This window comes from Rhodococcus sp. NPDC003348 (genome assembly GCF_053589375.1).
This window is the reverse complement of sequence record NZ_JBSFRT010000010.1, coordinates 1-111,078: the sequence shown is the minus strand read 5'-3', so window position 1 is coordinate 111,078 and position 111,078 is coordinate 1. Positions and strand designations below refer to the sequence as shown.

The 111,078-nt window shown below is 68.9% G+C and carries 122 protein-coding genes (1 of these 122 only partly in view); 65 read left to right on the top strand and 57 right to left on the bottom strand.

Features of this window, described 5'->3' with window-relative positions; translation table 11 throughout:
* Window positions 1–505: the start of an NAD(P)/FAD-dependent oxidoreductase gene (locus tag ACWDU4_RS09670; RefSeq protein ID WP_450113660.1), read on the bottom strand. Its footprint begins 845 nt before the window's first position; the window shows 505 of its 1,350 coding nt (coding positions 1–505); it begins with the start codon at window positions 503–505; its stop codon lies beyond the left edge, outside the window.
* A gap of 147 nt (window positions 506–652) precedes the next feature.
* Here ACWDU4_RS09670 and ACWDU4_RS09665 point away from each other — a divergent pair, with 147 nt between their 5' ends.
* Window positions 653–1,309, top strand: a complete 657-nt coding sequence (locus ACWDU4_RS09665) for a fasciclin domain-containing protein (protein ID WP_450113659.1) — start codon at window positions 653–655, stop codon at window positions 1,307–1,309.
* Window positions 1,310–1,345: 36 nt separating this feature from the next.
* Window positions 1,346–1,936: a lipocalin family protein gene (locus ACWDU4_RS09660; protein ID WP_450113658.1), complete on the top strand. Its 591-nt coding sequence runs from the start codon at window positions 1,346–1,348 to the stop codon at window positions 1,934–1,936.
* 19 nt (window positions 1,937–1,955) lie between these two features.
* Here the strand turns inward: ACWDU4_RS09660 and ACWDU4_RS09655 are convergent, their stop codons facing one another.
* The 7 genes from ACWDU4_RS09655 to ACWDU4_RS09625 all read right to left on the bottom strand — a co-directional run bounded on the left by ACWDU4_RS09655 (window position 1,956) and on the right by ACWDU4_RS09625 (window position 11,485).
* A complete protein-coding gene (locus ACWDU4_RS09655) occupies window positions 1,956–2,972 on the bottom strand; it encodes an alcohol dehydrogenase catalytic domain-containing protein (RefSeq protein WP_450113657.1) in 1,017 nt (338 codons plus the stop codon).
* Between the two features lie 159 nt (window positions 2,973–3,131).
* A complete protein-coding gene (locus ACWDU4_RS09650) occupies window positions 3,132–4,661 on the bottom strand; it encodes an SDR family oxidoreductase (RefSeq protein WP_450113656.1) in 1,530 nt (509 codons plus the stop codon).
* A complete protein-coding gene (locus tag ACWDU4_RS09645; protein ID WP_450113655.1) occupies window positions 4,658–6,022 on the bottom strand; it encodes a TIGR01777 family oxidoreductase in 1,365 nt (454 codons plus the stop codon). Before ACWDU4_RS09645 ends, ACWDU4_RS09650 begins: the two co-directional genes overlap by 4 nt.
* A gap of 58 nt (window positions 6,023–6,080) precedes the next feature.
* Window positions 6,081–7,445, bottom strand: coding sequence for a cryptochrome/photolyase family protein (locus ACWDU4_RS09640; protein ID WP_450113654.1), 1,365 nt, complete (start codon window positions 7,443–7,445; stop codon window positions 6,081–6,083).
* A 202-nt stretch (window positions 7,446–7,647) separates the two neighbouring features.
* Window positions 7,648–9,357: a cation:proton antiporter gene (locus ACWDU4_RS09635; protein ID WP_450113653.1), complete on the bottom strand. Its 1,710-nt coding sequence runs from the start codon at window positions 9,355–9,357 to the stop codon at window positions 7,648–7,650.
* A 61-nt stretch (window positions 9,358–9,418) separates the two neighbouring features.
* Entirely contained in the window at window positions 9,419–9,991 is a 573-nt protein-coding gene (locus ACWDU4_RS09630) for a TIGR03086 family metal-binding protein (RefSeq protein WP_450113652.1), read from the bottom strand.
* Window positions 9,992–10,075: 84 nt separating this feature from the next.
* Window positions 10,076–11,485, bottom strand: a complete 1,410-nt coding sequence (locus ACWDU4_RS09625) for a bifunctional phosphatase PAP2/diacylglycerol kinase family protein (RefSeq protein WP_450113705.1) — start codon at window positions 11,483–11,485, stop codon at window positions 10,076–10,078.
* 406 nt (window positions 11,486–11,891) lie between these two features.
* Here ACWDU4_RS09625 and ACWDU4_RS09620 point away from each other — a divergent pair, with 406 nt between their 5' ends.
* The 8 genes from ACWDU4_RS09620 to ACWDU4_RS09585 all read left to right on the top strand — a co-directional run bounded on the left by ACWDU4_RS09620 (window position 11,892) and on the right by ACWDU4_RS09585 (window position 17,960).
* Entirely contained in the window at window positions 11,892–12,260 is a 369-nt protein-coding gene (locus ACWDU4_RS09620) for an STAS domain-containing protein (protein WP_450113651.1), read from the top strand.
* A gap of 440 nt (window positions 12,261–12,700) precedes the next feature.
* A complete protein-coding gene (locus ACWDU4_RS09615; RefSeq protein ID WP_450113650.1) occupies window positions 12,701–12,856 on the top strand; it encodes a DUF6131 family protein in 156 nt (51 codons plus the stop codon).
* Between the two features lie 80 nt (window positions 12,857–12,936).
* Window positions 12,937–13,350: an ATP-binding protein gene (locus ACWDU4_RS09610; protein WP_450113649.1), complete on the top strand. Its 414-nt coding sequence runs from the start codon at window positions 12,937–12,939 to the stop codon at window positions 13,348–13,350.
* A gap of 74 nt (window positions 13,351–13,424) precedes the next feature.
* Window positions 13,425–14,132, top strand: coding sequence for a SigB/SigF/SigG family RNA polymerase sigma factor (locus tag ACWDU4_RS09605; protein WP_450113704.1), 708 nt, complete (start codon window positions 13,425–13,427; stop codon window positions 14,130–14,132).
* Window positions 14,133–14,245: 113 nt separating this feature from the next.
* Complete coding sequence (locus tag ACWDU4_RS09600; RefSeq protein ID WP_450113648.1) at window positions 14,246–14,623, top strand: TA system antitoxin ParD family protein; 378 nt, start codon at window positions 14,246–14,248, stop codon at window positions 14,621–14,623.
* Window positions 14,620–15,195: a zeta toxin family protein gene (locus ACWDU4_RS09595; protein ID WP_450113647.1), complete on the top strand. Its 576-nt coding sequence runs from the start codon at window positions 14,620–14,622 to the stop codon at window positions 15,193–15,195. The genes ACWDU4_RS09600 and ACWDU4_RS09595 overlap by 4 nt, the downstream gene beginning before the upstream one ends.
* A gap of 144 nt (window positions 15,196–15,339) precedes the next feature.
* Window positions 15,340–16,740 carry a WS/DGAT/MGAT family O-acyltransferase gene (locus ACWDU4_RS09590; RefSeq protein ID WP_450113646.1) on the top strand — a complete coding sequence of 467 codons (1,401 nt, stop codon included), beginning with the start codon at window positions 15,340–15,342 and terminating at the stop codon, window positions 16,738–16,740.
* A gap of 68 nt (window positions 16,741–16,808) precedes the next feature.
* Window positions 16,809–17,960 (top strand): serine hydrolase domain-containing protein, encoded by a 1,152-nt coding sequence (locus tag ACWDU4_RS09585; protein WP_450113703.1) that lies wholly within the window; start codon window positions 16,809–16,811, stop codon window positions 17,958–17,960.
* A 38-nt stretch (window positions 17,961–17,998) separates the two neighbouring features.
* Here ACWDU4_RS09585 and ACWDU4_RS09580 read toward each other — a convergent pair whose 3' ends face one another.
* On the bottom strand, window positions 17,999–19,204 hold the full coding sequence (locus ACWDU4_RS09580) for an Ig-like domain-containing protein (protein ID WP_450113645.1): 1,206 nt from the start codon (window positions 19,202–19,204) through the stop codon (window positions 17,999–18,001).
* Window positions 19,205–19,645: 441 nt separating this feature from the next.
* Between ACWDU4_RS09580 and ACWDU4_RS09575 the strand changes: the two genes are divergently transcribed.
* Window positions 19,646–20,590, top strand: a complete 945-nt coding sequence (locus ACWDU4_RS09575; RefSeq protein ID WP_450113644.1) for an alpha/beta fold hydrolase — start codon at window positions 19,646–19,648, stop codon at window positions 20,588–20,590.
* Between the two features lie 26 nt (window positions 20,591–20,616).
* Here the strand turns inward: ACWDU4_RS09575 and ACWDU4_RS09570 are convergent, their stop codons facing one another.
* Window positions 20,617–21,051: a CBS domain-containing protein gene (locus tag ACWDU4_RS09570; RefSeq protein WP_450113643.1), complete on the bottom strand. Its 435-nt coding sequence runs from the start codon at window positions 21,049–21,051 to the stop codon at window positions 20,617–20,619.
* Between the two features lie 175 nt (window positions 21,052–21,226).
* The gene (locus ACWDU4_RS09565) at window positions 21,227–21,661 is read right to left on the bottom strand and encodes an SRPBCC family protein (RefSeq protein WP_450113642.1); all 435 of its coding nucleotides are present in this window, start codon (window positions 21,659–21,661) and stop codon (window positions 21,227–21,229) included.
* A gap of 566 nt (window positions 21,662–22,227) precedes the next feature.
* Between ACWDU4_RS09565 and ACWDU4_RS09560 the strand changes: the two genes are divergently transcribed.
* On the top strand, window positions 22,228–23,565 hold the full coding sequence (locus ACWDU4_RS09560; RefSeq protein WP_450113702.1) for a phosphoribosyltransferase family protein: 1,338 nt from the start codon (window positions 22,228–22,230) through the stop codon (window positions 23,563–23,565).
* Between the two features lie 48 nt (window positions 23,566–23,613).
* Here the strand turns inward: ACWDU4_RS09560 and ACWDU4_RS09555 are convergent, their stop codons facing one another.
* The gene (locus ACWDU4_RS09555) at window positions 23,614–23,961 is read right to left on the bottom strand and encodes a carboxymuconolactone decarboxylase family protein (RefSeq protein WP_450113641.1); all 348 of its coding nucleotides are present in this window, start codon (window positions 23,959–23,961) and stop codon (window positions 23,614–23,616) included.
* A 203-nt stretch (window positions 23,962–24,164) separates the two neighbouring features.
* Here ACWDU4_RS09555 and ACWDU4_RS09550 point away from each other — a divergent pair, with 203 nt between their 5' ends.
* From ACWDU4_RS09550 to ACWDU4_RS09520, 7 genes are all read left to right on the top strand, one after another.
* Window positions 24,165–25,049 carry a universal stress protein gene (locus ACWDU4_RS09550; protein WP_450113640.1) on the top strand — a complete coding sequence of 295 codons (885 nt, stop codon included), beginning with the start codon at window positions 24,165–24,167 and terminating at the stop codon, window positions 25,047–25,049.
* Between the two features lie 49 nt (window positions 25,050–25,098).
* A complete protein-coding gene (locus ACWDU4_RS09545) occupies window positions 25,099–25,563 on the top strand; it encodes a DUF1918 domain-containing protein (RefSeq protein WP_450113639.1) in 465 nt (154 codons plus the stop codon).
* Window positions 25,564–25,627: 64 nt separating this feature from the next.
* Window positions 25,628–26,116, top strand: coding sequence for a flavodoxin domain-containing protein (locus tag ACWDU4_RS09540; RefSeq protein ID WP_450113638.1), 489 nt, complete (start codon window positions 25,628–25,630; stop codon window positions 26,114–26,116).
* A 239-nt stretch (window positions 26,117–26,355) separates the two neighbouring features.
* The gene (locus ACWDU4_RS09535; protein WP_450113701.1) at window positions 26,356–26,643 is read left to right on the top strand and encodes a DUF1876 domain-containing protein; all 288 of its coding nucleotides are present in this window, start codon (window positions 26,356–26,358) and stop codon (window positions 26,641–26,643) included.
* Between the two features lie 51 nt (window positions 26,644–26,694).
* Window positions 26,695–27,294, top strand: coding sequence for an Rv1733c family protein (locus ACWDU4_RS09530; protein WP_450113637.1), 600 nt, complete (start codon window positions 26,695–26,697; stop codon window positions 27,292–27,294).
* Between the two features lie 115 nt (window positions 27,295–27,409).
* A complete protein-coding gene (locus ACWDU4_RS09525) occupies window positions 27,410–28,318 on the top strand; it encodes an ABC transporter ATP-binding protein (RefSeq protein ID WP_450113636.1) in 909 nt (302 codons plus the stop codon).
* On the top strand, window positions 28,318–29,148 hold the full coding sequence (locus ACWDU4_RS09520) for an ABC transporter permease subunit (RefSeq protein ID WP_450113635.1): 831 nt from the start codon (window positions 28,318–28,320) through the stop codon (window positions 29,146–29,148). Before ACWDU4_RS09525 ends, ACWDU4_RS09520 begins: the two co-directional genes overlap by 1 nt.
* Before the next feature lie 234 nt (window positions 29,149–29,382).
* Here the strand turns inward: ACWDU4_RS09520 and ACWDU4_RS09515 are convergent, their stop codons facing one another.
* The gene (locus ACWDU4_RS09515) at window positions 29,383–29,991 is read right to left on the bottom strand and encodes a leucine-rich repeat domain-containing protein (protein WP_450113634.1); all 609 of its coding nucleotides are present in this window, start codon (window positions 29,989–29,991) and stop codon (window positions 29,383–29,385) included.
* 1,476 nt (window positions 29,992–31,467) lie between these two features.
* Window positions 31,468–31,692, bottom strand: coding sequence for a hypothetical protein (locus ACWDU4_RS09510; RefSeq protein WP_450113633.1), 225 nt, complete (start codon window positions 31,690–31,692; stop codon window positions 31,468–31,470).
* Between the two features lie 444 nt (window positions 31,693–32,136).
* Here ACWDU4_RS09510 and ACWDU4_RS09505 point away from each other — a divergent pair, with 444 nt between their 5' ends.
* Window positions 32,137–33,126: an Acg family FMN-binding oxidoreductase gene (locus tag ACWDU4_RS09505; protein ID WP_450113700.1), complete on the top strand. Its 990-nt coding sequence runs from the start codon at window positions 32,137–32,139 to the stop codon at window positions 33,124–33,126.
* Window positions 33,127–33,147: 21 nt separating this feature from the next.
* On the opposite strand, the gene ACWDU4_RS09500 is transcribed toward ACWDU4_RS09505, so the two are convergent.
* Genes ACWDU4_RS09500 through acsA form a run of 6 tightly spaced genes read right to left on the bottom strand, consistent with a single transcriptional unit; the run spans window position 33,148 to window position 40,630 of the window.
* Window positions 33,148–35,460: a heavy metal translocating P-type ATPase gene (locus ACWDU4_RS09500; protein WP_450113632.1), complete on the bottom strand. Its 2,313-nt coding sequence runs from the start codon at window positions 35,458–35,460 to the stop codon at window positions 33,148–33,150.
* A gap of 44 nt (window positions 35,461–35,504) precedes the next feature.
* Window positions 35,505–35,753, bottom strand: coding sequence for an acyl carrier protein (locus ACWDU4_RS09495; RefSeq protein WP_450113631.1), 249 nt, complete (start codon window positions 35,751–35,753; stop codon window positions 35,505–35,507).
* A gap of 10 nt (window positions 35,754–35,763) precedes the next feature.
* Window positions 35,764–36,867, bottom strand: a complete 1,104-nt coding sequence (locus ACWDU4_RS09490; RefSeq protein ID WP_450113630.1) for a dihydrolipoamide acetyltransferase family protein — start codon at window positions 36,865–36,867, stop codon at window positions 35,764–35,766.
* A 12-nt stretch (window positions 36,868–36,879) separates the two neighbouring features.
* The gene (locus ACWDU4_RS09485; RefSeq protein ID WP_450113629.1) at window positions 36,880–37,854 is read right to left on the bottom strand and encodes an alpha-ketoacid dehydrogenase subunit beta; all 975 of its coding nucleotides are present in this window, start codon (window positions 37,852–37,854) and stop codon (window positions 36,880–36,882) included.
* Window positions 37,851–38,852: a pyruvate dehydrogenase (acetyl-transferring) E1 component subunit alpha gene (pdhA, locus tag ACWDU4_RS09480; RefSeq protein WP_450113628.1), complete on the bottom strand. Its 1,002-nt coding sequence runs from the start codon at window positions 38,850–38,852 to the stop codon at window positions 37,851–37,853. Before pdhA ends, ACWDU4_RS09485 begins: the two co-directional genes overlap by 4 nt.
* Window positions 38,849–40,630: an acetate--CoA ligase gene (gene acsA / locus ACWDU4_RS09475; protein ID WP_450113627.1), complete on the bottom strand. Its 1,782-nt coding sequence runs from the start codon at window positions 40,628–40,630 to the stop codon at window positions 38,849–38,851. Before acsA ends, pdhA begins: the two co-directional genes overlap by 4 nt.
* 168 nt (window positions 40,631–40,798) lie before the next feature.
* Here acsA and ACWDU4_RS09470 point away from each other — a divergent pair, with 168 nt between their 5' ends.
* Window positions 40,799–42,325: a bifunctional aminoglycoside phosphotransferase/ATP-binding protein gene (locus tag ACWDU4_RS09470; protein ID WP_450113626.1), complete on the top strand. Its 1,527-nt coding sequence runs from the start codon at window positions 40,799–40,801 to the stop codon at window positions 42,323–42,325.
* Entirely contained in the window at window positions 42,322–43,278 is a 957-nt protein-coding gene (locus ACWDU4_RS09465) for a 1-phosphofructokinase family hexose kinase (RefSeq protein WP_450113625.1), read from the top strand. Before ACWDU4_RS09470 ends, ACWDU4_RS09465 begins: the two co-directional genes overlap by 4 nt.
* Window positions 43,279–43,301: 23 nt before the next feature.
* Here ACWDU4_RS09465 and ppsA read toward each other — a convergent pair whose 3' ends face one another.
* Window positions 43,302–45,611: a phosphoenolpyruvate synthase gene (gene ppsA, locus ACWDU4_RS09460; protein ID WP_450113624.1), complete on the bottom strand. Its 2,310-nt coding sequence runs from the start codon at window positions 45,609–45,611 to the stop codon at window positions 43,302–43,304.
* A gap of 191 nt (window positions 45,612–45,802) precedes the next feature.
* On the opposite strand from ppsA, the gene ACWDU4_RS09455 reads away from it, so the two are divergent.
* Entirely contained in the window at window positions 45,803–46,366 is a 564-nt protein-coding gene (locus ACWDU4_RS09455; RefSeq protein ID WP_450113623.1) for a CBS domain-containing protein, read from the top strand.
* Here ACWDU4_RS09455 and ACWDU4_RS09450 read toward each other — a convergent pair.
* Together ACWDU4_RS09450 and ACWDU4_RS09445 are read right to left on the bottom strand one after the other, a co-directional pair.
* Window positions 46,338–47,786 carry a wax ester/triacylglycerol synthase domain-containing protein gene (locus tag ACWDU4_RS09450; protein ID WP_450113622.1) on the bottom strand — a complete coding sequence of 483 codons (1,449 nt, stop codon included), beginning with the start codon at window positions 47,784–47,786 and terminating at the stop codon, window positions 46,338–46,340. The genes ACWDU4_RS09455 and ACWDU4_RS09450 overlap by 29 nt on opposite strands.
* A gap of 47 nt (window positions 47,787–47,833) precedes the next feature.
* On the bottom strand, window positions 47,834–48,109 hold the full coding sequence (locus tag ACWDU4_RS09445) for an SHOCT domain-containing protein (protein ID WP_450113621.1): 276 nt from the start codon (window positions 48,107–48,109) through the stop codon (window positions 47,834–47,836).
* Between the two features lie 257 nt (window positions 48,110–48,366).
* Here ACWDU4_RS09445 and ACWDU4_RS09440 point away from each other — a divergent pair, with 257 nt between their 5' ends.
* Window positions 48,367–48,885, top strand: coding sequence for a flavodoxin family protein (locus ACWDU4_RS09440; protein WP_450113620.1), 519 nt, complete (start codon window positions 48,367–48,369; stop codon window positions 48,883–48,885).
* Window positions 48,886–48,909: 24 nt separating this feature from the next.
* Window positions 48,910–50,502: an MBL fold metallo-hydrolase RNA specificity domain-containing protein gene (locus ACWDU4_RS09435; protein WP_450113619.1), complete on the top strand. Its 1,593-nt coding sequence runs from the start codon at window positions 48,910–48,912 to the stop codon at window positions 50,500–50,502.
* Between the two features lie 51 nt (window positions 50,503–50,553).
* Here ACWDU4_RS09435 and ACWDU4_RS09430 read toward each other — a convergent pair whose 3' ends face one another.
* The 3 genes from ACWDU4_RS09430 to ACWDU4_RS09420 all read right to left on the bottom strand — a co-directional run bounded on the left by ACWDU4_RS09430 (window position 50,554) and on the right by ACWDU4_RS09420 (window position 52,506).
* Window positions 50,554–51,009, bottom strand: coding sequence for an Hsp20/alpha crystallin family protein (locus ACWDU4_RS09430; RefSeq protein WP_450113618.1), 456 nt, complete (start codon window positions 51,007–51,009; stop codon window positions 50,554–50,556).
* 113 nt (window positions 51,010–51,122) lie between these two features.
* On the bottom strand, window positions 51,123–52,001 hold the full coding sequence (locus ACWDU4_RS09425; RefSeq protein ID WP_450113617.1) for a universal stress protein: 879 nt from the start codon (window positions 51,999–52,001) through the stop codon (window positions 51,123–51,125).
* Window positions 52,002–52,011: 10 nt separating this feature from the next.
* Window positions 52,012–52,506 carry an N-acetyltransferase family protein gene (locus tag ACWDU4_RS09420; RefSeq protein ID WP_450113616.1) on the bottom strand — a complete coding sequence of 165 codons (495 nt, stop codon included), beginning with the start codon at window positions 52,504–52,506 and terminating at the stop codon, window positions 52,012–52,014.
* Window positions 52,507–52,616: 110 nt separating this feature from the next.
* On the opposite strand from ACWDU4_RS09420, the gene ACWDU4_RS09415 reads away from it, so the two are divergent.
* From ACWDU4_RS09415 to ACWDU4_RS09375, 9 genes are all read left to right on the top strand, one after another.
* Window positions 52,617–53,261: a response regulator transcription factor gene (locus ACWDU4_RS09415; RefSeq protein WP_450113615.1), complete on the top strand. Its 645-nt coding sequence runs from the start codon at window positions 52,617–52,619 to the stop codon at window positions 53,259–53,261.
* A gap of 34 nt (window positions 53,262–53,295) precedes the next feature.
* Window positions 53,296–55,014, top strand: a complete 1,719-nt coding sequence (locus ACWDU4_RS09410; RefSeq protein WP_450113614.1) for a sensor histidine kinase — start codon at window positions 53,296–53,298, stop codon at window positions 55,012–55,014.
* Between the two features lie 96 nt (window positions 55,015–55,110).
* Window positions 55,111–58,767, top strand: coding sequence for a trehalose-phosphatase (gene otsB, locus ACWDU4_RS09405; protein WP_450113699.1), 3,657 nt, complete (start codon window positions 55,111–55,113; stop codon window positions 58,765–58,767).
* Window positions 58,768–58,884: 117 nt separating this feature from the next.
* Window positions 58,885–60,057 (top strand): 4Fe-4S dicluster domain-containing protein, encoded by a 1,173-nt coding sequence (locus ACWDU4_RS09400; protein ID WP_450113613.1) that lies wholly within the window; start codon window positions 58,885–58,887, stop codon window positions 60,055–60,057.
* A complete protein-coding gene (locus ACWDU4_RS09395) occupies window positions 60,054–60,542 on the top strand; it encodes a cyclic nucleotide-binding domain-containing protein (protein ID WP_450113612.1) in 489 nt (162 codons plus the stop codon). Before ACWDU4_RS09400 ends, ACWDU4_RS09395 begins: the two co-directional genes overlap by 4 nt.
* A gap of 25 nt (window positions 60,543–60,567) precedes the next feature.
* Complete coding sequence (locus tag ACWDU4_RS09390; protein ID WP_450113698.1) at window positions 60,568–61,377, top strand: FAD/NAD(P)-binding protein; 810 nt, start codon at window positions 60,568–60,570, stop codon at window positions 61,375–61,377.
* Complete coding sequence (locus ACWDU4_RS09385) at window positions 61,377–62,168, top strand: NADH-quinone oxidoreductase subunit B family protein (protein ID WP_450113611.1); 792 nt, start codon at window positions 61,377–61,379, stop codon at window positions 62,166–62,168. Before ACWDU4_RS09390 ends, ACWDU4_RS09385 begins: the two co-directional genes overlap by 1 nt.
* The gene (locus ACWDU4_RS09380) at window positions 62,161–63,453 is read left to right on the top strand and encodes a Ni/Fe hydrogenase subunit alpha (protein WP_450113610.1); all 1,293 of its coding nucleotides are present in this window, start codon (window positions 62,161–62,163) and stop codon (window positions 63,451–63,453) included. The genes ACWDU4_RS09385 and ACWDU4_RS09380 overlap by 8 nt, the downstream gene beginning before the upstream one ends.
* Window positions 63,450–63,941 (top strand): hydrogenase maturation protease, encoded by a 492-nt coding sequence (locus ACWDU4_RS09375; RefSeq protein ID WP_450113609.1) that lies wholly within the window; start codon window positions 63,450–63,452, stop codon window positions 63,939–63,941. Before ACWDU4_RS09380 ends, ACWDU4_RS09375 begins: the two co-directional genes overlap by 4 nt.
* On the opposite strand, the gene ACWDU4_RS09370 is transcribed toward ACWDU4_RS09375, so the two are convergent.
* Both ACWDU4_RS09370 and ACWDU4_RS09365 read right to left on the bottom strand, forming a co-directional pair.
* Window positions 63,928–66,693 carry a cation-translocating P-type ATPase gene (locus ACWDU4_RS09370; protein ID WP_450113608.1) on the bottom strand — a complete coding sequence of 922 codons (2,766 nt, stop codon included), beginning with the start codon at window positions 66,691–66,693 and terminating at the stop codon, window positions 63,928–63,930. The two genes, ACWDU4_RS09375 and ACWDU4_RS09370, sit on opposite strands and share 14 nt — an antisense overlap.
* Entirely contained in the window at window positions 66,690–67,499 is an 810-nt protein-coding gene (locus ACWDU4_RS09365) for an HAD family hydrolase (protein WP_450113607.1), read from the bottom strand. The genes ACWDU4_RS09370 and ACWDU4_RS09365 overlap by 4 nt, the downstream gene beginning before the upstream one ends.
* 387 nt (window positions 67,500–67,886) lie before the next feature.
* Here ACWDU4_RS09365 and ACWDU4_RS09360 point away from each other — a divergent pair, with 387 nt between their 5' ends.
* Both ACWDU4_RS09360 and ACWDU4_RS09355 read left to right on the top strand, forming a co-directional pair.
* A complete protein-coding gene (locus ACWDU4_RS09360; protein ID WP_450113606.1) occupies window positions 67,887–68,165 on the top strand; it encodes a hypothetical protein in 279 nt (92 codons plus the stop codon).
* Window positions 68,166–68,194: 29 nt separating this feature from the next.
* On the top strand, window positions 68,195–68,383 hold the full coding sequence (locus ACWDU4_RS09355) for a hypothetical protein (protein WP_450113605.1): 189 nt from the start codon (window positions 68,195–68,197) through the stop codon (window positions 68,381–68,383).
* Window positions 68,384–68,477: 94 nt separating this feature from the next.
* Here ACWDU4_RS09355 and ACWDU4_RS09350 read toward each other — a convergent pair whose 3' ends face one another.
* The 5 genes from ACWDU4_RS09350 to ACWDU4_RS09330 form a co-directional block, all read right to left on the bottom strand.
* On the bottom strand, window positions 68,478–68,831 hold the full coding sequence (locus ACWDU4_RS09350) for a J domain-containing protein (RefSeq protein WP_450113697.1): 354 nt from the start codon (window positions 68,829–68,831) through the stop codon (window positions 68,478–68,480).
* Window positions 68,832–68,873: 42 nt separating this feature from the next.
* Window positions 68,874–69,338 carry an Hsp20/alpha crystallin family protein gene (locus tag ACWDU4_RS09345; protein ID WP_450113604.1) on the bottom strand — a complete coding sequence of 155 codons (465 nt, stop codon included), beginning with the start codon at window positions 69,336–69,338 and terminating at the stop codon, window positions 68,874–68,876.
* Between the two features lie 255 nt (window positions 69,339–69,593).
* Window positions 69,594–69,716, bottom strand: a complete 123-nt coding sequence (locus ACWDU4_RS09340) for a hypothetical protein (protein WP_450113603.1) — start codon at window positions 69,714–69,716, stop codon at window positions 69,594–69,596.
* Window positions 69,717–69,768: 52 nt separating this feature from the next.
* Window positions 69,769–69,966 carry a hypothetical protein gene (locus ACWDU4_RS09335; protein WP_450113602.1) on the bottom strand — a complete coding sequence of 66 codons (198 nt, stop codon included), beginning with the start codon at window positions 69,964–69,966 and terminating at the stop codon, window positions 69,769–69,771.
* Between the two features lie 5 nt (window positions 69,967–69,971).
* Window positions 69,972–70,433 (bottom strand): MerR family transcriptional regulator, encoded by a 462-nt coding sequence (locus ACWDU4_RS09330; protein WP_450113601.1) that lies wholly within the window; start codon window positions 70,431–70,433, stop codon window positions 69,972–69,974.
* Window positions 70,434–70,583: 150 nt separating this feature from the next.
* On the opposite strand from ACWDU4_RS09330, the gene ACWDU4_RS09325 reads away from it, so the two are divergent.
* Window positions 70,584–71,003, top strand: a complete 420-nt coding sequence (locus tag ACWDU4_RS09325) for an Hsp20/alpha crystallin family protein (protein WP_450113600.1) — start codon at window positions 70,584–70,586, stop codon at window positions 71,001–71,003.
* A 904-nt stretch (window positions 71,004–71,907) separates the two neighbouring features.
* Window positions 71,908–72,348, top strand: a complete 441-nt coding sequence (locus tag ACWDU4_RS09320) for an STAS domain-containing protein (RefSeq protein ID WP_450113599.1) — start codon at window positions 71,908–71,910, stop codon at window positions 72,346–72,348.
* Window positions 72,349–72,443: 95 nt separating this feature from the next.
* On the opposite strand, the gene ACWDU4_RS09315 is transcribed toward ACWDU4_RS09320, so the two are convergent.
* From ACWDU4_RS09315 to ACWDU4_RS09300, 4 genes are all read right to left on the bottom strand, one after another.
* Window positions 72,444–72,974 (bottom strand): glycosyltransferase family 2 protein, encoded by a 531-nt coding sequence (locus ACWDU4_RS09315; RefSeq protein WP_450113598.1) that lies wholly within the window; start codon window positions 72,972–72,974, stop codon window positions 72,444–72,446.
* Between the two features lie 20 nt (window positions 72,975–72,994).
* Entirely contained in the window at window positions 72,995–73,318 is a 324-nt protein-coding gene (locus tag ACWDU4_RS09310; RefSeq protein WP_450113597.1) for a hypothetical protein, read from the bottom strand.
* 93 nt (window positions 73,319–73,411) lie between these two features.
* Window positions 73,412–75,601 carry an acyltransferase family protein gene (locus tag ACWDU4_RS09305; RefSeq protein ID WP_450113596.1) on the bottom strand — a complete coding sequence of 730 codons (2,190 nt, stop codon included), beginning with the start codon at window positions 75,599–75,601 and terminating at the stop codon, window positions 73,412–73,414.
* A gap of 84 nt (window positions 75,602–75,685) precedes the next feature.
* A complete protein-coding gene (locus ACWDU4_RS09300) occupies window positions 75,686–76,048 on the bottom strand; it encodes a cupredoxin domain-containing protein (RefSeq protein WP_450113595.1) in 363 nt (120 codons plus the stop codon).
* 214 nt (window positions 76,049–76,262) lie between these two features.
* Between ACWDU4_RS09300 and ACWDU4_RS09295 the strand changes: the two genes are divergently transcribed.
* Window positions 76,263–76,430: a hypothetical protein gene (locus ACWDU4_RS09295; RefSeq protein ID WP_450113594.1), complete on the top strand. Its 168-nt coding sequence runs from the start codon at window positions 76,263–76,265 to the stop codon at window positions 76,428–76,430.
* Between the two features lie 11 nt (window positions 76,431–76,441).
* Window positions 76,442–76,570 carry a hypothetical protein gene (locus tag ACWDU4_RS09290; protein WP_450113593.1) on the top strand — a complete coding sequence of 43 codons (129 nt, stop codon included), beginning with the start codon at window positions 76,442–76,444 and terminating at the stop codon, window positions 76,568–76,570.
* A gap of 50 nt (window positions 76,571–76,620) precedes the next feature.
* Here ACWDU4_RS09290 and ACWDU4_RS09285 read toward each other — a convergent pair whose 3' ends face one another.
* Window positions 76,621–77,544, bottom strand: coding sequence for a universal stress protein (locus ACWDU4_RS09285; RefSeq protein WP_450113592.1), 924 nt, complete (start codon window positions 77,542–77,544; stop codon window positions 76,621–76,623).
* A 247-nt stretch (window positions 77,545–77,791) separates the two neighbouring features.
* On the opposite strand from ACWDU4_RS09285, the gene ku reads away from it, so the two are divergent.
* The 4 genes from ku to ACWDU4_RS09265 all read left to right on the top strand — a co-directional run bounded on the left by ku (window position 77,792) and on the right by ACWDU4_RS09265 (window position 81,300).
* Window positions 77,792–78,295 carry a non-homologous end joining protein Ku gene (gene ku / locus ACWDU4_RS09280; RefSeq protein ID WP_450113591.1) on the top strand — a complete coding sequence of 168 codons (504 nt, stop codon included), beginning with the start codon at window positions 77,792–77,794 and terminating at the stop codon, window positions 78,293–78,295.
* A complete protein-coding gene (locus ACWDU4_RS09275) occupies window positions 78,296–78,697 on the top strand; it encodes a hypothetical protein (protein WP_450113590.1) in 402 nt (133 codons plus the stop codon). It abuts the gene before it with no gap.
* Window positions 78,698–78,839: 142 nt separating this feature from the next.
* Entirely contained in the window at window positions 78,840–80,969 is a 2,130-nt protein-coding gene (locus tag ACWDU4_RS09270) for a catalase (RefSeq protein WP_450113589.1), read from the top strand.
* A gap of 55 nt (window positions 80,970–81,024) precedes the next feature.
* Window positions 81,025–81,300: a hypothetical protein gene (locus ACWDU4_RS09265; RefSeq protein WP_450113588.1), complete on the top strand. Its 276-nt coding sequence runs from the start codon at window positions 81,025–81,027 to the stop codon at window positions 81,298–81,300.
* A gap of 26 nt (window positions 81,301–81,326) precedes the next feature.
* Here ACWDU4_RS09265 and ACWDU4_RS09260 read toward each other — a convergent pair whose 3' ends face one another.
* A complete protein-coding gene (locus ACWDU4_RS09260; protein ID WP_450113587.1) occupies window positions 81,327–81,758 on the bottom strand; it encodes a cupredoxin domain-containing protein in 432 nt (143 codons plus the stop codon).
* A gap of 177 nt (window positions 81,759–81,935) precedes the next feature.
* Here ACWDU4_RS09260 and ACWDU4_RS09255 point away from each other — a divergent pair, with 177 nt between their 5' ends.
* The 11 genes from ACWDU4_RS09255 (at window position 81,936) to ACWDU4_RS09205 (ending at window position 88,545) form a co-directional block, all read left to right on the top strand.
* Window positions 81,936–82,910, top strand: a complete 975-nt coding sequence (locus tag ACWDU4_RS09255) for a PfkB family carbohydrate kinase (protein WP_450113586.1) — start codon at window positions 81,936–81,938, stop codon at window positions 82,908–82,910.
* Window positions 82,907–83,662, top strand: coding sequence for a 5'/3'-nucleotidase SurE (gene surE / locus ACWDU4_RS09250; RefSeq protein WP_450113585.1), 756 nt, complete (start codon window positions 82,907–82,909; stop codon window positions 83,660–83,662). Before ACWDU4_RS09255 ends, surE begins: the two co-directional genes overlap by 4 nt.
* Before the next feature lie 91 nt (window positions 83,663–83,753).
* Complete coding sequence (locus ACWDU4_RS09245; protein WP_450113584.1) at window positions 83,754–83,954, top strand: hypothetical protein; 201 nt, start codon at window positions 83,754–83,756, stop codon at window positions 83,952–83,954.
* Window positions 83,955–83,956: 2 nt separating this feature from the next.
* Entirely contained in the window at window positions 83,957–84,487 is a 531-nt protein-coding gene (locus ACWDU4_RS09240; RefSeq protein WP_450113583.1) for a DUF6328 family protein, read from the top strand.
* A 76-nt stretch (window positions 84,488–84,563) separates the two neighbouring features.
* A complete protein-coding gene (locus tag ACWDU4_RS09235; RefSeq protein ID WP_450113582.1) occupies window positions 84,564–84,833 on the top strand; it encodes a DUF7218 family protein in 270 nt (89 codons plus the stop codon).
* Window positions 84,814–85,368: a DUF2231 domain-containing protein gene (locus ACWDU4_RS09230; RefSeq protein ID WP_450113581.1), complete on the top strand. Its 555-nt coding sequence runs from the start codon at window positions 84,814–84,816 to the stop codon at window positions 85,366–85,368. The genes ACWDU4_RS09235 and ACWDU4_RS09230 overlap by 20 nt, the downstream gene beginning before the upstream one ends.
* 75 nt (window positions 85,369–85,443) lie before the next feature.
* A complete protein-coding gene (locus tag ACWDU4_RS09225; RefSeq protein ID WP_450113580.1) occupies window positions 85,444–86,592 on the top strand; it encodes a carboxylate-amine ligase in 1,149 nt (382 codons plus the stop codon).
* A gap of 125 nt (window positions 86,593–86,717) precedes the next feature.
* On the top strand, window positions 86,718–86,912 hold the full coding sequence (locus ACWDU4_RS09220) for a CsbD family protein (protein ID WP_450113579.1): 195 nt from the start codon (window positions 86,718–86,720) through the stop codon (window positions 86,910–86,912).
* Window positions 86,913–87,064: 152 nt separating this feature from the next.
* On the top strand, window positions 87,065–87,475 hold the full coding sequence (locus tag ACWDU4_RS09215; RefSeq protein WP_450113696.1) for an STAS domain-containing protein: 411 nt from the start codon (window positions 87,065–87,067) through the stop codon (window positions 87,473–87,475).
* Window positions 87,476–87,510: 35 nt separating this feature from the next.
* Complete coding sequence (locus ACWDU4_RS09210) at window positions 87,511–87,900, top strand: ATP-binding protein (protein ID WP_450113578.1); 390 nt, start codon at window positions 87,511–87,513, stop codon at window positions 87,898–87,900.
* Window positions 87,901–87,936: 36 nt separating this feature from the next.
* Window positions 87,937–88,545, top strand: a complete 609-nt coding sequence (locus ACWDU4_RS09205; protein WP_450113695.1) for a PAS and ANTAR domain-containing protein — start codon at window positions 87,937–87,939, stop codon at window positions 88,543–88,545.
* A gap of 235 nt (window positions 88,546–88,780) precedes the next feature.
* On the opposite strand, the gene ACWDU4_RS09200 is transcribed toward ACWDU4_RS09205, so the two are convergent.
* On the bottom strand, window positions 88,781–89,404 hold the full coding sequence (locus ACWDU4_RS09200) for an RES family NAD+ phosphorylase (RefSeq protein ID WP_450113577.1): 624 nt from the start codon (window positions 89,402–89,404) through the stop codon (window positions 88,781–88,783).
* Window positions 89,401–89,931, bottom strand: a complete 531-nt coding sequence (locus tag ACWDU4_RS09195; RefSeq protein WP_450113576.1) for a hypothetical protein — start codon at window positions 89,929–89,931, stop codon at window positions 89,401–89,403. The genes ACWDU4_RS09200 and ACWDU4_RS09195 overlap by 4 nt, the downstream gene beginning before the upstream one ends.
* 394 nt (window positions 89,932–90,325) lie before the next feature.
* Between ACWDU4_RS09195 and ACWDU4_RS09190 the strand changes: the two genes are divergently transcribed.
* Entirely contained in the window at window positions 90,326–91,171 is an 846-nt protein-coding gene (locus tag ACWDU4_RS09190; protein WP_450113694.1) for an alpha/beta fold hydrolase, read from the top strand.
* Window positions 91,172–91,197: 26 nt separating this feature from the next.
* On the opposite strand, the gene ACWDU4_RS09185 is transcribed toward ACWDU4_RS09190, so the two are convergent.
* The 13 genes from ACWDU4_RS09185 to ACWDU4_RS09125 form a co-directional block, all read right to left on the bottom strand.
* The gene (locus tag ACWDU4_RS09185; RefSeq protein WP_450113575.1) at window positions 91,198–91,509 is read right to left on the bottom strand and encodes a gas vesicle protein K; all 312 of its coding nucleotides are present in this window, start codon (window positions 91,507–91,509) and stop codon (window positions 91,198–91,200) included.
* Window positions 91,502–91,711, bottom strand: a complete 210-nt coding sequence (locus ACWDU4_RS09180; RefSeq protein WP_450113574.1) for a gas vesicle protein — start codon at window positions 91,709–91,711, stop codon at window positions 91,502–91,504. The genes ACWDU4_RS09185 and ACWDU4_RS09180 overlap by 8 nt, the downstream gene beginning before the upstream one ends.
* Entirely contained in the window at window positions 91,708–92,490 is a 783-nt protein-coding gene (locus ACWDU4_RS09175) for a GvpL/GvpF family gas vesicle protein (protein WP_450113573.1), read from the bottom strand. Before ACWDU4_RS09175 ends, ACWDU4_RS09180 begins: the two co-directional genes overlap by 4 nt.
* Window positions 92,483–92,863, bottom strand: coding sequence for a gas vesicle protein (locus ACWDU4_RS09170; RefSeq protein ID WP_450113572.1), 381 nt, complete (start codon window positions 92,861–92,863; stop codon window positions 92,483–92,485). Before ACWDU4_RS09170 ends, ACWDU4_RS09175 begins: the two co-directional genes overlap by 8 nt.
* Window positions 92,860–93,150: a gas vesicle protein GvpO gene (locus ACWDU4_RS09165; RefSeq protein ID WP_450113571.1), complete on the bottom strand. Its 291-nt coding sequence runs from the start codon at window positions 93,148–93,150 to the stop codon at window positions 92,860–92,862. Before ACWDU4_RS09165 ends, ACWDU4_RS09170 begins: the two co-directional genes overlap by 4 nt.
* Before the next feature lie 6 nt (window positions 93,151–93,156).
* Entirely contained in the window at window positions 93,157–93,393 is a 237-nt protein-coding gene (locus ACWDU4_RS09160) for a gas vesicle protein GvpG (protein WP_450113570.1), read from the bottom strand.
* A gap of 3 nt (window positions 93,394–93,396) precedes the next feature.
* Window positions 93,397–94,179, bottom strand: coding sequence for a GvpL/GvpF family gas vesicle protein (locus ACWDU4_RS09155; RefSeq protein ID WP_450113569.1), 783 nt, complete (start codon window positions 94,177–94,179; stop codon window positions 93,397–93,399).
* Window positions 94,179–94,592: a gas vesicle protein GvpJ gene (gene gvpJ, locus ACWDU4_RS09150; protein ID WP_450113568.1), complete on the bottom strand. Its 414-nt coding sequence runs from the start codon at window positions 94,590–94,592 to the stop codon at window positions 94,179–94,181. Before gvpJ ends, ACWDU4_RS09155 begins: the two co-directional genes overlap by 1 nt.
* Complete coding sequence (locus tag ACWDU4_RS09145; RefSeq protein WP_450113567.1) at window positions 94,589–95,566, bottom strand: SRPBCC family protein; 978 nt, start codon at window positions 95,564–95,566, stop codon at window positions 94,589–94,591. The genes gvpJ and ACWDU4_RS09145 overlap by 4 nt, the downstream gene beginning before the upstream one ends.
* A 95-nt stretch (window positions 95,567–95,661) precedes the next feature.
* The gene (locus ACWDU4_RS09140) at window positions 95,662–96,312 is read right to left on the bottom strand and encodes a hypothetical protein (protein ID WP_450113566.1); all 651 of its coding nucleotides are present in this window, start codon (window positions 96,310–96,312) and stop codon (window positions 95,662–95,664) included.
* A gap of 104 nt (window positions 96,313–96,416) precedes the next feature.
* Window positions 96,417–96,800, bottom strand: a complete 384-nt coding sequence (locus ACWDU4_RS09135) for an STAS domain-containing protein (protein ID WP_450113565.1) — start codon at window positions 96,798–96,800, stop codon at window positions 96,417–96,419.
* Window positions 96,801–97,025: 225 nt separating this feature from the next.
* The gene (locus tag ACWDU4_RS09130) at window positions 97,026–97,364 is read right to left on the bottom strand and encodes a DUF6292 family protein (RefSeq protein ID WP_450113693.1); all 339 of its coding nucleotides are present in this window, start codon (window positions 97,362–97,364) and stop codon (window positions 97,026–97,028) included.
* 114 nt (window positions 97,365–97,478) lie between these two features.
* The gene (locus ACWDU4_RS09125) at window positions 97,479–97,859 is read right to left on the bottom strand and encodes a hypothetical protein (protein WP_450113564.1); all 381 of its coding nucleotides are present in this window, start codon (window positions 97,857–97,859) and stop codon (window positions 97,479–97,481) included.
* 188 nt (window positions 97,860–98,047) lie between these two features.
* Between ACWDU4_RS09125 and ACWDU4_RS09120 the strand changes: the two genes are divergently transcribed.
* Entirely contained in the window at window positions 98,048–98,689 is a 642-nt protein-coding gene (locus tag ACWDU4_RS09120) for a methyltransferase (RefSeq protein ID WP_450113563.1), read from the top strand.
* Entirely contained in the window at window positions 98,673–98,954 is a 282-nt protein-coding gene (locus ACWDU4_RS09115; RefSeq protein WP_450113562.1) for a CDGSH iron-sulfur domain-containing protein, read from the top strand. The genes ACWDU4_RS09120 and ACWDU4_RS09115 overlap by 17 nt, the downstream gene beginning before the upstream one ends.
* Here the strand turns inward: ACWDU4_RS09115 and ACWDU4_RS09110 are convergent.
* From ACWDU4_RS09110 to ACWDU4_RS09100, 3 genes are all read right to left on the bottom strand, one after another.
* On the bottom strand, window positions 98,892–99,920 hold the full coding sequence (locus tag ACWDU4_RS09110; RefSeq protein ID WP_450113561.1) for an iron-containing redox enzyme family protein: 1,029 nt from the start codon (window positions 99,918–99,920) through the stop codon (window positions 98,892–98,894). The genes ACWDU4_RS09115 and ACWDU4_RS09110 overlap by 63 nt on opposite strands.
* A gap of 94 nt (window positions 99,921–100,014) precedes the next feature.
* Window positions 100,015–101,271, bottom strand: coding sequence for a hypothetical protein (locus ACWDU4_RS09105; protein ID WP_450113560.1), 1,257 nt, complete (start codon window positions 101,269–101,271; stop codon window positions 100,015–100,017).
* Between the two features lie 40 nt (window positions 101,272–101,311).
* Window positions 101,312–103,342: a phage holin family protein gene (locus ACWDU4_RS09100; protein ID WP_450113559.1), complete on the bottom strand. Its 2,031-nt coding sequence runs from the start codon at window positions 103,340–103,342 to the stop codon at window positions 101,312–101,314.
* Between the two features lie 88 nt (window positions 103,343–103,430).
* Between ACWDU4_RS09100 and ACWDU4_RS09095 the strand changes: the two genes are divergently transcribed.
* The 7 genes from ACWDU4_RS09095 (at window position 103,431) to ACWDU4_RS09065 (ending at window position 110,918) form a co-directional block, all read left to right on the top strand.
* Window positions 103,431–104,885: a flavin-containing monooxygenase gene (locus ACWDU4_RS09095; RefSeq protein WP_450113558.1), complete on the top strand. Its 1,455-nt coding sequence runs from the start codon at window positions 103,431–103,433 to the stop codon at window positions 104,883–104,885.
* Complete coding sequence (locus tag ACWDU4_RS09090; protein WP_450113557.1) at window positions 104,872–105,648, top strand: MBL fold metallo-hydrolase; 777 nt, start codon at window positions 104,872–104,874, stop codon at window positions 105,646–105,648. Before ACWDU4_RS09095 ends, ACWDU4_RS09090 begins: the two co-directional genes overlap by 14 nt.
* Window positions 105,649–105,749: 101 nt before the next feature.
* A complete protein-coding gene (locus ACWDU4_RS09085) occupies window positions 105,750–106,127 on the top strand; it encodes a chorismate mutase family protein (RefSeq protein ID WP_450113556.1) in 378 nt (125 codons plus the stop codon).
* 9 nt (window positions 106,128–106,136) lie between these two features.
* Entirely contained in the window at window positions 106,137–108,212 is a 2,076-nt protein-coding gene (gene pabB / locus ACWDU4_RS09080; RefSeq protein ID WP_450113555.1) for an aminodeoxychorismate synthase component I, read from the top strand.
* Window positions 108,209–109,075, top strand: coding sequence for a prephenate dehydrogenase/arogenate dehydrogenase family protein (locus tag ACWDU4_RS09075; RefSeq protein WP_450113554.1), 867 nt, complete (start codon window positions 108,209–108,211; stop codon window positions 109,073–109,075). The genes pabB and ACWDU4_RS09075 overlap by 4 nt, the downstream gene beginning before the upstream one ends.
* Window positions 109,072–110,019 (top strand): diiron oxygenase, encoded by a 948-nt coding sequence (locus ACWDU4_RS09070; protein WP_450113553.1) that lies wholly within the window; start codon window positions 109,072–109,074, stop codon window positions 110,017–110,019. Before ACWDU4_RS09075 ends, ACWDU4_RS09070 begins: the two co-directional genes overlap by 4 nt.
* A gap of 68 nt (window positions 110,020–110,087) precedes the next feature.
* Window positions 110,088–110,918, top strand: a complete 831-nt coding sequence (locus ACWDU4_RS09065; protein WP_450113552.1) for an oxidoreductase — start codon at window positions 110,088–110,090, stop codon at window positions 110,916–110,918.
* Window positions 110,919–111,078: the final 160 nt, after the last annotated feature.

The following is a 111,078-nucleotide window of genomic DNA, read 5'->3' as shown; positions in this document are numbered from 1 at the left end:
GAGTCTCCTCGGTCTCCGCCGGTCCGTCGTCGAGGAGTGCCCGCGCCGCCCGGTGGAAGCGCGGCACCTCGCCCAGCATCCGCAGGTACCGGCCGCGGCCGACGGTGCGCACGGTCGGCAGCAGCCCGGAAATCCCCTTTCCACCGGCGTATTCGAGGCCGTTCGCGTCCGAGCGCACCGACATCGACATGTCGGTGGCCTGGGTGGCGACGCCCAGCTCGTCGAACAGTGCGCACAGGGTCGGGTAGGTGCGGTCGTTGTGCACGATGAACCCGGTGTCCACGTCGACCCGCCTGCCGGCGCCCAGATCCACGGTGTGGGTGTGGGCGTGACCGCCAAGCCGGTCGTCCGCCTCGAACAGCGTCACCCGGTCGCGTCGGGCCAGCTCGTGAGCCGCGGCCAGTCCGGCGATCCCGCTGCCGATCACCGCCACCGAACGTCGCCCGGCTCGCTCGGGCGGTTCGGGAACGGGCGCCGGACCGCGGGGACGCGAAGTGGTCGTCATGACCGGTGTTCGGAACAGGGACCGGTCCGGATGGGTCGGACATTTTCTCGGTGCGCGACCCATCCGGGTCCGGAGCGGCCCCGAATCGCAGCCGACACAACCTCGTCGGCGGCACCTCGGCCGCCGCCACACGGAAGGACCCACATCATGGGAATCAGCACACGCAAGAATCTGGCGCTGGTCGGGGCGGGGGCGATCGCCCTGTTCGGCGCCGTCGCCTGTTCCTCGGACGACACGTCTTCGGCGCCGGAGTCCCCGGCGACCTCCGAGACGCAGCCGATGGCAACGGATTCGGCGATGCCGAACGCGCAGTCCGCGTCGCTGGTCGGACCGGGCTGCGCAGCCTACGCGGAGCAGGTCCCCACCGGCCCCGGCTCGGTCGAGGGCATGGCGCAGGAGCCGGTGGGCGCCGCAGCGTCGAGCAACCCGATGTTGACCACTCTCACCGCGGCGGTGTCCGGTCAGCTCAATCCGCAGGTCAACCTCGTCGACACCCTCAACGGCGGCCAGTTCACCGTCTTCGCCCCTGTCGACGCGGCCTTCGAGAAGGTCGACCCGGCCACTCTCGAGACCCTGAAGACGGACGCGGCCGCCCTCACCAATGTCCTGACCTATCACGTCGTTCCGGGCCGGATCGCACCCGCCGACATCGCGGGCACCCAGACTACGGTCCAGGGCGGCACAGTCGAGGTCACCGGATCCGGCGACGACTGGAAGGTCAATCAGGCGGGCGTCATCTGCGGCGGCATCCAGACCGCGAATGCGACCGTGTACCTGATCGACTCGGTCCTGTCGCCCCAGTAGCCGATCCCCCCACTAGACGACAGCGAGGAGACATTCATGAGATCGACGATGCGAACCGTTGCGGTGGCCTGTGCCGCCGCGGCGGCGGTCGTGCTGCCGGGGTCGACGACCGCAGCCGCCCCGTTGGGCCCCCTGACACCGGTGGACCGCGTCGACCTGACGCGTTACCTGGGAACGTGGCATCAGCTGGCCGCCAATCCCGCCCCGTTCAACCTGGACTGCGTGCGCGACACCACCGCCCGGTACAGCGCGGTCGACGATCGGGACGTGCGGGTCGAGAACTCGTGCACCACGGTCACCGGTGCCCGCCGCGGGATCGTGGGCAACGCGCGGGTCAACGGCCCGGCCGAGTTGCACGTGTCGTTCCCGTCGGTACCGGGGCAGGACAACCCGGACGGGCCGAGCAACTACCTGATCGCCCACCTCGCTGGCGACTACTCGTGGGCGCTGGTCGGCGACCCGACCCGGCTGTCCGGCTTCGTCCTGTCGCGCAGTCCCGTGGCGGACCCGGGCCGCTGGCACGAGATCCGGCAGGTCGTGGAGGCGAACGGCTACAACTCGTGCCTGATGCTGACCTCGCCGACCAGCACCGGGCTCGCGGACATCCGGCCCCTCTGCACCCTCTGACGGCCCGGCACCTCCGCCGCTACCGCGTGGTGAGGACCATGCGGTAGCGGGCCCGGCCCTCCGCCATCGCGGCGTAGGCGTCCGCCGCCTCGGCCAGGGGGCGTTCCTCGATCCGGGCCCGCACGCCGGACAGGGCCGCGAAGTCCATCGCCTCCTCGACGTCGCGGGCGGTACCCGAGGGGTGCCCGGTCACGGTCAGCCCGGGCTGGATCAGCTGAAGCGGACTGATCGGAAGGGGGTCGGCCGTGACGCCGACGACGACGAGTTCACCCTCGGGTTGCAGGCCGCCGATCGTGTCGGCCATCGCCGTCGAGTTCGCCGCGGTCCCGAGGACCACCGACACGCCACCGAGCTTCCGCAGGGCCGCACCGACGTCGCCCTCCGTGGAGTCGACATAGTGGTGGGCGCCGAGTTGCCGGGCGTCCTCGCCCTTGTCGCCACCGCGGGCGATGGCGATCGTCTCGAAGCCCATCGCCCGGGCGAACTGCACACCGAGGTGGCCGAGCCCACCGATCCCGAGGACCGCGACCCGGTCGCCGGGCGCCGCCCCGGTCTTCCGGAGAGCATCGAAAGTGGTGACGCCCGCGCAGCTCATCGGAGCGGCTTCCGTGAAGGACAGCTCGTCCGGGATCCGGGCGAGCGCGTTGGCCGGCACCGTCACCGACTCGGCGTAACCCCCGGGGTACTGCCAGCTGGGAATCTGCAGCTTCTCGCAGTGGATGAAGCTGCCCCGGCGGCAGGGCACGCACTCGTTGCAGTGGCCGCCGAACCAGCCAACGGCGACGCGGTCGCCGACGGCGTGGTCGTCGACGCCGGGGCCGAGTTCGGCGATCGTTCCGGCGATCTCGTGACCGGGCGTCAGCGGCCACGTCATGTCCGGGAAGGCGCCACCCACGAACGCGCGGTCGGTGCCGCAGACTCCGCACGCGGAGACGGCGATGCGGACGTGGTCCCGTTCGGGTGGCGTCGTCTCGACCTCGGTCAGGGTCAACGCGCCGCCGGGGGACTGGACGTGAACTGCTCGATGAGTGGGCATGACGCATCCTCGATGGAACGTTCGTCGCGGCGGGCCGCGGTCGACATCGTGTGCCGTGCCACGCCCTCGGGTCCGCGTTCCAGTCAAACGCCTCGACGGAGTTCCTGGCAAGGCCTCCCGGACCGGTCGGTCCATTCCGCGCGCGGGCCCGGAACGGGCTCAGGACCGGTGCGCGGGCCGGTGACGCGGCTCCCGATGGGGGGAGCCGCCGTGCGGTGACGCGCTCCGCCCGGCGGCGCCGGCGATGTTCTCCAGCATCCCCGCGAAGATCACTCGGTGGAACGGCACGAGCGCATACCAGTAGAGCCGTCCTGCCACACCTTTCGGCAGGAACACCGCACGCTGCCGGAGCCGGGTCCGATCCGGGCCGAGGGTGGTCAGGTCCCACTCGAGCCACGCGCGTCCGGGGGCGCGCATCTCCGCCCGCAACCGCAGCAGCACCGGACGCTCGATGCGTTCGACCCGCCAGAAGTCGAGCGCATCGCCGGTGTGCAGGGTGCGCGGATGACGGCGCCCCCGCACCAGCCCCACCCCACCGAACGCGCGGTCCAGCCAGCCGCGCACCGACCACGCCAGGGGGAACGAGTACCAGCCGTTCTCCCCGCCGATCGCCTCGACGACCGACCACACGGACGCCTGGTCGCTGGGACAGTCGATGTGTCGCTCGTCGACGAATGCGTTATCGCCGGCCCACTCCGGGTCGGACGGCAACGGATCGGCGGGTGCACCGACGGGCGAGGCGTTCGCCCACGTGGTTTCGACGTCGCCACGCTCGATCCGGCGCAGTGCCAGGCGCACCGCCTCCCGGTAGCCGGTCAACCCGTCCGGTGGGGGCGCGATCACCGAGTCGATCTCGTGGTCGCGCATCACCGCGTCCGTGCTGACCGACTCGATCAGCGCGCGACCCAGTTTCGGGGGAATCGGCGTGACCAGGCCCACCCACAGCCCGGCCAACCGTGGCGTGAGCACCGGCAGGACCAGGATCCGCCGTCGCCGCAACCCGGCGACCTGCGCGTACACCTGCATCATCTCGCCGTACCGCAGGATGTCGGGACCGCCGACGTCGTAGGTTCGGCTGTGCGGCAACGGCGCCGTCGCCGCGCCCACCAGGTAGTGCAGAACATCGCGGACCGCGATCGGCTGAATGCGATTGTTCACCCAACGCGGCGTCGTCATCACCGGCAATCGATTGCTCAGGTGGCGGATCATCTCGAACGACGCCGACCCCGATCCGATCACGACGCCGGCCTGCAGGACGAGGGTGGGCACCGACGAGTCCAGCAGGATCCGGCCGACCCGTGTCCGGGATCGCAGGTGCGGGGACAGCGTGCCCGTGTCCGGGTGCAGCCCGCCGAGATACACGATCCGGCGCACTCCCGCATCGCGGGCGGCGGCGACCACGTTGCGGGCGCACCGCTGCTCGGTGTCCTCGAACCGTCCCCGACCACCCATCGAATGCGCCAGGTAGTACAGCACGTCCACGTCGCGGCATGCCCGCGCCAGCGACTCGGGGTCGTCGAGGTCGCCGCGCACCACCTCGACGTCGTCGGCCCACGGCACGTCGCGGAGCTTGTCCGGCGTCCGCGCGAGCACCCTGACCCGATGCCCCGACCGGACCAGGCGCGGAGCCAATCGGCCGCCGATGTATCCGGTCCCGCCGGTGACGAGGATGCGCAGCGGCGCGGTCACGTCGGCTCCGCGATGTGCCCGAGCTGGTGACGCAGCGACGGCTCCAGCGTGGGGCGGCGGTACCGGTGGCCGGCATCGAGCAGGGTCTGTGGCACCACCCGCTGGTTGGCGGTCGCCAACTCCCGCGCGCCCTGCGCGCCGAGCAGGAGCCGCGGCCCGAATCCGGGCACCGGCAGCAGCGCGGGGCGGTGTAGCACCCGGGCCAGGGTCCGTGCGTACTCCCCGGCGCGGACCGGCTCCGGTGCCACCGCGTTCACCGCGCCCGACAGTCGCGGATCGGTCAGTGCGCGGTGATAGATGTCGACGAGGTCGTCGAGGTCGATCCACGACAGCCACTGGCGCCCCGAACCGACGCGGCCGCCGAGGCCGGCGGCGAACAGCGGTCGCAGCAGCCGCAACGTCCCGCCGCGGGGAGACTGCACGATGCCGGTGCGCACCCGCACCACCCGAATCCCGGCGTCGGAGGCGGGCGACGTCGCGGCCTCCCAGTCGGCGACGACGTCCGCGAGGAATCCGGAGCCCCTGCCGGCGTCCTCGCGGAGCGGTTCGTCGTCGCGGTCGTACCCGTAGAGGCCGATCGCGGAGGCGCAGACGAAGGCGGTCGGTCCGTCCGAGGCCGTGCCGGCGAGTTCGGCGAGCCGGCGGGTCGGCTCGATCCGGCTGTCCCGGACCGCGGCCTTGTGTGCCTCGGTGAACCGGCCTGCGATCGACGCACCCGCCAGGTGCACGACCGCGTCGACATCGTCGAGGAGATCCGGCGAGGGTGCGGCGGGGAACCACTGACGTTCGTCGGGACTCCGCGGCGCCCGACGCACCAGGCGCAGCACCTGGTGCCCACCGGTGCTCAGGAAGGCGGTCAGCGCGGACCCGACCAGACCGGAGGCGCCGGTCACGGCGACGGTCATCGGCCGGGTCCCGCGGTCTCGGGCCTCCTGATGCGCGGCCAGGTCGTCCGCGAGCTGCCGGTGCCGGTACGCGAACATCTGGCGGAGCATCGACGCGGGTACCGGTGTCTCCACGCCGTCCACCACGCGCGTGGTCCGGGCGTCGACCTCCACGAAGGTGTGGACGTGTCGCCACGGCACCAGCATCCCGGCGGGCAGGGAGGCAGGGCCGTCCCGCACGATCCGGTCGACGAACCGGCGCGGTGGGTCGTACGCCGACGCGTCGTGCTGGGCGATCCACCGCAGGCCACCGGGCAACGACAACTCGGCGCGGCCGTCGGCGAGCGAACCGGCCTCCGAGATCGCCCCGACAGGCTGCCAGGGCGGGAGCAGACGGTGCAGCGCGCCGGGCCTGGCGTACCAGTCGAACACCTCTCGGCGAGGCGCGGTCACGGTGCTCGCGTACTCGATTCCCATGCGAATTCCTTCCGATCGTGCGTTCCGGGAATTCGGTACCGACCGCCGTTCGGACGGGTCAGCTCGGACCGCTGATCCGCCCGTACCGCTCCAACGCGACGAGCCGCTCGTGCGCGTGATCGACGATCGGGTGCGGATAGCCGTCCGGGGGACCGTCCGGAAGGCGGTGCACCCGCTTGCCCGCGACTGCGCGCAGTTCGGGCACCCAGCGGCGCACGTAGTCGCCCGTCGGATCGAACTTCTCGCCCTGCGCGGTCGGGTTGAACACCCTGAAATACGGCGCGGCATCCGTACCGGAGCCCGCGGTCCACTGCCAGCCGTGCTGATTCGACGCCAGGTCGCCGTCCACCAGGTGCGTCATGAAGTGGCGCGCGCCCCGCCACCACGGCAGGTGCAGATCCTTCGTCAGGAACGACGCGACGATCATCCGCACCCGGTTGTGCATCCACCCCTCGGCGAGCAGTTGCCGCATGCCCGCGTCGACGATCGGGAACCCGGTGCGCCCCTGGGCCCATGCGATGAACGCGCGATCGGCGTCCACGCCGGTGTCGTAGGCGATGTGATCGAAACGCGGGTTGTAGTTGCCGCGCGCGGTGTCGGGACGGTGAAACAGGACGTCGGCGTAGAAATCGCGCCAGGCGAGTTCGCTGCGCAGCGTCGTCGCGCTCTCGTCGGAGCGACCCGAGAGGTCGTGCAGGACGGTGCGGGGGTGGATGCAGCCGAACTTCAGATACGGCGACAGGCGGCTCGTGGAGTCGCGATCCGGACGGTCCCTGTCACTCGAGTACGCGGCCAGGTCGCCGTCCCGGAAGTCGGCCCAGCGCTGCAGGGCGGCGTCCTCGCCGGCGCGGGGGAGGAGGGGGCCGTCCCCGTCGTGCGGAGGCGGCACGGGTACCCGCGCCGCGACACCTTCCGGGTCGATCCAGTCGACGGTGTCGGGTCCGGTGGCGGCGGGAGCGCGCCAGCCGTGCTCGAGCCAGGCCCGGCGAAACGGTGTGAACACCTTGTACGCGGTGCCGTCCGATTTGTGGATCCGGCCGGGCGCCACCGCGTAGGGGGAGCCCGTCGCGACGAGCGGGACGTCGCCCAGTGCGGCCGCGACCGCGTCGTCCCGCCGGGTGCCGTACGGGCCGTAGTCGGCGGTGACGTGCACCGACGCGGCGTCGAACTCCCGCGCCAGCGCGGGAACCACCGCAGTCGGATTTCCGGTGGTGACGAGCAACCGGCCGCCGAGGTCCTCGTCGAGGGAGCGCAGGCATTCGATCAGGAAGTTGCGCCTCGGCGCGCCCGAGGGGCGGAGCAGCGCGTCGTCGAGAACGAACAGGGCCACGGCGGAGTCGCCGTCGTCGGCGACGGACAGCAGGGTGGGGAGGTCGGTCAGTCGCAGATCACGCCGGAACCAGACGAGTGCAGTCCTGCTCATGACGGTCATTCTCCGCCATCCGTGCGGCAGGACGTTCCTCGCCGATATTTGTACGTCTGACCTGCTGATATGTTCCAGATCCCCGACGCGGCCCGCAAAATAATGTCATAACGCAGCTTATCGGCAGTAGGGGTGGCTCGAACCCGGCAAACCTCGCCGACCAATAACCCGCCCCGAGGGGGCGGGCCCTCGGGGCGCGCGGTCAGTGGGCCTGTTGCTCGCCGAGCGCCTCGAGGCGCGTCTCTTCGAGGTCGAGTCGGCGTTGCGCCGCCTCGAGGGTCTGGGAGCTGTACGTACCGCGGGAGCGGGCGTGGAGGAGGGCGGCGCGCTCGGCGAAGATGGTGTCCAGACGCACGCGCAGGTACTCCTCGCGGCGCAGATCGTGCTCGGGATCGGGGGAGGACCCGCCCCGGGCCTCGCGCTTGCCGATCAGGCTGTCCTGGCGGACGCGGGCCAGCACGTCCGGGTCGGTCTCCTGCGGGGCGTCGGCGAGGGCGGCCTCCGCCGCGTCCGCGAGCTCCTCGAGCAGCTTGCCGTACTCGGCGCGCAGCCGGGCCGTGTCGTCCGCGGGCACGTTCACCCAGCGGATCACCCACGGCAGCGTGAGCCCCTGCAGAAGCAGGGTGGTGACCGCGACGACGAATGCGATCAGGATCAACTCGGCGCGGTACGGGGTGTCGTGGGGGAGCGTTTGGGCGGCGGCCAGGGTGATGGCCCCGCGCATCCCGGACCACGCGAGGACGACTCCGCCCCGCCAGCCGAGGGTCTCGGTGAGCAGGAAGTCGATGTCCGCGCTGGTTCGGGTCACGCGGCGGCGGATGAGTGCCTTGCGGCCAGGGCTCAGCCTCTCCACGTCGTCGAGGTCACGCAGACGTTCTTGCCATCGTTCGATGCGCGGTGCCCTCGCCGCTGCTCGGCGTTCGTCCCGGCGGAGCACGGCCACCAGCGGAACCACGAAGATCATCCGCGCGGCGATGACGAAGGCGGAGGCGAGGAGACCGAACAGCAGGCCCTGCCCGGACGGCAGTCCCGCGTCCTGGACCTCGTCGAGGAGGTGTTCGAGGCTCAAGCCCATGATGAGGAAGATCGCCGATTCGAGGAGGAAGGCGATCGTGCGCCAGTTCATCTCCTCGGTGATGCGGTCCTGGGCACGCAGGAAGCGGGGTCTGAGGTGCCCGGTGACAAGTCCGGTCACGACGACTGCGAGCACGCCCGAGGCACCGAACTCCTCGACGGGCACGAAAGCGACGAACGGCACCACGAACGAGATCGCGGTGTTGAGCACCGTGTCGTTGATCCAGCTCCGCACGCGGACGTTGACGACACCGACCACGACGCCGACGACCGAGGCGAAGACCACCGAGAACACGAAGTCGCCGGCCACGTGCCACAGCGACACCGCACCCGCCATCGCGGCGATCGCCGACCGCAGCAGCACCAGGGCGGACGCGTCGTTCACCAGGCCCTCGCCCTCGAGGACGGTCAGCAGCCGGGACGGCAGGCCGAGCTTGCGGCCGACCGACGTCGCGGCGACGGCGTCGGTCGGGCTGATAACGGCGCCGAGCGCGAACGCCGTCGCCCACCCGAGGTCGGGAATCAGCAGGTGGAACAGCGCGCCGGCGCCGGCGGTGGTGACCAGCACCAACAGCACCGCCAGCCCGCTGATGGCCTTGAAGTTCCGGCGGAAGTCCTGCGCGGGCATCGTCACCGCTGCCGAGTACAGCAGGGGAGGCAGGACCACGGCGAGGATCCACTCCGGCTCGACGTCCACGTCGGGCACCGCGGGGACGAAGCTCAGTCCGATTCCGACGACGACCAGGCTCAGGGGAGCGGCCAGACCCAGACGCTGTGAGAAGGCCGATACGGCAACGATGCTGGCTACGCCGATGATGGCTATGAGGGTGAGATCCACAGGGTCATTGTGGTCGTCCTCCGGCTACCCGCCTCGCCCCGACACCCGCGCCAGGCGTGATCTATCCGGTCCAGCGCGGGTCACGGCCGGTGAGTGCGATCAGTCGCTCGAGCGGCGTGGCATCCGCGGGGGCGGCGACCTCCGGGCCGAACAGCCCGCTGCGCGCCTCCTCGGTGCCGGGACCGCTGAACTGCGCGACGAAGTCCCGCGCCCCGTTCACCGAGGCGTCGTCGACGAGGTAGGACTGTCCGGTCGCGCGGGCCACGTCCCAGCCGTGAACCACGACCTCGTTCATCGCGACGCGACCGGCTTCGCCTCCGGTGAGGTCGACCCCGCCGGCGCGGGTGTTTCCGGACCATGCGGCCTCGTCCCGCCACGCCTGCGCGAGCTCGTCCAGCCGGGTCGCGATGTGGTCGCGCCAGTCGTCGGGGAGCCGGTCTCCGCGCCCGGACGGACCGACCTCGAGTGGCTGCTTCCGGGCAGCGAGCGTGAACGCGAGGGCCAGACCGTCGATGTGGTCGAGCAGATCCGCGACGGTGTACTCGCGGCACGGCGTCGGGGCGCTGAGCTGGTCGTCACGGACACCTCGGACGATACCGGCGACCGCGTGCGTGGCGGGTCGAAGGTCGAGCATGGTTGTCCTCCTGGATCGATGGGATTCACCTGTATCGACTCGGATTCGGCCTGGACCTCATCGCACCGGAGGCACTCGACCGCATCAGCGGTGCAGGGTCAGTGCCTTCGGCTTGCTTACGAATCGGAAAGTGGTGCCCTCGCCGACGACCTCGCCGTCGGTGGCCAGCGCGACGGCGGCACCACGCACCTCGACGTCGACGGCGTCGACGGTGCGGCGTACGTAGGTGGGGGAGCCGCCCAGGGTTCCGGTCGCCGCCGCGGCGGCGAGGCGAAGGCGGGACAGGGGGACGTCGGCGCGTAGGTACCGCACATCGAGGATGCCGCCCTGCAGATCCGGACGCGACATCGGAACCTGGTCGCCGGGTGAGTAGCGGCCGTTCCCGACGAACAGCATCCAGACGTCGAACTGTTCGCCGTCGATCGTCAGGGTGATCGGTTCGGCGGTGCGCAGCACCCTGATCATCGCGGCGGCAGCCGCAGGCCACTTGCCGAGGCGCGGTTCCCATTTCTCTCGTAGCCGCACCGAGTCGGGGTACCCGCCGAGGCTGGCGGTGTTGACGAACGGCCGCGGGTCGGCGCCGCCGACGGCGACTTCGGCGACGTCCACGAGCGCAGTCCGCCCCTTCTCCAGGGCGGTGACGCTGGTCTGCACGTCGGCGACGCCGGCGTCCCGGGCGAAGTGGTTGAGGGTGCCCCCGGGGAACACCGTCAGCGGCAGGTCATGGCGCAGGGCCGCATCGACGGCGGCGATCACCGTACCGTCGCCGCCGCAGACACCGAGTGCGGTCGGGGATTCGGATCCGATCCGGTCGTCGAGCAGTTCGCCGACGTCGCGGTCTGGATCCATCTCGACGATCGACGCCTTCGGCAGCTCGTCCCGGATCCGGCCGAGGACATCGTCGTCGTTGCCGCCGGAACCTGGATTGACCAGGACAAGCAGTCCCAGTCCCTGATGAAGTGGCGGCCCGTCGAGGGCAGGTCCGAGCTCGGCGGGCTCGTCGGTGCGCACCGCCCACCATCGTCTGGTCGCGAGCGCGACCGCCGCCCCCACCGCGGCTCCGGCGACGACATCGGACGGCCAGTGCACGCCGACATGCACCCGCGAATACGCCACGGCCGCGGCCAGCGGGGCCACCGCCACGCCTGCCGCGGGGGACTCGAGCGCCACACCGGTGGCGAACGCGGCCGCGGCCGCCGAATGGCCGGAGGGGAACGACGACGAGCGGGGGAGCGACCGGGCCCGTCGCAGAACTGACAGGTTCGTCAGGTCGGGCCGATGCCGAGGGAGGATCGGCTTGAGCAGTCCGTTGGTCAATGCGCTGGCGCCCGCCACCGCCAGGAGCCCACGTACCGCGGCCCGGCGTGGTCGACCACCCGCGGCCACCAGCACCACGGATACACCCCACCAGAGCTTGCTGTGGTTGGCTGCGCGGCTCAGATGCCGCAGGCCCCGGTCCGCCGGGGAGGGGTTCAGTCCGGCACTACGGGCCATCAACTCGGCGTCGACCTCGCGCAGCAGCCGGCGAGGATGCCGCAATCTCGATCGTCCTGGGCTCACGTGCGGTCTCCTCTCGCAAGAACACTCTCCCCAGCGTCGCACGTCTCGAGCGGTGGACGCGCGCACCGACACGGTGCCCGACCGGCTGGTGTGGGTCCGTCATCTTCGTGATCGTGATCGTGATCGCCGGTCTGATTCTGTGACGAGCACCCCTGCAGCGTTCGTGATAGGAAGAGAAGGGGGTTGCCCCTGATCGTTCCGCCGGCCGAGCGCCGCGACGGGCGGGTTACCGGAGTGACATGGAACCGACAGTTCGCTGCGTTTCAGGGGCTCGCAGTCACGCGCAACCGATCACGGAGGTCAGCCGTGCACATACAGACGCGTCGCTACGACCCACTCGATGTCTGCCTGGGTGTCCGGGAGCGGCGCTCGCCGAGAATCACGGTTGTCAGTGTCGCCGGCGACGTCGACGAACCCGCGGTGGCCAACCTTCACGGACCGAATCGAAGCCGGGGTTGCAGAAGCGTCGCATTCGGTGATCGTGGATCTGACCAACGTCGAGTTTCTGGGTCTCTCCGGGGTGCAAGCGCTGGCGGTGGAGAAGATCCGTGCCGAGCGCAGCGCTGTCGAGATGCTTCTCGTGCCGGGAGGTCGTGGTGTGATCCGGCCGCTCACCGTAGCGGGGCTGCGGGACCGCTTCCTCCGATTCGGATCGGTCCGGGAAGCCGTGGAAAGCGTGTGCGTGGGACCCGCGAGACTCGCGGGTTAGCCGCGTCCGCGATCGAACTACTCATCGAAAGCCTTGTCCCGCAGAGACGTTCTCACCGGGGCACACTCTGCACCGGAGGTCCCGGGGCAGGCGGCGGTGCCGGTGGGATCGGATCCGGGCCCGGCCCGGGGACCGGTTCAGGCGACGGCGGCTGAGGTCCGGGAGGGTGGGGTTGTGGTTCCGGATCCGGGATCGGTGGCGGAGTGGGTGGCGGTGGCGTGGGCACGGGTGGCTGGGGGATCGGATCCGAGGGGATCGTCCTAGTCGTGGCCGGCGACGCAATCGTGGTCATGGCCACCGGGTGCCCACGGTTGCCGTGGTGAAAACTGCCACTTCCGTGATCGGGCGGATCTCGGCCGCACGAGGTTTGTGATCCGCCGGTTCGGGGAAATCGATCGCGAACCGGGCAAGTTCGGCCCTTATGGCAAGGAGGTCAGGTCGTGATCATTCTCGGAGTCATTCTCGCGATTCTCGGGTTCGTGTTCGGAATCTCGATCCTGTGGACCATCGGAATCGTGCTGATCGTCATCGGCGCAATCCTGTGGATTCTCGGGGCGGCCGGGCACGCGGTGGGCGGCCGCGCTCACTACTACTGAATCCCAGCTTGCGCACTTGATCTCCCCACCACATGGAGGTAGCAGTGGGACAGTGGGCGATTGGACTGGAAGGAGTCACGATGGGGGACGGCGCGATCGTCACCTCGCCGGTCGAGGTGACGGTGGCTGCCGACTTCGGTCAACTGCCCGTCTTGCGGGCAGTCGCCGAGACCATCGCGGTGCTGGCCGATTTCAATCTCGACGATGTGTCCGACATCAAACTGGCCGTCGACGAGGTCTGTTCTCAGCTGATCAAGGACGCACTCACCGGCGCCGCACTGATCTGCAAGTTCGTCGTCGCAGGGGGCGCGATCGAGGTCGAGGCGTGCGCGGACACATCGTCCCGCACGATCCCGGATGAGCGCGGGTTCGGATGGCATGTGCTGCAGGAACTGACCGACGATATCTCGGTGAGCCACCTGCCGCTGGGATCCGATGACCGCGGCTACCGCACATCGATCGTGTTCACGAAGAGGATGGGCGGCGACGCCTAGTGGCGGTCGTCGGGCAGGGGCACGGAACAGACACGTCCGACCCCTACGACAATCTGACGGATCTGTTCGTACAGATGTGCCGGCCGGACACCGACACCGATGCCGTTCGGGAAGAAATCGTCACGCGCGCACTGCCTTTGGCCGAGCACATCGCCCGCCGGTTCCGCGGCCGCGGCGAGGCGTACGACGACCTGCTCCAGGTGGCACGACTGGGGCTGGTCAACGCGGTGGACCGGTTCGACGTCACCCGCGGTACCGACTTCGTTTCCTTCGCCGTCCCCACGATCATGGGGGAGGTGCGCCATCACTTCCGCGACGTCGGATGGGCGATACGGGTGCCCCGCCGGATGAAGGATCTCCACCTCGAGATCACCAGGGCGGTCGGCGTGCTCGCGCAACGGCTGGGACGGGCGCCGTCGGCCCGCGAGATCGCAGACGAACTCGGACTCGACGTATCCGAGGTGGCCGACGGACTGCTCGCCGGAGGGGCGTATCACACGATGTCGATCGACGCCCCGATCGGCGACCAAGAGGACAACGCTCCACTCGTCGACACCATCGGCGCCGATGACGCCGCGCTGGAAAAGGTGGAGAACTTCGTGGCGCTGGGACCGGCGCTGGAACGGCTGCCCGAGCGCGAGCGGACGGTCCTGATCCTGCGGTTCTTCGGAGGAATGACGCAGACGGAAATCGCCACACGGGTCGGGATCTCGCAGATGCACGTGTCCCGGTTGCTGTCACGAACCCTCGCGCAGCTGCGCAGCGAACTCGAGGGTCGGTGAACGACGGTGGTCGATCCTTCGGTCGCGATGCGTGACGGAGCCGCCTCCAGGGCGAGTTTGTAGCAGATTGCTACACTGGATTCGGTTGTGAGGCGTCGCCCGAAGGAGCAGTCATGACGAATGTCGCGGACAAGGTGACCAGGTTCTCGTCGGAACTCGTCGATGCGGCGGCGGCCGAGGGGGAGCGGGAGAACCGCTCGGCGCGCCAGCAGCTCGAGCACTGGGCCCGGGTGGGCCGCGAGGTGTCGAACCAGCGCCAGGTGGCGCGCCGTCGCGTCGAGGCCGCGCTCGCCGGTCGGCTGCCGCTGCGCGAGCTGTCCGACGAGGAAGGCGTGGTCTTCAACGCCGAGATCGCAGCCGCGCTCGAGGAGTCACTGGCCACCGGCGATCACGTCGCCGATCGCGCCGCGCAGGGCCGCGCCACGATCGTGCTCGATGAGCAGGGCCGCGTCGTCAAGCACCTGCCTGACGGCACCCAGATCATTCTGTGAGGCGGCTCGACCTCGTCGTCGGGCCGAACGGTGCCGGCAAGTCCACCTTTGTCGAGCAGCGTCTCGCGCCGCTTCTTCCGGGCAGTGTCTTCGTCAACGCCGATGTGATCGCGCAGGACCGCTGGCCCGACAGCGCCGAGGAGCACTCCTACGAGGCGGCACGGATCGCGGCGACCATCCGAGACGCCCTGATCGAGCAGGGGGAGTCGTTCATCGCCGAGACGGTGTTCTCGCACCCGTCGAAGCTGGAGCTGATCGACCGTGCGCGCAGGGCAGGCTACGTCGTCGTGCTGCACGTGGTGCTGGTGCCGGTCGAGCTGTCGGTCGCTCGTGTCGCCGAGCGCGTCGTCGAGGGTGGGCATCGGGTGCCGGAGGAGAAGATCCGGGATCGGTTCGGGCGGTTGTGGTCGCTGGTGGTGGAGGCGATCGGCAGAGTCGACCATGCGAGCGTGTACGACAACACCGCGGCCGACGTCACGCGGATCGTCGCCAGGTTCGTCGACGGGGAAGCGGTCGGCGAGATCAGCTGGCCCGTGTGGACTCCGCCGGAGCTGACCGAGTTGGTGGTGTGAGCCGCCGCTTCGGGTACGGGCGGTCCGGCTGGAGGCGGTGGGCTGCGATCGCCGGCCGGATGAGTGCGTTGCCGTAGTTCTGGACGGAAGAAGTCCGAGGGTGTAAAGCTGAGGAGCGATGCGTGCGCACCGCGGAGGTGCCTGATGGAATTGATGTCACCCGTTGACCTGGCGTTGCTCGTGGGAGAGATCGGTTCGCGCACCCTGCACGTCGCTGCCCTGATGGTGTTCGATGCGGCCGAGGATCAGGACGAGACCTTCGTCGAAGCGGCCTACCGGCAAGCCCTGACCTACACCACCGTGCACCCGGCGCTCATGCGCAGGCCAGTCGCACGATTGTCCACGGCAGGCCTGCCCACGTGGGAGACGGTCGACTGCATCGACATGGGCAGGCACCTGCTGTGGTCGGTGCTGACTCCTCCGGCAGGAGACGCGGAGCTGTACCAGTTGGTCGCACGTCTCCACGAGAGCCAGCTCGACCGCTCCAGACCGCTGTGGAACGCCCATCTGATCGAGGGTCTGTCCGGCGGGCGATTCGCCCTCTACGTGAAGATCCATCACGCGCTCCTCGACGGAATGTCCGGGATACGTCTGATCGAGCGTTCGCTGAGCACCGATCCGCTCGAACGCGGCAAGCCGGTTCCGCTCATGCTCGATGGCGAAGAGCCCGTGAAGAGTCCTGTCCGGGACGGGTGGGGGCTGATCGGCTCCGGCCGCCGGGCCCGCGACCTCGCCGAGGGGATGGTCGCCGCGGTGGAAATCCTCGGCAAGGCCCTGTTCGGAGAGGCGGGCAAGGTCGTAGCAGGTCTGAGGTCCGAGGCCACGGTGTTGCCGATGCAGGCCCCTCGGAGTGTCCTGAACGCAAAGATCACCTCAGCGCGGGCTTTCTCTGCCCGTTCGTGGCCGAAGGCGAGGATCAGGGCCGTTCAGGATGCGACCGGCGCTTCCTGCGGTGATGTGATCCTCGCGATGTGCGCGGGCGCGCTGCGCATCTGTCTGCTCGAGCGGGGCGAGCTGCCGCATGCGCCGCTGATCGCCTTGGTGCCGGTGGCGCAGCGCAGGCGCATGGACGCCGATTCGGGTGGAAACTCGGTAGGGGTGGCGCTGTGCAATCTGGGAACGGACTTGGCAGACCCACTCGATCGACTGGACCTGATCGTGCGGTCGATGACCGCCGCCAAGAATCGGATTCACGAGCAGGGCCTGTACCCGTCCCTGATGACGGCAGTTCCGGACCTCGTCTCGAACCTGACCACGATATTGCCGATCGACCCTCACCTGAGGCCCACATTCAATCTGGTGATCTCGAACGTTCCCGGTCCACGGCAGCGGTTGTACTGGAACGGCGCGCCGTTGCGGCAGCTGTACCCGGTCTCCGTCGTCTTCGACGGTATCGACCTGAACATCACCGTCTGTCACTACGCGGACGAGCTCCAGTTCGGTTGTATCGGGGCACCGGAATCAGTTCCGCACATCGAGCGTTTGACTGAAGTGCTCGAGGAAGCATTGTGCGACCTCGAAACCGCGACAGCAGTGGATGGATGATGAACAACCCGGCCGTTCACCCCGACCGCCCCACCCCGGTGCCAGCGCCGCCGCTCGTGACAGACGCGATGCGCGTCGACCCCGGATTCCGGACACTGGCAGCCCAGTTCTTCGACCTGTTCCAGAAGACACAGGACGGCGGTGGTGCACTCGCCGTCTACCTGCACGGTGAGCCGGTGCTCGACGTGTGGGCGGGGTGGGCGACACCGGTCGACCGGTGGCAGGTGGACACCGTCGCCTTGTCTTTCTCGACCGGAAAGGGTGTCGCCAGCACGGTGCTGCATCGTTTGGCCGAGCGGGGGATCATCGACTACGACGCCCCCGTCGCCCTGTACTGGCCCGAGTTCGCCGCCGCAGGTAAGGAAGCGATCACTGTCCGGGACCTGATGAGCCATCGCGCCGGGCTGCACCGGGTGCGGGGCCTGGTTCCCGGTCCGCTGGGGTTGCTGGACCACACCGCCGTCACCACCGCACTGGCCGCCAGCGCGCCGGACCCCCGCAGTCCGAGGCTGCCCGGGTATCACGCGGTCACCTACGGCACGCTGGTCGCGGAGCTGGCCGCGCGAGCGACTGGGAAGCCGTTCGCCGAGCTGGTGCGCACGGAGATTGCCGAGCCGCTCGGCGTCCCCGAGTTCTGGTTCGTCGTTCCGCCGGAGGAGCGATACCGGATCGCCAAGACCTTCCCGCGGATCAATCCGTTCCGGCTGTCGTGGGAGACGACCTCGTTCGCGCTTTCCAGGATCCCGGGGCTCAGGGGCGTCGCCGATGCCGGAATGCCGAAGGGATTCGACGAACTCGTGCGCAACCCAGCGATCCACGACTTCGCCATGCCGGGATGGAACGGTGTCTTCAACGCTCGCGCGCTCGCCAAGATGTACGCGGCGCTCGCCAACGGCGGCAGCGTCGAGGGCATCCAGTTCCTGCGACCGGAGACCGTCGCGCAATTGAGCGAGGTGCAGACCACTGACCGTGACTATGTCCTCGGCATCAGGATGAACTGGCGGCTCGGCTATCACGCCGGCCTTGTCGCCAGCCGGACGCAGTATGGACAAGCCTTCGGTCACTACGGACTCGGTGGGTCCGGCGCATTCGCTGACCCCAAGTCCGGTCTGGCACTGGCCTTCGTGACGAATCGGATGGGGAACGCGCTCACCCCGTTGACCGACCTACGGATGATGCGGCTGGGCGCGCACGCGCAGTCCATCGCACGCCGACTGTGACCTCGTCCGCCACGGTCCGGGCGAGGCGCGGCCTGCACTCACATTCCGCGTGACCGGGACCGGGCGACCACGAGAAGCGTCACGACGGCGGCGGCGCCGAGGGCGATGAACACTGCGGTCTCCGGTACCCGGTTCGTGCTCGGCTCGCCTGCAGCCGTCACCGTCAGGGTGCGCACCTCGGACGTCGACGCGATGGTCCCCGGGGCGCCCGAGTACTCCGCCCCGATCCTGTGGTCCCCGGCATCGGTGAAGGTGTGAGACGCCGATGCCCGGCCGTCGATCACACCGACCGGGTCGCCCAGATCGACACCGTCCGAGCGGAACTGAACAGTGCCGCCACCGGGCGCCGGAGAAACAGTGGCAGACAGGGTGATCGACGTCCCGGCGGGCACCGACTCCGGTACGGAGATCACCGTCGACGTTCTCACATCGGTCGGACTCGAGATGGCGACAGTTGCCAGGGGACCCGCCCCGGCGTTCAGCGGCCCGGTGGGCGTGTCTCGCGGCGAACACCGGGTCGCGGCCCACCGGGTTCCGAACATCGATGCCTTGGCGAGTGAAGTGTTGAAATTCGCGTCGTTGTCGAATTCGCCGGCCGCACCCGCAGTCCTGAGTTTCGGTGCGATCACGCCGGACTGGCCTGCGGTCATCGTGACCTCTATTGCGGGCATCTGGAACCAGGTGTCCCCGTTGGGGTTGGTCGAGCCGTCGAGGTTCTTCGAGTTCTTCGGAACCCGGATGCCGCCCTCGGTGTCGGTGCCCGACGTTGGGCTGTTGCCGATCACCTCGTTGTTCCCGGACAGTCGCAGAACGCCACCCGAGACGTCGTCGACGACACCGTTGTCGTCGACGCGAAGCACGTTGGGTGCCACGTTGTCGAGGTTGAAGCCCGTGCCGGCCACCACCGTGGCGCCGACGAACACCGCGTTGGCCGGGATCTCGAAGTCGTTCTTCAGTCGGGAGACACTGACGGTGGTCGCCCCCGATTTCGAGGAGGGATAGGACCTCGGACCCGTCTGAATTCGATAGGTGAACCGCTGTCCCGGTTCGACGGTGGTCGGCGCCTCGACGGTGACCGCATCCGCCCCGAGATCGTCGACGTCGATGACGGAAGACGCCCGGCAGGCATCGATGAACGACACCTCGGTCGGTGCCCCGACTGCGACGGACGACCCCAGTGTCAGGCACGAAGCCATCATCGCCGCAGCGGCCGGTGGCCTCCAGCGCCGCGGCGTCGACAACATGAATCGCTCCTCCTCTGGTGACACTCCGAAGGTCACCAGTTGGGTTGTCGCACAGGGCGAGTGCTCTCCGAATGCCGGCGGCGAACGGATTGTGATTCTCGGCTGGACCAGGCTGGCTACAGGAGTTCGGTCACGCCGGGTGCGCTCGGTGGACGGTCGACGGTCTGGCCATGGGTTCGGGGAACATCACGCTCTGCCACCAGCCGCTGAGCGGGCTCGGGTCCGGCCACACGACGTCCGGCTCAGGACCTGACTCGTTGACTGGCTGATCGTTGCGAACTGGTCTGCGGTACATCTGTTCTCCCGGTGGGCCCGAGCGTGTGATCGGACTCAGTGAACCGTGCAGTCGCCGGCATCAGTAGGGCCCGCGGTCACACGTGGTAGGGGCCTTCGGCCCGAATGTCGGCCTCGACGCCACGCGGGATTGTGGCCCGAGGCTCTGTGCGCGATGGGTTCGATCAGCGTTTGCTCGAATATGTGAACACGGATCGTGGTGACAGCGTGGCGCCGCGCGTGCGGTGGCGCCGGACCACCGTCAGCGGCCGACCGGTCCGATATGCCGTTGGTGGAAGCGGGCCGGTGGTGTTGTTCCTGCACGGATGGGGGCTGGGTGGACAGGCCTATCGTCAACCTCTCGCGCAGCTGGTTTCCGCGGGAATACAGGTGGTTGCACCGGCGCTTCCCGGTTTCGGTGGCACCGCCGCAATGTCGAAACGAACCCGCACGTTGACGGAGTACGGGCGATGGGTCGGGCATTTCGCCAATGCGATCCGGCTGGAACGTCCGGTCACCCTGGTTGGCCACTCTTTCGGAGGTGGCGTGGCCGTCGCCGCCGCGTACCGGGCGCCGGATCTGGCCGAGCGACTCGTCCTCGTGAATTCGATCGGTGGCTCGGCGTGGGTGGACGGCCGGGGACTCGTACAGGCCATCCGGGACAGGCCCGTTTGGGACTGGGGCCTGCACCTTCCCGCTGATCTACTTCCGAGACGTCAGGTCACTCGGGTGTTGCCCGTGATACTTCGGGACGCAGTACCCAATGTGCTGCGAAATCCTGTCGGAGTGTGGGAAGTCGCGCGCATCGCGAGGACTGCAAACCTCACCAGGGAACTCAACGCGCTGGCGAACCGACGACTGCCCATTTTCGTTGTCTGGAGTCTCCGAGACAACGTCATCCCGATGGCCACCACCATGTCGTTGCGTGCTGCGTTGGGGGAGCCTCGGACCATCACCGTACCCGGCGGGCATGCCTGGCTGATGGATGATCCCCGCTCGTTCGGCGAGATCATCACGAACGTGGTCTTCGAGGCTCCCGAGGGCGCGCCGAGCATCGGTGACATGGACGCAGATGGACGGGCGACCGGGGGGCACCAGTGCGGGCCCGCGTGACCCATTCCCTGGGCGGCCCGGGTCGATCACTTCCCGGACAGCTCCCCGGCCGCACAGATCGCCTCGACGAATTCACCGACCGTACGTTCCGGAAGGTGCCGGGCCAGATCGGCCTCGCTGATCATCCCGACCAGTTGGTGGTCGTCGAGGACGGGAAGCCGACGGATCCGGTGCTCCTCCATCATCGAGAGGACCTCTTCGGCCGGCGCTGCCGCATCGATGTAGTGGATGTGCCCCTGAGCGAGTTCGATCGCGGTGGTTGCCGACGGGTCTTGGCCGTTGGCAATACATCGAACGACGATGTCGCGGTCGGTGATGATGCCATATAGTCGGCCGTCGTCGCCGCAGATCGGAAGCGCGCCAACATCGAGGTCTCGCATGTGCCTTGCTGCGGTGGTGAGGGTGTCGTGTTCACCGATGCAGGTGGCTCCGTTGTGCATGATTTCTCGTGCGATGGTCACGAGTTTCCTCCAGATTTCGGTGTTCGCCGCGTCGGTGGCTTTCGTGGCCCGGACGCGCGGCCGCTGGCGCAAGTAGGCGCGGGTCGGCACCGTCATGATCTCGGACGCTCCGGTGGCATCGACAGGGCCGATGGTCACCAAATTCGGCCCGTCGGCTCGACGCCGCCGACGACGGTCAGATCTGCGCCAGCTCCCGACGAAGCCCCTGCGCGCCCCTGTCGAGCAGGTGTGCCACGGCCCGCCTGAGCAACGGTTCCGCCCATCGAAGCCATCCCTGGAACGCGAATCGGACCCGATAGGTGACCAAGCAGCGACCGCTCGGATGCGCGGTGACGGTGATCGTGTCGAGTGCGATCAGCGAGACGTTCGCGCCGCGCAACTCGATCGACCTGCCGGGTGTCAGGGCGACGACCTCGTAAATCAGGTCGCTGGTCCGGCCCGCGAACCGGGACGTGTTCGCAAACCGGGTTCCGACGCCGCCGTCGCCTGAGATCCGCACGGTGCGGATCGTGCCAGGATCCCATCGCTCGGTGGTGGTGAAGTCCGCGAGGTACGCGAACACCGCGCCGGCTGACGCTTCGGTCGTCAGCTCGCGCTGCATGTCGATCATCGGGGCTCCTCCCGTTGCTGGGACCGAAATGACCAGATCTCTCGTATGAACGGTTCGCAGCGACAGACGAATCGGATGGGTGCCGCGCAAGTACCCTCGAGACCGTGGACTGACCGTACGGGTGTCACCGGCATCGCAGGCATGCGCGAAGACCCGAGACAGCGGCTACGCACTTCCGCTCGGCGGCACGTTCGCCAGCAATCATCGAACGCCGCGGATCCGGCCGAACGCGTCGCGTGGAGCCGCCACTGTCATCGCGTCAATCTGGTGGGCTGATGCGTGGCGTGTCCCGGAGCTGACGTCCTGTCCGGGTTCTCGCCTCGATTTGCCGGTGAGCCTTCCCTCCGGCCGCGAGAGATGACAGGGCACAAAGTCTCTTGACAGGTCCATTCGCAGGCAGCAGCTTGTCGGGGGGCCCGCGTCGACGGCGGCGCCGAACTCGGGCTCCGGGGGCCACACAAGGGCACTCTGGCCCTGGCATCGCATCGAGGTCGAGGCGACGATGGTCGGTGAGACGGATCAGCGACCCTTACAGCCGTACCGCGGTGCGCAAGGAGGCGAGGGTGATGTTCGTAGACAGAGCCGATGCGGGTATTCGACTCGCAAGGGCACTGCGACACCTGAACGGTCCAGATGTCGTCGTCGTGGGTCTGCCGCGAGGTGGTGTGCCGGTCGCGTGGGAGGTCGCGCGGGCGCTCGGCGCCCCGCTGGACGTCATCGTCGTCCGCAAGCTCGGCGTGCCGTTTCAGCCCGAGCTGGCCATGGGCGCGATCGGAGAAGGCGACGTGCAGGTGCTCGACCAGTCCGTGATCGACAAGGCCGCAATCACCCCCGCGGAACTCGCCGCCGCCGTGAGTGTCGAATGTGCCGAGTTGAAACGGCGTGTGCACCGTTTCCGGCCTGAGCGCCCCGCAATTTCACTCGCTGGGAAGACGGTCATTGTGGTCGACGACGGCGCGGCAACGGGATCGACCGCCAAGGCTGCGTGTCAGGTGGTGAAGGCGCGTGGCGCCGCCCGGATCGTGGTCGCCGTACCGGCAGCACCCCCCGTCGCGGTCACAGACTTCTTCCAGTTTGCCGACGATGTGGTGTGCCTGGCGTCACCGACGCCCTTCGATGCCGTCGGTCAGTGGTACCAACACTTTCCGCAGGTATCGGACGCTGAGGTTGCGCAATTGCTCCAACGCACCACCCCCGATCGGATCCCGACGCCGGTGACCTCGCCGGGAGATGCCCCGCAGGACCTGGATGAAGACGTCGTCATACAAACCGACGACGCCTGGCTCTCCGGGCACCTGGCATTGCCGGCCGATTCGACCGGGATCGTGGTGTTCGTGCACGGCAGCGGCAGCAGCAGATACAGCCCGCGGAACCGGTTTGTCGCGCGCACATTGAACGAGGCCGGGATCGGCACCCTCTTGATCGACCTGCTCACGCCGGAGGAGGAAACCGACCGACGCTGCGTCTTCGACATCACGCTGCTCGCGCGCCGGCTCTTCGACGTCACCGAATGGCTGCGTCGTCGACCCGAGACCGCCACCGCACAGATCGGCTATTTCGGCGCGAGTACCGGCGCCGGCGCTGCACTGTGGGCTGCCGCCAATCCTGCCGCCGGGCCGTTCGCAGTCGTCTCCCGCGGAGGACGCCCCGACCTCGCTGCCGTCAGGCTTGACGGGGTCACCTGCCCGACGCTGCTCATCGTCGGCGGACGGGACGACGCCGTCGTCGCGCTCAACCGTCAAGCACTCAACCGACTTCGGTGTGAACGCGAACTCACAATCGTCGAAGGGGCTACGCACCTCTTCGAAGAGCCTGGAACACTCGAAGAAGTCGCTGCACTGGCCTGTGACTGGTTCACCGCCCACCTGGCCGCATTGCCCGGTACCGGTGGTGGCAGTGCGTGATCGCTGCCTCGGTCCAGACGAACGCGCCTTCGGTGTCGATTCCGATGATCACGGCTGCTCCGCCAGGAACTCGTGAAATGCAGCGAATGCGCGGGGACCGTACACGGTTCCCGGTCCACCGGCCATCATGATCGCAACACCGATGGCCTCTGCTGCTTCCTCTGGGGTGCTGCCCTGCGTAGCGGCTCCCCGCGCATGTGTGGCGATGCATCCGTCGCATTGCGTTGTCACCGCGATCGCCAGGCAGATCAGTTCCTTGGTCTTGGCATCGAGCGCTCCAGGTGCCAAGGACGCAGCGTAGAGCTGCCCGAAACTCTCGTAGACCTGCGGAATCGCTTGACGCAACGCGCGGGCTGGGGCGCGTAGCTCCTGTTGGACATCTTTTCCGTAACCCATGACGTCCTCCGAATACTCGACGACGGACCTGTCGAGAACGTTCCCCGTCAGCCTCGGTCCTACACGTGCATCGCCTTGCACCCTGTCGACTGATGACCACCGGATGAGGGACCTTCGCCCCTGGGCGGTGTCTTCCCGCGTTGCGAAGATGACGTGACACCCAACTCGCGGCAGACGCGCTTGCCCGAACCGAGGAGTCCACATTGGATGCCAATGCCCCGATCGTGGTAGGCGTCGACGGATCCGAGTCCTCCAACGACGCGGTTCGCTGGGCCGCCCGCGATGCGGTTCGCCGCTCCGCACCCCTGCATCTGGTCTCGACGATGTATGTCGCAGGGACCTACGGCGTTCCGGTCGGCCTGCCACCGGCGTATTTCGACGACCACGAGGTTGTCGGACGGCGCCGATTGGCGCGGGCACTCGAGGTGGCACGTGCGGAGGCGTTGCCCCACCCACTGGCGGTTGATTCAGAGCTGGTGTGGGGTCACCCGGGCGGTCTTCTGCTGGAGCGGGCGCACGCCGCGCGGATGTTGGTGGTCGGATCGCGGGGACTCGGGGAGGTGTCGGGCGGCCTTCTGGGGTCGGTCAGTGCGACGGTCGCTGCTCACGCTGGCTGTCCGGTTGCGGTGATCCGAGAGCTTGCGGACCCCGAAGGTCCTGAAGGCGGTTCGGTGCTGGTTGGCGTGGACGGGACCCGTAACAGTGAACCGGCGCTTGTGGAGGCGTTCACCGAGGCGTCGCTCCGCGGGGCCGAACTCGTCGCGGTCCACGCGTGGTCCGACACCAACATCGGGAGCCTCTTCACTGCCGACCGTGGACTTGACTGGCTGTCGATCCAGGAGCGAGAAGAAGCTCAGCTCTCGGAGAGCCTCGCGGGTCTCGGCGAGGACTTCCCGGGCGTTCGTGTCACTCGGGTTGTCGTCAAGGACCAGCCCGCTCGAGAGCTGACCGAGCTGTCGGACCATGCGCAACTGGTGGTCGTCGGATGTCGGGGTCGGGGCGGGTTCGCGAGCCTTCTGCTCGGCTCCACGAGCCGGGCGCTACTGCACGCCATCGCCCGTCCCCTACTGATCGTCCACGCGCACTGACGAGCGTTCCCACCGGACGCCAGGACGATCTCTCGATTCACGGTGACGTGTGTCGTCTGTCCGAGGACTCTCGGCCCTACTCCAACGCGGGGTCGGGGGAGTGACGTGGGGGAGGAAGTTGTGGGCATGCTGTCGCCCGGCCGACCCAGTCCGCTGGCACCCACCTGGTCGGCGCGTGGAGCACAAACCGCGGCTCCGAAGACAGGGTGTCGCTGGAGACGACAGGGGGAGCGGTGTGTACGCCGTACCGGGAGACTGGCTCGTCGTCAAGGGAACGACCGTCGGTGCCGCAGACGAGGTCGGACAGATCCTCGGGGTGCGACGGGAGGACGGTACACCGCCATACCTGGTCAAATGGCTGCGCGACGGCCACGAGGCGTTGGTCTTCCCCGGCCCGGACGCGCACGTCGTTCCGGCAGCCGACATGGAACGGGAAGACGCCCGGAAACGGAACAGGATTGCCGAGGTCCAACGGGCCATCGTAAGGGGGAGTCGGCCGCCCCGGCGCGCATGACCCGCAGCCGTCGCGGTCTCTCGGCACGGGGCTCGCGGCGATGAGCGAAAACCCCCACGTTCTCGTGGTCTACGCCAGCGCACACGGTTCGACAGCCACGATCGCCAACCACATAGCCGCCACGCTCACGGCCGCCGACGTATCCGTGCACACCGCCTCGGTGGACGAGGACCCCGATCCGAGTTCGTTCGGCGGGGTCGTGCTCGGAAGCGCAATCCACGACCGAGACGTCCTTCCCGCGTTCCGCGCGTATCTCGATCGCCGTCATACTGCGTTGTCGACGCGGCCGACATGGTTGTTCAGCGTGGGCATGGGCCCCGCACTTCGTGGCCCCGTGGGCGCACGACTGGGGCGGATGGTGCCGAAACCGATCGCCAGAATCCGCGACACTTTGGGCGTCAACGACTATCACGCCTTTGCTGGGGTGTTCGAACGCCCGCCCGAGCGACGTACACGGCTGATCATCCGGCTGCTGGGGGCACACTACGGTGACAATCGGGACCTCGCCGACGTGGCAACGTGGGCGAGCAGGATCGCCGGGGAACTCCGCTGACTGTCCTCGGCAGCGGGCCCTGTCTCGCAGGGTAAGGCATCAACGACATTGTCCACGCCGCGGATGTGCCGCCACGAGCGTCCGGAGCAACGGTCGGCCGACCTCGATCGTCGTTGCCAGCCGTCGGTCAGAGGAGCAGGTCACCAAAGATGGTCCTTCGACTCTATTCACCTGACGGCCATGCCTCCATGCTGGACTCGGCATTTTCCTTGACATGGCAGGGAGGTGACACCGCCATCATGAATCTGCACGAGAAGAAGTGGTCGGTGGACATCATCATCGACGAACACGATTCCACGACGGGTGAAACCCGGACCCGAGCGGAGGCCCGGCTTCGAACGAAGGACGCCACGTCGTTGGTCGGCATCGGAGTGGCACGTCGCAACCCACGGGACGCCGACATCCCAGAGATCGGCGACGAGTTGGCCGTCGCACGCGCACTCGCCGACCTGGCCCACCGGCTGATCGATACGGCGGCCACAGATCTCGAGGCAGTCACTCACGAACGGGTTCACCTCGATGCATAACCGCTCGGGAGTTTCGGGCGCTCGAATCGGATGATGTGAAAGAACTGGATGATGGAGGTCAACACCATACCGGCGCGATTGTGGCGATTGCGTCCGTGGAACAGCAATCGGCTGATGCGCGGTAGCGATCGGCTCGAGGCGTGGGCCGTTCTCGCCTCTGCGGCCATCCTGCTGTTCCTGGTCCCGATCTTCGCCGCAATCGGTACCGCGACCTACACCCGCTTGACCGATCAGGCTCGGACCGAGCGCTCTACCCACAGTGAAGTGCAGGCGGTGCTGCTCGAGGATGCCAACAGCGAGGCAGTGAGCACTATGGCGGGAACCGCCGCCGGCCAAGGGCACGCCCGCGCGCGATGGCAGGTGCGGGGTATCGATCACTCCGACACCATCACGGTCGGGCCTGGTGCGAAAGCCGCGCAGACCATATCCATCTGGGTGGACGGGAGCGGAACGCCAGTCGATTCACCGCGGACTGGAGCGGAGAATGCTGCTACCGCGATCGACGACTCGATTGCGCTGTGGGTGACGGCAGCTGTGGTGTGCACCGGTCTGAATCTGGGGCTGCACAGTTTGCACACGAAACTGCGACTGGCGCAGTGGGACAGCGAGTGGAGAGGCTTCGGATCGTCACCGGGATGGTCCGTGAGATGAGACGTCACGACGACAAGGCCCGTTTCGAAGCTCCCGACGAGGTGTCCGGGTGCCGATCACGGGAGAGGCCGAAAGCCTCTGGCCTGCCCTGCGGGGAAGCTGACATAGTCGAGGAATGGCCTCCGCGTCGGATGTGATAGTGCGGACCCAGAAGCTGACAAAGACCTACGGTCGGCTCACGGCCCTTTCCGCCGTCGACCTCTGTATCGAGCGCGGCGAAGTCTTCGGGTACCTCGGCCCCAATGGTGCCGGGAAGTCCACCACGCTGCGTCTGCTGATGGGGATGTTGCGCCCCACCTCTGGGACCGCGGAGTTGTTCGGAATCGATGCGTTCGCGTCGTCGGCATCCGTCCGTCGACGCGTCGGCTATGTTCCCGGCGAGCTCGCCCTGTATCCGAGAATGACCGGGCGCCAACACATCGATTACGTGCAGAACCTTCGCAGGGACCGTGACACGCAGTACGCAGATGCCATGGCCTCCCGCCTCGATCTGGAACTCGGCAAGACGGTACGTGCACTCTCCAAGGGCAACCGGCAGAAGCTCGCACTGGTGCTCGCGCTGATGACGCGCCCCGAGCTGCTGATCCTCGACGAGCCGACGGGCGGCCTGGATCCGCTCGTACAACTGGAGTTCTACGCGATTCTGCGTGAGCACACCACCGCGGGAGGGACTGTGTTGCTTTCCTCCCACGTCCTGAGCGAGGTGCAGCGGGTCGCGGACCGTGTCGGTGTCCTGCGTGACGGCCATCTGGTGGCCGTCGAGACACTCGAGGACCTGCAGGCGAAGTCGCTGCACCATGTTGTCGCCGAGTTTGCAGATCCGGTGGACGTCGAGGACTTCCGGCGCATCGAGGACGTGCGCGATGTCGTGATCGATGGAACCGTCCTCCGTTGTAGCGCACCGCAGTCTGCGCTGGATGGTCTCGTCAAACACGTAGCGCGGTACCCCCTCATCGATTTCGAATGCGCTGAGGCGAGCCTCGACGAGACCTTCCTCGCGCTGTACGGCTCGGAGGATCCGTGATGCCGGACATCGATTTCAGCCGGGCAGTGGCCACCCGCACCGTCTTCACCAAATCTCTGTGGGATCAGCGGCGGTCGCTGCCCGCCTGGGCGGTGGGGCTGGTGTTGCTGGTCGCCATGTATGTCGCGATCTGGCCGAGTGTGCGGGACCAACCGTCGATCAGTGACTTCGTCGAGCAGATGCCGGAGGCGATGCGGGCGCTGTTCGTGATGTCCGGTGCGGACATGTCCACCGCAGTCGGCTACGTGCAGGTGGAACTACTCTCGTTCATGGGCCCGCTGTTGCTGCTGCTGTACGCGATCGCCACCGGCGCCGCAGCGGTCGCGGGGGAGGAGGAGCGTCGCACCCTGGGCCTGCTGTTGTCCAGCCCGATCGGCCGTAGCCGAATCGTCGTGGAGAAGTTCGCCGCGATGGCGGTGGGAGTCGCGCTGCTCGGGATCGTCACCGGAGTCGCTCTGATTGCGGAGGGACGTCTGGTCGACATGGACCTGCCCGCCGGCAACGTCGCCGCGACGATGGTGCACCTGTCGCTGCTCGCCCTCGTGTACGGCACACTCGCGACCATGCTCGGCGCGCTGACCGGGCACACCATGGTCAGTCGTGCCGTGCCTGCCGTCGCGGCCGTCCTCGCGTACGTCGTCAATGGCCTCGGTCCTGTCGTGTCCTGGCTCGAGCCGTGGCAGAGGTTCTCGCCGTTCTTTCAGTACGCCGGACACGATCCCCTCCGCAACGGACTATCCGTGCCAGCCGTCCTGGTCTCACTGGGTACGGTGGCGGTCCTCCTCGCTGTCGCATTACCGGGATTCCGCCGCCGCGACGTCGCGGGGTAATCGACGACGAAAGGCCTTCGTATCCGGCTTCGGAAGCCTCGAATGTGGGGCTGCGTGGATCACCTGCACACCGCTGCAGGTGATCCACCGGGGAAAATTGGTAGTCGCCATCGTGCTCATTGCCGGCTTTCTCGTACTCATTTCTCGCCCTGACGCAGGCGCAGGTTCCAGTCCTGGTGATGGCGGCCCAATGCGACTTCCGGCACTGGCGCACCCAGTCGTCCTTCCGTCCACTCACCCGTCGATGATGGTCAGGTTGGCCATGCTGCGCAGCGAGGAAACATCTGTGACGTGCGATCCGGAGAGTTCGAGCATTCCCAGATGCGGCAAGCCGGCCAGTGGCGAGACGTCCGTGATCGAGGTCCCCTCGAGGTCGAGCCAGGTCAGGCCCGTCAGGCTCGCCAGCGCAGCCACGTCGACCACCTCGGTCTCCGCGAGTTTGAGGCAGGTGAGGCCGCTCAGGCCCCCCAGGGGGTCGACGTCCCGGAGTGGCGTCCAGCGCAGGTCCAGAAACTCCAGTCCGGTCAGACCGGCAAGCGGGGACACATCACTGACTTCCGTTGCGCTGAGGTAGAGGTGGGTGAGAGCGTTCAGGCCCGCCAACGGGGACACGTCCCGCACAGGCGACCAGCGTAGGTCGAGCCTCTGCAACGCGGTCAGCGTCGACAGCGGGCGAAGATCGATCACTACCTCCCCATGCAATCGCAGTTCGGTCAGGTTCGACAGTTCGGACAACGGGGCCAAGTCCGCCACGGGTAGCTGATCAAGCTCGAGGAACGCAGTCCGGGCGATGGCTTCAGCATCCAGAGGTGTCGAGATCGGACGGCCCAGCTGCGCGTTCACCGCAGCAAGCACACCAGCCGCCCCCTGACGCACGCTACGTCTCGGGCTCATCATTGCGATCCTTCGCCTGTTCGGGACATGGTCCGGCGGGTCACGCTCCCCGGGAGGGTGCGTGCAGCGGCAGGGGGCACCTCAGATCGCACCCGCACAGTATGCGAGTGCGCTACGACTGCCAGTTCGCTGGGACCGTCATGATTGCCCCGCAATCTGAGGTTGGTTACCCATCTTGACAATCGGCCAACTATGCCGGCGATTCACACGGGTATTCGCGATGAGTGAATACTGTTGCTGCGCAATATGTTTCATGGATAATCGCAATTATCCATGAAACTCGGTCGAGGTCCCGGGCCTCCACGTGGGGAGCGTAGCCGCGTCCGGTGTTCCGGTGCCGATGCGGCGGCCGTCCGGATGCCGGCCCGAATGATCCTGCATGTGTGTCACGACGACACACGGCGGTCTTTGCGTAGAGACCCGGGCGTCGGGTCGGTACGGACACGGTCCGCGTGGCCTCGTCCGAATGGGGTCGGCAGGCGGTCGGGGCCACCGGGTTGGGTCCGGCCCGCCACGGCTCGACGACACGGACCCACGGGTCGGGTGCCGATGCTCGGCATCCGGTGCGCGGCCCTGTGCGGGGACACCCCGATCCATTCAAACTGACATAATGTTCCTTATCGGGTGGGCATGAATTGCGGTGATAATGTGCCTTTCGGTGCCTTTCGGTGCCTTTCGGTGCCTTTCGGTGACGACCGTTGTCCGCAGTTCGCGGCCGTCGACGTCTTCCTTGCCGGAGTTCGTCCGATGGTCCTTGTGTCGGCCTCCGTGGGCGCCGTTGGCAACCGGCGTGCGTCGCGCACCGCATCCGCCGACCCGTCGCTCCGGCCGGCCTTCGTGGCGGCGCCTGGCCGCGGCTCGGCCGGCTGTGTCGCCACGGCCGAACATGTCGGTCTCGCCCTCTCTGGTCGGCACGCAGTGACCGAGTCGGTATCCCGGTTCCTCGGCCCTCGCTCCCTGCCTCCGGTTCCCCCACTTCAATACGTCACTGTGACGTATTGAAGTGGGGGAACCAGGACGCCGAACCGGGTTGAGTGTCGAACCGACCCCGAGTCGGTCCTCGGTGCGGCGGTGTCCTTGTTCGGGCACTGTCACATTCGCCGGCCGATATGATCCGCGTCGCACTCCGCGAGCTAGGTCATGTGGCGGATCGAAACGCGTCCTTACACTTTGCCCGGCGCCGGTTCTGGCGCACTTCACATCGCACATCGGGGGTTTCATCATGGGTTCATCGGAGATCATCGGCCTGTTCCAGGCGGTCTCGGGTTTGATCAACATCATTTCCAAGATCAGTGACGGGAGCTCCGACTCGGAGTCGCCGACCACCCTGGAAGGCTAGGCGACACAACGTAATCCGGGGGCTGCGGTAATGGATCCTTACCGCAGCCTTCGGATTGATGTCTGCCCGTCGGTCGTGACGGGTCGTCATGCCTCGCCGTGTTGCCGGCCCGGCCCGGATTCCGGCAGGTCGCTGTCGGGGTCTGCGCCGGAATCGTAGCCGAAATCGTCTGTCCCCGAACCGGGTCCGCGCTCATTCGGACCGAAGCCGAACCCCGTGGACATGTTGCCGGTCCGGTCGCGACGCCGCCCGAACAGCACGACCAGTGTTGCCGCTCCCGCGAGCGTGACAACTCTGCCCATCGCGGACATTCGCACTCCTACCATCCTTCTGTCGTCTTCGCGCCGTCACGACGCGCGCATTCTGTCCGGAATCCGCGCTCGGCCGGGACGCCGGGTCGCAGCGTATTCCACACACCGACGTCCGGTCCGGACCGACAGGCGACTGGCAGGAAGTCGGCAGGAATTGCCGCTACCGGCGATAGCGGGAAATTGCTCTTCGCGGATGCGCTCACCCGCCATTCCCTCCCCCGCACGCCCTGCGCGCGAATCCGAGTGGTCTCCCCGATCGCGGCGGCGCGAACCGACCTGGATCAAGGGACAAACGTCATCGATCCCGATCCGCGCCGCGGCAACGCGCCCGTTCACCGAGTGACAATCGGCCCTAACCCGGCGCACCGGGTTGGCGGGACACTGACTGCATGGGCCCGCTCCGCGGCATGGGCCGTGTCCGCGCATCGGGCGGAAGTGGAGACGATCGTGAACACCTTTCCCGACGTGAACGTGGTCCGAATCGCTGTGGATCTCGCGGGGCGTGCGCCTTCGGTTCACAACAGTCAGCCGTGGCAGTGGACGTACTCGGGCGGCCGGCTGGAGCTGTATGCCGAGCGTGCCAGGCTCCTGCCGTCGATGGATCCGTCGGGCAGGCAGTTGGTGGTCAGTTGTGGTGCGGCCTTGCAGCATCTGGAGACGGCGCTCACCACGCTCCGCTGGAGATCGGATGTCGAGCGGTTCCCCGAGGGGGCGGCGTCGGACCACCTCTCGACCGTTCGATTCCAGAGGGACGCAAGTCCGCGTTCGCACGACTTCGACCTGGTTGCCGCGATCCGCCACCGCAGTTCCGATCGTCGGCCGTTCGGCCCGCTCGGGGGTGAGCAACGGCTCCCCGCGCACCTGCAGGATCTGGTCGGACGACGGGGCGTCCAGCTGACGGTCCTGCCCGCGGATGCTCGGCCGACGTTGGCGGAGGCCACCGCCGCGACGGCTTCGGCGCGCAGGTACGACGCCACGTACCAGGCCGAACTCCGCTGGTGGGCAGGACATTTCCTCACATCGGGCGGGATACCGCCGGAAGCGCTCGCCACCGACGAGGAGCGGTCCCGGGTGGACATCGGGCGTGAGTTTCCCGCTGGTGAGGACGACTACTCCGCCGAGGAGGTCGACCGGTCGACCGTTCTGGTGCTGAGCACCACCGCGGATGGCCGGCCGGATTGGCTCCGTGCCGGGGAGGCGCTGTCGGTGGTGCTGCTCGAGGCCACCGTCGACGGGCTTGCGACCTGTCCCCTCACCCATGTCACGGAGCTGACGCCGAGCCGGGAGTTGGTCCGCGGCCTCCTCCCCGACCGCGGGTTCCCGCAGGTGCTGATCAGGGTGGGCGTCGCGACGAGGGAGCTCCCGCCCCGGCAGACGCCGCGCCGACCGACCGACTCGGTGTTCACCGTGGTACCGGGCGAGGGTCGCCGGTGACGGCGGGAGTTGCGGGCACCGTCATCCAGGGCGGTCGGGGTCGTCTCCCTGGGTGGCGAGCGTGAAGTAGCTCTCTTCTTCCTGGACGAAGTGCAGTCGCAGCAATGCGTACAGCCCGTACAGGCAGGCCAGCAGGTCTTCGGATTGGTCGGGGTCGAGTCCACCCCGCGCGTCGACCCGTCGTCGGTGGTTGTGCAGCCGGCGACCGAGCCGGTCGATCTCGGCGTGCATCCGGCTCATGGTGGCGGTGGCTTCCCCGCTGCCGAGCGGGCCTGCGAGCGCCGGATACAGTTCCGTCTCCTCGGCGCGCTCGTGCGGCAGGAGCGTTCCGGTGAGAAAGTCGTCGGCTCGGCGTAGCGAGGTCACCGCGTGTGCCTGATCGCCGGCGGACACCGACTGGGCGACGTCGCGCAGCAGGGCCAGCTTGTCGCGCATCGCTTCGTGTTCGGCGGAGAAGCGGTGCAGCAGCCGATCGGTTTGTGGCGGTACCGCGCTGTCCGGTGCGCGTTCGCCGCGCAGGGCGCGAAGTGCGTTGAGTATGACGGCGACGTCGATCGCCTCCTGCAGCAGCGCCCCGAGGGCAGGCGTGAGCCACCCGGCCGCGGCGAAACCCATGGCGACCAGGGACATTCCCATGCCCGCCGCCGCGCTTTCCACCGCGATGCGGCGTGAGCGGCGCGCGATCTCCATGGCGTCGGCCAGCCGGTCGAGGCGGTCCGTGGTCAACACGATGTCCGCGGCCTCCGAACTTGCCGTCGAGCCTCGCGCTCCCATCGCGACTCCCACGCTTGCCGCGGCGAGAGCGGGAGCGTCGTTGACGCCGTCGCCCACCATCACCGTCACCGCTGATTCCCGCTCCCGGCGCACACCTGCGACCTTGTCCGACGGGCTCTGCTCGGCATACACCTGATCGAGGCCGAGGACCCTCCCGATCTCCTCGGCGGGCTCGCGCCGGTCCCCCGTGAGCATGACGAGTCTGCTCAGTCCGGCCGATCGGAGTCGGCGCAGGGTGCGAGGTGCATCTCGACGCAGCGGGTCCGCGAACAACAGGGCGCCGAGCAGCTCGTCGTTCGCGGTCACCCACGCGACGCCCACGCCGTCGAGGGCACTGCGGGCGAGGGTCGCGCGGGCCCAGCCGGGGGCGTCGGGCGGCAGTGGCCGGGCGCCGACGGTCACCCGGCGACCATCCACGGTCGCGGTCACTCCGGTGCCGGCCTCTTCCACGACGTCGGCGGGATACGACAAGGTCAGCTTCCGCACCTTTGCCTCCTGCACCAGGGCGGCGGCGAGGACGTGCGGCGACAGCTGGTCGGCGGATGCGGCCAGTCGCAGGACCTCGGCGCGGTCCTGGCCGGGGGCCGCCACGATGTCGGTGCCCGTGGGTCGCCCGGTGGTGAGGGTGCCGGTCTTGTCCATCACCAGGGTGCGCGCGTGGCCGAGGTTCTCCAGGGCGCCCCCACTGCGGATCACCACCCCGATTCGGGAGGCCCGGGAGAGGCCGGAGACGATCGCGACCGGCGCTGCGAGCAGCAGCGGGCACGGGGTCGCAACGACGAGTACCGCCACTGCGCGGTCCGCGGAGCCGCTGACCGCCCACGCCGTCACCGCGACAGCGGCCGCCACCGGTACGAACCATGCGGCGATCCGGTCCGCGAGCCGGACGACCGGCGCGGACTCGGCGGCGGCCTCGCGTGCCAGCCGCACCACGCCGGCGTAGGTGCTGTCGTCTGCGGTAGCGCCCGCCTCCATCTCGAAGACGTCGCCGGCGTTGACGACGCCCGAGCGCACGGCTTCGCCGGGACGGCGCACGACCGGGTCGGGTTCCCCGGTGAGTGCCGATTCGTCCAGCACCGCTGGGCCGTCGGTGACCCAGCCGTCGACGGGAACGGTCTCGCCGGGGCCGACGATCAGATCGTCGCCCGTTCGGATCCGGTCGATCGGCACGGTCTCGACGTCGTCCCCGACACGACGGCGGGACGAGCGTGGGGCGCGATCGAGCAGGGCGCGCAGGTCCTTGGACGCGCGGCGGGTCGCCGCGGCGTCGAGGCTGCGCCCGGTCGCCAGCATGACCGCGATGAGTGCGCCGGCGAGATACTCGTCGACCAGCAGCGTGCCGATCAGCGCGAGCACGGCGATCAGATCCACCCCGATCCGGCCGCGGCGCATCGCGTCGACGACCCACCAGACGGACGGGACGATCGCGGCCAGGGTCCCTGCGATCCAGCACCGGTCCGCGAGGGTGGATGCACCGACGAGCCAGGCGAGGGCGCCGGCGGCGAGTGCGCTGGCGGTGACGACCAGGAGCGCGGGCTCGAGGGCTCGGCGCCAGCGCACCGGTTGCCCTCGCGCCGCTCGATCGACCACGACGACCTTCCCCTCTAGCCCGGTGTCCGAGCGGCCAGGTAGTCGGTCAGGTCGCGCAGGGTGACGAGGCGGCCGTAGTCGGATTCTGGTATGTCGACATCGAACCGTGCATGCAGCCGGACCAGAAGGTTCAGCCAGTCCATCGAGTCGAGGTCGACCTGATCGCGGAGCGGGGAGTCCGGGGCCAGTTCCTGCCCCGAGACCTCAGGGGCGATGTCCTCGAGTGCGGTCACCACGGCGGACTCTATCTCGGCAGCATCCACGTTCGGCTCCTCACAGGTCGTTCGGGCGTTGCAGACGATCTCGGATCCCGGCGAGGAACTGCGCGCCGCGGTGTCCGTCGGAGACCCGGTGGTCGGCGGCCAGGGTGGCGGTGACCACGGGTACCACGGACAGCGTCCCGTCGACGGCCCATGGGCGGTGACAGGGTCTGCCGAAACCGACCAGCGCGACCTGCGGTGGGTAGATCACCCCGTAGACAGTGCGCACGCCCTGCTCGCCGAGGTTGGTCACCGTGATCGTGGGGTCGGACATCTCGGAGCTGCGCAGTGATCCGGCACGGGCGCGGGCGACGAGATCGGTGAGTTCTCGCATCAGCTGGTCGAGGGGCTTGTCCGCGGTGTCGTGGATCGCGGGCGCGACCAGTCCGCCCTGCCGCAGGGATATTGCGACCCCGACGTGGACGGACGTCGGCGACCGGAACTCGCCGTCCCGCCAGACTCCGTTGATTTCGGGGAACTGTACGGCGGCGAGTGCCACGGCCTTCAGTTGCAGGGCGGCCATCAGGATTCGCGAGGTCACCGGGCGTCCGGCGTTCTCGGTCTCGAGCCAGTCGGTCGCGGTTCGGAGCGGGATGTCCTCGGCGAGGTAGTAGTGCGGGATCTCCCGTTTCGAACGGCTCATCGCAGCGGCGATCGCCCCGCGCATGTCGCGGACCCGCTCCTCGGTTGGACCGGGTTTGGCTCCAGCGGTGCCGCGGCCGTCGTCGGCGGCGTGAAGCACGTCGCTCAGGGTGACAACCGATTCCGGACCCGTCCCGGTGAGCGTCGCCGGGTCGATCCCCCGCGTGTCGGCTTCCCGGCGTGCAGCCGGGGTGATGTGTACGCGGGTGGGCGGTGCCGGTCCGGTTGGCGGTTGCTCCCCCGGTTCAAGCAATGTCGCGAGGGGTGTTCCCACCGACACCGTGGTACCGGGCTCGACGAGAAGTTGACGAACGGTGCCTGGACGCCAGATCTCGACGTCGACGGCCGCTTTGACGGTGTCGACGGTTGCGATGGCCTGGCCGCGCTCCACTTCGTCGCCTGGTGCAACGAGCCAGTCGGTGAGCGTGCCCTCATCCATGTCTGACCCCAGCGAAGGCAGTGTGAACTCGAACATCGGGCCTCCCGGTCACCGGACTCCGACGGCGGCTCGTACCGCGGACACGATCGTGTCCACTTGCGGTAGCGCAGCCTCCTCCAGATGTTTGGCGTACGGAACCGGAACCTCGGCGCTGCACACCCGCTGCGGTGGAGCGTCGAGTTCGTAGAACGCGGACTCCACGATCCGGGCGATCACCTCCGCGGCGAGACTGCCGCTGCGCCATCCTTCGTCGACGACGACGACGCGTCGAGTCCTGGACACGGACCCGACGATTGTTTCGGTGTCGAGAGGCCGCAACACCCGCAGATCGATGACCTCGGAGTCGATCCCCAGGTCTGCGAGCACGTCTGCCGCGGCCATCACCTTCGGCAGTGACCCCCCGTACGAGACGAGGCTGACGTCTGTACCGGCACGACGGATGTGGGCGGTGTCGATGTCCACCGGTTGTGTCTGTGTCAGGTCGTCGGTCGTGTTGTAGAGCCGTACGTGCTCGAACATGATCACCGGATCCGGATCCTCGAGTGCGGGTGTGAGCATGCCCCTGGCGTCTGCGACGGTGGCCGGGGCGAGTACCCGGATTCCGGGTATGTGCGCATACCAGTTCTCGAGACTGTGGGAGTGCTGCGCGGCGAGTTGGCGCCCTGCACCGGTTGCCATTCGGATAACGACTGGCACGGAGAACTGGCCTCCGGACATGTGGCGGAGCGACGCCGCGGTGTTTACGATCTGATCCAGCGCGAGCAGGCTGAAGTTGACGGTCATGATCTCGACGATCGGTCGCATCCCGCCGATTGCCGCGCCGATGCCGACCCCGACGAATCCGAGTTCCGACAGCGGCGCGTCGCGGATCCGGTCGGGCCCGAACTCGTCCAGCAGTCCCCGTGAGACGGCATAGGTGCCTCCGTAGCGGCCCACGTCCTCTCCCATGAGGAAGACCCGATGGTCGGCTTGCATAGCCTCCCGGATCGCGTCTCGCACGGCTTCGCGATAGCTGGTCTTCACCGCGCCTCCCCGACCGTGTCGATCGGCGCGATCACGTCTCGCAGGAGTTCTGCCGGTTGCTCGGCGGCGCCGGCCTCGGCGAACGCGACTGCGGCCTCCACCTCCGCGCCCACCGCGGCGTCGATGCGCAGGAACTCCGCTTCGGTGAACAAGCCGAGTTCCTTGAGCCGGGCCGAGAAGGTGTGGATCGGACCGCGCTCCTTCCACGCGTCCACCTCGGCCTTGTCTCTGTACAGCTCGGGATCGAACATCGAGTGGGGGCGGAATCGGTAGGTCCGGAACTCGATGAAGAACGGGCGTCCGGTGGTGCGGACGTGCGCGGCCCCGGCCCGGGCGGCTTCGAGGCTGGCGATCACGTCCATCCCGTCGGCGCGGAGCGTGGGGACATCGAAGGAGGAGGCCTTGACACACAGGTCGGTCTGCGACTCGGATCTGGCCAGAGCGGTCCCCATCGCGTACAGGTTGTTCTCGCAACAGAACAGCACGGGAAGCCGCCACAGGGACGCCAGATTCATCGACTCGTGGAACGCGCCTTCGGCCATTGCTCCTTCGCCGAAGAAGCAGGCGGTGACTCGCTGAATGCCCTGCATCTTGTCGGCCAGGGCCAGCCCGACCGCGAGCGGCAGGCCGCCTGCGACGATGGCGTTGCCCCCATAGAAGCGGGTCGTGGCGTCGAACAGGTGCATGGAACCACCGCGTCCTCGCGAGCAACCCTCGCGTTTGCCGAACATCTCCGCCATGATCGCGTTCATCGGGACTCCGTGCACGAGCGCATGCCCGTGCTCGCGGTAGGTGGCGACCACGGCCTCTCCCGGGTCGAGTGCGTGCAGGGCGCCGACGGCGACGGCCTCCTCTCCGATGTACAGGTGAAGGAAGCCGCGGATCTTCGCTGCGCCGTACAGTTCTGCCGCCTTCTCCTCGAGCCGACGGATGCGCAGCATGTCGGTGAGAAGTGCGACAGCAAACGCCTTGTCGTATGGAAAGTCGGTTCCGGTCATCCGCCTGCCTCCAGCGTCGAGGTGTCCCCCTCGGCCAGTCCGAGTTCGCGAGCCCTGAGTACCCTGCGCATGATCTTTCCGCTGCGGGTGTGAGGCAGGGTCTCGACGAATTCGACGTCCTTCGGTGCCACAGCGGCTCCCAATGCGGTGCGGGCGTGGCCGAGCAGCTCCCTGCGTAGCCCGTCGTCGGCGGTGCAGCCGCTCTTGACAGTGACGAATGCCTTGACCACCTGCCCGACCGTTGGGTCCGGGATCCCGATCACGCCCGCCTCCGCGACCGCGGGATGCTCCATGAGGACGTTCTCGACCTCGAACGGCCCGATGAGGTGTCCGGCGGACTTGATGACGTCGTCGGCGCGCCCGACGAACCAGAAGTAGCCGTCGGCGTCCCGTTTGGCGAGGTCGCCCGTGAGGTACCAGTCGCCGGAGAAGCACTGGCGATAGCGTTCCTCCTCGTTCAGGTAGCCGCGGAACATCGACGGCCACCCCCGGCGCAGCGCCAGTTCGCCTTCCACGTTCGGGGAGTCGATGACCGCCACGTCGTCGGTTCTGCGCCCATCGCGCGGTGGGGTGACGATGCAGGCGTCGACGCCGGGTAGTGGTCGGCCCATCGACCCCGGTTTGATGTCGAAGCCCGGTGTGTTGGCGATCATGATTCCGCCGGTCTCGGTCTGCCACCAGTTGTCGTGGATCGGATGTCCCAGGTTGTCGCGCCCCCACAGCACTGCTTCGGGGTTCAGCGGTTCGCCGACACTGGCGATGAACCGTAATCGCGGAAAGGCGTGCTTGTGGGCGAGTTGGGGCCCTGCCTTCATCAGCATCCGGATGGCGGTGGGTGCGGTGTACCAGACGGTCACCGATTGATCGCTCAGGATCCGGTACCAGTGCTCGGCGTCGAATTCGGCGGTGTCGACGACCGAGGTGACGCCGTGCAGGAGCGGGGTTATCACCCCGTAGGAGGTTCCGGTCACCCAGCCCGGGTCGGCGGTACACCAGAAGATGTCCGAGGGGTGCAGGTCGAGGGCGTAGCGTCCGGTGGCGAAGTGCGTGGCCACCGCCCCGTGAACGTGGATCGCTCCCTTCGGGGTGCCGGTCGTCCCGCTCGTGAAGTGGAGCAGCGCGGGGTCCTCCCGGCCCGTCGGGGTGATGGCGGCATCGTCGTCGGCTTCCGCCATCGCGGTCCGGAAGTCGACCGTGCCCGGCGGTGGGTGGTCGTCTCCGTCCCCCACGATCAGGATGTGGCGCAGGCAGGGCAGCTGGTCGGCGATCGCTGCCACGCGGCGGCGGTAGATCCGCTCGGTGGTCACCAGGACGCGGGCGTCGCCGAGGCGGATTCGGGTGGCCAGTGGTTCCGGACCGAAGGCGGAGAACAGTGGAGCGACGACGCAGCCGTTGCGAAGTGCGCCGAGGACCGTGACGTACAGTTCCGGGATCCGTCCGAGCAGGACGAACACCCGCTCTCCTTTCTGCACCCCGAGATTCCGCAGAACATTGGTGAAGGTTCGTGCACGCCTGCCGAACTCGGAGAATGTGAGGGTGTCGGCGGTCGGTCCGCCGCTGTCGCGGCCTTCCTGTGAGACGAACCGGAACGCGGGGGTGTCGGCCAGTGGTCCGGCGGCGTGCCGGTCGACGGCATAGTGGGCGATATTGCATCCACCGGGCGACTCGCCCAGTTCGCGCTCCACCTCGGTCCAACGGAAGCGTGCGCGTTCGCCTTCGTAGTCGGTGAAATTCGGGGCGACTCCGGTTCCTGCGGTTTCGTGGTAAATGGTGGCCATACGGGTTGTCCTGCTCGACTGGGGAGGCGAGGGTCGGGTCCAGCATGGGCGCGTCGGAGCCGGAGCGGATAGAGGCAAAGGACCATTTTCGGTGACCAATTACTCTGGGCGGGGTCCGCGACGCCGGTTTGAATTCCACCGACGGCATCGACGGATCAGGTGAGGCGAATGGTGCGCGCGACCGACCCGGCGCCGCCACCGGCGGCTGTGCGGGAAACCCATACCGCATATGTGTTCATGGTCGGCGACGTGGTCTTCAAGGCGAAGAAGCCGGTGCGGACTGCGTTCCTGGACTTCGGCACGGCGGAGCTGCGGGCGGCGGCGTGCCACCGGGAGGTGGACCTGAACCGGAGACTGTGTCCCGACGTGTATCTGGGTGTCGCCGAGCTGACCGACCCGAACGGCGGCCCGCCGGAGCCGCTGGTGAAGATGCGGCGGATGCCGGACGACCGGCGGCTGGCGACGATGATCGCCGGCGGGGAGGACCCCGCAGTGCACCTGGATGCCCTCGCCCGCCTGCTGGTCCGCTTCCACCGTCGGTGCCGGCGCGGCGCCGACGTCGACCGGGACGCGACGCGGGACGCTGTCCTCACGCGCTGGCGGGACAACGTCGACGAGGTTCGGGGATACGATGCGGACCTCCTCCCACGGGCGGAGATCGACGAGATCGAGTGTCGCGCGCACGACTATCTGGCCGGTCGCGGTGACCTGTTCGCCGAGCGGATCGCCGATGGACGGATCGTCGACGGCCATGGCGACCTGCTGGCCGAAGACATCTTCTGTCTCCCGGACGGTCCGCGGATCCTCGACTGCCTCGACTTCGATGATCGCCTCCGTCATCTCGACGTGATCGATGACCTCGCCTGTCTGGCGATGGATCTGGAGTATCTGGGCCGGGCGGATCTGGGGGCGGGTCTCCTCGCTCGCGTTCGGGCGGAGTCCAGCGACGATCCGCCGCGGTCGCTGGTCAATCACTTCGTCGCGTATCGGGCGTTCGTGCGGGCCAAGGTCGCGGCCCTGCGCCACACACAGGGCGCCCCGACGGCGCGGGCGGATGCCCGCAGGCACTGTGGCCTGGCAGTGCGCCACCTCCGGCGGGGCACCGTGCGGCTGGGCCTGGTCGGCGGCTTGCCGGGCACCGGAAAGTCCACGCTGTCGCGTGCTCTCGGAGAGGACGCCGGTGCGGCCGTCCTGTCCAGTGACCAGGTACGGAAGCAGCTGGCGGGCGTGGACCCGCGGCAGTCCTGCCCGACCGAGTACGGGCACGGCCTGTACACGCGTGAGATGACCGATCGGACTTACACAGAACTGCTCGGGCGGGCGTCGGAACTGCTCGGCCGGGGCATGTCGGTTGTGCTCGACGCCTCGTGGATCGATCCGAGGTACACCGAGTGGGCGCAGTCGGTTGCGCGCCGCACGCGGAGCGAGTTGATAGAGATCGAGTGCGTGGCGCCGCGGTCCGTTGCCCTGGAGCGGGTCGCCGGGCGGCCACGTGGTGAGTCGGATGCGAACGCCGAGGTGTACGACGCGATGGCGGCGCGCCTCCGGCATCGGCCGGCGGCGACCCGGATCGACACGACGACCGAGCTGCGTGCGGCGACGGACGCCGCCCTGGCTCGATGGAATGCACCGGAGGAGCCACAGCACGATCCGGCCCGGCGGGCCGGCGACCCGCCGTCAGGAGGCCCCGGATGACCGACGTCGTCACGCTGACCATGAATCCGGCCCTCGACATCGCGACCACCACCGGGCGGGTCGTCCCGACGGACAAGATGCGTTGCGGCGAGCCGCGCCGGGACCCTGGCGGCGGCGGAATCAATGTCGCCCGGGTCTTGACGGTGCTCGGCGAACCCGCGCTTGCGGTGTTCCCCTCCGGCGGGCACAGTGGCCGCGCGCTGGAGGATCTCCTGGCCTCCGAGCGGGTCCACAGTCGGACCGTCACGATGCGGCGATCGACCCGGGAGTGCTTCACCGTCAATGAGGAGCGGACCGGGCTGCAGTATCGGTTCGTGTTGCCCGGACCGACCCTCACTTCCCTCGAGGTCGATTCGTGCCTCGACCGGTTGACCTCCGCGGCGGCGGGTGCGCGATACGTCGTCGCGAGTGGAAGCCTGCCCCCTGGGGTGCCGGTGGACTTCTATCAGACCGTCGCCGACGCGGTGTCGGATCTGGGTACGCGCCTGGTCCTGGACACGTCGGGGCCGCCGTTGCGCGCGCTCCGTCGCGGGGTATATCTCCTCAAACCCAGCATCCGCGAGTTACGTGACTGCGTCGGGCGGGACCTGCGATCCGTTGACGACCAGGTCGCCGCCGCGCGGGATCTCGTCGATCGGGGGGTCTGCGCTGTGGTGGTGCTGTCGCTGGGCGCGGAGGGTGCGGTACACGTGACGGCCGACGACGCCGAGTACTGCCCGTCCGTCGAGGTACCAGTGGTCAGCGGCGTCGGGGCGGGTGACAGCCTGGTGGCGGGCATCGTGTTCGGCCTGGTCAGGGGGTGGGCGTTGCGGGACGCGGTGCGGTACGGCGTCGCGGCCGGTGCGGCGACGCTCGGCAGTCCCGGGACCGCACTGTGTACTCGGGCGGACATCGATCGCTGCCACGAGCAGTTGATCCGCCGCATCGCGGTGGGCGGCCCCGTCGAGGGCTGATCGGGTCGGTGCGGCCGGGTTCTTCAGTTGTCGGCAGCGCGGGCACGGTCCAGCAGGATCCGGCGTTCGGCGGCGGCGATCACACGCCGGGTGTGAGCGACCGCGTCCGGTGTCACCGAGACCGAGTTGATCCCCTGTCGGACGAGGTGCTCGGCCAGGGCCGGGTTCGTCGACACCGCCTGACCGCACAGTGACGTTGTCATTCCGGCGCGGGTGGCCCGTTCGATGATCGTGCCGATGGCGTCGAGCACGGCCGGGTCCATCGTGTCGAACAGGTCTCGGCAGATCTCGGAGTCGCGATCGACGCCGAGGACGAGTTGGGTCAGGTCGTTCGTGCCGATGGAGACGCCGTCGATGCCGAGGGTCGCGTAGTGCGGGATCCAGTAGGCGACGGACGGGACCTCGGCCATGATCCAGCGGTGCATCCGCCGGTCCGATCCGAGTGGATGTGCGTCGAGGTGCCGGAGGCAGCTCTCGAGTTCCCACCGGGTGCGCACGAACGGGATCATCAGGTGCACGTTCGGGCTGCGTTGCCGGACGGTGTGGACCACGTCGAGGTCGAGTCCGAACAGTTCCGGTTCGCGGACGTATCGGTAGCAGCCGCGGTAGCCGATCATCGGGTTGTCCTCGGAGGGTTCGACGTCCCCGCCGGACAGGTTCGCGAACTCGTTGGTGCGCAGATCGATCGCCCGGTATACGACCGGCCGGGGTGCGAAGGCCGCAGCGATGCGGTGGACACCGTCCGCCATCTTCGCGACGTACTCGTCGCGCCTGCCCTCGGCGAGCAGTCTCGCGGGATGCATCCCCTGCAGCGCGTCCATGATCATGAACTCGGCGCGCAGGAGACCGACCCCGTCGACATCGGTTGCCGCGACGCGTTCGGCGGCCTCGGGCGTCGCCAGGTTGGCGTACACCGCCGTCGCGGTCGTCTCCATCCACGTGGTCCCACCTCGATCGGGCGGAATTGAGGGCGCCGCGGGGCGCGTTGGCGTGGCCGCGGCGCCCTCCGACACGGTGCCCGCGTCGCCGTCGACGGTGACGACGGTCCCGTCGACGAGAGTGGTCGTGGCGGTCCGGGTCCCGACGATGACGGGGCGGCCCAGTTCGCGACCGACGATCGCGGCGTGGCACGTGATGCCGCCCCCGTCCGTGACGATCGCCGCCGCGCGGCGCAGCACGGGAAGCCAGTCGGGCCGGGTCATCGGGGCGACGAGGATGTCGCCGTCGTGCAGCAGGTGCGCGTCGGCGACCGACAGGAGCACGCGAACCGGCCCGGACACGGTCCCCGGGCTGGCGCCGAGTCCCTGTGCCAGGATCCGCCCTGTCGGGGCCGATGGACCTGTCTCGGCCCGCTCCGGGTGGCCCCCGAGGGTGGTGATCGGGCGGGTCTGGACGAGCCAGAGGTCGTCGCCGGCGAACGCGAACTCGAGGTCCTGCGGCGCCTGGTAGTGCTGCTCCACCGACACGGCGAGGCGTGCGAGTCCTTCGAGCTGGTCGTCGGTGAGCACCCGCTTGCCTCGGTCGGCCGGCGCGATTTCGGTGCGGTGCTCGCCGCCTGCGTCGGCCGTGATGGCGAAGGCCTGCGACCCGATGTGTGTGTCGAGGACCCTGAGCCCGTCCTTCGCCACGACGTAGGTGTCCGGCTCCACCTGGCCCCCGACCACGACCTCCCCGAGGCCGGCGGCGGCCTCCACGACCACGCGATCACGGTCCCCACTGCGAGGGTCGGCGGTGAAGGCGACTCCCGAACTCTCAGAGTCCACCATGGTCTGGACGACCACCGCGATCGCCGGCTCCGCGTCGTACGCCTGGACACTGCGGTAGGTCAGGGCCCGTTCCGACCACAACGACGCCCAGCACTTGCGGACTGCCTCGACGAGGGCATCCGCGCCGACGACGTTGGTGAAGCTGTCGTGGATGCCTGCGAACGAGGTGTCCGCGGCGTCCTCCCCCGGCGCCGATGAACGCACCGCGACCCGTACCGCGTCGCCGAGGTCGTGGTAGGCCGACACGATGCGGGCGCGAAGCTCGTCGGGCACCGGTGCGCCGAGCGCGAGCGCGCGCAACTCGCGCGCGGCGGCGGTGAGTTCGTCCTCCCCGGTCCCGGCGGCGGGAACGCTCCTGGCGCGCAAAGTGTCCCGCACGCCGGCCTCCGCCATCGTGTCCAGGTAGGCGTCCTTGGTCAGGACGAATCCGGCGGGGACGGGGAAGCCGGCGTGCGTCAGCTCGCCGAGATTCGCCGCCTTGCCGCCCACGCTGGGTGTGTCGGGCAGACCGATCCGGTCGATCGGGCGCACCCACCGGTTCTCGACTACTGCTGGGGTGGTGGCCATCGGAACTCCTCACCGTTTCCCACCAGCCAACACCGAGGCAGGCCGGTCGCACAGGGCCGAAAGTCACCGCTGCCGGCCCCCGGCCACCCGGCGGCTCGCTCGCGGGTCGTCGGGACGGTCAGGAAGGGTCGAATGGCCCTTTCGGCGGACACGTCGGGTGGTGACGCTGGATCTCGAGGGAAGGAGTCGTGATGCATGCGCGGCACATCATGAGCAGTCCGGTCACCACCGTGACACCGGCGACTTCGGTCGACGAATGCCTCCGTCTCGTCGAGGAGTTCGGATACACCGTCCTGCCCGTGGTCGACGACGCCCAGAAGCTGGTGGGCATCGTCTCCGAGGGCGACCTCCTCCGCGAGAAGTTCCGCACGCCGCGCCCGGTCGACGAGGCCGTCGCGGAGGCGATGACCAGTCCGGTGGTCGCGATGACCCCGGACGCCGACGTCAGCGACCTCGCCTCCGCGATGCTGCGGTCGGGATTGCGCGGGATACCCATCGTCCACGACCACGACGTGGTCGGGATCGTGACCCGGCGGGATCTGATCGGCGTGCTGGCAATGGACGACGGTCACATTCAGCGGGAGGTGCAGCACCGGCTGGACGTGTACGCGGGAACCCGACGCTGGACGGTCGCGGTCGCCGAGGGCCGAGCGGAGATCGCCGGCCTGACCGACGCCGATCCGGAACTGGGGGTCGTCACGGCGCTGGCGGAGACCGTTCCCGGTGTCACCGAGGTTCGGTTCGCCCAGGCGTGAGCCGCGCGGATCCGCCGGGGCCGGTGGCCCTCATCGGATCGAGAACCACGGCTGTGCCCGGGGTGTCCGGGCACAGCGCGAGCACGTCCCGGAATCCGCCGGCGAGCGATTCGGTGAGCGTACCGAGGTCGGGGACGGAAGCGGTGTCGGCGTTGATCCCGACACCGCACCAGGACGTGTAGGACAGCAGCGTGACATTGAAGGCCGAGCCCAGGGTGGGGCTGAACGCGTAGTAGCGGAGCACCTCCGCCCCGGCGGTGAACAGCGGTATCGGTGAACCCGGCACGTTCGAGGCGAGGAAGTCGACGTGCTTGAGCATGTTGCCCAAGGTCGCTGCCGGGAGCAGGTTCAGAGCGCCGGCGATGGCGGGCGAGAGCGCCACCGCGGGCTCGTGTCGCATATGGTCGACGACCGAATGGACGTGGTGGATCAGATCGGCGGGATCGTCGATGTCGGTGCGCAACGCGAATCGCGCGAGCGTGATCCGGTTGCCGCCCAGGGGGTCCTCGTCTGTGCGCAGGCTGATGGGCATGGTCAGCCGCAATTCGTGCACGTCCGCCCCGTGATGGCGGTGGTATCGCGCCATACCCAGCAACACCGATGCGAGGAATCCGTCGTTGACGGAGCCGCCGCCCGCCGCGGCAGCCCGGTCGAGCGCCTGCATCGAGACGTCGAGCACCGCGAGTCGTCGACGGGTGCTGCGAGCGGTCATCACCGGGGACAGCGTGCTCAGGATCGGACGCGTGAACCGCGTCGTCGACATCACCGCGGTGACGTTGTCGCGCAGCGTGCTTGCCGGGTGCCGCGCGAATCCCACACTCTGTCTGGCCAGCGTCGTCGACGCCTGCCGAACCAGCCGGCCCGCGGTGTCCCGGTACCAGTCGAGCCCGCCGGGGAAATGCGATGTCGCCGCGTCCGTTGCGGCAGGCGCAGCGACGCGGGACGCGTCGTGCGGTCCGCCTTCCCTGGTGAAATCCACGATCTCCCGGGCGATCTGCATGCCCCCGACCCCGTCGGTGAGGCTGTGATGCACCTTCATCACGAGGGCGGTACGGCCGGAATCGAGCCCGCTCAGCAGGGTGAACTCCCACAGCGGACGGTCCTTGTCGAACGCCGTCATCGCGGCAACCCGCGCGAAGTCGAGCACACCGTCCCAGCCACCCGGCTCCGGCACGGCGAGTCGGCGCAGATGCCAGTGCAGGTCGAAGTCGGGGTCGTCCACCCAGCGGGGCGGGGCCGGACCCAACCGGTCTCTGACCGCCTTGCGCCGGAAGATCGGGATCTGCCGTGTCGCCCGCTCCATCATCTCGACGAATCGTGCCCAGTCGGGGTGCCGATCGAGCAGCGCGACGGCGACGATCGTCGAACGCAGGATCGGGTCCGCTTCCATCCGCCACGACAGGTGATCCGTCTGCGTCATGTGGTTCATCCGACCGCCTCACTCGCGATGGTGGCTGCGACCGGCGATCACGGTGATTGCTCGGCCCGCAACGTCTGCATGCGCTCCTGGTACTCCGCCGTGTCGATCTCTCCGCGCGCGAACCTCTCGGCCAGAACCTGTTCGGCTGCGCCGCCCGAAACGGGTGGGGGCGCCGGGGGTGGGTTGTGGCCCGCATAGCGGATCAGCGCGACGACAGCCAGAGCCAGCACCCCCCAGAAGAGCGCCATGCCGATCAGCATCAGCGCATAGCCCCACCCCCATCCACCGGGTCCGTACATGTACATCACAGCCAGGCCTCCCACTCTGCACGTCGCTGCGCCGGGACCGGGTACAGCCCACTGCACCCCGCTTGTTCAGTGTCCCGCGTCCCCGTCGTCCGCCACAGGGTCTTTCGGCCCAACCCGGGGGCGGGTGCTCGTCCGGTGACGATGCCGCGGAAGTGTGTATGGGGTCGTTCGGCCCTAGCCCGACCCGGGACCGGCGGGTTCGATGGCAGGCAGAGGCGTGCACACGTTGGAGTTGAACGACGCGCCACGGGATTCTCGAGGGAGGAATCGTCATGCGCACACTCGTCGTCTACGAGTCGATGTTCGGAAACACTCGTCACGTGGCAGAGGCGATCGCCCGGGGTATCGGCGCCTCGGGCGAGGTGAAGACCGTCGCGGCGTCGCGCGCCGATCAGGAGGATCTGTCCGGCTACGACCTGCTGGTTGTCGGCGGTCCGACGCACGCACACGGGATGAGTCGCCCGTCGACGCGCCGCGGAGCGGAGAAGACCGCCGCCAAACCCGACAGCGAGGTGGAACTCGAACCGGACGCGGAGAGCGAGGGCATCCGCGAGTGGCTCTCGTCGTTGTCGCCCGCGCACGGCCACGCGGCCACGTTCGACACCCGCGGGGACGCGCCCGCGTTCCTGACCGGAAGGGCGTCGAAGGGAATCGGGAAGAAGCTTCGGCACCTGGGATACGACCTCGTCGCGGAGTCGGAGAGCTTCCTCGTCGACAAGGAGTCGCACCTGGAGGCGGGCGAGGAGGACCGAGCCGAGCAGTGGGGCCGCTCGCTCGCCCAGCAACCCTGACACCGGTCAGGATCGGAGACCTCGATGACGGATCACGTGAATCTGACCTTTCACGGGGCGGCGAAGACGGTGACCGGCTCGTGCATGGAGTTTTCCACCAACGGGACCAGGATCCTGGTCGACTGCGGTCTGTTCCAGGGGTCACGCAGCCTCGAGACGCTGAACCACAGCGCGTTCGCGTTCGACCCGCACGAGATCGACGCGGTTGTCGTGACCCATGCCCACATCGACCACTGCGGGCTCCTGCCCAAACTGGTGGCCCGAGGTTATGGCGGATCGATCTTCTGCACCGACCAGACCGCGGATCTGCTGGAGTACATGCTTGCCGATGCCGGACGAATCCAGGAGTTCGAGGCGTCCCGCCGAAACCGTCGGCGTGATCGCGTCGGCGAGGACTCCTTCACCCCGCTGTACACCGAACGAGACGCCGTCATGACATGGCAGCGGACGCGCCCGGTGCCGCTCGGCGAGTGGTTCGCTCCCGCACCCGGCGCACGGGTTCGGCTGTGGAATGCGGGGCACATTCTCGGAGCCAGTTCGGCGGAGGTCGAACTGGCCGGTGTCCGCGTGTTCTGTTCCGGCGACCTCGGTCCGCGGAACAAGGCCTTTCACACCGGGCCCGCGGGGCCCTCCGGTGTGGATCACGTTGTCTGTGAATCCACCTATGGCGGCCGCGCACGGGCACGGCTGACCATCGCCGAACGGCGCGGCCTGCTCGAGGACGAGGTCAACCGGGCGATCGCTCGCGGCGGCAATCTGTTGATTCCTGCGTTCGCCCTCGAGCGGACGCAGGAACTGCTGCTCGACATCGCATGCCTGGTCGAGGAGAACCGAATTCCCAAAGTGCCGGTTTTCGTGGACTCACCGTTGGCGACCCACGCCACCCGGGTGTTCGCCAGGCATGCGCGGGAACTCGAGGATCTCGGTGGGAGGGACATCTTCCACCATCCCGCGATTCATTACGTGGACAACGCCGCCGCCTCCGCACGGATAAACGACATGTCGGGAGTGATCGTCATCGCGGCCTCGGGTATGTGCGAGGCGGGGCGCATCCGCCATCACCTCGTGCAGAATCTGCCCAGGCAGGATTCCACTGTTCTGTTCGTCGGGTTCCAGGCTCAGGGGTCGCTCGGTCGTGTGATCCTCGACGGCGCGCGGCGAGTGCGGATCTCGGGCACGGATATCAACGTGCGGGCTCGGATTCGACGGATCGACAGCTACTCCGCACACGCCGACCAGACCGAGCTGCAGGACTGGATCAGGGAACGCAAGCCGATCTCGGGCAGCCTCTTCCTGACCCATGGTGAGCCGACGGCGCTGGCGGCGCTGGCCCAACTCGTTGCGGAGGAGGACCCGTCCCTGAACGTCGTCACCCCGGAGATCGGCGAAGGCTACCGGCTACGGCCCGGAACCCCCGCGACGCTGGTCCAGACCGCCCGTTCGGACGCGGCGCAACTGGTCGGCCGGGACTGGCAGAACGACTACGCGGATTTCACGGTGACACTCAAACAGCACCTGGCCCTGATCGAGGATCCCGAGGATCGGCAAACGGCCATCGCCGAGATGCGGAAGATACTCGACGGATACGCCGAGCGGCGCACGCGGGCCCACGGCTGATCACGCACGGCGTTCCAGCCGCAGGGCGCGCTGCGCAGGTACCGCTCGACCCTACTTCCCCGCCTCTCCGCCCGCCTTGATCTCGACGTGCTTCGCCGGGGCCGGGGCCTCGGCCACCGGAACCGTCACCGTGAGGATCCCATCGGCGTAGGTCGCGTCGATGGCGTCCTCGTTCGCGCCCGCAGGCAACGGCATCGAACGGTAGAAGCTGCCGTAGTGGAACTCCGACCGCAGGCCCTCTTCCTGCCTTTCGGTGCGTTCGGCCTTGATGGTCAGCTGGCCGTCCCGGACGCTGATGTCGACATCCTTGGCCGGATCCACCCCGGGCAGTTCGGCACGCAACGTGTACCGGCCCTCGGCGAGATGCTCCTCGACCCGGATCATGTGACCCTCGATCGCCGTCCATGGCGACATCGACTCGAACCGGGCCACGAGGTCCGACCAGTCCGGCATCGCGGGCCAGATCGACGGTGGCTGGGTGGGACGGTGTGGCGACAGCATGCCCATGATTTCCTCCTTGCGCGACAACACTGTTCCGACCCCTTCACGTCACACCCCGGGGCCGGCGGGCGATAGGGCCGAGTGTCGTCGGGCCGGGGACCCATGTCACCGCCGCCCGCTCAGTGCGGTGCGTGCACGACCAGCAGCGGGCAAGTCACGGTGTGTATCAGTGCCCGGCTCGTGGAGCCGAGCAGCAGGCCGGCGAATCCACCGCGGCCCCGGCTTCCGACCACCACCAGCTGCGCCTGTGCCGACTGCTCGGCGAGCTCTCGTGCGGGCTTGTCCTTGACCACGACCCGGCGGACGCGGACGTCGGGAAAGCTCTCGCCGAAACCCGCGAGGCGCTCCGCGAGCTGCGCGTGTTCCCGCTGGTGAATCGACTTCCAGTCCAGTCCGCGGCCCGCGTTGAGCAAACTCGCGAGGTTGGTGTCCGACCATGCGTGGACCGCGACGAGTTCGACGCCGCGCAGTGACGCCTCGGTGAATGCCTCCGCGAGCGCTGGTTCGCTGTTCCGGGTGCCGTCGACACCGACGACAACCGGGCCGCATTCGGGTTCGGCGCGTTCTGGGATCACCGCGACCGGACAGCGGGCGTGTGCGGCGACCGCGGGACCGACCGAACGCGGACGGTCACCCGCCTCGTCGCCGAGCCCGCGTGAGCCGACGGCCAGCAGGCCCGCGGTGGCGGAGCGCTCGAGCAGGATGCCGGCGGGGTGACCCCACGTCAGCTCTGCGTCGATGTCCAGCGGGTGCGGTTCCGCCGCCGCGCGTGCCACCTCGAGCGCGTGCGACAGGAGGCGGTTGCCCTCGCGTTCGTGATCGTCGACGAATGCTTGCGGCAGACCGGCAGGCACCCCGTGCTTGCCCGCGACGAACACGGTCGAGATCAGGTGCAGCGGCGCCGAGCGTCGTACCGCAGCGCGCGCCGCCCAGTTGACCGCGTCGAAGGCGGAGTCGGACCCGTCCACTCCCACCACTATCGGAGCGTGCGTGTTCATGACGTTCTCCTCAGTGCGATCTCGACAGCGCGATCTCGACGTGCACGACGCTCCCCTCCCGCGAACGCGTCGTCGGCAGACCGGTTTCGTCGATGACCTTCAGCATCGTGACGTTCTCGAGCAGCACCTCCGCGACGAGCGTGCGGATGCCACGCTCCCGGGCCATCTCGGCGAGGCGCGCCAGCAGCGTGGTGCCGATGCCATGGAGTTGGTGATCGTGCCTGACGATCATGGCGATCTCCGCGGTTTCCGGGTCGTCGAGAACCACGAGATTCGCGACGCCGACCAACTCGCCCGCGTCGAATGCGCCGACGGCGCCGTGCCGCCGGTCGACCGCGGCGAGCCTGGACACCAGTGGCGCGAGATTCTTGGGCCGCGCGGCGAGGAACCGCAGATATCCGTCGTGCTGGTCCAGGGACTCGTGCAATTCGACGACCGCCGGGGCGTCGTCGGCCGTCAGGGCCCGGATCCGGATCGGGGCGATCGCTCGCTCGACGTCCGTCATGCGACGACGGTAGTCCCGACCGCTTCGGTTGCCCAGCCTCACCGGCGTCGACCCTGCACCCGGCGGCCGGAACTGACGTACGGTGATACCCGGGAGCGGGAGGTTTCCGCATGATCAAGGTCTTCCTGGTCGACGATCACGAGGTCGTGCGCCGGGGATTGGTCGAACTACTGGCCTCGGATCCCGAACTGGAGGTCGTCGGCGAGGCGGGGACCTGTGCCGCTGCACTGGCCCGGATACCGGCTCTGCGACCGGACGTGGCGGTGCTCGACGTGCGACTACCCGATGGCAGCGGCATTGAGCTGTGCCGCGAACTGATGGCCCGACTGCCCATGCTGCACTGCCTGATCCTGACCTCCTTCACCGACGAGGAGGCGATCCTCAGTTCGATCCTGGCCGGCGCGAGCGGCTACGTGGTCAAGGACATCAAGGGATTCGAACTGGTCAGGGCGGTGCACGAGGTCGGCGCGGGCAAGTCCATGCTCGACAGCAACGCCGCCGCCGCGCTGATGTCGAAGCTACGGGCGTCGGAGGCGGAGGACACCGGTCCCTTCTCCGGCCTCTCGGACCAGGAGCGGACGCTGCTCGAGCTGCTCGGGGAGGGCCTGACCAATCGGCAGATCGCGGCCCGCATGTTCCTGGCCGAGAAGACCGTCAAGAACTATGTTTCGCGTCTGCTCACCAAACTGGGCGTCGAACGGCGCACGCAGGCCGCCGTGCTGGCGGCGAAGGTGGAACCCCGGGCACGCTCGTGACCGCCGCACCACGATCCATGACAGGAGGTGAACCGTGACCGGGAAGGCCCGGGACGGGAGCGCGGACCTGGTACTGGGGTACCTCACGAGGGACGCTCGCTCGACCCCGTCGGACGTCCGGGGCCGGGTGCTCGAAATCGTGCGCGCGAGACAGAATGTCGACGGCCTGCTCGGTGCGATCCTGGCGGTGGCCTCCGGGCTCGATCTCGACGACACCCTGCGCACCATCGTGCACGCGGCGATCGGCCTGGTGGACGCGCGGTACGGCGCGCTCGGTGTGCTCGGCCCCGGGGACGAACTCGTCGAGTTCATCTACGAGGGGATCGACGAGCAAACCCGCGAGCTGATCGGCGACCTGCCCCGCGGCCGCGGCGTTCTCGGCGTCCTGACGACCGATCCCGAACCGATTCGGATCGCGGACCTGTCGACCCACCCGGCGGCGGTGGGATTCCCCGCCCACCACCCGCCGATGCGCACGTTCCTCGGTGTTCCCGTGCAGACACGCGACACCGTGTTCGGGAACCTGTATCTCACGGAGAAGGCGGACGGGAAGCAGTTCACCGCCGACGACGAGGTCGTCCTCGAAGCCCTGGCCGCCGCGGCGGGCATCGCGATCGAGAATGCCCGGCTGTACGCACTGTCCCAGACCAAGCAGTCCTGGCTCGAAGCCACCCGCGAGATCACCTTGGCATTGTTGGCCGGGAACGAGCCACCGGTGGTCCTCCAGGTCGTCGCGGACAAGATGCTGGAACTGACCGGGTCGTCCTGCGTCCTGCTCGCGGTCCCGGACGATCCCGACGCCGAGCAGGAGTCGGTGACCGAGTTGGTGGTGAGCGTGGCGGCCGGGACGACACCGGTCGACGTCGTCGGCCGCCGGATTCCGCTGTCCGGACCGGGATTGGGCGAGGCGTTCCGCACCCGGCAACCCGTGTGCGCCGACCGGTTGACGCTCGACCCCGGTCCGAACGCGGTCACCTTGCCCGGTGCGTCACTCGCGCTGCCGCTGCGCGCTGCAAACGCGGTCTCCGGCGTGCTCGTGTGTCTTCGCGGGACACGCGGAGAACCCTTCGACGCGGACGAGCTGTCGCGGATGTCCGCATTCGCCGATCACGCCGCGGTGGCGCTCACGCTCGCGAACGCGCAACGCCAGATGCGTGAGCTCGACGTGCTGGCCGACCGCGATCGCATCGCCCGTGACCTCCACGACCATGTCATCCAGCGCCTGTTCGCCGCCGGTTTGTCGCTGCAGGGAACCGTGCAGCGCGCAAAGTCTCCGGACGTACACAGGCGGCTGCTCGGCACCGTGGACGAACTCCAGGAGATCATCGAGGACATCCGTTCGGCGATCTTCGACCTGCACGAGGGCGAGGCCGGGGTCACTCGGCTCCGGAGTCGACTGCACCAGGTGATCGCCGACGTCACCGCCGATTCCGGCCTCCGGACCACTGTGCACATGTCGGGTCCGCTCTCCGCCCTGGCACCGGATCTGGCCGACCATGCCGAGGCGGTGCTACGAGAGGCGCTGAGCAACGTGGTCCGCCACGCCAAGGCCACCGCGGTCACCGTCACCGTCACCGTCGACGACGACCTGCTCCTCGAGATCTCCGACAACGGAAGGGGAATCGCGCGCGGCGAACCCGGGCGAGGTCTCGACAACCTCCACTCGCGCGCCGAGGCCGCCGGTGGAACGGTCACGGTCGACAGCACAGCGATGGAGGGCACCACCGTCCGCTGGCGGGCCCCGGTGCGCTGACGGCCCACTTCCCCACCGGGCCTGCACACCCCGGCCGGATCTCGTTCTCTGTTCGGGAACAGGGAAAAACGCGTGCGCGACGTGGATACTGAGAAGGTGATCCGCCCGGTCATCGATCTGCGCTATCACCGTGCCGTCATTTTCGCCGCCGACGTGGTGGTGGACCCGGCCGACCCGACGCGGTGCGCCGAATCCGTTGTCGCACTGGCGGAACGGTTGCACGGCGCCGGCGTCCTGTGTGCGGTGGTCGCGAGCGGTGAGACGCTCGGCCGGTGCGAGGCAGCCGGAATCGGCAGGTGGTTTCCGGTGAGGATCGGTGATGCGACGCCGCAGGACGCTGCCGTTGAACTCGGCGTCGCGCTGACCGGAGCAGTGCTCGTCGCCTCTGGTGAGGATGTCGTGGCCGAGGCGCGCGGTGCCGGCTTCGCCCTCGTCGTCGCCGTCGACCGGGCGGAGCGCGGCGACGAGTTGCTGCGCCGCGGCGCGGACGTGGTCGTGCGAGACGCCGCCGAGATCGAACTTCGGGTCGGTGACCGGCGACTGAGCGAGATTCCCGGTGCCCTGACCGAGCGGCGCGCGCTCACCGCGCCGCTTCGCGTGTGCCGGCCCGCCGTGTTCCTCGATTTCGACGGCACGTTGTCCGAGGTGGTGCCGGACCCGGCGGCGGCCGTGCCGGTCGACGGCGTGGCGGCCGCCCTGACGCGGCTCGTGGCCGAATGCCCCGTGGCGGTGATCAGCGGACGCGATCTCGCCGACATTCGGGCGCGGGTCGGGGTGCCCGGCATCTGGTACGGGGGAAGCCACGGTCTCGAACTCGTGGGGCCCGCGGGTCAGCGGTACGAGAATTCGGACGCGCTCGCGGCGATCCCCGTGCTCGATCGGGTGGCCCGGCAGCTCGAGCAGCGTCTGCGACACATCCCCGGGGTGTTCGTCGAGCACAAGCGGTTCGCGGTCGCGGTGCACTACCGGAACGTGGGCGACGACCACGTCGGCGAGGTCGTGGCCGTGGTGTCCGAAGTGGCAGGCGGTGAGGCCACGCTCCGAATCTCCAGTGGCCGCAAGGTGATCGAACTCCGTCCGAATCTGGACTGGGACAAGGGCCGGGCGTTGCGCTGGATCCTCGAGCGCGTCGTCGATCGGGACGTCGACACCGGGGCGATTCTTCCGATCTACGTCGGAGACGACCTCACCGACGAGGATGCCTTCGATGCGTTGCCGAACCGGGCCGTCGGCATCGTGGTGCGGAGCCCGGAATCCGGAAATCGGTGGTCGGCGGCGCGCTTCGCGGTGGACGGCCCGGTCGAGGTCCGCGAGCTGCTCGAGCGACTGGCCGAGATCGCGGAACTCGACTCCCCGACCGCGCCGAGGGACGGGGCCTGGATTCTCCACTTCGACGGCTACGACCCGGCGGCCGAGAAACTGCGCGAAGCGATCTGCACGGTCGGCAACGGGTACTTCGCCAGCCGTGGTTGTGCACCCGAATCGGTGGCCGGCCGCGGGCACTACCCGGGCACCTACGTGGCGGGCCTCTACAACCGCCTGGGCGACGAACGTGCGGGCGTGGTCATCTCGAACGAGAGCCTGGTGAACGCGCCGAACTGGCTGCCGACGACGTTCCGCGTCGACGGCGGGCCGTGGTTCGACGTCGACACGGTCGACCTGCTCGAGCACCGGCAGGACCTCAACCTGAGACGGGCTGTGCTGACGAGGCGGATCCGCTGCCGCGACGCGGCGGGCCGGACGACGACGCTGCTCCAGCGGCGGTTCGTGGCTATGCACAGTCCGCACGTCTGCGCGCTGCAGACGGTCATCGTCGCCGAGGACTGGTCCGGGACCGTCGAAGTGCGGTCGGCTCTGGACGGTTCGGTCCGGAACAGCCTGGTCGATCGCTATCGCGATCTCGCAGGCACCCACCTCGAACGGGTCCAGGCGGTGGAGCTGGCGCCGGACTCGGTGTTGCTGACCGTCCAAACCAACCAGTCGCGCGTCCCGGTGGCGATGGCGGCCCGAACGACGGTGCGACGAGACGGTGAACTGTGCGAAGGCGGGCGCCGGTGGTTCGACACCGACGGTGTCGTCGGCCACGACATCGTCGTCCACCTCGCGGCCGGCCAATCCGTCACGGTGGAGAAGACGGTGACCCTCTTCACCGGACACGACCACGCGGTCTCCGACCCCGCCGACGAGGCGGCGCGCCTGCTGCCCGGGCTCCGTGGATTCGACAGCCTGCTGGCCGGGCACGCCCTGGCCTGGGAGCACCTGTGGGACCGGGTCGGTATCGACATCGCGGGGCAGGTGGAAGCGTCGCGGATCCTGCGGTTCCACTTCCTGCACCTGCTGCAGACGGTCTCCCGGATCACGGCCGATCTGGACGTCGGTATCCCGGCCCGCGGGTTGCACGGCGAGGCCTATCGCGGTCACATCTTCTGGGACGAGTTGTTCGTCTTCCCGGTGCTGACGCTGCGGGGTCCGGCATTGACGCGGTCTTTGCTGCTGTACCGGTTTCGCCGGCTGCCCGAGGCCCGCCGCGCTGCCCGGGCGGCGGGCCACCGCGGCGCGATGTTCCCGTGGCAGTCGGGCAGCGACGGCCGCGAGGAGAGCCAGCAACTGCATCTGAACCCGCGGTCGGGCCGGTGGCTTCCGGACACCAGTTGGCGGCAACGCCACATCGGCATCGCGGTGGCGTACAACGTGTGGCAGTACTACCAGATCAGCGGCGACGTCGAGTTCCTCGCGTACTTCGGCGCCGAGATGCTGATCGAGATCGCCCGTTTCTTCGCCAGTGTGGCGTCGTACGACCGGTCACGGTCCCGGTTCGTCATCCGGGGTGTGATGGGGCCGGACGAGTTCCATTCCGGCTACCCGGATGCGCCCCAGGACGGGATCGACAACAACGCCTACACCAATGTCATGGCGGTGTGGGTGATCTTGCGCGCTTTCGACGCATTGGATGCGGTCACCGAGCCGGACCGAACGGAACTCGTCAACCGTCTCCATCTGGATGCACCGGAGCTGGCCCGGTGGGAGGAGATCAGTCGCCGCATGTTCGTGCCCTTCCACGATCGGGTGATCAGCCAGTTCGAGGGGTACGGCGATCTGAGCGAACTCGACTGGGACCGCTACCGGCGGCGGTACGGGGACATCCGGCGGCTCGACCGGATCCTCGAGGCCGAGGACGACGACGTCAACCGCTACCGCGCGTCGAAGCAGGCGGACGTGCTGATGCTGTTCTACCTCCTCTCCGCCGACGAACTGCGAGACCTGTTCGGGAGGCTGGGATATCGGCTCGATCCCGAGGACATTCCGCGGACGGTCGACTACTACCTCGACCGGACGTCCCACGGCTCGACGTTGAGCGCGGTGGTGCACTCCTGGGTGCTCGCGCGCGGCAACCGCGAGAAGGCGATGGCGTTCTTCGAAAGCGTGCTCGCCTCCGACATCACCGACATCCAGGGTGGTACGACGGCCGAAGGGATCCACCTGGCGGCGATGGCCGGCAGCGTGGACCTGCTGCAGCGGTGTTTCACCGGCCTGGAGACACGCGGCGACAGGCTGGTTCTCGGCCCGCAGTGGCCGGAGTCCATGGGGGCGCTGGAGTTTCCGATCTTCTACCGCGGTCACCAGCTGTGGTTGACGGTGAGCGGGCGCAGCGTGGAGGTGCGGGCCGCGGCCGGCAATCAGCGACCGATCGAGATCGAGTGCCGCGGCCAGGTCGTCGAACTGCGGCCGGGTGCCACCGTCAGGCTCAGCTAGCCGCACGATTGACCGGCGCGAGGACACCGCCGATACTGGGAATTTACCGGTACGGCCGAACCAACGGCGGACATCGAGCGGCGCAAGACGATCCGCTCGCGACGCGAGGAGGGGCCTGTGGAGGGCACCCGGCATCCCGATCAGCAGCAGCCCGACCCCGCGCCGGGCGGAGCGGTGCTCGACCGGCGCGGACTCGACGACCTGGTCACGGTGCTGCGTGGCGACGGCTATCGGGTGATCGGCCCGACCTTCGACGACAACGCCATCGTCCTGCGCGAGCTCGAGAACGGTGACCAACTCCCGGACGGGTGGGGCGTCACCACGGCGCCCGGCCGGTACCGCGTGCACCGGCGTGACGACGGGGCGGTGTTCGGGCACTCGTCGGGTCCGCAGTCGTGGAAGCAGTACCTGCATCCGCCGCGCAGGCAGCTGTGGTCGACGAGCGGGGACGACGAGTTCCGTCCGCCACCCGACGAGGAGGTGTCCTACGCGTTCCTCGGTGTCCGAGGCTGTGACCTGGCGGCCATTCGTACGTTGCGGACCGTCCTGGCCGGCGGAGGCGACGGCCGGACCGCGGCGCTGTTCGCGCGGCTGTTCGTCGTCGCGGTGGACTGCACGGAGCCGGGCGGGGTGTGCTTCTGCGCGTCCATGGGCACCGGTCCCGGAGCCGCGGGCGACTACGACCTGCGGTTGACCGAACGCCTGACCGACGGTGCTCCGCACTATCTCGTCGACGTCGGGACGAGTCGGGGCGCGGAGGTCCTGGCGCGGGTGCCGCACGCGCCCGCCGCACCCGAGGAGGTCGACCGCGCCGCGCAGGAGGTGTGCGCGGCCGCGGACCGGATGGGCCGGCAGATGCCCGACGTCGATCTCCGCGAGCTGCTGCGCACCGCCCGCGATGCCGACGTGTGGGACGACGTGGCGTCCCGATGTCTGACCTGCGGCAACTGCACGATGGTGTGCCCGACGTGCTTCTGCACGAGCGTCGAGGACGTCACCGACCTCACCGGAACGGGTTCCGAACGCTGGCAGCGGTGGGCCTCGTGCTTCGAACCCGAGTTCTCCCACCTGCACGGGGGTGACGTCCGGGAATCGGGGCAGAGCCGCTACCGCCAGTGGATCTCGCACAAGCTCGGCACCTGGTACGACCAGTTCGGCTCGTCGGGGTGCGTGGGTTGCGGACGGTGCATCGACTGGTGTCCCGTCGGCATCGACATCACCGAGGAGGCCGCTCGCCTGGCCGAGGCGTTCCCGGCCGTCGGCGCGGATCCCACCCGGGGATCGGGATGAATTCCACTGCACCCGAGCAGGTTCCGATGTTGGCCGGGCTGGATCCGGAGCATCTGCGAGCGCTGTTGGGGTTGTCGCGGCTGGTGGAGTTCGCCGCCGGGGAGAACGTCTTCCGGGAGGGCGACCTCGCGCAGCGGCTCTGGCTGGTGCGCGGTGGTCGGGTCCTGCTGCACACCCATGTTCCCGGGCGCGGCGACGTGCCCATCGAGACGCTCGGGGTCGGCGACGTGCTGGGCTGGTCGTGGATGACCGCTCCCTACCGGTGGCATTTCGCCGCCACCGCGCGGTCCGCTGCGCGCGCGCACGAGATCGATGCGGAGCTGCTGCGCGAGGCGAGCGCGGTGGACCCGGTGTTCGGGTACGCGGTCGCGTGCGCGTTGTCCGGTGCGCTGGTCGACCGGCTCCAGGCCACCCGGGCCCGGCTGCTGGACCTGTACGGCGAACCGCAGGCGTCACCGCCTCGCACCGACCGGGGCACGCGGTGACGACGTGAGGACCGCGACGGATCCGATGGTGCCCACCCGGTATCTGGTGCGCGACCGGGTGACCGAGACCCACGATTCGGTCACCCTCTCCCTCGTCCCGATCGGTGCGCCGCTGCCCGATTCCACGCCCGGGCAGTTCATGATGCTCGCCGCCCCCGGCATCGGCGAGGTCGCGGTCTCGATCAGCGGCGCGCCGGGCGGCGGGGAACTTCAGCACACCGTCCGCGCGGTCGGTGCGGTCAGTCGCGCTCTGCACGACGCCCCCGTGGGTTCGACCCTCGGCGTGCGGGGCCCGTTCGGCACCGGATGGGAGCTCGGTTCGTGCCGCGGCCGCGACGTGGTCGTCGTGGCCGGTGGTGTCGGGCTGGCGGCCGTGCGGTTCGCGGTCCTGGCGATCCTCGCGGCGCGTGACGCCTTCCGCCGGGTTGTTCTGGTCGTCGGTGCCCGTGGCCCCGACGAGTTCCTGTTCCGGCGCGAACTGGGTGCGTGGTCCGCCGCCGGGGCCATCGACGTGGAGACCACCGTCGACCGGCCGAGCAGCGACTGGGACGGCCCGGTCGGGTTCGTCACCGAACCGCTCGGGCGGCTGCGTCTGGACCCGGGCCGGACGACGGCCCTGCTGTGCGGCCCGGAACCGATGATGCGGTTCGCGGCGCGGGTGCTGATCGGCAAAGGGGTGGCCGCGGCGGACATCCGCGTCTCCCTGGAACGGAACATGCAGTGCGGCACGGCCCTGTGCGGGCACTGCCAGCTCGGCGAGCTCCTGCTCTGCCGCGACGGCCCGGTCGTCGACTACACCGTTGCCGGGGCACTTCTCCACGTGCGGGAGCTGTGATGACGAAACCGACCCTGGCGGTGTGGAAGTTCGCGTCCTGCGACGGATGCCAGCTCTCGCTGCTCGACTGCGAGGACGAACTGCTCGGACTGTCCGAGGAGGTGACCATCGCCCACTTCATGGAGTTCTCCAGCGCGACTGTCGACGGGCCCTACGACCTCTCGCTCGTCGAGGGATCGATCACCACCGCTACGGACGTGGACCGGATCCACCGTATCCGGGACCGGTCCCGGATGCTGGTGACGATCGGGGCCTGCGCGACGGCGGGCGGGATCCAGGCGTTGCGCAACTTCGCCGACGTCGAGGAGTTCGCGTCCCACGTCTACGCCTCACCCGAGTACATCGACACCCTCGCGACGTCAACGCCGATCGCCGCCCACGTGCACGTCGACCACGAGCTCCGCGGCTGCCCCATCGACCGGCGCCAGCTCCTCGAGGTGCTGACCGCGTTCCTGGCCGGCCGGCGTCCGGACACCCCCGCGACCAGCGTCTGCAACGAATGCAAGCGCCGCGGCCTGACCTGTGTGATGGTCGCGGACGGGACGCCGTGTCTCGGTCCGGTCACCCACGCCGGCTGCGGTGCGCTGTGCCCCGCTCAGGACCGCGGCTGCTACGGGTGCTTCGGCCCGATGAAGGGGCCGAACCTCGCCTCGATGGCGGCCTGGTTGCGCATCTGCGGCATGGACGACGCGGCCATCGACCGGGTGCTGGCCACCTTCAACGTCGCCGCACCCGAGTTCGCCGCCTACACCCACGGCGAGCCCGACCGGCCGGGGACCGGCGATGGGTGACGAGGACAGGCGACTGATCGTGCGCGCCCTCGCCCGCGTCGAGGGCGAGGGCAGGCTCCGGGTCACGGTCCAGGGCGGCCGGGTCGAACGGGCCGAGCTGAGCATCTACGAACCGCCCCGGTTCTTCGAATCGTTCCTGCGCGGCCGGGACTTTCGCGAGCCGCCGGATCTCACCTCCCGGATCTGCGGGATCTGCCCGGTCGCCTACCAGGTCAGTGCGTGCAACGCCATCGAGGACGCGTGCGCGGCGCCTCCCGACGACGCCGTGGTCCGGCTGCGCCGGCTGCTCTACTGCGGAGAGTGGATCGCCAGCCACGTGCTGCACATCTACTTCCTGCACGCCCCGGACTTCGCGGGCGTCGCCGACTCGATCGCGCTCGCCCGCACCGACCGTGCCCGGGTCGAGACCGGACTGCGGCTCAAGAAGGCGGGCAACGCGATCCTCGAACAGCTCGGCGGTCGCCCGATCCACCCCGTCAACGTCCGCGTCGGCGGCTTCTACCGCACACCCACCCGCGACGAGCTCGCTCCGCTCGCCGAGCAGCTGCGCCGCGCCCTCGACGACGCCCTCGACACGGTCGCCTGGGCCGCCGGCTTCGACTTCCCCGATCGCGAACTCCCCTACGAGATGATCGCGCTGACGGAACCCGACCGATACGCCATCGAGTCCGGGACCGTGCACACCTCGTCCGGTGCCCGGTTCCCGGCCGCGGACTTCCCCGCCCACGTCGTCGAACACCAGGTTCCGCACTCCACCGCGCTGCACGCCCGGCTCGACGGCGAACGGGTCCTGGCCGGACCGCTCGCCCGGTACTCGCTGGGCAGCGCGAGGCTGTCGGTGACCGCGCGGCAGGCCGCCGCGGCGGCGGGACTCGGCGATGTGTGCCGGAACCCGTTCCGCAGCATCGTCGTCCGGGCCGTCGAGGTGGTCTACGCGGTCGACGAGGCGCTGCGGTTGATCGCGTCCTACGAGCGGCCTCCGCGGCCGGCGCGCGACGTCCGCCCCCGGGCGGCGACCGGTCACGGGGTCAGCGAAGCCCCCCGCGGACTCCTCTACCACCGGTACGACGTCGACGGGGACGGCGTCATCCGCGATGCGGTCATCGTGCCGCCGACCTCGCAGAACCAGTCGGCAATCGAGCACGAGCTCGCGGGTGTGGTCGAGCGGCACCTCGACCTCGACGACGCGGAGCTCACCGCCCTGTGTGAGCGGACGATCCGCAATCACGACCCGTGCATCTCCTGCGCCACACACTTTCTCGACCTCACGGTGGATCGTCGATGACCGCGGTGCTGATCGCGCTGGGCGACGAGTTCCGCCGCGACGACGGCGTGGGACCGGCCCTGGCCCGGAGCCTGCACCGGGACGGCGTTCCCGCCCGGACCCTGATCTCGCCCGGTGACCCGATCGAGCTGATCGAGGCGTGGAGCGGCGCCCGGGTGGCCGTCGTGCTCGACGCGCTGCGGATGCCGCACCCGCGACCGGGACGGGTGCACGTGCTCGCCGCCGCCGATCTGCCCGTCGCCACCGCCGGGACCCACGGGTTCGACCTGGGCGCGGCGATCGCCCTGGGCGGGGCCCTCGGCCGCATGCCGGCCCGGCTGGTGATCGTTGCCGTGGAGGTCGCCGACGTCGCGCCGGGCCGGGGCCTGTCGCCCGCGGTCGCCGCCGCCGCCCCCGCGGTCGCGCGCGCGGTCGCCGCGGCGCTGTCCGCGGACGCCGAGCCCCGCATGGAGCACCCGGATCCGGTCGCCGGTGTCACCGATCGGTGACCGGTGCCGCCCTCCGGCGCGCCAGCCACCGCAAGGCCTCGTCGACGCCCCACACGATGAACGGCAGCGGCAGCAGCGCCGCCACCTGCCAGGGCTGCGGAGTGACGGTGCCGAAGACGCGTTGCAGGAACGGGACCGTGACGACCAACGCGGCGAAACACAGTTCGAAAGCGATGCCCCACAACAACAGCGGATTCGTGGCGAACCCGATCCGGGCGAGCGATGCCCGTCGGGTGCGTGCGGCGGTGGCGGTGCCGATCTGGCAGGCGACGATCCCGAGGAAGGTCATCGTGGTGGCCTGCTGCCAGGTGTGATGCAGCGGCCCCGACCCGAGGTCGGCCCCGATCGTCCACCCGCCCGCGACGAGCGTCGCGGCGAACAGGGCCATCACCAGAACCGCCGATACGCCTCCGAGGACGCCCCACGCGCGCAACAGCATCGGACCGTCGATCACCGGCTGGGACCGCGGTCTCGGTGCGCGCTCCATCAGCCCGGGTTCCGCGGGTTCGCGCCCCAACGCGAGCGCGGGCAGGGTCTCGGTGCCCAGGTCGATGGCGAGGATCTGCATGATCGTCAGCGGCAGCGGAACCGCTCCCCCGGTGAGGGCGTAGATCAGGAAGGGCACGACCTCCGGCGTCGCGTGCGCGAAGATGTAGACGATGAACTTGCGCACGTTGTCGTAGACCTGCCTGCCGGCCTCGACGGCGCTGACGATGGTCGCGAAGTTGTCGTCGGTGAGCACCATGGTGGCCGCTTCCCGTGCGACGTCGGTACCCGAACGACCCATGGCGACACCGATGTCGGCGCTGCGGAGCGCGGGTGCGTCGTTGACGCCGTCGCCGGTCATCGCGACGATGTGTCCCTGCGCCTGCAACGCATCGGTGATGCGCAGTTTCGATTCCGGTGAACTGCGCGCGAAGACCAGCTCACCCTCCGTGGCGAGCATCGCGTCGAGTTCGTGATCGGACATCCGGTCCATCTCGTGTCCGCCGATCACCCGGAGACCGCCCCGACCGATGCCCACGCCCTCCGCGATGCCCCGCGCGGTCAACGCGTGATCTCCCGTCACCACGACGAGGCGGATCCCGGCCGTGTGGCAGCGCGTGACGGCGTCGGCGACCTCCGGCCGCGGCGGGTCGACCATGGCCGCGACCCCGAGGAAGACCAGATCGCGTTCCGCCTCGTCACGGCCGAGCCCGGCCGCGGTGGCGGCGTCGAGGCGACGGTCCGCCAGCGCGAGCAGCCGCCGGCCCTGCCGGGCCCAGGGCGTCACCGACGCGTCGATGTCGGCGCGGTCGGCGTCCGTGAGTGCACGGTCGGCGTCCCGGCCGACGGCGATCCGGGTGCAGCGCGCGAGAACCTCCTCCGGCGCACCCTTGGTGTGCACCCGCGCTCCGTCGTTGGTCGCGTCGATGGTGGACATGCGCCGGAGGTTCGGGTCGAAGTGGAAGTGCGCGATCCGATCGCGGTGATCGCTGCGGGGATCGACGCCGAGCTGCTCGGCGGCGTGTAGCAGCGCCAACTCGGTCTGGTCACCGACCTCGTCGCCGCCCGGCCCGGCCAGTTCGGCGTTGCTGCAGGACACGGCGGCCCGAGCGAGGCGGTCCAGGGCCGAGCCCGGGGCGACGACGACCGTCCGGTCGAAGTCGAGGACACCGTCGGTGGTCCGGATCCGGTCCACCCGCATGCGATTGAGGGTGAGGGTGCCGGTCTTGTCGGTGCAGATCACGCTCGTCGATCCGAGGGTTTCCACCGCCGAGATCCGTTTGACCAGCGCTCCCTGCCGGGCCAGGGCACGCACACCGACCGCAAGGGCGAGCGTGATGGTCGGCAGCAGGCCCTCGGGGACGTTCGCGACCAGGAGCCCGATCGCGAAGGTGACGGCGTCGCCGAACGACAGTCCGGCCGCCAGGGTGCCGAGAGGAATGAACGCGATCCCCATCCCGACCGCGACCACGGCGATGAGCCGGGCGACCCGCTTCACCTGCCGCTCCAGTGGGCTCTCCTCGTGTCGAACTCGCTGGGAGAGCGCGGCGATACGGCCGAGTTCGGTGCGCATCCCGGTGGCGAACACGACCGCGGTGGCTTCGCCCGCGGTACAGGTGGTTCCACTGAAGACGATGTCCCTGGCCCGGATGAGCGGGACGTGACTGTCCGCGATGTCGACGGCCACCGCGACCGGTGCGGATTCCCCGGTCAGTGTGGACGTGTCGACCTCGAGCGAGCCCGTGAGCAACCTGGCGTCGGCGGACACCCGGTCCCCCTCGCCGACGACCACCACATCCCCGGGGACGAGCTCACGCGCGTCGATCTGCCGTTCCGCACCGTCGCGGAGGACCCGGGCATGCGGAGGCAGGTAGGCCGACAGCGCCTCGACCGCCTGTTCCGCATGGCGTTCCTGGACGAAGGCGAAGCCCGCGTTCAGGAGGATCACGACGACGATCGCGACGGCCAGCGGTCCCGAGCCGGACAGCGCGGCGAGGACGGTGGCCAACCACAGCAGCAGCGCGAGCGGATGGACGAGTTGGCGGAGCAGTTCCCGCCACCACGGTTCACCGGCCTGTCGCACCAGTTCGTTGGTCCCGGTCACGGTCAGCCGCCGCTCGGCCTCGCGCCCGGACAGGCCTTCGCGACGCGACCGCAGGTCACGCAGGAGGCGGTCCAGTGCCTCCTGGGGATCGGCGGACGGCGGTGGCGCCGCAACCGTGGTGGTGGACGAATGGAGGTAGGAGTGGTGCGCCGACCGGCTCACGCGTGGCCGGTCCGATCGGGGGCACCCGTGGTCTCGAACGTCCAGGACAGGGCGTCGACGCCGGGCACGACGACATCCGCGCCGCTGCGCCGAAGCGCTGCCGCGTGTCCCGCGGGCGCGAGCCCGACGACGAGGCCGAATCCGCCGCGGCGGGCGGCCGTGACACCGGATTCGGCGTCCTCGATCACGATCGCGTCGCCCGGGTGCAGCCGCAGCCGCCGCGCCGCTTCGAGGAAAAGCGCGGGGTCCGGCTTCCCCGGCAGCGCGAGCCGGTGGGCGTCGTGCCCGTCGACCCGGCAGTCGATCGCGTCGGTCAGTCCCGCGCGGGACAGCACAGCGGCGGCGTTCCGGCTGGCACTGACGACCGCGACGGGCACCCCCGCGCGGCCCAGCCGGTCGATGAGGTCCACGGTCGGTGCAATCGGGTGCGGTCCCTCCGCGTCGAGCAGGTCGTGGAACATCCGGTCCTTGCGCTCCGCCAGCCCGGACACGGTCTCGACCTCGCGCCCACCGCGTGTGGCGGGCTCCTCCGGGAGGATGATCGAGCGCGAGGCGAGGAAGGACCGCACCCCGTCGGCCCGATTCTTCCCGTCGACGTAGGACAGGTAGTCCTGCGCGCTGAAGGCCGGCTGTGCAGGGTGGCATCGGGTGAGGAAGTCGTCGAACACCGCCGCCCATGCTCGGCGGTGCAGGGTCGCGGTGTCGGTGATCACCCCGTCGAGGTCGAAGATCACCGCGCGGAACTCCCGGCCGCGCACCCGCACACAGGGGTCAGCTGAGGCGCCACCCGCGTCGGTCGGTTTCACGTTCAGTCCTCCCGTCTTGTACAGCTTCGGCCGCGTTGCCTGTTTGCGTCGCCGTCCAAGGGCGGCGGGATGCGGTGAAGTTGGTGCTGTGTGACAGGTCGATTCCGTGGGTAGCCCATTGCCGTGGAGTCGTGGGGCCTTCTGATTCTGATCTGCGTCGCCGCGTACCTATCCTGGCAGATGACGGGCTCTGGGTCCGGCTATGGAACCCGCCGTCGTCCGGGAGCGGAACGGTCCCCGTGACGCGAGAACCGTGGCATGGGTCCTTCTCCCCGGAGGGGATCTCCAGTCCCTGGGGGACCAATCGTTGCCGGATGCGGGCGGGCCAGCAGCGATCCGCACTTGGGAGAGGATTCTTCCGGTGTACTCGGGGGTAGTCGAGGCGGCATGGAGAAGCAACTTCGCATCTACCTCAACGATCAGCTCGCCCTCGGTGTTCTTTGGCGGGAGATAGCTCGAAGGTCTGAACGCGAGAACCGCGATACCGACCTCGGTGCTGCGCTCGCGCGGGTTTCGGCAGGCATTGCCGAAGATGTCGAGACCTGTCGCACGATGATGCACCGCTTGGGCATCCGGGAAAACCCCTCAAGACCGGCCTGGCAATGGGCGCAGAACGACTGGGACGACTCAAACTCAACGGACGAGCACATGGCTATTCGCCACTGAGCCGGTTCAGTGAGTTGGAATTCCTCACGATGGGCGAAGCCAAGAAACAGTTGTGGACCACCCTGCGCGACATTGCGGGCCTAGACCGGCGGCTTCCCAACATCCACTTCGACGAGCTGATCGAGCGCGCCGAGAGTCAGCGGAGTGAGCTGGATCCGTTCCGCGTCCAAGCGGGAACCGCGGCACTGGCTGCCCCAGTCGGCCGCATGGCCACCTAATGGAGTTCACGCCCCGATCTCGCTACCGCCTCGCACGCCTGCCGCCCGTTGCCCTCCACATCACGGACGCTGATATCGACGTCCGGTCCCGCGGTCACCTCCCGAAACGTACAGGTCCAGCCCACAGCGGGGACCCTCGCCGGGCGTCGGCCGCTTTCCGGGTTACGGGGATGTCGACAGGCGTTCCGGTGCTCCGTGCAGGTGTAACTGGCGCGGGATCGGGATGGTCGCGGTCGTATTCTGTCCGGCGTCGTGGATCTCGGAGGACCCGGTAGGCGGCGATGATCCGGCCAAGGCATTCATCCTCGACAGGGTCCGACCGGAACCGTGTATCGGGGTGGTGGGCGCGGATGAGTCGGCGAAACGCATGGCCGATCTGATCCTGGCTGGCGGAGGGATCCACCCCCAAGACCTGATACCAGTCCTCTCGCTCGGGGCGGTACTCCATCACCCACGCCTCCTGTCGACCGGCCGGGTCCTGGCGTCGTCGTTACTCTGTGGACTGTTCAGGATCGTCCGGCGCGTTCGCGTCGACCGCCTTCTGTTGGCCGCGGGATGCGACGGTGATGCGACGCCTCTTCGCTTGCTCCTGCGCCGGAAGCGTGACCGTCAACACGCCGTTTTGGTAGGTGGCGCTGATGTTGTCCGCGTCGATTCCCTCGCCGAGGTGAAGTCGGCGTACGAAGCGCCCGGCGAACCTCTCCGAAGTCATCCATTCCACATCGTGTTCGGTGCGTTCGCTACGCATTGCCGTCAGAGTCAGAACACCGTTCTCCACGCTGACTTCGATCGAGCCCGGATCCACGCCCGGCAGGTCGGCGTGCAGCACGTAGTGGTCCCCTGAGCGGTACAGGTCCATCGGGATGAACCGCGGAACCCTCTCCGATCCTGCCCTCGTTCCCAGCATCCGTTCGGTGAGTTGATCGATGTCGGGGAACGGATCGAATCCCAACACGGTTTCGCCTCCTGGTCCTCGTGTGGCGGCTCGGTGATGTCCTTGCGGCGCGTTCAATCCGTCGAGTAACCGGGTCTGGCGCCCGCCGAGCGCCCAACGCTTATCTTCCGGTATAGGTAATCTGTACTGCTTGAAAAAGATCTATGAACCTCGCTGCTCTCCCGGCGAGCGCAACTGGGACGGTGTCGGGGTCGAACGACACCCGCGTGCCCAGCGCTGAGGCCACCAACCGGGGGTGGTGCGGCGCGGCGGCGTTCAGCCGCTCTGCTGCCCGCCCGGAGGGCGGCCGGCGAACATCTGCTCGATCCGGCGCTTGATTTCCTCGGTACTCAAGCTCGAGGACGTTGCAGCGGGTCGCTGCGCTGACGGTTCGGTCATCTTCCCTCCCGAAATGATCTCCAAGCCATGAACAGTCCCAGGCCGATCCCTGTCAGGTCCTGCGCTCCTCGGCGTCCCACGGCACGGCGAGAGCCTGGTCGATCCGGTCAGCCTCGGAGGCGTCCCACCCGACGCCCGCCTGCGCCATCTCATCGAGGTCCGGTTCGTTCTGATCGACGACATCGAGACGCTGTTCGATCAGGTCCGCTTCACCGGTGACAGTCAGGGTCCGGTCCGTGTCGTTCGTCATCAGGGCTATCCCTTCCTGTTGCGTTGTTCCTGTCGTAGCTGTGCGTTGTCGGACGTGAGCTGCGCGTTGTCGGACGTGAGCTGCGCGTTGTCGGACGTGAGCTGCGCGTTGTCGGACGTGAGCTGCGCATTGTCGGACGTGAGCTGCGCGTTGTCCGACTTCAGGCGGGCATTGGTGGACCTCAGCCAGCTGCTATCGGTCTGCAGTTCGACATTGTGGCTCTCCAGTTTCAGGATCTTGGCGATGCCGGCGAGGTTCACCCCGCTGTCGATGAGCTCGGTGATCCGTTGCAGTCGGTTGATGTCCTCATCGCTGTACCGTCGCGTGCCCCCGTCGGTGCGAGCAGGGGTGAGCAATCCCTTGCGTTCGTACAGCCGCAAGGCTTGCGGCCCCACACCTGACAGCTCCGCGGCGACCGAGATGCCGTAAACCCCGCGCGCTTCCCGCGCGGACGATTCCTTCGTCATCGACATCTCCGTTTCAGCTCTCGGCCCTTGTCGCACTCTTACTCAAGTGCTATATCTAATCTATACCACGGAATGCAGATAACGTGGTGATTGTTGGAAGGATCATCGGGACAGAACCGAGACTGGAAGGGTTTGTTGGAGGTGGCCACGATGTTGATGCGCACTGATCCGTTCCGTGAGCTCGACCGCTGGACCCAGCAGGTGCTGGGAACGGTCGCCCGGCCGGCGGCGATGCCGATGGACGCCTGGCGCGAAGGTGACCAGTTCGTTGTCGAGTTCGACCTCCCGGGGGTGCCGGCCGATTCGCTGAACCTCGACGTCGAGCGGAATGTACTGACTGTGCATGCAGAGCGGCCCGTGCGTGACGCGGACGTCGAAATGGTGGCTTCCGAACGTCCTCGGGGGGTGTTCAGCCGCCAGTTGTTCCTCGGCGAGAACCTCGCCGCCGATCGGATTGAAGCCAAGTACGCCGACGGGGTGCTCAGGTTGACGATTCCGGTGGCGGAGAAGGCCAAGCCGCGGAAGATCGAAATCAACACCACCGCTGGTCAGGAAGCGATCACGGCCTGAGTCCGGCGCAGTGCGAGCGCGCTTCAGGAGATGAGACAGATGATCACCGTGGACCGCGTGTACGACGCTCCCCCCGAAGTGGGCCAGGCGCCATGCCTCGTCGCCGACGAGGCATGGCTGGCCAGCGCAATTGACGACATCTTCGGCGAGATGCCCTCTTCGTGCACTCCGCCAGAAGGACCGCCGTGCACGCTCACGGCGCGGCGGCCACCTTCACCTCGGCCGGTCCCGAGTGACACAGGACAGGCGGGGGTTGGGCAGGCCACGTCGGCGCGTCTACGTCAAGCCAGGAGGGGCGGTCCTGAACGCGCTCCCCCCGACCGCCGGCACCGCGTGCCGTAGCTCCCCCGTGCCATTGATCTAGGAGGTGATACAGCACCTGATTCAATACGGTGAGTCCCTGCGGGGCCGCTCGCATCGAGTTTCTTCGTAGCCGGCGCAACGAGCCGAACACTTCCGGCTCTGCGCACTGCGCCCGTACGGCGTGACACCACGTTGCGAGCTGCCCCGCAGCCGTGACCGGCCCCCGCGGACGTGTCGCCGTGCGCACCCACATCCGCTGGCCAGGCCAAACCTCTCGGCCCCGGAGCGTCTTCGTCTGGAGTGCGCGTGCCCGTCTTGAGTCAGGCGACCCACCGGCATCCGTGTGAGGGATGTGGGGCGTCGGGTCTCCGTCGCTGAGGGAGGCTGTCTGTCTGCAACGACCTGTTCAGTATTGGTCCGGCCCGACTGGACAATTGGTCCGTTGCCGTGGCTGTCGCGGAGTGCTACACCGGTAGTGGGTTTCGATTCGACCTTGACGCTGACGGCTCGGACCTCGCTGTCGGTCGACACTCCCCGCGGCCCACCCAATCCATTCGGCGGTTGAGCAAACAGCTGCGTTCGACCACGTTGGAGGTTTGCCGTGCGCGTTCACATTCATTGCTTGGCCCACCCGCTAGTCGAATCCGTCAACGGCGTCGGGTGTTGTCGTGTCCGTGGACCGGGCCCGACCATTGCCTCAGTGGTCGGCGACGTTGACGCGCGGGTGATCGCCGACTTCGTCAAGGGCCTGGACAAGGCCCTCCGCGAAGCACGTCGCACCGTCATCGTCGACTTCTCGCACGCCGGCTTCGTGTCGATTGCGGGTGTGCAGGCCCTCGCTGAGGCTCAGCTCCACGCGGATCTCCGTGGCCTGGCGATGCTCCTCGTCCCCGACGAGAGTTCCCGGCGGGTGTTGCAGGTCGTCGACGCGGACCAGCACTTCCGCTGTTTCCCGAGCGTTCGTGCGGCCGTGGAGGCTCGACGTGCGGAGCTTTCCGCGCACGTCGATCTCGACTACGTGCTCGTCCGGTCGCGGCAGTAACCGAGCCAGATGAAGTCATCGGGCGCGCGGGGCCTCTCGAGGGTGCGCGCCCGATCCGAGGGGCCGCCGGAGCTGAGTGTGCGCTCCGGCGGCGTTTACCCGGCCCGGCAATGCCCGAACCGACGAGCACCGGGGTTGAACGTGCGGACGGTGTCGCGTCGGCGATCAGAGCCGCTCCGCGCCACCGCGGGCACACGCCGGACGAGCGACATCCACAGGGCGAGGTTCCGCGGGTCGTGTGCTGTTTCGGCCACTAGTTCCCGGAGAAGCCGGACGCAGTGTGCACCGGGCCTCCGCATGAGCGCCGTGAGGATTCGATTGCGTTCCTCGCGTCGTCGGCGTGCCCGACGGTGCAGTCGGCGGCGTAACGGCGTGTGATACGCCACCAGGTCCGGCAGGTAGCACAGATCCCATCCGTGCTGCGACAGGTCGATCGCGAGCAGATCCTCCTCACCGGCGAACTGCAGGAGCCTGCTGAACCCACCCACCTCGAGGTATGCGTCGCGACGCACGATCGCCGCACTCGCCAGGAAACCGAGCACCGACACGCCCGGCAGGTCCGGCAGGCGCCCCAGCGGACTGGACTCCATGCGCTCCGAGATCGGATCGTCCCGCTGTTCCGGCATCGACACCATGCGGGCGGCGATCAGTCCGACCGTGGGATGCGCATCGAAGGTGCGCTCGCCCCGTTGCAGTGCTTCAGGTCCCCACCACGAATCGTCCTCACAGAATGGGACATCCGGTTCACGGCCACGACCGCGACGATTCCCAGGATCAGGACCACGGCACCGGCGAGACCGCTGATCCACGCCCAGCCCTCGTATCCGTAACCGGCGGCGAGCACACACAGCGCGATCAGGACGACGCCGCCCATCACACCTCCGTATCCCGGCCAGCCTCGGACGTCCCGCACCGCCTCACCGGCGTGTTCGCGGGCGGTGTTCGATCCTTCGACGTGTTCGTCGGTCACGAGGTCCCTTCCTTCCGTCGGCCTTACGTCACCGGCATACCCCGGAACGGCGTGCACGAATCCCCAGCGTCGGGGTCGGCCGATCCGGCCGCGTCAGCGCGGGGCGAGGGCGCGGTCCGCGAGCGCGCCGACGACCGGTGCCAGCGCCCGCGCGTGCTCGATCGTGAGGTGGTTGTCGTCGCGGAAGACCAGGTCGTTGCCGACCACGACCGGGCAGCGGTCGGAGGTGCAGAACAGGTCGGACAGGTCGGCGTACTCGCCGCCTCCGGCGGTGGTGGCCGCGGCCTCGGCGGCGATGCCGGGCGCGCTGAGCGCCGCCGGCCGCTGCGGCGAGCAGGCGGTGGCGTCGTCGAGGTGCTCGGACAGGCACACCGGCACGACACCGCGTGGATCCGGAACCGGTCCCAGGACGAGGACTCGCGCGCCGGTCGCCCGGAGCTGCGCGACCATGGCGGTGAGGCTGCGGAGATACTCCGGGCCGTACATCGCGAAACCGAAGTCGCCGCCGTACCGGCGGGACATGCTCAGCACGATCAGTTGCGGCCGCTCGGTCTGCAGCCGCGCGACGACCTCGCCGCGCCACTGGTCGCATTCGGTGTACGCGCGACCGAGATACGGGCTGGTCAACGGCAGATCCAGGAGCGGGCAGGTGACCTTGCCCATGGTCTCCAGTCGCCAGTGCCGCTGCTCGGCGACCGACTCGAATGCCGGACTCCACATCGCCGCGTGCGAGTCTCCGACCAGGGCCGCCGTGGTCGGCGACGCGATGTCACCGGACGCGCATTCGTCCTGCCCGACCTCCAGCCACGAGCGCACGCAGCCGTTGAGGAACACCTCCGGCTTGCTCGCGGGCGCGTCGGCCAGTGGCGGGGCCAGATTCGACGGGACGGGACCCAACCCGGCCGACGCCGTTACCGCGGCCTGCACCTGGGCGGTCAGGTCCTGTACCGCGACGTCGTGCGGGTCGGCGGTGGGCGCCGCCACCTGCGTCGGTGCGGTGACCGTCAAGGCCGCGGCCTCCTGCCCGTGGCCGACCGGAACGGGGCGCACCATCAGCAGCGCCAGACAGGTCGCCACCGCGACCGCGGTCACGGCGCCGCCGAGCGCGAGGCTGCGCACCGATGAGCGGCGCAGGGACGCCGCGAATCGGACGGGGTTCTCCACCAGGTTCAGCGTGAGGATCGCGAGCCCGGCGGCCACCGCCACCGCACCGAGTCGGCCGGACAGGCCCAGCTCGTGGCCGACGAGCGCCGGCGCGAGGATCAGCAGGGGCCAGTGCCACAGGTACCAGGAGTAGGACGTCCGGCCGATCGCCCGCATCGGCCCGAGCGACAGGCCGCGGCCGACGCCCCACCGGGACGCCGCGCAGCCGGCACCGATCACCAGCGCGGTGCCGAGCACCGGCAACAGGGCGGCGGTGCCGGGATAGGGTGTCGTCTCCCCCAGCCACACACAGGCGAGGGCGATCAGGCCCAACCCGCCCCACCCGGCGACGGCCGCGGGCAACGCGGGCAGCCGACGCCACAGCGGGACGGACAGTGCCACCAGGCCGCCGACCGCCAGCTCCCAGGCCCGCGACGGCAGCGAGAAGAACGCCCACGGCGGCTGCGTGTGGGTCCAGGCCAGCGACACCGCGAACGATCCGGCGGCCACCCCCGCCAGGACCAGCAGGTACGGCAGCGCCGAGGGCTCGGTCCGGGCCCGGGAGCGTCGCCGCACCACCCAGGCGACCGCGACGATCAGCGCCGGCCACACCAGGTAGAACTGCTCCTCCACGCCGAGGGACCAGAAGTGCTGGAACGGTGACGGGGGCGTGGCGGCGGCGAGGTAGTCGGTGCCGCGCATCGCGAACCGGTAGTTGCCGACGTAGAGCGCACTGGCGATCCCGTCGCCGAGCGCGTCCCGTGCCTGCAGTGGCGGCAGGAGCAGTGCCGAACCGACCGCCGTGGCGACGAGCACGAGACCGCCGGCCGGGAGCAGGCGGCGGGCACGGGCGCCGTAGAAGCGGGCCATCCGGACGGAACCGGTGGCGGTCACGTCCCGCCACAACAGGCCGGTGATGAGGAACCCGGAGACGACGAAGAAGACGTCGACGCCGACGAATCCCCCACCGAGGCCGGGTACGCCCGCGTGGAAGAGAACCACGGCCAGGACCGCGACGGCCCGCAGGCCCTCGATGTCCGGGCGAAAGGTCGCTTCCGGCGTGGACGCCGCACCGGCGGAATCGGCGAGGCGGTCGCGGCCCGGGCGGCGCCAGCGTTCCGCGATGCCAACCGAATTCACTCGCGCCATCTTGGCAGAGGCACGACTCGCGTGGCGGGAAAACCGTGCTTCTCGGCGCGAGCGGGTTTGCGCCGGTGACGGCGTTCACTCCACGACGAGGGATCCGCGCATCGTCGGGTGGTACGTGCAGTGGAACCGATACGTTCCCGGCGTCATCGGCGCGGTGAAGGTGGCGGTCGATCGGCCGCCGACGTCCTCGTCGAACTCCCCCGCGTCGTCCGATGTCACCGAATGCCTGACCTCGTCGCCGTTGCCGACCGTCACCTCGACGCCGGGTCGCACGGCGAGTGTCGTCGGGACGTACGAGTGGTCCTCGATGGAGACGACCAGCGCAGCGGCATCCGTCGGCCTCCCCGTATCCGGGGCCTTGTCACCGGCGGGTGTGTCGCATCCGGTACCCACCGCCACAGCCACCACAGCGGCGGCCGCGCAGGTCGCGGCGCTCATCCTTCTCACGTTGTCCTCCTGAGCGAGTGGGTGCCCAGCCGAACGACACGCCACACACCGGCCTCGCGGTGGCGAGCGGGTGGGAGTGGTTCGATCGAGCGGAGTGAGTGTCATCGGAGTCGGATTCACATCGAGGTTTGCCATATCCCCCAGGTGGGTATCCGACACTCGCGAACGTGGGCCGCATCGGTGCCGCGCCGCAGAGGAGGTCGCGATGAGTCTCGACAGGACGTCCGCCGGCACCGAGTCGGGTGGGGTCGAGCAGGGCCGCGCACCCGCCGAGCCGCCGGTGGATGCCGAGAGTGGAATCGTGATCGTCTGGCCGGACCCCAGCCCGTTGGACTCCTGGTGGGAGACCGTGCTGAAGCGGCCGACATCGTGATCCGGTGACCCGTGACCCGCCGCGGGCGCCCACGCGGATCCGACGACAGCTGGCCGCACCTGCTGCTGCTCGGCGGAGCAGTCATCCTGTTCTTCGTGCTGGGCCTGGTGCTGATCGCGCTCGTCAACGAGATGCTCTGAGAAGGTTCTCCGACCGAGCTCGGCGCCGGCCCGGGTACCGGTCCCCGGTGCTAGTCTGCCTGCGCCGCCGCGTCGTCCGATCGATCGGTGCGGACGATCATGAGCGGGCACTCCGCGGTGTGCAGCAGTTCCATGCTGGTCGAACCCATCAGCATGCCCGCGAATCCGCCGCGACCGTGGCTGCCGACCACCAGAAGCTCCGCATCGACCGCCACATCCCGAAGTGCTTTCGCCGGATGTCCCCGGGTCACGGTCCGCGTCACGGGCGTTTCCGGGTACCGCTCGGGCCAGCCGGCAAGGCTCTCGGCGAGTGTCGCCTGTTCGGCCACCTCGACCTCGTCCCACGGCAGATCGAGGTGACGGTCGAAGGCCGTGGACAGCGCGAACTGGGACCAGGTGTGGACCGCGACGAGGCCGGTCGCGCGCAGTGACGCCTCCTCGAACGCCGTCGCCAGCGCAGGTCTGCTGTTCTCGCTGCCGTCCACTCCGACCACGACGGTGCCGGTGCCGGACGTCTGCCCGGCGTGGCCGCGGATGACGACCACCGGCCCGTGGGCGTGGGTGGCGAGGGCGACGGCGACCGACCCGGCGAGCGCCGTGGTGATCTGACTCAGTCCGCGGTTGCCGACGACGACCATCCGGGCAGACTTGGACGCCTCGAGCAGGGCGGGTCGTTCAGGTCCGTCGAGAACGCACGTGACGACGTCGGTGACGGACGTCGAGGTGTCCGTGGTGCGGGCGATCGCGGCGGCCTCGTCGAGGTTGGCGCGGACCACGCGGTCCCGGTCGGTGAAATAGCTCGGCGGCAGGCGGATTCCGTTCCCGGTCGCGGTGACGGCGCCGAGCGCGGAGACGATGTGCAGCGGGCATCCGTGGAGTTGGGCCTCGCGGGCGGCCCAGCTGACGGCGGCGAAGGAAGTGGTGGATCCGTCGACGCCGACCACGACCGGCGCACTCGTCCCGACAGCGTCCACGGTGAGACCTCCACGACCTCGAACGTTCCCATCGTGGACCGGCCCCGCGGAATCGGGGTAGGGCCGAAGGTCCCCAACTCGTGATGCGCGGGCGTCGGCGAGACCCAGGGGTGATCTCCGGTCACCGCCCGCGAGGTTTGCCCACGCCCGGGCCGGGTATGCCACGAAGCGAACTCGAGCCCGGGAGTGTGGTGTCGATGCGGTCGATGTGGAAGGGAACCATCGCGTTCGGGCTGGTCGCCGTCCGGTGCGGCTGTACGCGGCAACCGAGAACCAGAACCTGGCGTTCCACCAGGTCCACGTCGAGGACGGCAGCCGTGTGCGGCATCGAAGGTTCTGTGCGGCCGAGGACAAGGAGATTCCCTTCGACGAGATCGGGAAGGGCTACGAGACGGCGGACGGACAGGTCGTCGTGCTGACCGACGAGGATCTCGCGGATCTGCCCCTGCCGAGCGCGCACACCATCGAGGTTCTCGCGTTCGTTCCCATCGAATCGGTGGATCCGATCTACTTCGACAGGAGCTACTTCCTCGAGCCGGAGAAGTCGGCCGTGAAGCCGTTCGTGATGCTCCGCGACGCGATGAACAAGTCGGGCCAGGTGGCCGTGACGAAGATCGCGATCCGCCAGCGCGAGTCGCTCGCCCTGCTGCGCGTCCATCGTGACGTGATCATGGTCGACACCATGCTCTGGCCGGACGAGGTGAGGTCCCCCGAGTTCGACTTCCTCGCCGCCGATCCTCCGCAGGTGTAGGTGAGTGTGAAGGAGATGAAGATGGCCGCCCAGCTCATCGACGCGCTGTCCGAGCCGGTGTTCGACCCGGGTGAATACCACGACGATTACCGGAAGGCACTGAAGGAACTGGTGGAGGCGAAGATCGAGGGGCACGAGACGGTCGAGCCACCGGCGGCGACCCAGGCCCCTGACGCGGATGTCACCAGCCTCCTCGAGGCACTGTCGAGCAGCATCGAGGCGTCCCGGTCGTCGGGCGGGAGCAAGCGGACCACCGGCAAGCGCACCACCGAGGAGAAGAGTTCGAGCAGGGCGACGAGTTCCGGCGAGGAGAAGGCCTCGAGCCCGAAGAGGCGCACCACGAAGTCCTCGTCCCGAACGGGAGGAACCGGCGGCCGTCGCCGCGCCCGTTCGCAGGGGTGAGGCCTCCCCCGGGTTTGCCACACGGGCCGACCGGGTACCAGCAGGACCGAAGGCGTGCGGATCGGTCCGCCCTCGCAGGCGCCCGCTTCGCCACCCGGTTCGGAACATCGGTACCCGATGGACACGTGTGGAGGTGCTCGAAATGGCGGAACGCTCGTCGCGTCGGGAGGAGCCCCGGAACGGGGACCCCAAGGACGGCCAACTCGACTCGGCACGGGTGGACCGGTCCACCGGCCACCTCACCACGCAGCAGGGCGTGCCCGTCGCGCACACCGACGACTCCCTGACGGTCGGTGAGCGCGGCCCGACGCTGCTGGAGGACTTCCACTTCCGGGAGAAGCTCACCCATTTCGACCACGAGCGGATCCCCGAGCGCGTGGTGCATGCCCGCGGCGCAGGCGCGTACGGCGTGTTCGCACCCTACGACGACCGGCTGTCCGCCTACACCTCCGCCGGGTTCCTGACCCGGTCGGACGTGGAAACACCTGTGTTCGTGCGCTTCTCGACTGTGGTTGGGTCGCGGGGATCCGCAGACACGGTGCGTGACGTGCGCGGATTCGCCACCAAGTTCTACACCGCGCAGGGCAACTACGACCTCGTCGGGAACAACTTTCCTGTGTTCTTCCTCCAGGACGGCATCAAGTTCCCGGACCTGATCCACGCGGTCAAACCCGAGCCCGACAACGAGATCCCCCAGGCGCAGTCGGCGCACGACACGTTCTGGGACTTCGTTGCCCTGCAGCCGGAGACCCTGCACACGGTGATGTGGTTGATGTCGGACCGGGCACTGCCGCGCAGCTACCGGATGATGCAGGGCTTCGGGGTCCACACCTTCCGGCTGGTCGACCACGACGGGCGGGGCACGTTCGTGAAGTTCCACTGGCGTCCCCTGCTCGGGGTGCACTCGCTGCTGTGGGAGGAGTGCCAGCAGATCGCAGGCAAGGATCCCGACTTCAACCGGCGTGACCTGTGGGAGTCCATCGAATCCGGCAGTTTCCCCGAGTGGGAGCTCGGTGTGCAGCTTGTGCCCGAATCCGACGAGAACGCCTTCGCATTCGACCTCCTCGACGCGACGAAACTGATTCCGGAGGAGGCGGTGCCGGTGCTCCCGGTGGGCCGGATGGTGCTCGACCGCAACCCGGACAACTTCTTCGCCGAGACCGAGCAGGTCGCCTTCCACACCGCGAACGTGGTTCCCGGCATCGACTTCACCGACGATCCGCTGTTGCAGGCACGGAACTTCAGCTACCTCGACACCCAGCTCATCCGGCTCGGCGGCCCCAACTTCGCCCAGCTGCCGGTCAACCGGCCACTCGCGGACGTCCGGACGAACCAGCAGGACGGATACGGTCAGCACCGGATCCCCCAGGGCCGGACCGCGTACACGGAGAACACGCTCGGCGGCGGATGCCCCGCGCTCGCCCGCGAGGACGGATACCGGCATCGCGCCGAGCTGGTGGAAGGGGCGAAGGTTCGGATCCGCGCGGACGGCTTCCACGATCACTACAGCCAGGCCCGGATGTTCTGGAACAGCATGTCCGAGGTCGAACGCAGGCACATCGTGGCCGCGTTCGGGTTCGAGCTGGGCAAGGTGCGATCGGTGGACGTGCGAGGCCGGGTGCTCGCACAACTGAACCTCCTCTCGCACACCCTGGCGTCCGAGGTCGCGCCCCTTGTCGGCATGGCCCCGCCATCACACGACCTGATGATCGGTGACGGCGCCGCCTCGCCCGCGCTGTCCCAGACCGGTCAGGCGCCAGCCGGGATCGCAACCCGCAAGATCGCGGTGCTGGTGGCCGACGGCGTCGACGTCGTCGGAGTGCAGCGCCTGCAGGAGACGCTCGAGGGGCTGGGGGCGGTGATCGAACTTCTCGGCCCGACGGAGGGCGCGATGCTCGGCGGCTCCGGTGGCTCCCTCACCGCGGATCGGGCGATCAACACGATGGGGTCAGTGCTCTACGACGCGGTGGTGGTCCCGTGCGGGCCGTCGAGCAACGCGACCTTGGCCGCGGACGGGGCCGCCGTGCACTTCGTCACCGAGGCATACAAGCACGCCAAACCGATCGCCGCGTTCGGAGTGGGTCTGGATCTGTTGCGGGCGGCGGGGATTCGCGAGGAGCTGGCCGATCGGGCCGACGTGGTCGTCTCGCACGGCGTGATCTCCTCGGCCGCGGCGTCCGATGCGCTGCCGAGCGCGCTGTTCGCCGAGTTCGCCGACGCGGTCTCCCGGCACAGGTGCTGGGATCGCGACACCGACCCGGTGCCGGCGTGACGAACTCGGACCGCCAGGGCGTTTCGGCCGGCCCGTGTGCGGGCACAGGCCATCCATGACCGAACCACGACGTGAACCAGCCGACAACATCGAGGAAGAAGAGCGAGCCGCCTCGGGTGCGGAGTCCCTGGACGAGGACCGCCTGGGTGCCGATCCTATCGACGTGGGATACGACGCGCCCGACCACTGGGCGGAGGCCGACCGCTTCGGCACCACCGAGGCGGAGTCCCGCCGCGGCGAGTCGCTCGACGAGCGCTTGCGTGAGGAGGAGCCCGACGTCGACTCCGCGGCCGAGCACCCCGATGTCGACGGGGACCGCCCGGAGCCGTGACCCGGCGGCGTCACTGGACGGCCGTGTCACTGGACGACGAGGGTCCCCACCATCTCAGGGTGGTACTTGCAGTGGAACCGGTATGTGCCGGGGGTTGTCGGCGCGCGGAAGGTCGCGGCGGCGTTCCCGTCGACGTCCTCGTCGAACGCGCCCGCCGTGTCCGATGTCACGGAGTGTTCGGCGCCGTCGCGGTTGTCGATCGTCACCTCCGACCCCGCCCGCACCGTCGCCGGAGTCGAGAAGGCGAAATTTTGAACGGTGACCACCGCCTGCCCGGCGGGACTGTCCGGGATCTCGTCGACGGTGTCCTGTGCCTCGGCGGTGTCGTTGTCACCGTGTGGTCCGGGCAAGGAGGTCTGCGGCGCCTCCGGCGTGGTCGGTTCGTTGTCGCCGCATCCCGCCATGGTGAACAGGACCAGTGCGGCGCCTACCACGGTCGCGCCCGCGGTTCGATTCATCTCGTGCTCCTGACCGTCGGTGTTCGCGCGTGATACCCGGTACGGCGCGAGCCGAAACCGTGGTCGGGACGGGCCCGGTCAGCCGGTCAGAGCGTCCGGTCCTGCACCCGACGCCCCGGAGGGTCACACGTCGAGGACGGGGTTTCCCGGACCCGCCCGGCGGGTATGCGGTCACCGATGAGTGAACCGCGCCGTTCGACCGCCGACAGTCCTCCGCGGATCTGTGTCTTCGCGCCCGATCCGGTGCTGACGATCACGCTCGAGGACCTGCCGGACGGGAGCAATGAGCTGCACGTGCACGCCGGTGGTCAGGGGTTCTGGATGGCGCGCATGGCCCGCATCCCCGGCGCGCGGGTGAGCCTGTGCGGCGCCTTCGGTGGTGAGACGGGCTCGGTGCTGCACGACCTGATCGCTCGGGACGGGCTCGACGTGCACTCTGTGCGGGCACGTGGACCGAACGGCGCCTACATTCACGACCGGCGCGGTGAGGACGGCGAGCGGCGGACGATCGCGGACATCGAACCCATGGCGTTGAGTCGGCACGAGGCCGACGACCTGTTCGGCATCGCGCTCGGCGCGGCCATGTCGGTCGATGTGATGGTGCTCGGGGGAACGCGGAGCGGCGGCGTCGTACCCACCGATGTGTACTCCCGGCTGACCGCCGACCTGTCCGGATTGGGAATCGCCGTGGTCGCCGACCTGTCCGGGGACACCATGGCCGCCGCCGCGTCCGCAGGGCCGACGGTGCTCAAGGTCAGCCACGAGGATCTCCTCGGCAGCGGGCACGTGGACTCGGCAGCCGAGTCACATCTGGCTGAGGCCATGACCTCACTGGCCGAGGAGGGCACGGGCACGATCGTGGTGTCCCGGGCGGCGGAGCCGGCTCTGGTCCTGTCCGGCGGGGAGTTCTCGGAGGTCGTCTCACCGCCCCTGCGCGTCACCGACCCGGCCGGTGCCGGGGACTCCATGACGGCGGGAATCGCGGTCGGGCTGGCCCGCGGCGACCCGATCGAGGGAGCACTCAAACTCGGTGCCGCCGCCGGTGCCGCGAACGTCACGCGCCACGGCCTGGCCATGGGACAGCGCGCCGTGGTGGCCAGGCTCGCGGACGCGGTCGTCGTTCGGCGCTGTACCGGAGACCCGGGCCGATGAGGGCGCTGGTGGTCAACGACGACGGGGTGGACTCCGCCGGCATCGGTGTGCTCGCCCGGGTGGCGAGGGACGCCGGGCTCGAGGTGGTGGTGGCGGCACCCTCCTCGGACAGCAGCGGTTCGAGTGCCGCACTGACGCGCCTCGAGGAGCACGGTCGGCTGGTGGTCGATCACCGCGAGTACCCCGATCTTCCCGGTGTCGAGGTCATGGTGGTCGAATCCTCCCCCGCGATGATCGTGTTCCTCTCCGCCTCTGGCGCATTCGGTGCCAGACCGGACCTGGTGCTGTCCGGGATCAATCACGGGCCGAACACCGGGCAGGCCGTCCTGCACTCGGGGACCGTTTGCGCCGCCTTCACCGCCGCCAACCAGGGCGTGCTCGCGGCAGCGCTGTCGATGAACGCCGCCGTGCCGGAGCACTGGGCGACCGCCGAAGCGGTGGCCCGCTCGGCGATCGACTGGCTGATCGCGAGCGGGGTGAACGGCACGGTCCTGAACATCAACATCCCGGATGTGCCCCCCGCGTCCTGTCGGGGGATTCGGTACGCCTCGCTCGCCGCGTTCGGCGCCGTGCAGGCGGTGATGGAGGAAACCTCCAGCTCGCGCCTGGCGGTCACGTTCACCGGTGTGCGCGCGAGCGAATTCGAAAGCACGGATGCCGGTCTGCTGCGACAGGGCTGGGCGACCGCGACGGTCCTCCGGGCGCCCGCCGAGGCGCCGGACGTCGACGTGGACGGGCTCGCGCCGCGATGAACGCGGCGGGACGGCAGCACGACGGGCCGACTTTCTGCGCGCGTTTGATACTCCGCCCCGCGGGGCACCCCCCACCCGAGTGAGGTGTGCCATGAGGATCGTTCTGCTCGTCGCGGTGATCTGGCTGGTCATCGGCGCGGTCGCCGCCTATCAACGGGGGTACTTCGAAAGCGCACCCGGCGACTGTGCCGGCGCGGGCACGACCGCGGTGACGGTGGTCGCGGGACCGTTGAACTACGTCGGTGTCAATCCGAAGGTCACCGACTGCGAACTCCCCCAACCGAGTACGTGATCATGCGAGGGTCTCCGGTCGACCACGCCGCGGCGGACGACGGCTGGGACCGTGCCGCGCGGCACGAGACGCCCACCGAACGCCTCGACCGGAACTGGGCCAGCCTGCTGCAGGAGCTCCGCGTCACCCAGACCGGCGTCCAGTTGCTGACCGGGTTCCTCCTGATCCTGCCGTTCCAGCCCAAGTTCGACACACTCTCCGAGGTGGAGCGCGGGGTGTATCTGGTGGCGGTGCTCTCGGCGGTGGCGTCGACCGTGCTGCTCGTCGCGCCGGTCGGGATGCACCGCATCCTGTTCCGCAGGCACCGCCTGGAGACCCTCGTCGCCACCGCACACGGATGTGCGATCGCCGGTGGCGCCCTGCTCGGCCTCGCGTTGTCCTGCGTCGTCGTCCTCACCGTCGGTGTGGTCGCCGGGATCGAATTCGGGATCCTGGCCGGGGCCCTCGCGGCGATCATGTTCGCGTTCTTCTGGCTGGTGTGGCCGTGGCTGCTCCGCCGTGATCCCCCGACCCGTGATCCTGCGAACGGGTGAGTGCACCGGCAGCGCCACGGTTTCGCCGGACCGGGCCGTGGGTATCCGACATGGACGCCGACGGAAGGAGGAGACGATGCCCAGGAAGGGTTCCGATCCGCATCTCAAGGACCAGGAGATGTACGAGGAGCTCCGCAAGCAGGGCGACTCGAAGGAGAAAGCGGCGCGCATCTCGAACGCCGCCGCCAACCGGGGACGCAGCAGCGTGGGTCGCAAGGGCGGACACGGCGACTCCTACGAGGACCGCACGGTTCCCGAACTGCGCGACCGCGCAAAGGAAATCGGCCTCACCGGCTACTCGAAGATGAACAAGGGGGAACTCGTCGATGCGCTCCGCAACCACTGATCTGTCACAGCCCGACACCTTCGGCGTTCGAGAGGTGCTGGCGATCCCGGAGTCGTTGACAGGCCTCGATCAGGTCGGCGATCCACTGCACGCTCGCCTCCAGCAGGTCTTCGGCGGCAGGGTCGGAGCGGCCCTCCGCGGTTCCTGGCTCGGGCACCCGGTGCACCCGATCGTGGTGACCGTTCCGATCGGCGCGTGGACGGCCGCGGTCCTGCTAGAAACCTTCCTCCGTGATCATCGCGCGGCCCGCAGGCTGATCGGCCTCGGACTGATCGCCGTGCCGTTCGCCGCCCTGACGGGCTGGGCGGACTGGTCCACCCGCGACGCCACGGAACGGCGCGCCGGGCTGGTGCATGCGGCAGGAGTCAACCTCGCCGCACTGGCGATGGTGTCGTCCTACCGGCAGCGCAGGAACGGACCGACCGCGCGTGCCGAGGCGACCAGCCTCGCTGCCGTCCTGATCGTCGGCGCCGGCGGCGCGCTCGGCGGCCACATTGCGTTCGGTCGTACGCCCGGGAACCCTGCCGACCGCTGAACCCGCCCGGTTTCGTCGCGCGAGCTCCGGCGCGGATCGGTGTTTCCTGCGCGGCGTACCGGGCATCCTCCGCTCGTGAGCACCGAAACCGCCCCGTCCCCGCCTCGGCCGGACGATCCGGCGCGCCCCTCCTTCGGGGTGGAGGAGGAATTCCTGCTGGTCGACTCCGAGACCGGGCAACCGAGTCTGTGCAACGACGCGGTGGTGGCCGCGGCCGAGCGGTCGGGGCTGGACCTGCAGCTGGAGCTGTCCCAGTGTCAGGTGGAGACCAACTCGCCGGTCTGCTGGGACACCGGCACCCTCCGTGACCACCTCCTCTCCTCCCGTTCCCAGGTTGCCGCGGCGGCCCATTCGGAGGGCTGTCGACTGGTGGCAGCGGGAACACCGATACTCGGGCCGTGGCGCATCCCGATCAGCGATGCCGAGCGCTACCAGCGGATGGCCGACCGCTTCGGGGTCCTCACGATCGAGCAGGCGGTCTGTGGCTGCCATGTGCACGTGGACGTCCCCGATCGCGAACTCGCCGTCCAGGTCTGCAATCACGTGCGCCCATGGCTGCCGACGCTGCTGGCGCTCGGTGCCAACAGTGCATTGCACCGCGGCGCCGACAGCGGGTACTCGAGCTGGCGGTCCGTCGTGTGGTCCCGGTGGCCGACGTCCGGGCCGCCGCCGTTGTTCCGATCGGCGGAGCACTACGACCGGATGGTCGACACCCTCGTCGATTCCGGTCTGCTGATGGACGAGCGGATGGTCTATTGGGACATCCGGCCGTCCTGTCACCTGCCGACCGTGGAGATACGGATCGCGGACGTGCAGCCGACCGTGGACGAGGCGATTCTGCTGGCGACGTTGATCCGGGCGCTGGTTGCGACGTCCACACGGGTTGTCGCGGCCGGTGCGGCGGCACCCGACGTCGACCTCGAAACGCTTCGTGCGGCAACGTGGATCGCCGCTCGCGATGGCCTGGCGGGTCGGGCGATCGACCCGCGAACCGCGACGCCCTCCGCGCCGCTGCCGATGATTGATGCGCTGATCGCGCATGTCCGGGACTCTCTCGACGAGTTCGGTGAGTATCCCCGCATCGACCGCCTGGTGCGCCGGCAGCTGGCCACCGGTAACGGTGCGCAGTGGCAACGCCGCACCTGGCACGAGTGCGGCACGCTCGAGGCGGTGGTGGAACGGTCCGCGCAGCGGACGCTGCAGGGCGCCCCCCACCTCGATTGACACGAGCGGGTTTGGAACCGCGTCGCACCTGGGTACCCGGACAGTGGGCCGCACGGTCGTCGAGAGAACCCGAAGTGGCCGCCCGTCGCGTATTCGCGGCGGATCCGAACCCCGAAGGAGAACTCATGGGTGCCGTCGACAAGGCGAAGAACAAGACCGAAGAGCTGGCCGGGAAGGCCAAGGAGAAGCTGGGCCAGGCCACCGGAGACAAGGACACCGAAGCCGAGGGCCACGCCGACCAGGCCAAGGGCAACCTGAAGCAAGCAGGTGAGAAGGTCAAGGACGCCGGAGGCAAGGTCAAGGACGCCTTCAAGGACTGATCTCCCGGTTCCCGCCGCCACCCACCCAATTGGTCGGGTGGCGGCGGGCAGCTGTGGGTGCACGACTGCCCGCACGCCGGGAAATGTTCTGGTAGAAAGGGACGCGGTTGAGCCAACAGCCACATCGCGTACAACGATGTCAGGGGCCCGCTGTGCTTCACCTCCTCCTTTCCCCTTCCGGTCCGACCAACGGTTCGACCACGAGACGGCAGGCATCGGCGAACGGTGCGTCCGTGGTCCGCGTGGCCGGTGACGTCGACGCCGCCACGATCGACGGCTTCACCATTCGTCTCAACGACGGCCTGACTGCAGCTCGCCGCGCGCTGATCGTCGACCTCTCGCGCATCCGATTTCTGTCCATCACAGCCTGTTTCATCCTCGGCGACGCCCAGTGGCGGGCCGGATACGACGGCGTGGAAGTTGTCTTGGTGGCACCGGATCGACAGGTACGGCGTGCGCTGGCGGCGACCGGCATACTCCAGCGGTTCCGTATCTTCGACACGGTCGACCGCGCGTGTGGCGCGACCGCTGTCGGCGCGGCCGGCTCCGCCCTGTGTCTGTAGGCGACGACGAGTTCGGGCAACCGGTGGAGTTGTGCGTGCCCGCCGACGCGGAACAGGCGAAGGGGATTCGCGAGGTCGCGAGCGTGCTCGGGGAACAGCACGAATTCGACGAGGACGCGATCGCCGAGCTGCAGATGGCGGTCGACGAAGCCTGTACCCGACTGATCCGTGCCGCGGTGCCGGGGACCTCGTTGGTCTGTCGATTCGGCGCGACGCGCCGTCGGCTGCGTTTCACTGCCACAGCGATAGTTGGGTCGCCCGAGGAAAGCAGGTGGTCTGAACGAGGCTACGGCTGGCATGTCCTGCAGAACATGGTCGAGGGGCTGTCGATCCGACGCGGACGCGACACGGAAGCGCGACATCTGCTTGTCGTGGAGTTTGCGAAGCAGGTGGAAAGCCTCTCGGGCAGGTGCCAGACTTGTTAGGTGACGACGGCTGACGACGGCTTCCGCGAAGTTCTGATGTCCGGTCGGCTCGAGAGGGTCGGCAGTTTCCGCTTCCTGTTCGACGGCGAACGCTGGGAGTGGTCGGACGCGGTGGCCCGGATGCACGGCTACGAACCCGGCGAGGTCACCCCCACGACGGAGTTGCTGCTCGAACACAAGCATCCGGACGACCGCGACGGCGTCGCCGGCCTGCTGCAGCGGGTCCTGCACGACGGCGAGCCGTTCAGCAGCCGACACCGGATCGTCGACACCGCAGGACACGTCCGCCACGTGGTGGTGGTCGGGCACCGCATCATGGAGGGCGACCGACCGATCGGCACCGCCGGGTTCTACGTCGACGTCACCAGTTCAGTTCAGGCCGACACCCACCGGACCATCACCGAGACGCTGCCCGGGCTCGTCAAATCCCGCGCCGTCATCGAACAGGCCAAGGGCGCGCTGATGGTGGTCTACGGCATCGACGCCGACCGCGCCTTCGACGTGCTGACCTGGCGCTCCCAGGAATCGAACGTCAAACTGCGGGTGATCGCCGAGCAACTCGTCGCCGCACTCCCCGAGGCGGTGGACCTGCCCGCGGGACTTCGCGGCCGGTTCGACCACCTCCTGCTCACCACCGGCAGTTAGACGTCTGACAAATGCCTGACCCAGGCGATGAAGGCATTCAGCATCACCGCCGCGCGGTGAAAGATCGCGAGTTTGTCGTACCGCGTAGGCAACCCACGCCACTCCTTCATGTGGCAGAACCGGCGCTCGACCACATTGCGGCCGCGATAATCGACCGCATCGAAGACCGGGGGCCTGCCACCGCCGCGAACCTGCCGGTGAGGGCAGAGTGCGGGTTCTGGTGGTGCGGCCGGGATCAGTGCGTCGGCGGCGAGACGATCCGAACCGACCGCGGCGGGCCGGCGACTGTGAGGCCGCACCGTCGAGCAACTGCGGTGAGCGGCTCGGGGTTCGGGTCGGTCGGCCAGGTCGCGGCCTCGCCCGCCTCGTTGAACAGGCCGACCGCGTTCGGGTTCGGCCCGGTGGTGAACCGGGTCTGGTACCGCAGCCCGTCGAAGCTGACGGCGGCGAACGCTGCGGCCCACTCCTGCGGCACCGCGTACGGGGTCATCGATGCCAGTTCTCGGGTGAGGCCGAAGTCGGCGGCCCTGTCTGCGCAGGTGTCGGCCAGGTTGTGCGCGTGCGGCACGGCCAGGGTCGACAGCTGACGGTCTGAGGCGAACTCCTCGGTGATGACCCCGGTGGTCGCCAGTGCCTCCCCGACGGTCTCCCGGATCGCGGTGAGCTCGTCGAACGCGAGGTAGCAGGTACCCCGCGGCGGCGTCAGGTCGAACCGGCCGCCGCCGGAGGAGGAGAACCACCAGGGGCCGTTCGCGGCGCGGTGCCCGCGGACGAGCGGCTGCGCTGCGGTGAGCTCGCAGCCGGGGAACTGCTGCAGCGGCAGGGCCGGGGGACGGAGGGCGACAGAGTCCCGGGTCACGCGGCCCACCGCGCCGCGTCGGCGCGGGCCAACTCCAGGGCCGTGTCGATCGGGTGGCCGTCGGTGACCCAGTCGACGGCGCTGCGGTCACCGAGCCCGGGCTGCGGGCTGCGCAACCACACCGCGCAGGTCCACGGGTCGGCGGCGGCGCGGAGCAACTTCCACAGGGTGATCAGGTGCGGGTGCGCCGTCCCCTCGGCGGTGAACTGCCAGGTGGGGTAGACCCACTGGCCGTCGGCGAGCCGGCAGGCGATCACCGTGCCGGCGGCCACGGCCTTGTTGACGGCCTGTCGGCTCACGTCCCACCACCGGGTGAGGCCGCCGGTGTCGTAGAACGGGCCGACCAGCTGGTCGTAGACGTGGGTGGTGGGCAGCGCGGCGGCCATGGCCGCGGCAATGGCCTCGACGTCGCCGAAGGCCTCGGCGGGGACGCCGGCCGCGCGGGCGTCGGCGAACGTCTCGTGGACGCGGCGGGTGAGAAGGTCCAGGAGCTCACGTTCCTGCTCGACCAGGGTGGGGGTGTTCATGGAAATCCTCCTGGGGGTCAACCTCGTCAACCTCAGTGTTCTCGGTTGCGTCAACCGTGTCAACCAGCCCGTCGGGCCGGTTGTTCCCGGCCATCCGTGCCCCCGCAACGAAACAGGGGACCTGGGTTTTGGCTACTCGGCCTGCCCTACCTTGCCTACCCACCCCAGCTGGTGAAGGTAGCCCAGCTACAGAAGGTGGGTTGGGTACCCAAGTTTCAACCCTGGCGGTCCTGGACGCTGCGAGGCGCTGCAGGAGACTCGACCTCTTCGGTCAGGCCCGACCGATAGTTTTGGGCTTCGCCATGGGTCTATCTGTGCACGAGCGGCTTACGGGCCAGTTCACTGGCCGGACCGTGCAGACAATGACCGGGAGGAGACCCTAATGGCAGACGTGATGAGAACGATCGACGCTGGCGGCATCACATTCGGGGTGGAGCACTTCGGGGACGCGACGGCGCCGCTGGTTCTCCTGGTGGGCGGAACCACCATGCTCTCGTGGCCGAGCGCCCTGTGCGCTGCTCTCGCCCACGGCGGGCGCCACGTCGTGCGGTATGACCTGCGCGATTCGGGGGCATCGACCACCGTCGATCCCGAGTCGCCGGCCTACACGCTGCGCGATCTGGCATCGGACGCCGCATCGCTCGCCCACGAGCTTGACTCCAGGCCGGCGCACCTGGCGGGCATTGGTGTCGGCGGGATGGTCGCCCAGGTCGCCGCGCTTGACCATGCGGAGGCGTTCAGCGCGCTCACGCTCGTCGGAACAAGGCCCGTCGCTCCAGGTCCGGTCGACGACGACCTGCCTGACCATGACGGGCCGACCATGGCCAGGGCGTTCGCGCGTCCAAAGCCGGACTGGTCCGACCGCGCCAGCGTGGCGGAGTTCGCCGCCGCCGGCGCCGAGATCCTTGGCAATGACCCCGCCGCCGCGCGCGTGACCGCCGAACGAATCTGGGACCGCACGCCGGGCACCGACCCCGCGATCCAGATGGCCAATCAGCTGGGAATGGTGTTCTCCAAGCTCGACTGCGAGCCGCGCTGGCGAGAACGTCTGCCCGAACTCGCGATGCCGGCACTCGTGGTGCACGGCAGGCGCAACCCGTTCTTTCCTGTCGGTAATGGCGAGGCGTGCGCGCGGGAGATCCCCGAGGCCCGGCTACTCGTGATAGAGAATGCAGCGACCGCGATCCCCGATGCGGCCACCGGCGAGGTGGCGGCGGCGATGCTTTCGCTGAGACGGTAACCACGGGGCGGGGTGTCCCGCTGCCATCACTCGTCGGCCAGGAGCGGTCCCAGTGGCCCGAGGTCGATGTTCAGGTCGTCGGCGGTCAACCCGAAATGATCCCGTAGTTCCGCCATTCTCTCCTCGAGCAGCATGAGGGTGGTGCCGATCCGTTCGATCTGCGCCTCGCTGAGATCACCGACCTCTACCCGGCGGATGGCCTGGCGTTCCATCAGTTGCCGCAGGAGTTCGACGATCGTGAGCACCAGGCTGACCAGACCCTTCTCCACCGACTCGGGATCGGCGTCGATGCGACGTGGAAGTCCCCGGCGGTCGCGATCCGGTCGCTGCTCAGTCATCGTCGGGGGCCGGCAGGAGTGCACTCACCGAGGAAACGAGCGTGCGGAGGGAGATCTGCACCATGTCGATGTCGGCGAGCGACAGGGTGATCTCCCCGGAGATCACGACACCGCCCGCGAGCACGCGGTCGAGGAGATCGACGAGGGCGATGCGGCGGTACTCGTCCGTCGGCAGCGGCTCGTTCGGCAACGGTTCGTTCATGGGGCCGCCCGGTCGTTGCCGGTGAACGAGTACGGGGGCCACGGCCCCGTGAGTTCGACTGTGACGCCGGGGTGTTCGGCGTCGAGTTCCGCGACCAGTGCGGCGAACTCGTCGGTGCGGGCGGTGTCCACCAGATAGGTGCCGTTGTGGATCATCCACGCGTGTCGGCCGGTGAGGACCGGGTCGGTGATCCGCTGTCTGCGCCCGTGGACCGCGACGCGGCAGAGCCGATCGTGGATGTCGCTCGCGTGAGCGGCGGCACGCTTCTCGACGTCGGCCTGTGCGGCGAGTTCGGCTCGTCGCCGCAGCAGGTAGGCGGTTCCGGTTCCGGCCGCTCGTTGTTCGCGTTCCTCGTCTGTTGCCGATGCCGCCATCGCCTTGCGGTCACCGTAGGCCTTGACTCCCCATTCGCTGCGATCCGTCACCATGCGCAGCACGGCGGCGAATTCGTCGCTCCGCTCCGCGAGCAGATCGGTGATCGGCTCGTCGCCGTGGTACAGCGTCGCCAGCCGCAGCGGCACCGTCGGACCGCAGTGCAGGAGCGCCGCCACCACCGCATCGTGTGCCCTTGCCGTGCGCGCCAGCCAGTCCAGATCGTCGAGGTTGCGTTGCAACGCGGCTTCCCCGAACTCGTCGAGATCGACCGAACCGACCGCGGCGACCAGACCGCCGGCCCGCACGGTCCGGACCTGTTCGCCGCCGACTCCTTTCACGCCGGCGAGGCCCGACGTGTCGACACCGTCCAGGGTGATGCCGTACAGCCACACTCCGTCAGTCATCGGGTGTCGACCGCGATTCGACTTCCGGCTGCCTGCCGTCCCCGATCGCCGAGCGCACCGAGTGGTCCGACTCGAGTTCGGCAACCCGCTCCTTCAACTTCCGATTCTCGAGTTCGAGGTCGCTGCTTCGGCCGGTGAGCCACGGGTCGTGCTCCCACCAGTCGATGCCAACCTCCTTCGCGGTTTCGAGCGAGGCGATGACCAACCGCAGTTTGATGGTGAGCAGTTCGATGTCGAGCAGGTTGACCTGGATGTCTCCGGCGATCACCAGCCCCTTGTCGAGTACCCGTTCGAGGATGTCGCCGAGATTGGTGGAGTGAGGTCCCCCGGCGGACTGAGGCAGATTCGCGTTTCCGGGCCCGACAACGGTCATGGGAGTCCACTCCGATCGTCGCTCACCCCGCGGGTGTACCGGCGGGTCCGCTTGTACGACAGCAGTTCGCCATCCAGGTCGAGCACCACTTCGTAGGTCGCGAGCAGGTCCGTGGACGAGGGCACGCGCCGGTCCTCGACCACCTCCACCTCGACCGTCCAGCCGTCGTCCGACGGAAACACCGCCGTCGCGCCGAGGGGTTCTCGGCCCGTCAGCTCCGTGATGTCCCGCAGCGCCAGCTGCGCGATCTCGGGGGCCGGCAGCGGGGGCCGCTCCTCCTCTGCCATGACCTCTCACTCCTTCCGCGGACGTCTCGTCAGCTGGTCGAGGATCGCCTGCTCGGCCTGCTCCTCTTCCTCCGGCGTGATCTCGCCCCTCTCACGTGCCTCGTCCAGCTCCTCGAGCGCGCGGCGCGCTCGGGCGGGATCATGCAGCTCCTGCTCGACCTGCCGCTGAATGAGTTCGGCGAGCGAGATCACCCCGGTCACCGGTCGCAGCGGCAGGGTCGCGATGAACGACAGAATCCCCACGGCTCAGCCCTGGTCGGCCGGTTCCGCGGTGACGACGAAGTCGTATGGCGCCAGCGGTCCGAGCAGGCGCATCTCGACGCGGTTCTCCCATTCGTCCGCGAGCTTCCCCACAGCTTCTTCGAGTTCCTCCTGCCGGCCGACGTCGACGAGGAGTGCAACGTGAACGGCCTCCCTTTCGTGCGTGGGTTCGCGGATGTTGACGGCGGCGGACAGCTCGTCGAGCGCTTCGACCGCCCTGCGGGTGTCTTCATCGCGTTTGGCGGAGATCGCGTTGGTGACGAGCTCGCCGAGCGCCATGCGGGCGTCACGGGTGGCATCCTCGGACGTGCCGCTGATCGCGTCCCGCAGCCGGGCGGCCTCGTCGTTCTCCGCGATCACCTCCCGCAGGACGGCGTGCTCGACGTAGCGGCCCTTCACCACGTATTGGGCCTTGCCCTCGAGTTCCGACAGGGCCGCCGCGAACTCGTCCGCGTGGGCCGACAACAACTCCTGTTTCACCGCATCGGTGTCGGTGAGAACCGCGCCGAACCGCAGCGGCAGGATCGGCGCGACGCGCGAGGTTCCGTCCAGCACGCGGGCGTGTGCCCGCAGGTCTTCCGGTTCCCCGAGTGGACGGTCGACCGACAGTTCACTCACGAGCGCAGCTATGTCGCCCTCCTTGACGACGCTGATGTCGGAATCCACCACTCCGACGGCGTCGTTCTCGGCTTCCACGTCGGCAGGAACTATCCCGTAGACGTAGATGCCGCTGGTTTCGGTCTTGTCCGTGGTCTGCTCGGCAGACATCACCGATCACCTCTGCTGGACTTCCGCGACGCGCGTTCGCGCTCCGGACTCTCGTCGCCGGCGAGGAACTGGCCGAGCTTCTCGCCTGCGGCCTCGATGGCGCCCTTCGTCTTCCCCTTCGCGCCGGATTCGGTCACGCTGCCGACGATGTCGGTCAGGCCCTTCGGCTGGCTTCCGGATATCTCGAGCCGGTTCACGGCCTCGGCGAACCGGAGATAGGTGTCGACGCTCGCGACGACGATGCGTGCGTCGATGGTCACCAGCTCGATGCCGACCAGCGAAAGACGCACGTACGCGTCGATGACGAGTCCCTTGTCGAGGATCGTGTCGATCACGTCGGCGAGGCCGCTCGAATTGGGACGCCCCGCGACCCCTCCTCCTGAGCTACCTGCGGGTTGTATGGCGGTGGTCATGTACGTGCTCCTTGCTTTCGGCGCGGCCCGCTCGCTGCCGCTTCCTTACGGGTACGGCCGGCCGGGCGGCGTCGCGGTGCCTTCTGCGGAGGTTCGGACTCTTCGTCCTCCTCCTCGTATTCGTCCTCTTCGCCTTCGTCCTCTTCGCGCTCACCGGAGCCTCGCTCCCCCGTCTCCTCGCCCTCCTCGGCTTCGGGTTCGCCGGGTTCCTCGCCTTCCTCGGGTTCCTCCTCGGGCTCGACGACCTTGCCGTCGCGAATTTCGCCCGGCCATCCCTCCACTTCTTCTTGGTGAAGGATGGTCTGGGTCATGACGTGACGCTGGAAGTGCTTGAGTTCGAGGCGCATTCGCCTTCCCTGCGCCCGCCAGATGTTGCCCGTCTTCTCGAAGAACCCCTGCGGGTGATACTCGAGGACGACGAGGATCCGGGTGAGGTCGGGCGTGAGCTCGTGGAAGGTCACCGCACCGTCGACGAAGCCCTTGGCGCCCTTGGACCGCCACACGATACGTTCGCCGGGAACTTGCTCGATGATCGTCGACTCCCAGGTTCGATGGGACCAGAAGACCTGCGCCTTCCAGCTCAGCTTCTCGTCCGACACCTGCTCGACCTTCTCCAGCTTCTTCATGAACTGGGGAAATTCTCCGAACAGCGTCCACTGGTCGTACGCGACCTGCACCGGAACGCCGACATCGATGGACTCCACGATGTTGATGATCTTCTTGCCTTTGCCCTTACCCTTGCCGCCGGTGAACGCGTTCTTGATGGCGGACAGCTTGTCCTTCACTCCCTGTTTCACCGCGGCCATCCCCGCGCCCATCGCGGCCTTGACGGGCGACTTGCCTTCGCCGAGCTTCTCGGCGCCGGTGACCGCCGCGAGCAGACCGGGACCGCCTTGCTGAGCGGCGTACTCGTTGAGCCGTCCGGTCGCATCGAGCACCTTGTTCGACAACGACGACACCGCCTTGTCGGTCACGGTGGAAACCAGTCGCTGCACCGACTCCTGCAGTGGCGACAACTCCTCCGAGGTGTCACGGCTCGTCTCGTCGTTGGACTTGTCAGTCATCGTGATCACTTCCGGGTCCGGCGTACCGGCGCGGAGTCACTCGAAGCCGGCGCACGTGTCTTCCTGGGCCGTGCCGGAGCCTCGTCCTCGTCGTCGTCTGCCCTGGCGGACGACCGGGACCGGGTGGACCGAGACGAACCCTCCTCGCTCCGGCGCCTCGCGGCGGGACGCTTCCGTGCACGGGGCGCTTCATCCTCCACCGGCTCCTCTTCTTCGTCTTCCTCGTACTCGTCTTCGTCGTATTCGTCTTCCGGCTCCGGCTCCGCGCGCTTGCGCTTCTTTCCGGTCACGACCTCGCCGACGACCTCGCCGACGCCCTCGCCGACGCCCTCGAGCAGGTCTTCTCCACCCTGGACGACTCCCTTACCGCCGGATTGGAGCCGTTCGCTGAGGGAATCGATCCGGCCGCTGGCCGCCGTCGTCGCCGCCGTCTTCGCAGCGGTCAGCAGCTCACCTCGGATCGACTTCCCCAGTTTCGCGACCTCCGGTGAGGCGGCGAGTGCCTTGCCGCCCCGTTCCAGAAGATCTCTCGGTGCGGCCGGGAACCGACCGGTCAGGCCGGCGCCGGCGAGCATGAGCGCGGTCTTCATCCGGCGCGTCCGGCCCAACAGATATCCGGCCCCTACCGCGAGGCCCACCTGCATTTTGGTATTCATCGCCAATTCCTCATCGAAGATCTGACGCACGTGCCGTCTCGGAAAGTGCGTTTTGTCTCGACTACCCCCGAGCCCGCCTGCTCAATCAGTCCGGGCGAACAAATTCAGCGTCGGCGCTTTGGGTCGCAGCGCACGAGCTCGCGCATCCCGGTCGCGTCGAGTGCGCGTTCGACTCCGCGCGACTCCACGAGGACGCTCAGGTCGAGGTGGTCACGCCACGCCCTCTCCTGCGCCGGACCCAGTGCCAGGGCCGCCGCCGCGCTGAGGAACTGCACGGCCGACAGATCGACCACCACGGAGTGTTGGCTGATGGTGAGCGCGCGGTCGAGGACGTTGAGGAATGTGGGGAGCAGTGCGGCGTCGAGATCGCCCACGACGATCACCACGGCGGTGTGACAACCCGTCAGCGTGCCGGCGTCGTCGGACAGCGGATCGCGCCCGAGTGGGGATCCCACGAATCGGCGCTCCAGTGTGGCGGTTGCGAACATGACGAACCTCCCAGAACTTTCGGGATGGTTCGCGCGCCGACAACCTGTCGTGGCCACCACGGGGGCCATGTAGGACTGGCAATTCGATGAGCCCGAATCGGACACGAACCGCGTCGGCTGTCATCTCAACCGCATCTCTTGCTACCACACTGCGGCAGTCCTGTACACCCTCCTGCGGCAGTCCTGTACACCCTCCCGGGAACAGCAGGTCCGGCACCGGTCCGTTCAGGGCGGGCTTCTGCGTGCCTGAAGGCACGAATCACAGAGTGCGACAACCGATTCGGGATGCGGAACGGGTGCGCCCGTGGTGCTGCAGAGCGTGATCATGTCCTCGCTCGAACCGGTCTCGACCGCGAGTCTCCAGCCACCCGAGTCCAGCCAGATCAGCGCCAGTTCCCGGCCCGGGAACAACACGTCGTCACGGGGCAACGGGATGTATGCCTCCGATGCGGGCCCCGACGCACAGAACTGCCAGCGGACATCGCCGTGCGCGGCGCCCACCGCGGCACTCACCGACTCGACGTACCGCCGGAAACCGGACTCCGTCGAGATTTCGTAGTCCATCACCACTGTCGCCGGACCTTTTCGACCGTCCATGGCCACGGTATGCCCAGGCCGGACCAGAGCAAACCCCTGGTCGGTGCCCGGGTGTACCCGCGGCGACAGCAGCGGTCGAGACTACGGGCAGGCCGGGGACACGAGGTTGTAGATGTTCTCCGCCTGTTCCGGGGTCGGCTTGGTGTCGCCGTTGGCGGCCAGCGTCTCGATCTGGACGGTGACCGCCTCCTTGGATGCCCCGGTCGCGAGTTGGTCGCAGGATTCGGTGACGATCTTCTCGATATCCTCGTCGCTGCGGCCTTCCGCCAGTTCCGAATAGCCGGTGCGGAAGGAGGCGACGAAGGCGGTCAGCTTGGCCTGGTCGACCCCCGATTCCACGCTCGTGACCATGCCTCCCGTGTGCTCGCTCGGCATGTTGTTGTCGCCGCTGTCGTCGGAACCGCAGCCGGCAAACGCCAGCACCCCGGCCGCGGCAATGGTCAGTGCAATCGAATTCCTCATGACCCCGGCTGTGCCCGCCCGTCGTGTCGCTCAAACGCGTTCACGTTTCGGTTCGCGCCAACCGGGTACGTGAGGACACCATGCACCCCTTCGCGAGGACGACGGACTTGGTCGGGCCGGTCGACTGTGGGCCGTCGTTGCTCGCAGCCGGTCGCCGTGCTGCGACGCCGGTCCTCCGGTTGCCGGGCGTGTACCGGCCGCAGGAGGACACCTGGCTGCTGGCCGCGGTGCTCGGTCGCCGTCCGCTGCCGCGGACGACCCGGGTGCTCGACTTCTGCACAGGCAGTGGGGCGCTGGCACTGACCGCGGCAACTCTGGGCGCCGCCGGGGTCACCGCCGTGGACGTCTCGGCGCGGGCGGTGCTGTCCGCGCGTGCGAACGGGATGCTGCGGGGCCTGCACATCCGGGTTCGCCGCGGCGGCATGGGAGTCGCTCTCGCCGGGGGCCCCTACGACCTGGTGCTCGCGAACCCGCCCTATGTGCCCGACCCGGGAGCCCGGGCTCCCGGGCCCACACTGCCGTTCCGCTCGATCTCTTGGGATGCCGGCGCGGACGGCCGTGAGGTCCTGGAGCCGCTGTGTGCCCATGCCCGGCAGCTGCTGCGACCGGGAGGCCGCCTCCTGCTCGTGCAGTCGGAGTTCGCGGATCCCGGAAGCACGCTGGCGGCCCTGCGGGAGTCCGGGCTGCACGCGGTCGTCTCGGCCAGTGTCGACATCCCGTACGGACCGGTTCTGCGCAGCAGGGCCGGGTATCTGGCAGCCCGCGGTCTCACGGCACCGGGGCAGGTCACCGAGCGACTGGTGGTGATTCGTGGTGATCGACCGTGCTGATCCCCCGGCATGGGACTCGCCTGCCGCGCAGCTCGTGCGGCGGGTGCCCGGCGGTCCCGCGCTGGTGCGCGGCCCGGTGCGCCTGACGCGGCCCGACGGTCAGGTGATCGTGTGCGAGCGGTTCGTCGTCGCGGTGTGCCGATGCCGCCGCAGCACGATCTTCCCGCTGTGCGACACCAGTCATCGGTCCCTGCGTCGCCGCTCAGTGGGAGACAGCGGGGTGGGAGACAGCGGGTTCGGGTCGGCGGCCGACGGCGAGCAGTGAGCTCACGCCGTGGCGCCAGCTGGACAGCACCAGGTCGGTGAGACGACTGTCGAGCAGGGCGGCCGCCTGAATTCCGAACACGACGTCCGTCGCCAGTTCGGGCTCCTGATCGAGCATCGCCCCGACCACATCGGTCCTGAGAACCTGTTCGTGTACGGCGTCCGCCTCGACGTGTTCGGCGTAGAAGTGGACGCACGGCGGCGGCGCGTGCATCCGCTCGAGGGCGGCGACGAGGCGGCGTGCGCTGGGAGGGGTCGAGATCTCGGCGGCCGCGAACTGCCCGACGAGGGCGCCCCGCAGTCCGCGACGGAGCCCGCAAAGTGACGTCAGGTTCACCGTCGCAAGAGTCTCGGGTGGCACGCAGTCCAGGTAGCCGAGGTACCCGGTGTGCAGGTCCGCGGCGCGCAGCAGGTTCTCGAACAGGGTGGAGTGCACGCGCTCCGGGCGGCCGGCGCCGAACTCGTCGAACTCCACCGCCACCAGCGCGCACTTCGCGCCCTCTCGCAGTCGCGGGATCACCCAGGCCTGCGGGTCCGCCTCCTTCAACTGGTAGATCGACCGGTGCACGAAATACTCGCGCATTTCATCCCACGTGCCCGCTCGTTCCAGGTGGGCGCTGACGCCTCCCGATTCGGGTGTGTCCGCCGCGACCTCGTCGAGCGCACCCTCGACGTCCGCGCCGCCGGGGATCTCGGCGCGCACGCGCGCCAGGAACGCACGTTCCATGGCGCTGCGCGCCCGGATCAGCTCGGGATCCCATTCCCAGTCGGGGTCGACTCCGCGAAACCCTCGGTAGTGCAGTTCGTAACAGACGTGGAGCGCGAGTTGCACGTCGCCGCCGAGCGGGTCCGCATGCCCGAGCGGGGGCGGTCGCCGCATCGACTGCGGCGAATCGGACAACGCGCTGATGATCTCGCACGAGATGGGTCCGCGCGGGACGGGAAGAGCGGGCGTCGGCACCGGCACGTGACAAGTATGCCTCCGACGGACTCCGCGCAAACACCCTCGGCCCCTCCCGGCATGCCCGGTTCGGACAACCGGGCATGCCGGCGTTCCCTGGTCACGTCGCGTCGAAGCAGGACCGCCATCCGCCGGATCGGTACGTCTGCGCGGCGCAGTACGTGGCCCGCGGATAGTAGTCGTCCATCGTGGTCGACGGGTCGGCGTGCCGGTCCTGCGACGCCTGCACCGAGTACGGGTAGAACCGGCTGCTCGGCAGCATGTGCCGCAGGAACAGCACCTTCTTCGCGACGTCCGTCGAACCCCACGGCAGCACGGTCACCGCCGGATCGGAGGCGGCTTCGCTCGGCAGGTCGCCCGGCGCGGCGAGGACGTAGGTGTAGAACCCCGAATCATCCGCGCGGGTCTGGAAATCCGCGGCACACGCGACCACCGGGTACGGCGAGACCAGGTCGTTCTGGCACATCGACCAATACCGGACATCGGTGCCGGGTTCGGCCGCGGGCACCCCGGCGCGGGTGTCGGGGAAGGTGGGGGCGCGGCCGCGGACCACCACGATCCGGCCCGGCTGATACGTCAGTCCCGCGCCGACATACTTGTTGTCGCCGTTGGGAAACAACCCGGACGTACTGGCCGGGTTGACGAACGTCGCCTCGGGGACGTCACCGGGAAACGCGCCGGCCGCGGCGGAAGCGATCACGCTGTCGAAGGCGGTCGTCGCGGCGCCACCGAGTGGTCCGGCGGTCACGGTCGCGGGGTCGAACGGGGCTGCGCACGTGGTGATGTCGACGGTGCGGCCGGCGCGGGTCAGGCTCACCTCGGGCAGCGGGACTCCCCCGGTGGGTGACGATGCGTCGTCCGGTACGTACACCCGGATGATCAGAAACCCGACCGGTGCGCGCTGGGCGCCGGAACCGGTGGGCAGCGCGGAGATCTCGTTGCTGCCGTGATCGGCGGCGCCGGTGACCACACTCGCGTGCCAACGACGTTGCGGCGCCGGCAGATCGGCGTCCGCGGTGTCGGCGAACGGGTTGCCGCTGCCGGGATCCGATGCGATCTGGTTGTCGCGCAGGGTGTCCACGGTGTCGAAGTTCGTGCCGTATGTGTTCAGCGACATGTACCGGGCGTAGGGGTACCAGCCGCTCAGGTTGATCCGGTCACCGTCGACGAGCGCGTACGGCAGCACCCAATAGGTGGCGTTGGCGTCGGGGAACGCGATGTTCAGCGCCGTGGAGTTCGACATGAACTGCCAGGCACACCCGATCTCCGGGGCCGCCGCGGCGGGGACGGCGGTCAACACCCCGCCGGCCACGGCGAGGGCCCCGAGTGCCGCGCACGTCCTGGCCCGCAGGCGCATGGTTACACCGTAAGACCCGTCGTCCTCACGCACAAACCTCTCAGCCCAGGTCACGCCACCCGACGAGGACCCGGTGCACCGCCTCGGCGCCGTGCAGCGGCTGCGGCGGCGCGGGCAGGTCGGACGGGTAGAGCAGGAATGGTGTGGTCTGCGGGCCGCCGAGACCGCCGTGCGAGCCGACCTGTTCCTCGAAGGCGGCGACCTCGTCGGTGTCGGGCCAGTACCGTCCGTTGATCATCAGGTCGGCGACGTTGTCGAAACTGTCGGTGCGACGGATCCGGGAGAGGGTGCAGGGACCGAAGTCGGCCAGCGGATCCCGGCCCGTCACCTCGCCGGTCGCGACGTCGACGCTGCCGTCGCGGCCGAGGACGACGGAGCCGCCGTCCTCGCGGGCCACGAGCACGAATCCGATGCCGGGATGCCCGGTCAGCGCGGGCAGGAGTCCCGGATGGTGCTCGTCGATCCACGTCAGGGTCGCGCGGCCGGGAACCCGGGGGAAGCTGACCAGTCCGAGGTTCCCGGAGGCCAGGACCACAGGTTTGCCGGGCTCCCCCGGTGCGGTCGTGTCGACCGCGGTCGTGCGCAGGCTCGCTTCGGCGTACCCGAGTCCCTCGGCGCCGCGCCCGCGGGTGCCCGTCGTTGCCGCGTGCACGTGGTGGCCCGGTCGTGGCTGGGCGGGCGGTGGTGTCTCGGGTTGCTCGCCGCAGGCCCGCAGCACGAGATCCTCGAGGGCCTCGCCGTACCGCTGGCTGAAGGTTGCGCCCTGGCTCTGCCCGTGATCGGAGAGCACGACGATCCGGTACGGCCGCCGGGCCTGGGCGGCGACGGCGACGATCATGCCGATCTCGGCGTCGAGTTTGCGCAGCACGTCGCGGGTTTCGGGTCGTTCGACGCCGGAGTGGTGGGAGACCTCGTCGTAGCCGACCAGGTCGACGTACACGGCCCCACGTCCGGCGATCAGGTCGCCGATGACGGCGGAGACCACGACGTCGGTCTCGACGACGGTGGTGAACGCGCGGACCAGCGGGTACAGGCCGCCGCGGCGGATCCGGGGCGTGACGTCGGCGCGGCGTTGCCCGTAGGCCTGGCGGATCTCCCGGAGCACCTCGGCGACGAGCCGGATACTGGTACGCAGGGCGCTGGCCGGATCGGCGAAGTAGTGGGCGTAACCGGCCGCGCCGCCACCCATCCGGGCGCCGCGCATCCGGCTGACGACGAGCACGTTGTCCTCGGCGCCGCCGGTGAACAGGTTGCCGCGGCTGGCGCCGCGACCGCCGCTGAGCAGCCCGTCGCGGTGCGCGCGTTCGGTTTCGCGGGCGGCATTGTCGGCGGGGTTGCTGAACACGGCGACGGCGTCGCGGGACTTGTCGTACCAGCGGAACGCGGGGACGTTGTGGTTGTCGCCGTGCAGGATTCCGAGTTGGCTGGCGCCGGTCTGACTGCTCCAGTCGGTGTGCCACGGCACCAGAAGGTGCGAGCGGTCCCGCACGAGGTCGGCGAGCACGGGGACGATGCCGTCCCGGATCGCGCGCTGCAGTACGCCGTGGCCGAGCCCGTCGATCTGAATGCAGAGCAGCCCTGGGCCTTCCGTGTCGACGCGGACGGACTGTCCGGTGCGGCGCAGCCGGGACCGGTTGCGCCGCACCAGCATCATCCGGTAGGTGTCGTCGCGGCGGGCCGCCATCGCGCCCGCGACGGCGGAGCCGACGAGCGACAGCACCACCGACAGCGCGAGCAGGTCGCGGGCCCGGTCGACGGTTGCGAGCGGAACCAGCCTCACCGCGAGCATCATGATCAGCCAGTTCCCGGCGAAGGCTCCGATGAACAGCAGTGCCGGGCCCGCCCACAGCATGGCCCGCACCAGCAGCGGCCACAGGATCACCGACAGGATGCCGAACACCAACGCCAGCGCCAGGGCCGCGGGTACCGTCGCGAACCATCCGCCGCCCGGCACGGCGTCGAGGCGGACGCCCGGGAGCACCAGGTCGGTGAGCACGAGCGCCAGGGCCGAGATCAGCCACAGGACCAGGAATTCGGTGGCGGACCGGGCGACGGATCCCACAACGCGCATCGACGTACCTCCCTTTGCTACGGATCGTAGGGGTGAAGTGCGGTGATACTGTCGAGGCACGACGAACCCCCCACCGGTGGTGACTGACATGTCAACCGAACACGTCGATGTGCTGATCGTGGGAGCAGGGCTGTCCGGTATCGGGGCGGCGTGTCACCTGCGGCGGAGTCGGCCGGCCGCGACGGTGGCGATTCTCGAGGCGCGGGACCGCATGGGCGGCACGTGGGACCAGTTCCGGTATCCGGGGGTGCGATCGGACTCCGACATGTACACCCTCGGCTACGCGTTCCGGCCGTGGCGAGGCGCGAAGGCGATCGCGGACGGGCCGTCGATCCTGGACTACGTGCGGGATACGGCGGCCGAGTACGACGTGGCGCGCTGGATCCGGTTCGGGCACCGGGTGGTCGAGGCCCGGTGGAGTTCGGACGAGGCCCGGTGGACGGTGACCGCGGACCGGGGCGGCGATCGCGTGCAGATCACCTGCGGTTTCCTGTTCGTCTGCAGCGGCTACTACGACTACGGGCACGGCTATCGTCCCGAGTTCGCCGGTGTCGACACGTTCGGCGGGCAGATCCTGGACCCGCAGCACTGGGACACCGAGTTCGATTACTCGGGCAAACGGGTCGTGGTCATCGGAAGCGGCGCCACCGCCGTGACGCTGGTGCCTGCGATGGCCGCAACCGCGGCCCATGTGACGATGCTGCAGCGCTCGCCCAGCTACGTGCTGTCGCTGCCGTCGCGTGACGCGCTGGCGCGGACGCTGGGCCGGGCCCTGCCCGCGCGGTGGGTGTACCAGCTCATTCGGTGGAAGAACGTGCTGCGTTTCATGGTGTTCTTCGAGCTGAGCCGGCGGCGGCCGGAACTGGTGAAGCGCCTGCTGCACAAGGGCGTCCGCACACAGCTGGGGGCGACGTACGATCTACGGCACTTCACCCCGCGGTACGACCCGTGGGATCAGCGGATGTGCTTCGTGCCCGACGGTGACCTGTTCTCGGCGATTCGCTCGGGGGCGGCCACGGTGGTCACCGACGCAGTGGAGTCGTTCACCCCCACCGGGATCCGGCTGACGTCGGGTGCGGAGCTGCCCGCCGATGTGGTGGTGACGGCGACGGGGCTCGAACTGCTGCCACTCGGCGGGATGGCGCTGTCGGTGGACGGGGCCGCGGTGGATCTGTCGAAGATGTTGGCCTACAAGGGCATGATGATCGAGGGGGTGCCGAATCTGGCCTTCTGCATCGGCTACACGAACGCATCGTGGACGCTCAAGTGCGATCTGACGTGCGACTACGTGTGTCGGCTGCTGGAGTACATGGACGAGAGGGGCTACCGGCAGTGCACGCCACGCAACACCGACCCGGCGATGCCGCGACTGCCCGCGATCGACTTCAGTTCGGGCTATGTCCGGCGGGGCATCCACCGGTTCCCTCGACAGGGTGGGCGGACACCGTGGCGGCTGCATCAGAACTATCCGCTCGACATCGTGGCGCTGCGATTCGGGTCGCTGGCGGACGAGTCGATGGTGTTCTCCCGTGACGGGCGCTGACCGGGACACGGTGCGTGTCGAATGGCTGGGTCACGCGACGGTGTCGATCACCGACGGCGCGACGACGGTCCTGACCGATCCGGTCCTCACCGCTCGGGTGGGCCACCTGCGTCGGCGCCGGGGCCCGGACCCCCTCGTGGAGCTTTCCCGGCCGGACGCGGTGCTGCTCTCGCACCTGCATGCCGACCACACCCACATTCCGTCGTTGCTGCTGCTCGACGGTGAGACACCCATCGTGGTGCCGCGCGGTGCGGTCGACGCGTTCGCCGGCCTGCGCCGGTTCGGCGACCGGCTGATCGAGCTGGGCGCCGGGGACGAGACGGTCATCGGCGACGTGACGGTGCGGGCGGTGCCCGCCGATCACGACGGCAGGCGGTGGCCGCGCGGGGCGCGGGCTCAGGCGGTGGGATACGTGGTGACGGGCTCGGCGACCACCTACTTCGCCGGGGACACCGCGCTGGACCCGGCGATGGCGGACTGGGTGCCGCGTTGTGACGTGGCCCTGCTGCCGGTCGGCGGGTGGGGGCCGAATCTGGGTCCCGGGCACATGGATCCGGAGGCGGCGGCACGGGCGGCGGAACTGGTGTCCGCGGGCACCTCGGTGCCGGTGCACTTCGGGACGTTGTGGCCGATCGGTTTCGACGCGGTGCGGCCGCTCCGGTTCCACGGTCCGGGCGGCGAGTTCGTGCGGCGCGCCGAGGCGGCGGGGCTGCGCGCGGTGGAACTGGCCCCGGGCAGCGCGGCCACCGTTGATCAATCGTGACCTGCGAACATCGGCGAACCGTATTGCCGGACCCCGCGACGGTGGGACCATGAAGGGCAAGTCGGGGACACAGTTTCGGACAGTTCAAGGTGGTACCGAGCATGGACGATTCGACCGGCAGCACCCGGATCGGCAGCATCAGCACCGAGGTACCCGAGCCTGAGCGCCGGGATCCGAGAGGGCACGAGCTCGAGGGCCTGCGCGCGGAGTTGGACGGCATCGACGACCGACTCCTCGACGACATCCGTGCCCGGATCGAGATCTGCAGCCGAATCGCACTGGTCAAACGCCGGCACGCGATCCCGATGATGCAGCCGCGTCGGGTCGGGGCGGTGCACGAGCACGCGCACTCGTACGCGCTCGACCACGACCTGTCCCCGCAGTTCCTGCACGACGTGTACGACCTGCTGATCGCCGAGACCTGTCGGGTCGAGGACCAGATCATCGCGGTGCCGACGGCGGAGGACGAGGCGAACTGAGGGGGCACCGTGCGGACGCTGCTGATCGACAACTACGACTCGTTCACGTACAACCTGTACGCCCTGTTGACGGAGGTCAACAGGTGCACCCCGACGGTGGTCACGAACGACACGCCCTGGGCGTCGGTGCGGCTGGCCGACTACGACAACATCGTGATCTCGCCCGGTCCGGGACGACCCGACCGTGTTCGGGACTTCGGGATCAGCAAACAGGCGCTGACGGAGAGCGGGCTGCCGGTGCTCGGGGTGTGCCTGGGACATCAGGGACTCTGTCACCTGTTCGGGGGCGGCGTGGTCCCGGCACCGGAGCCGCGACACGGCCGGCTCAGCACGGTGCGGCACGACGGCCGGGGCCTGTTCGCCGGCATCCCCTCCCCGTTCCGGGCGGTGCGGTACCACTCGCTGGCCGTGGAGGACCTGCCCGCCGATCTGGAGGCGCAGGCGTGGGCCGATGACGGGGTGCTGATGGCGGTGCGGCACCGCGAGCGCCCGTTGTGGGGGGTGCAGTTCCATCCGGAGTCGATCTGCACCGAGTACGGCCGCGAACTGGTGGAGAACTTCGTGTCGTCGACGCCGGTGCGGTCCCGTCGTCCCGCTCCACCCGCGGCACCGGTGGCCGCCGAGGAGCCGGCGCACCGGTACCGGGTGCGGACCGCGCGGGTCGATCGCGCGGTCGACCCGCACGCGGTGTACGAGCGGCTGTTCGCGGGCGGACCGAACGGGTACTGGCTGGACGGGTCCGCGGCGACCGCGGCGGACGGCCGGTTCTCGGTGATGGGCAACTGTGCGGGCCCGCGGGCGGAGTACGTCACGTACCGGGTGCCGGAGACGACGGTACGGGTGTCCCGGTCCGACGGATCCTCGCACGAGATCCGCAGCCCCCTGTTCGACTACCTCGACGAGCAGTTGCGTGCACGCGCGGTCGCGCCGCGGTCGGACCTGCCGTTCGGCTTCTGCCTCGGCTATGTGGGGTACCTGGGTTACGAGTTGAAGGCGGACACGGGCGGACAGCTGGCTCACGCGTCCGAGCAGCCGGACGCGGCGTTGGTGTTCGCGGATCGGGCCCTCGTGATCGACCACACGGCCGGCTGCTGTCACCTGCTCGCGCTCGAGCTCGCCGACGGGCCCGACGATCCGGCCACCACGCGCTGGATGCGGGAGACGGCGGCCGCGCTCCGGGAGCTCGAGGACGGCGCCGGGTCGGCGGCGGCGACCGCTCCCCCGCTGGTGCCCCACCACGCGGACGTGCCGATGACGTTCCGGCACGACCAGCAGACCTACCTGCGGCTGATCGAACACTGTCTCGCGGAGATTCGCTCCGGCGAGTCCTACGAGGTGTGCCTGACGAACGCCGCGACGGTGCACCAACGGCTCGACCCGCTGGCCGGGTACGCCTGCCTGCGGGAGATCAGTCCGGTGCCCTACAGTGCGCTGCTGCAGTTCACCGGACTGTCGGTGCTCAGCGCGTCCCCGGAGCGGTTCCTGCGCGTACACGCGGACCGGACCGTCGAGTCGAAGCCGATCAAGGGCACCCGGCCGCGGTCCGACGACCCGGACCGGGACCTGGCGTTGCGGCGCGATCTGCTGCTGAGCGAGAAGGACCGCGCGGAGAACCTGATGATCGTCGACCTGGTGCGCAACGACCTGTCCCGGGTGTGCGTGCCGGGATCGGTGCACGTGCCCTTGCTGTTCGACGTCGAGACGTACGCGCCGGTGCACCAGTTGGTGTCGACGGTGCGCGGACGGTTACGGGAGGACCAGTCGGCGGTGGACTGTGTGCGGGCGGCGTTCCCCGGCGGTTCGATGACGGGGGCGCCGAAGGTGCGGACGATGGAGATCATCGACAAGCTCGAGGCCGGCCCGCGTGGCGTGTACTCCGGCGCGATCGGCTACTTCTCGCTGACCGGCACCGCCGACCTGTCGATCGTGATCCGCACGATGGTCGCGGCCGGTGACTCGGTGACCTTCGGTGTCGGCGGGGCGATCGTCGCGTTGTCCGACCCGGACGAGGAGTTCGAGGAAACGATGGTCAAGGCACTGTCTATGCGGCGCTGCCTGTCTATGGCCGGTGAGAGCGAGCCGTGACCACACCGGCCACCCGGATGCCGCGATCGGTCGTCGTGGCCGGTGGTGCGGGCGCGGTCGGCGCGATGCTCGTCGACAGGTGGCGTGGATCCGGTGCCGCGGTGACCGTCGCGGACGTCGCGTCCGGCATCGACATACGCTGTCCCGAGGGCGAATTGACGGAAATGATCGATAGCGCCGATGTGGTGGTGCTGGCGGTGCCGGAAGGCGTGGCGCTGACCGCGGTCGCGACGGTGGGACCGATGCTGCGGCCGGATGCCGTGCTGGTCGAGACCCTGTCGGTGAAATCGAGGTTCGCGGAGGCGGTTGCCGGGGCGCAGGTCGAGGCCGCGGTGGTCGGGGTGAACCCGATGTTCGCGCCGGCACTGGGGTTGCCCGGCCGCGCGGTGGCGGCGGTGATCCACCGCGACGGGGCCGCCGCGGACGCGGTGGTCGCCGAGATCCGCGGTTGGGGTGCACGGGTGCAGGTGACGACCGCGGACCGGCACGACCGGGTGTGCGCGGCGATGCAGGCGCTCACCCACGCGGCGGTGCTGGCGTTCGGGCTGGCCCTGGCGGATCTCGATGTCGACGCGGACGAGACCGCGGCCCTCGCCCCACCCCCGTTCACCGCCCTGTCCGCGCTGCTCGCCAGGATCGCCCGCGGCACACCCGAGGTGTACCGGGACGTCCAGACCGCGAACCCGTACGCGCCGGCGGCGCGGGAGGCGTTGGCGCTGGCGGTGTCCCGGATGTCGGACGCCTGCGCCGCCGATGCAAGCGCGTTCGCGGAGATGCTCGCCGACGCCGCCACGCCCCTCGGCGATCGGGCCCGGGGCTACGCCGACCTGTGCGCGGGCCTGTTCGAAGGACTGCCCCGGTGACCGGCCGCCTACCCGAGCACGATCCCACCGACCCGGTGGAGACGGCGGTGATCCGCGGTCTGGTGCGCAGCTGGCCGCGCCGGGCGACGGTGCGGCGCACCGAACCCGAGCTCGAAGGACCGACGATGGACGAGCTGTTCGACGCCGATCGCATCGACTACCCGGAGGTCCTGCTGCCGTTCGCCGGCCACCCGGCGTACGAGAAGCAGGACGAGGACGTCCGAGACCGGATCCGGGCGTGGGCGTGGATCTCCTACAACCGGAACGTGATCGACGTCGAACAGGACGTGGTGACCCCGGGCTTCGGCCTCCTGTTCCGGGATGCGTTCGACACCGGCTTCTCCGACACCGCGCGGGCGGCGGTGGTCCAGGCGATGGTCGACGAGGAGTACCACACGCTGATGCACCTCAACGCGTCCGCACTGACCCGGCGCCGGCGCGGCTGGGCACTGGGTGAGGGCGCACTGCCCGCGACTGCGATGGTGCGCGGGCACCGCGATGCGGTGGCGCGGGCGGATACTCCGCGCGACGCCGCGTTGACGACGCTGGCGTACGAAACGGTCGCGGAGACCTCGATCGGCGACTATCTGGCCCTGATCGCGAACGACCGCAGCATTCAGCCGGTGCACCAGGCGACGGTCGCGCTGCACCGCCGCGACGAGTGCGCGCACGCCTCGGTGGCCACGGAGATGATCGCGTTGGTCCACGACAAGCTCGATGAACGCGACCGGAACACCCTCGCGGCGGCGCTGCGCGAGGGGGTCGAGGCGTTCACATCGACGGATCTGATGGTGTGGTCGGCGATCCTGTCCGCCGAGCACGTCGACGGCGGCGACGCGATGCTGCGCGACGTCGCCGCCGACCCCGAGCGCCGCCGGTTCCTGCAGGACTGCAGCGCCATCGACCGCCTGCTGGCGCGCTTCGGTCGGTCCGATTCGCAGTGAGGTCGGGTTCCGGTGGCGACGGCCCAGAAGAGGACACGAACGTCGGTTCGGTGTCGTAGTGAGGCGATATGACCACCAAGACAGCGCTCGTCACCGGGGCCTCCTCCGGTATCGGCGAAGCCACCGCACGCACACTGGCCGACCTCGGCTACACCGTCTACGGCGCGGCGCGGCGTACGGGCCGCTTGCAGAAACTCACGGACCACGGCATCCGACCGCTGGCGATGGACGTCACCGACGACCCGTCGGCGACCGCAGGAATCGACCGGATCATCGCCGAGACCGGCCGCATCGACGTGCTGGTCAACAACGCCGGATATGGCTCCTACGGCGCGATCGAGGACGTGCCCTTGGGTGAGGCCCGCCACCAGTTCGAGGTCAACGTGTTCGGCGCCGCGCGCCTGGCCCAGTTGGTCCTGCCGCACATGCGTGCCCAGGGAAGCGGCACCATCGTCAACATCACCTCCATGGGCGGCAAGATCTACACGCCCCTCGGGGGCTGGTACCACGGCACCAAATTCGCCCTGGAAGGACTCAGCGACTGCCTACGCCTCGAGGTGCGGCCTTTCGGGATCGACGTCGTGGTGATCGAGCCCGGCGGTATCGCTACCGAATGGGGCGGCATCGCCGCCAATCACCTGCGCAAGGTTTCCGGCAACACCGCCTACTCCGTCCAGGCCCGAGCCGTGGCCACCTTGCTCGGCTCCGACGCCAACGCCAAACGTAACTCGCCACCGCAGGTGATCGCCGACACGATCGGCAAGGCCGTCACTGCGCGCCGCCCCAAGACCCGCTACACCGTCGGATTCGGAGCCAAGCCGTTGATCTTCGCGAAATGGTTACTGCCCGACCGCGTCTTCGACGCGATCATCAAACGCGCCACCGGCGTTCGCGACTGACAGACAAGCACAACAGGCGAACCATCTCCGTAGGTCATGCGCGACCGCAGCGGCCTCCTCGGCTCCGGAGCCGAGGAGGGGGCGCGACGCGAGGGCCCCACGCATAAAAACAACAAACCCAACCCCGTTATACGATTTCGTACTAGTCTTGTAATATAAT

Bases quoted from the DNA above. Each gene is read 5' to 3' on its own strand.
- ACWDU4_RS09665 (WP_450113659.1), top strand. From the start codon at position 653: ATGGGAATCAGCACACGCAAGAATCTGGCGCTGGTCGGGGCGGGGGCG.
- ACWDU4_RS09660 (WP_450113658.1), top strand. From the start codon at position 1,346: ATGAGATCGACGATGCGAACCGTTGCGGTGGCCTGTGCCGCCGCGGCG.
- ACWDU4_RS09655 (WP_450113657.1), bottom strand. From the start codon at position 2,972: ATGCCCACTCATCGAGCAGTTCACGTCCAGTCCCCCGGCGGCGCGTTG.
- ACWDU4_RS09645 (WP_450113655.1), bottom strand. From the start codon at position 6,022: ATGGGAATCGAGTACGCGAGCACCGTGACCGCGCCTCGCCGAGAGGTG.
- ACWDU4_RS09640 (WP_450113654.1), bottom strand. From the start codon at position 7,445: ATGAGCAGGACTGCACTCGTCTGGTTCCGGCGTGATCTGCGACTGACC.
- ACWDU4_RS09630 (WP_450113652.1), bottom strand. From the start codon at position 9,991: ATGCTCGACCTTCGACCCGCCACGCACGCGGTCGCCGGTATCGTCCGA.
- ACWDU4_RS09625 (WP_450113705.1), bottom strand. From the start codon at position 11,485: ATGGCCCGTAGTGCCGGACTGAACCCCTCCCCGGCGGACCGGGGCCTG.
- ACWDU4_RS09620 (WP_450113651.1), top strand. From the start codon at position 11,892: ATGTCTGCCTGGGTGTCCGGGAGCGGCGCTCGCCGAGAATCACGGTTG.
- ACWDU4_RS09610 (WP_450113649.1), top strand. From the start codon at position 12,937: ATGGGGGACGGCGCGATCGTCACCTCGCCGGTCGAGGTGACGGTGGCT.
- ACWDU4_RS09605 (WP_450113704.1), top strand. From the start codon at position 13,425: ATGTGCCGGCCGGACACCGACACCGATGCCGTTCGGGAAGAAATCGTC.
- ACWDU4_RS09600 (WP_450113648.1), top strand. From the start codon at position 14,246: ATGACGAATGTCGCGGACAAGGTGACCAGGTTCTCGTCGGAACTCGTC.
- ACWDU4_RS09590 (WP_450113646.1), top strand. From the start codon at position 15,340: ATGGAATTGATGTCACCCGTTGACCTGGCGTTGCTCGTGGGAGAGATC.
- ACWDU4_RS09585 (WP_450113703.1), top strand. From the start codon at position 16,809: ATGCGCGTCGACCCCGGATTCCGGACACTGGCAGCCCAGTTCTTCGAC.
- ACWDU4_RS09580 (WP_450113645.1), bottom strand. From the start codon at position 19,204: ATGTTGTCGACGCCGCGGCGCTGGAGGCCACCGGCCGCTGCGGCGATG.
- ACWDU4_RS09565 (WP_450113642.1), bottom strand. From the start codon at position 21,661: ATGATCGACATGCAGCGCGAGCTGACGACCGAAGCGTCAGCCGGCGCG.
- ACWDU4_RS09560 (WP_450113702.1), top strand. From the start codon at position 22,228: ATGTTCGTAGACAGAGCCGATGCGGGTATTCGACTCGCAAGGGCACTG.
- ACWDU4_RS09555 (WP_450113641.1), bottom strand. From the start codon at position 23,961: ATGGGTTACGGAAAAGATGTCCAACAGGAGCTACGCGCCCCAGCCCGC.
- ACWDU4_RS09535 (WP_450113701.1), top strand. From the start codon at position 26,356: ATGAATCTGCACGAGAAGAAGTGGTCGGTGGACATCATCATCGACGAA.
- ACWDU4_RS09530 (WP_450113637.1), top strand. From the start codon at position 26,695: ATGGAGGTCAACACCATACCGGCGCGATTGTGGCGATTGCGTCCGTGG.
- ACWDU4_RS09525 (WP_450113636.1), top strand. From the start codon at position 27,410: ATGGCCTCCGCGTCGGATGTGATAGTGCGGACCCAGAAGCTGACAAAG.
- ACWDU4_RS09520 (WP_450113635.1), top strand. From the start codon at position 28,318: ATGCCGGACATCGATTTCAGCCGGGCAGTGGCCACCCGCACCGTCTTC.
- ACWDU4_RS09510 (WP_450113633.1), bottom strand. From the start codon at position 31,692: ATGTCCGCGATGGGCAGAGTTGTCACGCTCGCGGGAGCGGCAACACTG.
- ACWDU4_RS09490 (WP_450113630.1), bottom strand. From the start codon at position 36,867: ATGTTCGAGTTCACACTGCCTTCGCTGGGGTCAGACATGGATGAGGGC.
- pdhA (WP_450113628.1), bottom strand. From the start codon at position 38,852: ATGACCGGAACCGACTTTCCATACGACAAGGCGTTTGCTGTCGCACTT.
- acsA (WP_450113627.1), bottom strand. From the start codon at position 40,630: ATGGCCACCATTTACCACGAAACCGCAGGAACCGGAGTCGCCCCGAAT.
- ACWDU4_RS09470 (WP_450113626.1), top strand. From the start codon at position 40,799: ATGGTGCGCGCGACCGACCCGGCGCCGCCACCGGCGGCTGTGCGGGAA.
- ACWDU4_RS09465 (WP_450113625.1), top strand. From the start codon at position 42,322: ATGACCGACGTCGTCACGCTGACCATGAATCCGGCCCTCGACATCGCG.
- ppsA (WP_450113624.1), bottom strand. From the start codon at position 45,611: ATGGCCACCACCCCAGCAGTAGTCGAGAACCGGTGGGTGCGCCCGATC.
- ACWDU4_RS09455 (WP_450113623.1), top strand. From the start codon at position 45,803: ATGCATGCGCGGCACATCATGAGCAGTCCGGTCACCACCGTGACACCG.
- ACWDU4_RS09450 (WP_450113622.1), bottom strand. From the start codon at position 47,786: ATGACGCAGACGGATCACCTGTCGTGGCGGATGGAAGCGGACCCGATC.
- ACWDU4_RS09440 (WP_450113620.1), top strand. From the start codon at position 48,367: ATGCGCACACTCGTCGTCTACGAGTCGATGTTCGGAAACACTCGTCAC.
- ACWDU4_RS09435 (WP_450113619.1), top strand. From the start codon at position 48,910: ATGACGGATCACGTGAATCTGACCTTTCACGGGGCGGCGAAGACGGTG.
- ACWDU4_RS09430 (WP_450113618.1), bottom strand. From the start codon at position 51,009: ATGGGCATGCTGTCGCCACACCGTCCCACCCAGCCACCGTCGATCTGG.
- ACWDU4_RS09425 (WP_450113617.1), bottom strand. From the start codon at position 52,001: ATGAACACGCACGCTCCGATAGTGGTGGGAGTGGACGGGTCCGACTCC.
- ACWDU4_RS09420 (WP_450113616.1), bottom strand. From the start codon at position 52,506: ATGACGGACGTCGAGCGAGCGATCGCCCCGATCCGGATCCGGGCCCTG.
- ACWDU4_RS09415 (WP_450113615.1), top strand. From the start codon at position 52,617: ATGATCAAGGTCTTCCTGGTCGACGATCACGAGGTCGTGCGCCGGGGA.
- ACWDU4_RS09395 (WP_450113612.1), top strand. From the start codon at position 60,054: ATGAATTCCACTGCACCCGAGCAGGTTCCGATGTTGGCCGGGCTGGAT.
- ACWDU4_RS09390 (WP_450113698.1), top strand. From the start codon at position 60,568: ATGGTGCCCACCCGGTATCTGGTGCGCGACCGGGTGACCGAGACCCAC.
- ACWDU4_RS09385 (WP_450113611.1), top strand. From the start codon at position 61,377: ATGACGAAACCGACCCTGGCGGTGTGGAAGTTCGCGTCCTGCGACGGA.
- ACWDU4_RS09380 (WP_450113610.1), top strand. From the start codon at position 62,161: ATGGGTGACGAGGACAGGCGACTGATCGTGCGCGCCCTCGCCCGCGTC.
- ACWDU4_RS09375 (WP_450113609.1), top strand. From the start codon at position 63,450: ATGACCGCGGTGCTGATCGCGCTGGGCGACGAGTTCCGCCGCGACGAC.
- ACWDU4_RS09360 (WP_450113606.1), top strand. From the start codon at position 67,887: ATGGAGAAGCAACTTCGCATCTACCTCAACGATCAGCTCGCCCTCGGT.
- ACWDU4_RS09355 (WP_450113605.1), top strand. From the start codon at position 68,195: ATGGGCGAAGCCAAGAAACAGTTGTGGACCACCCTGCGCGACATTGCG.
- ACWDU4_RS09350 (WP_450113697.1), bottom strand. From the start codon at position 68,831: ATGGAGTACCGCCCCGAGCGAGAGGACTGGTATCAGGTCTTGGGGGTG.
- ACWDU4_RS09340 (WP_450113603.1), bottom strand. From the start codon at position 69,716: ATGACCGAACCGTCAGCGCAGCGACCCGCTGCAACGTCCTCGAGCTTG.
- ACWDU4_RS09335 (WP_450113602.1), bottom strand. From the start codon at position 69,966: ATGACGAACGACACGGACCGGACCCTGACTGTCACCGGTGAAGCGGAC.
- ACWDU4_RS09330 (WP_450113601.1), bottom strand. From the start codon at position 70,433: ATGACGAAGGAATCGTCCGCGCGGGAAGCGCGCGGGGTTTACGGCATC.
- ACWDU4_RS09325 (WP_450113600.1), top strand. From the start codon at position 70,584: ATGTTGATGCGCACTGATCCGTTCCGTGAGCTCGACCGCTGGACCCAG.
- ACWDU4_RS09315 (WP_450113598.1), bottom strand. From the start codon at position 72,974: ATGCCGGAACAGCGGGACGATCCGATCTCGGAGCGCATGGAGTCCAGT.
- ACWDU4_RS09300 (WP_450113595.1), bottom strand. From the start codon at position 76,048: ATGAGCGCCGCGACCTGCGCGGCCGCCGCTGTGGTGGCTGTGGCGGTG.
- ACWDU4_RS09295 (WP_450113594.1), top strand. From the start codon at position 76,263: ATGAGTCTCGACAGGACGTCCGCCGGCACCGAGTCGGGTGGGGTCGAG.
- ACWDU4_RS09270 (WP_450113589.1), top strand. From the start codon at position 78,840: ATGGCGGAACGCTCGTCGCGTCGGGAGGAGCCCCGGAACGGGGACCCC.
- ACWDU4_RS09265 (WP_450113588.1), top strand. From the start codon at position 81,025: ATGACCGAACCACGACGTGAACCAGCCGACAACATCGAGGAAGAAGAG.
- ACWDU4_RS09260 (WP_450113587.1), bottom strand. From the start codon at position 81,758: ATGAATCGAACCGCGGGCGCGACCGTGGTAGGCGCCGCACTGGTCCTG.
- ACWDU4_RS09255 (WP_450113586.1), top strand. From the start codon at position 81,936: ATGAGTGAACCGCGCCGTTCGACCGCCGACAGTCCTCCGCGGATCTGT.
- surE (WP_450113585.1), top strand. From the start codon at position 82,907: ATGAGGGCGCTGGTGGTCAACGACGACGGGGTGGACTCCGCCGGCATC.
- ACWDU4_RS09245 (WP_450113584.1), top strand. From the start codon at position 83,754: ATGAGGATCGTTCTGCTCGTCGCGGTGATCTGGCTGGTCATCGGCGCG.
- ACWDU4_RS09240 (WP_450113583.1), top strand. From the start codon at position 83,957: ATGCGAGGGTCTCCGGTCGACCACGCCGCGGCGGACGACGGCTGGGAC.
- ACWDU4_RS09235 (WP_450113582.1), top strand. From the start codon at position 84,564: ATGCCCAGGAAGGGTTCCGATCCGCATCTCAAGGACCAGGAGATGTAC.
- ACWDU4_RS09230 (WP_450113581.1), top strand. From the start codon at position 84,814: ATGCGCTCCGCAACCACTGATCTGTCACAGCCCGACACCTTCGGCGTT.
- ACWDU4_RS09220 (WP_450113579.1), top strand. From the start codon at position 86,718: ATGGGTGCCGTCGACAAGGCGAAGAACAAGACCGAAGAGCTGGCCGGG.
- ACWDU4_RS09205 (WP_450113695.1), top strand. From the start codon at position 87,937: ATGTCCGGTCGGCTCGAGAGGGTCGGCAGTTTCCGCTTCCTGTTCGAC.
- ACWDU4_RS09195 (WP_450113576.1), bottom strand. From the start codon at position 89,931: ATGAACACCCCCACCCTGGTCGAGCAGGAACGTGAGCTCCTGGACCTT.
- ACWDU4_RS09190 (WP_450113694.1), top strand. From the start codon at position 90,326: ATGAGAACGATCGACGCTGGCGGCATCACATTCGGGGTGGAGCACTTC.
- ACWDU4_RS09185 (WP_450113575.1), bottom strand. From the start codon at position 91,509: ATGACTGAGCAGCGACCGGATCGCGACCGCCGGGGACTTCCACGTCGC.
- ACWDU4_RS09180 (WP_450113574.1), bottom strand. From the start codon at position 91,711: ATGAACGAACCGTTGCCGAACGAGCCGCTGCCGACGGACGAGTACCGC.
- ACWDU4_RS09175 (WP_450113573.1), bottom strand. From the start codon at position 92,490: ATGACTGACGGAGTGTGGCTGTACGGCATCACCCTGGACGGTGTCGAC.
- ACWDU4_RS09170 (WP_450113572.1), bottom strand. From the start codon at position 92,863: ATGACCGTTGTCGGGCCCGGAAACGCGAATCTGCCTCAGTCCGCCGGG.
- ACWDU4_RS09165 (WP_450113571.1), bottom strand. From the start codon at position 93,150: ATGGCAGAGGAGGAGCGGCCCCCGCTGCCGGCCCCCGAGATCGCGCAG.
- ACWDU4_RS09155 (WP_450113569.1), bottom strand. From the start codon at position 94,179: ATGTCTGCCGAGCAGACCACGGACAAGACCGAAACCAGCGGCATCTAC.
- gvpJ (WP_450113568.1), bottom strand. From the start codon at position 94,592: ATGACCACCGCCATACAACCCGCAGGTAGCTCAGGAGGAGGGGTCGCG.
- ACWDU4_RS09140 (WP_450113566.1), bottom strand. From the start codon at position 96,312: ATGAATACCAAAATGCAGGTGGGCCTCGCGGTAGGGGCCGGATATCTG.
- ACWDU4_RS09135 (WP_450113565.1), bottom strand. From the start codon at position 96,800: ATGTTCGCAACCGCCACACTGGAGCGCCGATTCGTGGGATCCCCACTC.
- ACWDU4_RS09130 (WP_450113693.1), bottom strand. From the start codon at position 97,364: ATGGACTACGAAATCTCGACGGAGTCCGGTTTCCGGCGGTACGTCGAG.
- ACWDU4_RS09125 (WP_450113564.1), bottom strand. From the start codon at position 97,859: ATGAGGAATTCGATTGCACTGACCATTGCCGCGGCCGGGGTGCTGGCG.
- ACWDU4_RS09105 (WP_450113560.1), bottom strand. From the start codon at position 101,271: ATGCGCCTGCGGGCCAGGACGTGCGCGGCACTCGGGGCCCTCGCCGTG.
- ACWDU4_RS09100 (WP_450113559.1), bottom strand. From the start codon at position 103,342: ATGCGCGTTGTGGGATCCGTCGCCCGGTCCGCCACCGAATTCCTGGTC.
- ACWDU4_RS09095 (WP_450113558.1), top strand. From the start codon at position 103,431: ATGTCAACCGAACACGTCGATGTGCTGATCGTGGGAGCAGGGCTGTCC.
- ACWDU4_RS09085 (WP_450113556.1), top strand. From the start codon at position 105,750: ATGGACGATTCGACCGGCAGCACCCGGATCGGCAGCATCAGCACCGAG.
- ACWDU4_RS09065 (WP_450113552.1), top strand. From the start codon at position 110,088: ATGACCACCAAGACAGCGCTCGTCACCGGGGCCTCCTCCGGTATCGGC.